The sequence below is a fragment of the Thermoanaerobacter kivui genome (genome assembly GCF_000763575.1).
GTDB lineage: Bacteria > Bacillota > Thermoanaerobacteria > Thermoanaerobacterales > Thermoanaerobacteraceae > Thermoanaerobacter > Thermoanaerobacter kivui.
Window position 1 is genome coordinate 1,540,515 of sequence record NZ_CP009170.1, and the last position, 115,343, is coordinate 1,655,857.

The 115,343-nt window shown below is 34.4% G+C and carries 109 protein-coding genes, 4 tRNA genes, 1 rRNA gene, 2 other RNA genes, 5 pseudogenes and 2 riboswitches (2 of these 123 cut by a window edge); of the genes and pseudogenes, 19 read left to right on the top strand and 102 right to left on the bottom strand.

Translation table 11 applies throughout. The annotated features are described in order from the left end of the window. The 6 genes from TKV_RS07855 to deoD all read right to left on the bottom strand — a co-directional run. Positions 1-64 carry the beginning of a prolipoprotein diacylglyceryl transferase gene (locus TKV_RS07855; protein ID WP_049685469.1) on the bottom strand. 710 nt of this gene lie to the left of the window's left edge, so the window shows 64 of its 774 coding nt (coding positions 1-64); the start codon lies at positions 62-64; its stop codon lies off the left edge, out of view. Positions 65-307: 243 nt separating this feature from the next. Next, a tRNA-Val gene (locus TKV_RS07860) sits at positions 308-384 on the bottom strand. Positions 385-1,305: 921 nt separating this feature from the next. Beyond that, complete coding sequence (gene pepV, locus TKV_RS07865; RefSeq protein WP_049685470.1) at positions 1,306-2,700, bottom strand: dipeptidase PepV; 1,395 nt, start codon at positions 2,698-2,700, stop codon at positions 1,306-1,308. Positions 2,701-2,914: 214 nt separating this feature from the next. Then, positions 2,915-2,991: transfer RNA gene (locus TKV_RS07870), tRNA-Val, on the bottom strand. A gap of 62 nt (positions 2,992-3,053) precedes the next feature. Next, complete coding sequence (locus tag TKV_RS07875; protein WP_049685471.1) at positions 3,054-4,010, bottom strand: type I phosphomannose isomerase catalytic subunit; 957 nt, start codon at positions 4,008-4,010, stop codon at positions 3,054-3,056. Positions 4,011-4,076: 66 nt separating this feature from the next. Continuing rightward, the gene (gene deoD / locus TKV_RS07880) at positions 4,077-4,778 is read right to left on the bottom strand and encodes a purine-nucleoside phosphorylase (protein ID WP_049685472.1); all 702 of its coding nucleotides are present in this window, start codon (positions 4,776-4,778) and stop codon (positions 4,077-4,079) included. A gap of 246 nt (positions 4,779-5,024) precedes the next feature. On the opposite strand from deoD, the pseudogene TKV_RS12840 reads away from it, so the two are divergent. Further along, positions 5,025-5,262, top strand: a pseudogene (locus tag TKV_RS12840) (transposase); the annotation flags it as partial. 10 nt (positions 5,263-5,272) lie between these two features. Here TKV_RS12840 and TKV_RS13080 read toward each other — a convergent pair. Beyond that, positions 5,273-5,578, bottom strand: a complete 306-nt coding sequence (locus tag TKV_RS13080; RefSeq protein WP_049685473.1) for a hypothetical protein — start codon at positions 5,576-5,578, stop codon at positions 5,273-5,275. A 241-nt stretch (positions 5,579-5,819) separates the two neighbouring features. Continuing rightward, positions 5,820-5,927: ribosomal RNA gene (gene rrf, locus TKV_RS07890) — 5S ribosomal RNA — on the bottom strand. Between the two features lie 261 nt (positions 5,928-6,188). Between rrf and TKV_RS14170 the strand changes: the two are divergent. Next, positions 6,189-6,371, top strand: a pseudogene (locus TKV_RS14170) (IS5/IS1182 family transposase); the annotation flags it as partial. 62 nt (positions 6,372-6,433) lie between these two features. Here the strand turns inward: TKV_RS14170 and rnpB are convergent. From rnpB to TKV_RS07980, 18 genes are all read right to left on the bottom strand, one after another. Then, positions 6,434-6,825: RNase P RNA component class A (rnpB, locus tag TKV_RS12165), an RNA gene on the bottom strand. A 55-nt stretch (positions 6,826-6,880) separates the two neighbouring features. Next, positions 6,881-7,996 carry a Nif3-like dinuclear metal center hexameric protein gene (locus tag TKV_RS07900; protein WP_049685475.1) on the bottom strand — a complete coding sequence of 372 codons (1,116 nt, stop codon included), beginning with the start codon at positions 7,994-7,996 and terminating at the stop codon, positions 6,881-6,883. Then, a complete protein-coding gene (locus TKV_RS07905; protein ID WP_049685476.1) occupies positions 7,956-8,660 on the bottom strand; it encodes a tRNA (adenine(22)-N(1))-methyltransferase in 705 nt (234 codons plus the stop codon). Before TKV_RS07905 ends, TKV_RS07900 begins: the two co-directional genes overlap by 41 nt. A 68-nt stretch (positions 8,661-8,728) precedes the next feature. After that, positions 8,729-8,804 (bottom strand) — tRNA-Ile (locus tag TKV_RS07910). A 6-nt stretch (positions 8,805-8,810) separates the two neighbouring features. Then, a tRNA-Asn gene (locus TKV_RS07915) sits at positions 8,811-8,885 on the bottom strand. Between the two features lie 51 nt (positions 8,886-8,936). Continuing rightward, complete coding sequence (gene rpoD / locus TKV_RS07920; protein ID WP_049686250.1) at positions 8,937-10,010, bottom strand: RNA polymerase sigma factor RpoD; 1,074 nt, start codon at positions 10,008-10,010, stop codon at positions 8,937-8,939. Positions 10,011-10,041: 31 nt separating this feature from the next. Next, positions 10,042-11,829 (bottom strand): DNA primase, encoded by a 1,788-nt coding sequence (dnaG, locus tag TKV_RS07925; RefSeq protein WP_049685477.1) that lies wholly within the window; start codon positions 11,827-11,829, stop codon positions 10,042-10,044. A gap of 127 nt (positions 11,830-11,956) precedes the next feature. After that, positions 11,957-12,970 (bottom strand): deoxyguanosinetriphosphate triphosphohydrolase, encoded by a 1,014-nt coding sequence (locus tag TKV_RS07930; RefSeq protein WP_049686251.1) that lies wholly within the window; start codon positions 12,968-12,970, stop codon positions 11,957-11,959. 96 nt (positions 12,971-13,066) lie between these two features. Next, positions 13,067-13,306: a preprotein translocase subunit SecG gene (gene secG / locus TKV_RS07935; RefSeq protein ID WP_049685478.1), complete on the bottom strand. Its 240-nt coding sequence runs from the start codon at positions 13,304-13,306 to the stop codon at positions 13,067-13,069. Positions 13,307-13,663: 357 nt separating this feature from the next. After that, a complete protein-coding gene (eno, locus tag TKV_RS07940; RefSeq protein ID WP_049685479.1) occupies positions 13,664-14,953 on the bottom strand; it encodes a phosphopyruvate hydratase in 1,290 nt (429 codons plus the stop codon). A 26-nt stretch (positions 14,954-14,979) separates the two neighbouring features. Then, positions 14,980-16,524 carry a 2,3-bisphosphoglycerate-independent phosphoglycerate mutase gene (gpmI, locus tag TKV_RS07945; RefSeq protein ID WP_049685480.1) on the bottom strand — a complete coding sequence of 515 codons (1,545 nt, stop codon included), beginning with the start codon at positions 16,522-16,524 and terminating at the stop codon, positions 14,980-14,982. Positions 16,525-16,536: 12 nt separating this feature from the next. Continuing rightward, complete coding sequence (tpiA, locus tag TKV_RS07950) at positions 16,537-17,283, bottom strand: triose-phosphate isomerase (RefSeq protein ID WP_084574339.1); 747 nt, start codon at positions 17,281-17,283, stop codon at positions 16,537-16,539. A gap of 13 nt (positions 17,284-17,296) precedes the next feature. Beyond that, entirely contained in the window at positions 17,297-18,478 is a 1,182-nt protein-coding gene (locus tag TKV_RS07955; protein ID WP_049685482.1) for a phosphoglycerate kinase, read from the bottom strand. A 67-nt stretch (positions 18,479-18,545) separates the two neighbouring features. Further along, a complete protein-coding gene (gene gap / locus TKV_RS07960) occupies positions 18,546-19,553 on the bottom strand; it encodes a type I glyceraldehyde-3-phosphate dehydrogenase (protein ID WP_049685483.1) in 1,008 nt (335 codons plus the stop codon). Positions 19,554-19,608: 55 nt separating this feature from the next. Beyond that, on the bottom strand, positions 19,609-20,631 hold the full coding sequence (locus TKV_RS07965) for a sugar-binding transcriptional regulator (protein ID WP_049685484.1): 1,023 nt from the start codon (positions 20,629-20,631) through the stop codon (positions 19,609-19,611). Between the two features lie 138 nt (positions 20,632-20,769). Further along, positions 20,770-22,128 (bottom strand): RNA polymerase factor sigma-54, encoded by a 1,359-nt coding sequence (gene rpoN, locus TKV_RS07970; RefSeq protein WP_049685485.1) that lies wholly within the window; start codon positions 22,126-22,128, stop codon positions 20,770-20,772. A 133-nt stretch (positions 22,129-22,261) separates the two neighbouring features. Beyond that, complete coding sequence (locus tag TKV_RS07975) at positions 22,262-22,534, bottom strand: acylphosphatase (protein WP_049685486.1); 273 nt, start codon at positions 22,532-22,534, stop codon at positions 22,262-22,264. Positions 22,535-22,549: 15 nt separating this feature from the next. Beyond that, the gene (locus tag TKV_RS07980) at positions 22,550-23,374 is read right to left on the bottom strand and encodes a Cof-type HAD-IIB family hydrolase (RefSeq protein WP_049685487.1); all 825 of its coding nucleotides are present in this window, start codon (positions 23,372-23,374) and stop codon (positions 22,550-22,552) included. 173 nt (positions 23,375-23,547) lie between these two features. On the opposite strand from TKV_RS07980, the gene TKV_RS07985 reads away from it, so the two are divergent. Further along, positions 23,548-23,970: a transcriptional regulator PerR gene (locus TKV_RS07985; protein WP_049685488.1), complete on the top strand. Its 423-nt coding sequence runs from the start codon at positions 23,548-23,550 to the stop codon at positions 23,968-23,970. Positions 23,971-24,016: 46 nt separating this feature from the next. Here the strand turns inward: TKV_RS07985 and TKV_RS07990 are convergent, their stop codons facing one another. The 22 genes from TKV_RS07990 to ssrS all read right to left on the bottom strand — a co-directional run bounded on the left by TKV_RS07990 (position 24,017) and on the right by ssrS (position 48,909). Next, positions 24,017-25,525 (bottom strand): VanW family protein, encoded by a 1,509-nt coding sequence (locus TKV_RS07990; RefSeq protein ID WP_049685489.1) that lies wholly within the window; start codon positions 25,523-25,525, stop codon positions 24,017-24,019. 98 nt (positions 25,526-25,623) lie between these two features. Beyond that, complete coding sequence (nth, locus tag TKV_RS07995) at positions 25,624-26,265, bottom strand: endonuclease III (RefSeq protein ID WP_049685490.1); 642 nt, start codon at positions 26,263-26,265, stop codon at positions 25,624-25,626. Continuing rightward, positions 26,246-27,388: a tRNA epoxyqueuosine(34) reductase QueG gene (gene queG, locus TKV_RS08000; RefSeq protein WP_049685491.1), complete on the bottom strand. Its 1,143-nt coding sequence runs from the start codon at positions 27,386-27,388 to the stop codon at positions 26,246-26,248. The genes nth and queG overlap by 20 nt, the downstream gene beginning before the upstream one ends. Then, positions 27,388-29,748 carry a Lon protease family protein gene (locus TKV_RS08005; RefSeq protein ID WP_049685492.1) on the bottom strand — a complete coding sequence of 787 codons (2,361 nt, stop codon included), beginning with the start codon at positions 29,746-29,748 and terminating at the stop codon, positions 27,388-27,390. The genes queG and TKV_RS08005 overlap by 1 nt, the downstream gene beginning before the upstream one ends. Before the next feature lie 107 nt (positions 29,749-29,855). Further along, positions 29,856-30,083 carry an alpha/beta-type small acid-soluble spore protein gene (locus tag TKV_RS08010; RefSeq protein WP_003868666.1) on the bottom strand — a complete coding sequence of 76 codons (228 nt, stop codon included), beginning with the start codon at positions 30,081-30,083 and terminating at the stop codon, positions 29,856-29,858. 83 nt (positions 30,084-30,166) lie between these two features. Continuing rightward, on the bottom strand, positions 30,167-30,355 hold the full coding sequence (locus TKV_RS08015; RefSeq protein ID WP_049685493.1) for a ferredoxin: 189 nt from the start codon (positions 30,353-30,355) through the stop codon (positions 30,167-30,169). Positions 30,356-30,477: 122 nt separating this feature from the next. Then, positions 30,478-31,134: a helix-turn-helix domain-containing protein gene (locus tag TKV_RS08020; protein WP_049685494.1), complete on the bottom strand. Its 657-nt coding sequence runs from the start codon at positions 31,132-31,134 to the stop codon at positions 30,478-30,480. 56 nt (positions 31,135-31,190) lie between these two features. Next, complete coding sequence (locus TKV_RS08025; protein ID WP_049685495.1) at positions 31,191-32,531, bottom strand: radical SAM protein; 1,341 nt, start codon at positions 32,529-32,531, stop codon at positions 31,191-31,193. A 552-nt stretch (positions 32,532-33,083) separates the two neighbouring features. Further along, positions 33,084-33,731 (bottom strand): ABC transporter ATP-binding protein, encoded by a 648-nt coding sequence (locus TKV_RS08030; protein WP_052392249.1) that lies wholly within the window; start codon positions 33,729-33,731, stop codon positions 33,084-33,086. 17 nt (positions 33,732-33,748) lie between these two features. Continuing rightward, entirely contained in the window at positions 33,749-33,877 is a 129-nt protein-coding gene (locus TKV_RS13835; protein WP_268870080.1) for a hypothetical protein, read from the bottom strand. A gap of 16 nt (positions 33,878-33,893) precedes the next feature. Next, positions 33,894-34,193 carry a DUF2149 domain-containing protein gene (locus tag TKV_RS08035; protein ID WP_049684624.1) on the bottom strand — a complete coding sequence of 100 codons (300 nt, stop codon included), beginning with the start codon at positions 34,191-34,193 and terminating at the stop codon, positions 33,894-33,896. Continuing rightward, positions 34,159-34,800, bottom strand: coding sequence for a MotA/TolQ/ExbB proton channel family protein (locus TKV_RS08040; protein ID WP_049685496.1), 642 nt, complete (start codon positions 34,798-34,800; stop codon positions 34,159-34,161). The genes TKV_RS08035 and TKV_RS08040 overlap by 35 nt, the downstream gene beginning before the upstream one ends. 5 nt (positions 34,801-34,805) lie before the next feature. Further along, entirely contained in the window at positions 34,806-35,918 is a 1,113-nt protein-coding gene (locus TKV_RS08045; RefSeq protein ID WP_158506589.1) for a cobaltochelatase subunit CobN, read from the bottom strand. A 73-nt stretch (positions 35,919-35,991) separates the two neighbouring features. Then, positions 35,992-37,365, bottom strand: a complete 1,374-nt coding sequence (locus tag TKV_RS08050; RefSeq protein ID WP_236617221.1) for a stalk domain-containing protein — start codon at positions 37,363-37,365, stop codon at positions 35,992-35,994. 87 nt (positions 37,366-37,452) lie between these two features. Continuing rightward, positions 37,453-37,611, bottom strand: a complete 159-nt coding sequence (locus TKV_RS12850) for a hypothetical protein (protein WP_158506600.1) — start codon at positions 37,609-37,611, stop codon at positions 37,453-37,455. A 252-nt stretch (positions 37,612-37,863) separates the two neighbouring features. Then, positions 37,864-38,802 carry a radical SAM protein gene (locus tag TKV_RS08055; RefSeq protein WP_049685498.1) on the bottom strand — a complete coding sequence of 313 codons (939 nt, stop codon included), beginning with the start codon at positions 38,800-38,802 and terminating at the stop codon, positions 37,864-37,866. 23 nt (positions 38,803-38,825) lie between these two features. Continuing rightward, complete coding sequence (locus TKV_RS08060; RefSeq protein ID WP_049686253.1) at positions 38,826-39,575, bottom strand: ABC transporter permease; 750 nt, start codon at positions 39,573-39,575, stop codon at positions 38,826-38,828. A 101-nt stretch (positions 39,576-39,676) separates the two neighbouring features. Beyond that, on the bottom strand, positions 39,677-40,564 hold the full coding sequence (locus TKV_RS08065; RefSeq protein ID WP_236617222.1) for an ABC transporter ATP-binding protein: 888 nt from the start codon (positions 40,562-40,564) through the stop codon (positions 39,677-39,679). A gap of 79 nt (positions 40,565-40,643) precedes the next feature. Beyond that, positions 40,644-44,399, bottom strand: a complete 3,756-nt coding sequence (cobN, locus tag TKV_RS08070; RefSeq protein WP_049685499.1) for a cobaltochelatase subunit CobN — start codon at positions 44,397-44,399, stop codon at positions 40,644-40,646. A 369-nt stretch (positions 44,400-44,768) separates the two neighbouring features. Then, the gene (locus tag TKV_RS08075; RefSeq protein WP_049685500.1) at positions 44,769-46,184 is read right to left on the bottom strand and encodes a stalk domain-containing protein; all 1,416 of its coding nucleotides are present in this window, start codon (positions 46,182-46,184) and stop codon (positions 44,769-44,771) included. Between the two features lie 438 nt (positions 46,185-46,622). Then, a riboswitch (cobalamin riboswitch) is annotated at positions 46,623-46,873 on the bottom strand. A 141-nt stretch (positions 46,874-47,014) separates the two neighbouring features. Further along, positions 47,015-48,658, bottom strand: coding sequence for a nucleoside kinase (locus TKV_RS08080; protein WP_049685501.1), 1,644 nt, complete (start codon positions 48,656-48,658; stop codon positions 47,015-47,017). Between the two features lie 73 nt (positions 48,659-48,731). Then, positions 48,732-48,909: non-coding RNA, 6S RNA (gene ssrS / locus TKV_RS12455), on the bottom strand. A 142-nt stretch (positions 48,910-49,051) separates the two neighbouring features. Here ssrS and TKV_RS08085 point away from each other — a divergent pair. Further along, positions 49,052-49,948: a radical SAM protein gene (locus tag TKV_RS08085; protein ID WP_049685502.1), complete on the top strand. Its 897-nt coding sequence runs from the start codon at positions 49,052-49,054 to the stop codon at positions 49,946-49,948. Here the strand turns inward: TKV_RS08085 and TKV_RS08090 are convergent. Next, a complete protein-coding gene (locus TKV_RS08090) occupies positions 49,940-50,797 on the bottom strand; it encodes an RluA family pseudouridine synthase (protein WP_049685503.1) in 858 nt (285 codons plus the stop codon). The genes TKV_RS08085 and TKV_RS08090 overlap by 9 nt on opposite strands. Before the next feature lie 263 nt (positions 50,798-51,060). Between TKV_RS08090 and TKV_RS08095 the strand changes: the two genes are divergently transcribed. After that, positions 51,061-51,369 carry an NUDIX hydrolase gene (locus TKV_RS08095; RefSeq protein ID WP_236617469.1) on the top strand — a complete coding sequence of 103 codons (309 nt, stop codon included), beginning with the start codon at positions 51,061-51,063 and terminating at the stop codon, positions 51,367-51,369. Here the strand turns inward: TKV_RS08095 and TKV_RS08100 are convergent. The 9 genes from TKV_RS08100 to rlmD (TKV_RS08130) all read right to left on the bottom strand — a co-directional run bounded on the left by TKV_RS08100 (position 51,358) and on the right by rlmD (TKV_RS08130) (position 57,863). Then, positions 51,358-51,555 carry a YgiT-type zinc finger protein gene (locus TKV_RS08100; RefSeq protein WP_049685504.1) on the bottom strand — a complete coding sequence of 66 codons (198 nt, stop codon included), beginning with the start codon at positions 51,553-51,555 and terminating at the stop codon, positions 51,358-51,360. The two genes, TKV_RS08095 and TKV_RS08100, sit on opposite strands and share 12 nt — an antisense overlap. 740 nt (positions 51,556-52,295) lie before the next feature. Beyond that, positions 52,296-53,627: a replication-associated recombination protein A gene (locus TKV_RS08105; RefSeq protein ID WP_049685505.1), complete on the bottom strand. Its 1,332-nt coding sequence runs from the start codon at positions 53,625-53,627 to the stop codon at positions 52,296-52,298. Between the two features lie 13 nt (positions 53,628-53,640). Then, a complete protein-coding gene (locus TKV_RS08110; RefSeq protein WP_049685506.1) occupies positions 53,641-54,006 on the bottom strand; it encodes an HIRAN domain-containing protein in 366 nt (121 codons plus the stop codon). A gap of 39 nt (positions 54,007-54,045) precedes the next feature. Then, complete coding sequence (locus tag TKV_RS14275; RefSeq protein ID WP_236617223.1) at positions 54,046-54,324, bottom strand: hypothetical protein; 279 nt, start codon at positions 54,322-54,324, stop codon at positions 54,046-54,048. Between the two features lie 14 nt (positions 54,325-54,338). Then, entirely contained in the window at positions 54,339-54,521 is a 183-nt protein-coding gene (locus tag TKV_RS14280; protein ID WP_236617224.1) for a glycerol-3-phosphate acyltransferase, read from the bottom strand. 115 nt (positions 54,522-54,636) lie between these two features. Further along, positions 54,637-55,839: a patatin-like phospholipase family protein gene (locus tag TKV_RS08120; protein WP_014063134.1), complete on the bottom strand. Its 1,203-nt coding sequence runs from the start codon at positions 55,837-55,839 to the stop codon at positions 54,637-54,639. A 111-nt stretch (positions 55,840-55,950) separates the two neighbouring features. Next, on the bottom strand, positions 55,951-56,145 hold the full coding sequence (locus TKV_RS14180; RefSeq protein ID WP_394214524.1) for a DUF6930 domain-containing protein: 195 nt from the start codon (positions 56,143-56,145) through the stop codon (positions 55,951-55,953). Between the two features lie 109 nt (positions 56,146-56,254). Next, positions 56,255-56,491 (bottom strand): hypothetical protein, encoded by a 237-nt coding sequence (locus tag TKV_RS08125; protein WP_049685507.1) that lies wholly within the window; start codon positions 56,489-56,491, stop codon positions 56,255-56,257. 19 nt (positions 56,492-56,510) lie between these two features. Next, a complete protein-coding gene (gene rlmD, locus TKV_RS08130) occupies positions 56,511-57,863 on the bottom strand; it encodes a 23S rRNA (uracil(1939)-C(5))-methyltransferase RlmD (RefSeq protein ID WP_049685508.1) in 1,353 nt (450 codons plus the stop codon). 207 nt (positions 57,864-58,070) lie between these two features. On the opposite strand from rlmD (TKV_RS08130), the gene TKV_RS12460 reads away from it, so the two are divergent. The 3 genes from TKV_RS12460 to TKV_RS08140 are packed head-to-tail and all read left to right on the top strand — an operon-like array spanning position 58,071 to position 59,092. After that, positions 58,071-58,244 carry a spore coat associated protein CotJA gene (locus TKV_RS12460; protein ID WP_084574227.1) on the top strand — a complete coding sequence of 58 codons (174 nt, stop codon included), beginning with the start codon at positions 58,071-58,073 and terminating at the stop codon, positions 58,242-58,244. A 4-nt stretch (positions 58,245-58,248) separates the two neighbouring features. Then, complete coding sequence (locus tag TKV_RS08135) at positions 58,249-58,506, top strand: spore coat protein CotJB (protein ID WP_049685509.1); 258 nt, start codon at positions 58,249-58,251, stop codon at positions 58,504-58,506. A gap of 13 nt (positions 58,507-58,519) precedes the next feature. Next, positions 58,520-59,092 carry a manganese catalase family protein gene (locus tag TKV_RS08140; RefSeq protein ID WP_003868341.1) on the top strand — a complete coding sequence of 191 codons (573 nt, stop codon included), beginning with the start codon at positions 58,520-58,522 and terminating at the stop codon, positions 59,090-59,092. A gap of 16 nt (positions 59,093-59,108) precedes the next feature. On the opposite strand, the gene TKV_RS08145 is transcribed toward TKV_RS08140, so the two are convergent. Continuing rightward, the gene (locus TKV_RS08145; RefSeq protein ID WP_049685510.1) at positions 59,109-59,564 is read right to left on the bottom strand and encodes a YbaK/EbsC family protein; all 456 of its coding nucleotides are present in this window, start codon (positions 59,562-59,564) and stop codon (positions 59,109-59,111) included. Between the two features lie 13 nt (positions 59,565-59,577). Beyond that, positions 59,578-61,992 carry a homocysteine S-methyltransferase family protein gene (locus tag TKV_RS08150; protein ID WP_049685511.1) on the bottom strand — a complete coding sequence of 805 codons (2,415 nt, stop codon included), beginning with the start codon at positions 61,990-61,992 and terminating at the stop codon, positions 59,578-59,580. A gap of 242 nt (positions 61,993-62,234) precedes the next feature. Beyond that, positions 62,235-62,339: riboswitch (SAM riboswitch) on the bottom strand. Positions 62,340-62,587: 248 nt separating this feature from the next. On the opposite strand from TKV_RS08150, the gene glgP reads away from it, so the two are divergent. Beyond that, the gene (gene glgP, locus TKV_RS08155; RefSeq protein WP_049685512.1) at positions 62,588-64,213 is read left to right on the top strand and encodes an alpha-glucan family phosphorylase; all 1,626 of its coding nucleotides are present in this window, start codon (positions 62,588-62,590) and stop codon (positions 64,211-64,213) included. Between the two features lie 45 nt (positions 64,214-64,258). Here glgP and TKV_RS08160 read toward each other — a convergent pair whose 3' ends face one another. Next, positions 64,259-65,614: a glucose-6-phosphate isomerase gene (locus TKV_RS08160; RefSeq protein WP_049685513.1), complete on the bottom strand. Its 1,356-nt coding sequence runs from the start codon at positions 65,612-65,614 to the stop codon at positions 64,259-64,261. A 177-nt stretch (positions 65,615-65,791) separates the two neighbouring features. Here TKV_RS08160 and TKV_RS08165 point away from each other — a divergent pair, with 177 nt between their 5' ends. Both TKV_RS08165 and pepT read left to right on the top strand, forming a co-directional pair. Beyond that, positions 65,792-66,289: a nitroreductase family protein gene (locus TKV_RS08165; protein WP_003868335.1), complete on the top strand. Its 498-nt coding sequence runs from the start codon at positions 65,792-65,794 to the stop codon at positions 66,287-66,289. An 18-nt stretch (positions 66,290-66,307) separates the two neighbouring features. Next, entirely contained in the window at positions 66,308-67,534 is a 1,227-nt protein-coding gene (pepT, locus tag TKV_RS08170) for a peptidase T (RefSeq protein WP_049685514.1), read from the top strand. 73 nt (positions 67,535-67,607) lie between these two features. On the opposite strand, the gene TKV_RS08175 is transcribed toward pepT, so the two are convergent. Both TKV_RS08175 and cimA read right to left on the bottom strand, forming a co-directional pair. After that, complete coding sequence (locus tag TKV_RS08175; RefSeq protein WP_049685515.1) at positions 67,608-68,546, bottom strand: DUF1848 domain-containing protein; 939 nt, start codon at positions 68,544-68,546, stop codon at positions 67,608-67,610. Positions 68,547-68,637: 91 nt separating this feature from the next. Continuing rightward, entirely contained in the window at positions 68,638-70,200 is a 1,563-nt protein-coding gene (gene cimA / locus TKV_RS08180) for a citramalate synthase (RefSeq protein WP_049685516.1), read from the bottom strand. 216 nt (positions 70,201-70,416) lie between these two features. On the opposite strand from cimA, the gene TKV_RS08185 reads away from it, so the two are divergent. Further along, positions 70,417-71,775 carry an MATE family efflux transporter gene (locus TKV_RS08185; RefSeq protein WP_049685517.1) on the top strand — a complete coding sequence of 453 codons (1,359 nt, stop codon included), beginning with the start codon at positions 70,417-70,419 and terminating at the stop codon, positions 71,773-71,775. Positions 71,776-71,777: 2 nt separating this feature from the next. Here TKV_RS08185 and TKV_RS08190 read toward each other — a convergent pair whose 3' ends face one another. The 20 genes and pseudogenes from TKV_RS08190 to TKV_RS08280 form a co-directional block, all read right to left on the bottom strand. Beyond that, on the bottom strand, positions 71,778-72,161 hold the full coding sequence (locus TKV_RS08190; RefSeq protein ID WP_052392250.1) for a hypothetical protein: 384 nt from the start codon (positions 72,159-72,161) through the stop codon (positions 71,778-71,780). Between the two features lie 282 nt (positions 72,162-72,443). Continuing rightward, positions 72,444-72,920 (bottom strand): hypothetical protein, encoded by a 477-nt coding sequence (locus TKV_RS08195; protein ID WP_049685518.1) that lies wholly within the window; start codon positions 72,918-72,920, stop codon positions 72,444-72,446. 78 nt (positions 72,921-72,998) lie between these two features. Further along, positions 72,999-73,148, bottom strand: coding sequence for a hypothetical protein (locus tag TKV_RS12465; protein ID WP_236617225.1), 150 nt, complete (start codon positions 73,146-73,148; stop codon positions 72,999-73,001). A gap of 152 nt (positions 73,149-73,300) precedes the next feature. Continuing rightward, on the bottom strand, positions 73,301-74,974 hold the full coding sequence (locus tag TKV_RS08200; RefSeq protein ID WP_049685519.1) for an SWIM zinc finger family protein: 1,674 nt from the start codon (positions 74,972-74,974) through the stop codon (positions 73,301-73,303). Between the two features lie 81 nt (positions 74,975-75,055). Then, positions 75,056-76,447, bottom strand: a complete 1,392-nt coding sequence (rlmD, locus tag TKV_RS08205) for a 23S rRNA (uracil(1939)-C(5))-methyltransferase RlmD (protein ID WP_049685520.1) — start codon at positions 76,445-76,447, stop codon at positions 75,056-75,058. Beyond that, a complete protein-coding gene (locus TKV_RS14185) occupies positions 76,435-76,617 on the bottom strand; it encodes a hypothetical protein (RefSeq protein WP_148307284.1) in 183 nt (60 codons plus the stop codon). Before TKV_RS14185 ends, rlmD (TKV_RS08205) begins: the two co-directional genes overlap by 13 nt. 156 nt (positions 76,618-76,773) lie before the next feature. Continuing rightward, positions 76,774-77,190, bottom strand: coding sequence for an acyl-CoA thioesterase (locus TKV_RS08215; protein WP_049685522.1), 417 nt, complete (start codon positions 77,188-77,190; stop codon positions 76,774-76,776). Positions 77,191-77,232: 42 nt separating this feature from the next. Further along, a complete protein-coding gene (pyk, locus tag TKV_RS08220) occupies positions 77,233-78,984 on the bottom strand; it encodes a pyruvate kinase (protein WP_049685523.1) in 1,752 nt (583 codons plus the stop codon). Between the two features lie 21 nt (positions 78,985-79,005). Beyond that, the gene (gene pfkA / locus TKV_RS08225; RefSeq protein ID WP_049685524.1) at positions 79,006-79,971 is read right to left on the bottom strand and encodes a 6-phosphofructokinase; all 966 of its coding nucleotides are present in this window, start codon (positions 79,969-79,971) and stop codon (positions 79,006-79,008) included. Positions 79,972-80,049: 78 nt separating this feature from the next. Continuing rightward, positions 80,050-80,247, bottom strand: a complete 198-nt coding sequence (locus TKV_RS08230) for a hypothetical protein (protein WP_049685525.1) — start codon at positions 80,245-80,247, stop codon at positions 80,050-80,052. Positions 80,248-80,347: 100 nt separating this feature from the next. After that, the gene (locus TKV_RS08235) at positions 80,348-83,785 is read right to left on the bottom strand and encodes a DNA polymerase III subunit alpha (RefSeq protein ID WP_049685526.1); all 3,438 of its coding nucleotides are present in this window, start codon (positions 83,783-83,785) and stop codon (positions 80,348-80,350) included. A 10-nt stretch (positions 83,786-83,795) separates the two neighbouring features. Next, positions 83,796-85,103: a DRTGG domain-containing protein gene (locus TKV_RS08240; RefSeq protein WP_049685527.1), complete on the bottom strand. Its 1,308-nt coding sequence runs from the start codon at positions 85,101-85,103 to the stop codon at positions 83,796-83,798. A gap of 51 nt (positions 85,104-85,154) precedes the next feature. Then, positions 85,155-85,421 (bottom strand): HPr family phosphocarrier protein, encoded by a 267-nt coding sequence (locus TKV_RS08245; protein WP_049685528.1) that lies wholly within the window; start codon positions 85,419-85,421, stop codon positions 85,155-85,157. Next, positions 85,421-86,377 carry a DNA-binding protein WhiA gene (gene whiA, locus TKV_RS08250; RefSeq protein WP_049685529.1) on the bottom strand — a complete coding sequence of 319 codons (957 nt, stop codon included), beginning with the start codon at positions 86,375-86,377 and terminating at the stop codon, positions 85,421-85,423. The genes TKV_RS08245 and whiA overlap by 1 nt, the downstream gene beginning before the upstream one ends. Positions 86,378-86,470: 93 nt before the next feature. Then, entirely contained in the window at positions 86,471-86,704 is a 234-nt protein-coding gene (locus TKV_RS08255; RefSeq protein WP_049685530.1) for a hypothetical protein, read from the bottom strand. A 96-nt stretch (positions 86,705-86,800) separates the two neighbouring features. Continuing rightward, entirely contained in the window at positions 86,801-88,525 is a 1,725-nt protein-coding gene (locus tag TKV_RS08260) for a glycoside hydrolase family 13 protein (protein ID WP_049685531.1), read from the bottom strand. 13 nt (positions 88,526-88,538) lie between these two features. Then, the gene (locus tag TKV_RS08265) at positions 88,539-89,339 is read right to left on the bottom strand and encodes a helix-turn-helix domain-containing protein (RefSeq protein WP_049685532.1); all 801 of its coding nucleotides are present in this window, start codon (positions 89,337-89,339) and stop codon (positions 88,539-88,541) included. A gap of 94 nt (positions 89,340-89,433) precedes the next feature. Continuing rightward, entirely contained in the window at positions 89,434-90,507 is a 1,074-nt protein-coding gene (locus tag TKV_RS08270; protein WP_049685533.1) for a 2-hydroxyacyl-CoA dehydratase, read from the bottom strand. Then, complete coding sequence (locus TKV_RS08275) at positions 90,504-91,490, bottom strand: acyl-CoA dehydratase activase-related protein (protein ID WP_049685534.1); 987 nt, start codon at positions 91,488-91,490, stop codon at positions 90,504-90,506. The genes TKV_RS08270 and TKV_RS08275 overlap by 4 nt, the downstream gene beginning before the upstream one ends. Positions 91,491-91,610: 120 nt before the next feature. Continuing rightward, a pseudogene (locus tag TKV_RS08280) lies at positions 91,611-92,267 on the bottom strand (sugar ABC transporter permease); the annotation flags it as partial. Between the two features lie 107 nt (positions 92,268-92,374). On the opposite strand from TKV_RS08280, the gene TKV_RS08285 reads away from it, so the two are divergent. Then, complete coding sequence (locus TKV_RS08285; protein WP_049686150.1) at positions 92,375-93,778, top strand: ISLre2 family transposase; 1,404 nt, start codon at positions 92,375-92,377, stop codon at positions 93,776-93,778. 82 nt (positions 93,779-93,860) lie between these two features. On the opposite strand, the pseudogene TKV_RS08290 reads toward TKV_RS08285, so the two are convergent. From TKV_RS08290 to murB, 8 genes and pseudogenes are all read right to left on the bottom strand, one after another. Beyond that, positions 93,861-94,106, bottom strand: a pseudogene (locus tag TKV_RS08290) (sugar ABC transporter permease); the annotation flags it as partial. A 1-nt stretch (position 94,107) separates the two neighbouring features. Then, the gene (locus tag TKV_RS08295; RefSeq protein WP_049685536.1) at positions 94,108-95,028 is read right to left on the bottom strand and encodes a carbohydrate ABC transporter permease; all 921 of its coding nucleotides are present in this window, start codon (positions 95,026-95,028) and stop codon (positions 94,108-94,110) included. A gap of 47 nt (positions 95,029-95,075) precedes the next feature. Beyond that, entirely contained in the window at positions 95,076-96,320 is a 1,245-nt protein-coding gene (locus TKV_RS08300) for a sugar ABC transporter substrate-binding protein (RefSeq protein WP_049685537.1), read from the bottom strand. A 56-nt stretch (positions 96,321-96,376) separates the two neighbouring features. Beyond that, the gene (locus TKV_RS08305; RefSeq protein WP_049685538.1) at positions 96,377-97,957 is read right to left on the bottom strand and encodes an alpha-amylase family glycosyl hydrolase; all 1,581 of its coding nucleotides are present in this window, start codon (positions 97,955-97,957) and stop codon (positions 96,377-96,379) included. Between the two features lie 184 nt (positions 97,958-98,141). Then, positions 98,142-99,116 (bottom strand): gluconeogenesis factor YvcK family protein, encoded by a 975-nt coding sequence (locus TKV_RS08310; RefSeq protein ID WP_049685539.1) that lies wholly within the window; start codon positions 99,114-99,116, stop codon positions 98,142-98,144. A gap of 1 nt (position 99,117) precedes the next feature. Continuing rightward, positions 99,118-99,972, bottom strand: a complete 855-nt coding sequence (gene rapZ, locus TKV_RS08315) for an RNase adapter RapZ (protein ID WP_049685540.1) — start codon at positions 99,970-99,972, stop codon at positions 99,118-99,120. A 5-nt stretch (positions 99,973-99,977) separates the two neighbouring features. After that, positions 99,978-100,709 (bottom strand): PHP domain-containing protein, encoded by a 732-nt coding sequence (locus TKV_RS08320; RefSeq protein ID WP_049686257.1) that lies wholly within the window; start codon positions 100,707-100,709, stop codon positions 99,978-99,980. 12 nt (positions 100,710-100,721) lie between these two features. Beyond that, positions 100,722-101,627 carry a UDP-N-acetylmuramate dehydrogenase gene (gene murB / locus TKV_RS08325; protein ID WP_049685541.1) on the bottom strand — a complete coding sequence of 302 codons (906 nt, stop codon included), beginning with the start codon at positions 101,625-101,627 and terminating at the stop codon, positions 100,722-100,724. Positions 101,628-102,334: 707 nt separating this feature from the next. Between murB and TKV_RS08330 the strand changes: the two genes are divergently transcribed. After that, positions 102,335-102,661 carry a YtrH family sporulation protein gene (locus TKV_RS08330; protein WP_049685542.1) on the top strand — a complete coding sequence of 109 codons (327 nt, stop codon included), beginning with the start codon at positions 102,335-102,337 and terminating at the stop codon, positions 102,659-102,661. Continuing rightward, on the top strand, positions 102,658-103,212 hold the full coding sequence (locus TKV_RS08335) for a hypothetical protein (protein ID WP_236617226.1): 555 nt from the start codon (positions 102,658-102,660) through the stop codon (positions 103,210-103,212). Before TKV_RS08330 ends, TKV_RS08335 begins: the two co-directional genes overlap by 4 nt. Positions 103,213-103,301: 89 nt before the next feature. Here TKV_RS08335 and TKV_RS08340 read toward each other — a convergent pair whose 3' ends face one another. The 7 genes from TKV_RS08340 to TKV_RS08370 form a co-directional block, all read right to left on the bottom strand. Continuing rightward, positions 103,302-104,174: a patatin family protein gene (locus TKV_RS08340; RefSeq protein WP_049685543.1), complete on the bottom strand. Its 873-nt coding sequence runs from the start codon at positions 104,172-104,174 to the stop codon at positions 103,302-103,304. 15 nt (positions 104,175-104,189) lie between these two features. Next, the gene (locus TKV_RS08345; protein ID WP_049685544.1) at positions 104,190-104,759 is read right to left on the bottom strand and encodes a TetR/AcrR family transcriptional regulator; all 570 of its coding nucleotides are present in this window, start codon (positions 104,757-104,759) and stop codon (positions 104,190-104,192) included. Between the two features lie 29 nt (positions 104,760-104,788). Then, entirely contained in the window at positions 104,789-106,465 is a 1,677-nt protein-coding gene (gene ubiB / locus TKV_RS08350) for a 2-polyprenylphenol 6-hydroxylase (RefSeq protein ID WP_049685545.1), read from the bottom strand. Between the two features lie 34 nt (positions 106,466-106,499). Then, positions 106,500-106,859 (bottom strand): phasin family protein, encoded by a 360-nt coding sequence (locus TKV_RS08355; protein WP_173402335.1) that lies wholly within the window; start codon positions 106,857-106,859, stop codon positions 106,500-106,502. Positions 106,860-106,921: 62 nt separating this feature from the next. Further along, positions 106,922-107,668: a cysteine hydrolase family protein gene (locus TKV_RS08360; RefSeq protein WP_049685546.1), complete on the bottom strand. Its 747-nt coding sequence runs from the start codon at positions 107,666-107,668 to the stop codon at positions 106,922-106,924. A 70-nt stretch (positions 107,669-107,738) separates the two neighbouring features. Next, positions 107,739-108,158: a PaaI family thioesterase gene (locus TKV_RS08365; protein ID WP_049685547.1), complete on the bottom strand. Its 420-nt coding sequence runs from the start codon at positions 108,156-108,158 to the stop codon at positions 107,739-107,741. A 66-nt stretch (positions 108,159-108,224) separates the two neighbouring features. Next, positions 108,225-108,773, bottom strand: coding sequence for an undecaprenyl-diphosphatase (locus tag TKV_RS08370; RefSeq protein ID WP_049685548.1), 549 nt, complete (start codon positions 108,771-108,773; stop codon positions 108,225-108,227). 591 nt (positions 108,774-109,364) lie between these two features. Here TKV_RS08370 and TKV_RS08375 point away from each other — a divergent pair. The 3 genes and pseudogenes from TKV_RS08375 (at position 109,365) to TKV_RS08380 (ending at position 111,418) form a co-directional block, all read left to right on the top strand. Beyond that, a pseudogene (locus TKV_RS08375) lies at positions 109,365-110,040 on the top strand (heavy metal response regulator transcription factor). Between the two features lies 1 nt (position 110,041). After that, on the top strand, positions 110,042-110,347 hold the full coding sequence (locus tag TKV_RS13570; protein ID WP_236617227.1) for a hypothetical protein: 306 nt from the start codon (positions 110,042-110,044) through the stop codon (positions 110,345-110,347). Between the two features lie 45 nt (positions 110,348-110,392). Next, positions 110,393-111,418: a HAMP domain-containing sensor histidine kinase gene (locus tag TKV_RS08380; protein WP_236617228.1), complete on the top strand. Its 1,026-nt coding sequence runs from the start codon at positions 110,393-110,395 to the stop codon at positions 111,416-111,418. Between the two features lie 18 nt (positions 111,419-111,436). Here the strand turns inward: TKV_RS08380 and TKV_RS08385 are convergent, their stop codons facing one another. Then, on the bottom strand, positions 111,437-113,827 hold the full coding sequence (locus TKV_RS08385; protein WP_049685549.1) for a heavy metal translocating P-type ATPase: 2,391 nt from the start codon (positions 113,825-113,827) through the stop codon (positions 111,437-111,439). Positions 113,828-114,048: 221 nt separating this feature from the next. Between TKV_RS08385 and TKV_RS13840 the strand changes: the two genes are divergently transcribed. Next, positions 114,049-114,201, top strand: a complete 153-nt coding sequence (locus tag TKV_RS13840) for a DUF1540 domain-containing protein (RefSeq protein ID WP_084574229.1) — start codon at positions 114,049-114,051, stop codon at positions 114,199-114,201. A 79-nt stretch (positions 114,202-114,280) separates the two neighbouring features. Here TKV_RS13840 and copZ read toward each other — a convergent pair whose 3' ends face one another. The 3 genes from copZ to TKV_RS08400 form a co-directional block, all read right to left on the bottom strand. Continuing rightward, on the bottom strand, positions 114,281-114,505 hold the full coding sequence (gene copZ, locus TKV_RS08390) for a copper chaperone CopZ (RefSeq protein WP_011026487.1): 225 nt from the start codon (positions 114,503-114,505) through the stop codon (positions 114,281-114,283). 72 nt (positions 114,506-114,577) lie between these two features. Further along, positions 114,578-115,213, bottom strand: a complete 636-nt coding sequence (locus TKV_RS08395; RefSeq protein WP_049685550.1) for a DedA family protein — start codon at positions 115,211-115,213, stop codon at positions 114,578-114,580. A 99-nt stretch (positions 115,214-115,312) separates the two neighbouring features. After that, positions 115,313-115,343, bottom strand: partial view of a DUF134 domain-containing protein gene (locus TKV_RS08400; protein ID WP_049685551.1) — the final stretch only. 320 nt of this gene lie beyond the right edge of the window; the window shows 31 of its 351 coding nt (coding positions 321-351); its start codon lies beyond the right edge, outside the window; it ends in the stop codon at positions 115,313-115,315.

The following is a 115,343-nucleotide window of genomic DNA, read 5'->3' on the forward strand; positions in this document are numbered from 1 at the left end:
CATACCAATGGACTGCAATAGGTCCTATTTTAAAAGCATAAGGATTAATCGTTGGAATGTACATTATATTAACCTCCATGCAATAGTTTTTAAAACGCCAAAAAGTTTAATAAGATTTTCATTATACTATCATTCTACAGCATTTCGATAATATGTCAAGAGGTGACTTTAATTTCCTTACAATGCTTTCATGTGGCTCCGGAAAAAAAGAGATGCCATTCAAAAAATAGAAAAAATTTTGGGCACCAAATGGGCACCAAAATAAAAAATAACGCTCTTTTTGAGCGTTTGACCTTCATAATAAATATGGTGGGGTTAACAGGGATCGAACCTGTGACCTCTACGATGTGAGCGTAGCGCTCTGACCAGCTGAGCTATAACCCCACAACTTCTATTTTTATTATATACATCCCTCTAAAATATGTCAATCATTAATTTTTGAGTTTCTTTCTATAAAAGAAGGAATTTAAACGTTTTTATAGAATTTATAATATACAAAGCTTATCAATTAATAAAGATGTTATTTTAAGAAAAGAGGAATAACATGAATGATGTTATATCTTTTAGGTGTATAAACACTACTTTGAGTGAACTCCTCGCGATAAGTATATTGCCACAATGAAAAGTGAAATAGAGAAAATTGTAGGGATTAATTTTACACAACATATTTTAAAATATGAAAACGATACTGAATGGTTTGTGTTATTAAATGGTATGAAAAAAATCGCGAATCTGGCTGACAATTTTTCAAGACCCCTATGAACCAATTAACAGAATTATAATAAATGAGTTTTTGTTACCAAATGAAAATGATAACAAAGGATTGGAAAAAGAAGTAAGTTATATCAAATTTTTTAAAACATATTTGAGTTATATCTGTTTATTTAAATGATTCTTCTCTATTTTGGATGGATATGGGATTTATTTTAGAGGAAACAGGAATCTATCTTACACTAAAATAAAATCCTTCGTTGTGAAGGATTTTAGAGTGTAGACAAAGTCCATTTAAAAAGTCTCCGCTTTTATGCGTAAAGTGCATTGCGGAAGTATCTTAGTGTGTCTTGGCGAAGTTTTGGAAAAGCAGCTTCCCATGAGCAGCTCTTAAATAATTATTTCCTTAAAAGAATTTTTGTAAACTTAAATTAAAGCTTCCTTTCATGTAAGAAAGAAAGCGAATTCGGAAGCTGCCCAAAGGAAGCCTATGACACGACTTAGATACGTAAGCCTGCACTTTAATATAAAGCTGGAGACTTAATTTAACATAAAAGTTTGTCAACAAACTCAAATCCCTCGTTGTGAAGGATTTTATTTTGCCAGCTCATATATGGCATGAGCATATATCTTTGCGTTCAATATTAAATCTTCTATCTCAATATATTCATTTGCCTGATGCGCCAAATCAGGTTTCCCTGGAAATACAGGTCCAAAGGCCACCATGTTTTTCATTTCTTTTGCATATGTTCCTCCACCAATCGCCAAAAGTTCCGCTTTTTGACCTGTTTGTTCTTCGTAAACATTGCTAAGTGCTTTGATAAGCGGATGGTCTGGTGGAAAATACAACGGTGGCTGATGCATCATATCTTCCACTCGTATGCCATAAGGTTTGATCTTCTCTTCAAAAGGAGTCATCCAATCTTCATATTTATATTTTACCGGATACCTTATATTTAACCCTAAAGTCCCTTTATTCTCATCTAACTCTATCGTTCCTACATTAAAAGTCAGTTCTCCAGTTCCATCTTTTAAATAAACCCCAAAAGTCTTTCCATCTGTCTCCATTCCTACATTTTGAGCAAAGAAATGTATAAAATCTTTGACATCGCTGTCTTCTAAATCAATTCTATCAAGAAAGAGCAACAATTGCATTATAGCGTTTTTCCCAAGATGCGGAAGACTACCATGAGCAGAAACTCCTATGGACTTAATAGTTAACAAGTCATTGTTTTCTTCCGCCTTTATATCATAACCAGTTTCTTTTACAAAAGTTTGTAATTTTTCTTTTATTTCTCTCTTTTTATTTTCATCCTTTACTTCAAGTCCACATTCGCAATAATCAGGCACTACATTAGGTCTTTGACCACCACGAATATATTTTACTATTAAATTTTTAGGTTTCTTTTCAAAATCTTTGACAACTCTAAACATAGTAATACCTTTTTCTGCATATATGATAGGATATTGAGCATCAGGAGTAAACCCCATTGTCGGCACTTCGTCATGTTTTAAGTAATACTCTATCTCGTGAGAACCAGACTCTTCATTTGTTCCAAATAAAATCCTTACTCTTTTAGAAAGCTTTAATCCAGCGTCTTTTATCGCCTTCAAACCGTATAAAGCAGCAATAATTGGGCCTTTGTCATCTACAGTCCCTCTTCCATACATTTTACCATCGTGGATTTCAGCACCATAAGGCGGATAAATCCACCCGTCGCCTTCAGGAACCACATCCAAATGCCCTAACACTCCTATCATTTCTTCTCCTTCACCGTACTCCGCATATCCCACATAACCATCAACATTCTTTGTTCTAAACCCAAGGTTTTTAGCAATCTCTAAAGCTTTTTCTAATGCCTTGGCTACACCTTCACCATAAGGCATACCAGGCTTAGGGTTATCTTGAACACTTTTTATTCTGACAACCTCCTGCACTGATTTTATAATCTCATTCCTCATATTGTCTATGTAAGAATTCAAATTCATGTAAATCCCCCCAATTATTTGGTAATCACAGCTTTATTATATACCTTAAATAAAATGTTTTCAACAATTATCTCTATCTTTTTCCTATTTTTTGAGCTATGACATTCCAAAAAGAGTGGGTTTCAAAACCGAAAAGTTATAGAATTTGGGCACCAAATGGACACCAAAATAAAAAATAACGCTCTTTTTGAGCGTTTAACCTTCATAATAAATATGGTGGGGTTAACAGGGATCGAACCTGTGACCTCTACGATGTCAACGTAGCGCTCTGACCAGCTGAGCTATAACCCCACTTTTTTCTGCCTCTTATTATACAATTTTAAAAATGGGTTGTCAATATCACACCTCCGCCATTAAACATAAGCCTTAAGAATTTTACAATTACCTACAAGCAAATATTTTTGAATGGCTGCAGGTATCAAAACAGTCTCTCCAGCTTTTAGATTTATATTCAAGTTGTCATACCTAATTTCACAACTTCCCTCAACAGCAGTTAAGGTGTTGAATTTGCCACCCGTATTCAGTTCTACTTCTTTCTCCACTTTAATTATACTTACATCAAAATACGGAGATTTAACCACATGAGATATCTGCCCACCTTCTATATTTTCGAACTGTGGCACTATTTTATCAGTCTTTAAATCGAAATCTATCACTTCCAGAGCTTTTTCAACATGTAGCTCTCTTTTTCTGCCAAATTCATCAACTCTGTTGTAATCATAGATTCTATAAGTGAGGTCAGAATTTTGCTGAATTTCACATATAAGTATTCCTTCTCCTATGGCATGTACCATTCCAGAGAGTATGTAAACTACATCTCCCGCTTGTACCTCTACTTCTTTTAAACACTCCTCCAATCTTTCTTCTTGTAACAATTTTTTAAACTCTTCTTTTGTGGTACCCTCTTTTAAGCCACATACCAGTTTTGCCCCTGGCTTTGCATCAATTATGTACCACATCTCCGTCTTACCAGAATCCCCATTTTCATGTTTGAAGGCATACTCGTCGTCAGGGTGAACCTGCACGGATAGTTTGTCCTGCGCGTCAATTATTTTTATAAGAAGAGGAAATCTTTGATATTTTATGCCTTTGCCATATATTTCATCAGAAAATTTCTCAGCCACCACATTTAATTTCTCACCATCAAACTCTCCACCATCAACTATACTTACAGCAGTTCTATTGTCAGATATTGTCCACAGTTCTCCAACTTTTTTATCTAAAGGTATATCAAAGCCAAACCTTTCTCTTAATGCGTTTCCTCCCCATATTCTCTCCATAAAAATAGGTCTAAATTTCATAGGTTGCATAAAAATCATCTCCTTTCAAAGCCATTATTTTAAAAGAGGATAACATAAAGCTATCCTCTTTATAAATTATTCAGCTATTTCCAAGGCAATTTTTACCATATCCATGAAAGTCTTTTGTCTTTCCTCTGCAGATGTTGCTTCTCCCGTAACTAGACTGTCACTTACAGTCAATATTGTAAGTGCATCCACTTTGTATTTCGCTGCAAGCGTGTAAAGCCCCGCTGTTTCCATTTCTACTGCCAATACGCCAAATTTTGCCCATAGTTTCCAACTGTGATGGTCATCATGATAGAAAGTGTCTGTTGTGAGAATGTTTCCTACTTTGGGTTGTATTCCTTGTTCTATTGCTACGTCATAAGCCTTTTTGAGCAACTTAAAACTTGCAGTAGGAGCGTAATCCATTCCATTAAATCTAATTTTATTTATTGCAGAATCTGTTGAAGAGCTCATAGCGATTACTATGTCCCTTAATTTTATATCTGGCTGTAAAGCTCCGCAAGTTCCTATTCTAATGAGGTTTTTGACATTATAGCTGGTAATAAGCTCGTTTACATAAATAGACAAAGAAGGTACACCCATGCCTGTACCCTGGACTGATACTCTTTTACCTTTATAATACCCTGTAAAACCGTACATACCTCTAATTTCATTATAGCATTTTGCATCTTCAAGAAAATTTTCGGCTATGTATTTTGCCCTCAACGGGTCACCTGGTAACAGCACTGTCTGAGCAATCTCATTTTCTTTAGCTCCTATGTGTATGCTCATGCAAATCTCTCCTTTTATTAGTTTTACCATATATAATATTAGCAAAAAAGAAACATTAAATCAAACAAAAATCTACTAACCAAACAATTTTTCAATAAAAAATACCATGAAAGCCATGGTATCAGACTTTAGACAAAATTTCGGGATCCCGGTATAATAAAAGGGATCCCGCATTTTAATTTAAACAAAAAAATAAAAGGGGTAGAAAAAGATGTTATCAAAAAAAGATGATGCAAGACAAAACAAATAGAATTTGTAAGCATAGATCAATTAGTTCCCCAAGATCACCTATTGAGAAAAATAGAAAAAGTCATCAAATTTGATTTCATATATGACTTAGTAAAAGATAAATACTCCAAAGATTATGGTAGACCAAGTATAGACCCAGTAGTACTGATAAAAATATTATTCATTCAATACCTATTCGGTATACCATCATTGAGGAGGACAATAGCTGAAATAAAAACAAATGTACCTTATTTTTCTTTTTTTAGTCAAGTTTCCTTACACAAAATATTATACATCATCCCACACAAGAAAAAAACAAAAACACCAATTATACAAATATATATCTCTAAGGAATTAGAATTTTCTAAAGCATTTTTTCTTGTTACACTAAGAATTTTCTTGCCATCTCTTATAACTTCGAGATTTTTTCCATCTTTAGAGTATATAGTTGAAATGTTTCCTTTAAATTTTGTGTTTAATGCTTGTGCATTCGCAACATTGATTAAATTTGTTATCATAACAACAACCATTAAAAACACCGCAAGGAACTTTTTTGTAAAAATTTTATTCATTCACTTCTAACCTCCATCCATACAAATTTTATTTTGGAAGATCTTCCAATTCGATGGTAACATTTTATTATGAGAGTATCAACTTTCATTTTACGTCGTATTTTACTATCTTTATAAGCTTTTCTTTTTTTGTTTTTTGTTGTTTTCTAAGTTTTTCAAATAAAAATCTAAGACTAATTTTTGAAACATTAAAATAAAAAAGAGATAGTCCATTTTAAAAACAGACTACCTCTTTTTAAATTACCGGCAGCGACCTACTCTCCCGCGAAAGCAGTACCATCGGCGCTGGAGGGCTTAACTTCCGTGTTCGGCATGGGAATGGGTGTTTCACCTACGCTATATCGCCACTTATTCTTATTAATTTTTTGTTGCGAATAAATAGCCTTTAAATGCTAATACGTAGAATATAAAAATATAAACTATTATCCGTTGTTGTTATTGCGGTTTCAAACATCGCAATTAACTTTTAACATATTTTGGCAGTAATGCTCTTAAAAAGTGAAAAAATTTTTAATCAGGCTGTAATAATTTGAGAAAAAATATTTTATGCCCTTAAAAAATGCTATCATAATTTGAAAATCTTTGGAGATTTAATTTGAGAATTGACAGGACAATATTAAGAGGGATAAAAAAATTGTCCATGCAGGTGATGCTTATTTTCGCATGCATGAATTTAAAGAAATTAGCGACATGGTTATGGAAAAAAAGGAAGGGTTCTTCACCTTTCCATGATTTTTATCCAATATTTATCAAATTATATCCAAATACAAAGCAAACCCCACTTTTTACGTAGATAAAAAGTGGGGTTTGTCGTCAATCTGAGACACCATGAAAGTCATGGTGTCTTTTAAAAAATATGTGAGCAAGTCTATAAGCCGAGTTCTGTCGAGGATGGCCATCTATCTACGGTAGTCAGTTGCCCGACACCTTTAGCGGCATAACCCGAGGGAAACGGCGGGCCACCTACTCCCTCCTATTCGCCTTGCTCCAGGTGGGGTTTGCAGAGCAGACCAGTCGCCTGGTCCCTGGTGAGCTCTTACCTCACCTTTCCACCCTTACCTGGCACTAAATGTGTTATTTAATATTTTACATTAAGAATATATTTTCCATAACACATTTAGTGCCAGGCGGTATATTTCTGTTGCACTTTCCTTGGAGTCGCCTCCACCGGGTGTTACCCGGCACCCTGCCCTATGGAGCTCGGACTTTCCTCGTGCGAAATCGCACGCGGCCATCCGACTTACTCACATATTATATTTCTTGAATATATACTATCATATATATCATTATATGTCAATACTCTTACAAATAAACAAAAGGATCCTTTTGAGTTTCACTTACAATCACATCTATTTCATAACCTTGTTTTTGCGTTTCATCTATTATATATTCTGCTATAAACCTAACTGCAATATTTTCTGTTCCAAAATGCCCTGCATCAATTAGAGACAATCCGAGGTGTTGAGCTTCCACAGCATCGTGATAACCAATATCTGCTGTTATTAAGACATCCGCTCCTTTGAAAAACGCTTTATGAATAAGACTTGCACCGCTTCCTCCGCAGACTGCAACTTTTTTAATCTTTTTTTCAAGGTCTCCTACCACTCTCAAATTTGACAATTTCAGTTTTGCTTTAACTTGCAAAGCTAACTCTTTCAAAGTAGTTTCAGTTATATAACCTATCCTTCCAAGCCCATATTCTACTTTTATATTTTCTAAAGGATATACATCATAAGCAACTTCTTCATAAGGGTGTACGCTCAACATCGCCTTAATAACTTTTTCTAAAAGTTTTTGTGGAACTACCGTTTCTATTTTTACCTCAGAAGTCTTTTCAACTCTCCCTTTTTCTCCAATAAAGGGATTAGTCCCTTCCAATGGTCTAAAACTTCCTAATCCTGAAATCTGAAAAGTACAATCGCTGTAATTCCCAATAAAACCTGCTCCCGCACTACACATGGCATTTTTGACAACTTCTTCGTAGCCTTCTGGCACATAAACTGCAATCTTTTTATAACCTTCTGAATAGGTAACATCTAAAATCTCTCTGTCGTATATGCCCAAAACATTGCATAATATATCATTTATTCCATTTTGAGCTATGTCAAAACTGGTATGAGCTGCATAAAGAGATATATCGTTTTTTATAAGTCGGATCAGCAAAGAACCAACTGGATTATCAGTTCTTACATTCTTTATAGGCTTAAAAATTAACGGATGATGAGTGATAATCATGTCAACTTTCTTTTCAATTGCTTCTTTAACAACTTCAAAAGTTGTATCTAATGCCACTAAAACTTTAGATACATCTTTGGAGCCGTCTCCAACAATCAATCCAACGTTATCCCATTCTTCAGCAAGTTTTCGCGGTGCAAGCTTATCCATCATAGAAGCTATTGTTTGACATTTTAAGCCCATCCCTCAACACCTCGAATTTCTCTAATTTTTCTTTTAATTGATTATATTTTTTCTTCTCTTTTGGAAGTTTATTAATAATTCTCTGAATTTTATCTATTTTGTATTGCACAAAATCTTTTAACAAAGGATGATTTTTCTCTATGAGTTTTTGTCCTATATCATAATATATGTCATTTTTGATATTTTGTCTACCATGTTCTGCTACAAGTATTTCATAATACTTTTGTTTTTCTTTTACTAAATCTTCATCATAAATTTTATAACCATTCTCAACAAGATACTTTCTCAGATAATCAGAATCTCTCATGGGCTGTAATATAAATCTTTGGATGGTTTTCGCGATTTCTTTACTTTCCTCAAGTATTTGAGAAATTAAAATTCCACCCATTCCTGCAATTACAACAACTTCTACCTCATGAGGCTTTAAAACAGACAACCCATTTCCTAATCTCGTATCAATAAAGCCTTGCAATCCGCGCTTTTTTATTTCTTCTATAGCCTTATTCAGTGAACCTGATTTTAAATCAGAAGCTATTACGTAAGAAGCTATGTTATTTTCAATAAGGTAAACAGGAATAAAACCGTGGTCAGTTCCTATGTCCGCTACTTTTGTTCCATAAGGTATATATTCAACTATTTTTTTTAATCTCTCAGTCAGCTTCATAAAATCCTCCCAATAAAAAATAAAAAGCATTTGATAGCCTCAAATGCTTTTTAAAATATCTATTTTAATGGTGGGCCTTCAGGGATTTGAACCCCGGACCAATCGGTTATGAGCCGACCGCTCTGCCAGCTGAGCTAAAGGCCCAAAAAATGGCTCCTCAGGTAGGGCTCGAACCTACAACCTACCGGTTAACAGCCGGTTGCTCTACCATTGAGCTACTGAGGAATACAATAATAATTATACAGATTTTTGCCCCATTGTCAAGACAGCTATCTTTTAATCAAGAAAATCTTTCAATTTTTTAGATCGAGAAGGATGTCTCAATTTTCTCAACGCTTTTGCTTCAATTTGTCTTATGCGCTCTCTTGTAACATTAAATTCTTTACCGACTTCCTCTAATGTCCTTGCTCTACCATCATCAAGTCCAAATCTCAACCTTAATACCTTCTCTTCCCTCGGGGTTAAAGTGTCGAGAACATCCATCAATTGCTCTTTTAGCATTGTAAATGCAGCAGCCTCTGCTGGAGCTGGTGCATCTTCATCAGGTATAAAATCCCCGAGATGGCTATCCTCTTCTTCCCCAATCGGGGTTTCTAATGATACAGGCTCTTGAGCTATCTTCATTATCTCCCTTACTTTCTCTTCAGGCATACCCATTTCTTTTGCTAATTCCTCTGGAGTAGGTTCGCGACCCAATTCCTGCAACAGTTGTCTTTGAACTCTTATCAATTTGTTAATAGTTTCTACCATGTGGACAGGAATTCTTATTGTCCTTGCTTGGTCCGCAATAGCCCTTGTAATAGCCTGCCTTATCCACCATGTGGCATAGGTACTGAATTTATAGCCTTTTCTGTAGTCAAATTTTTCTACAGCTTTTAAAAGGCCTAAATTTCCCTCTTGTATCAAATCAAGGAAAAGCATTCCTCTTCCTACATATCTTTTGGCAATGCTCACTACAAGTCTTAAGTTAGCTTCTATAAGCCTTTTTTTAGCTTCTTCATCCCCCTGTTCTATTCTTTTGGCTAATTCTATTTCCTCTTCAGGAGTGAGAAGAGGAATCTTGCCTATCTCTTTTAAATACATTCTGACAGGGTCGTCTATGCTGATTCCCTCAGGAAGAGAAAGGTCAAGGTCTAAATCTTCTTCTGGTATTTCTTCCTGACGAGGTTCCTCTCCCACAATCTCTATACCCAAATCTTCAAAAGTATCATACACTTTTTCAATTTGGTCAGGATTCAAATCAATATCTTCTAAAGAATCCATTATCTCATTGTAGGTTAGCATCCCAGTTTTTTTCCCTTTATTGATAAGCTCTGTAATAGCTTCTTTAGACAATTTTTCGTTGTTCATAGGTTTCCCCTCCCTCTGGGTTTCTCTCCTTTTAGCCATTTTTTATCTTTAGCATCTCCTTTTCACAATTTTGTAATTCTATTAATAATTGCCTTTCAGCATCTATATTTCCAGCAATATGCGCTTTATTTATCTCTTCTTTGATTTTTTCTCTTTTTTTGATTAAATTATTGAAAATGATTTTGTTAATAGTATCATTGACGACTTGCTCTGTTATATCATCGCTTGCATAAAAGATTCTGATTATATCAGTAAATTCAGAGATAAGAGTCTCTTCCTCCAAAAGATAGACAATATCATTTACATCTGTTTTTTTACCATCTTCTAACCTTTTTATTATCTCATCAAAAATTGGCTTTAATTTAACATTCTCAAACATATCACTATCTATTCTACCTTTAATTTTTGGATAAATACCGTTATCATAAAGAAGCAAAGCAATCAAGTACTTTTCTGGTGATATTTTACTACTACTGTATATATTATGCCTTATCTTGCCAGCCATATACATATTTTTTTGATTTTTTTCAATTTTGCTATTGACAAAACGACTAATTTCTGTTCTCACAGCATCCTCAGGTATTTGAGCGATTTTCGCTGCAACAGAAATATAGACTTCTTTTTTGACTTCGTCAGAAATTTTTGCAATATCTCTTGCAATTTTTTTAATGTAAAGTATCCTGTCTTGAGGGCTATCCATATTGAGATTCTTTTTATAGATTTTTGATTTATACTCAATTAAACTATCGGCTTTTTCTATAAGTTGAGTAAATACTTCCACTCCTTCTTTTTTTATAAACTCATCAGGGTCTTTACCTTGAGGTATACTTAATACCTTTATATTTAAATTTAATTCATCAAGAATGTCAAGCCCCCTTAAGGTAGCGTTAATGCCTGCCTCATCTGAATCGTATGCTATTATGACATTTTTTTTATATTTTTTTATTAGTTTTGCTTGGTCCAACGTCAAAGCAGTTCCTAAAGAAGCGACAACGTAGTCTATTCCAGCTTGATAAAGGGAGATTGCGTCCATATATCCTTCTACAATTATAAACTTATCTTGTTGAGATTTTTTTGCAAAATTTATTGCAAACAACGTTTTCCTTTTTTTAAATACCTCTGTCTCGGGAGTGTTTAAGTATTTTGGCAGAGTATCAGCTATAGAACGTCCTCCAAATCCTATTACATTACCTTTTACGTCTATAATCGGAAACATTATCCTGTTTCTGAATCTATCATAATAACTATTATTTTTTTTTGACAAAAGTCCTGCTTTAACAAGAAAATCTTCTGAATAACCTTTTTCTTTTAGAAATTTTAACAAACTATCTCCCTGAGATGGCGAATACCCTAATCCAAATTTTTTTATAGTACTCTCCGTCAATCCTCTTTTTTTTATATAAGCTAACGCTTGTCTCCCTTCTTCCGAAAAAAGTTTGTTGTAAAAGTACATAGCAGCTAATTTATTTACTTTATATATTTCGTCAATAAGCTTTTTTTTTCGATACTCTGCTTCAGTAAGATAAGTTTCTGTGAGAGTTATTCCAGCTCTTTCAGCAAGAAATTCAATAGCTTCTTTAAAAGTAAGATTTTCGACATTCATCACAAAGGTTACAACATTTCCGCTGGCATTGCAGCCAAAGCAATGATATACTTGTTTTTCTGGGCTCACACTAAAAGATGGTGTTTTTTCACGGTGAAAAGGGCATAAACCTTTGAATTCTCTCCCTGACTTTTTTAATTCTACGTACTCTGAAACTACATCCACTATGTCATTTTCTTCAATTACCCTCTCGATCATTTCTCTTGAATAAGCCATCTATATCACCTAATTATTCTATTCGACAAAAATTGTTAAATTCCTTTTTGATAATAAAATTATCATAGTGACGACCAATATATATTCGACAAAAAATTTAAAAATCCTTCTTTTAGATTTATTAATCTTAAAAAATATTTTGTTCAAACCATGGACTTGGCAAGAAAATCTCTTTATACTTAAACAAAGCATATTTATCTGTCATGCCTGCAATATAATCTGCTACCGCTCTTTCTCTACCGTAAATTTCAGCAAGTCTTACAAATTCTTGAGGCATCTTATGGACATTATCGTAAAAGTAGTAGAACAATTGCTCTACTACTTTTTTAGCCTTCTCTTCATCCCTTTTGGCTTTTGAACCGATGTAAACTTTTTCAAACAAAAACTCCCTTAAACTGTAAGTTGCTTCATAAATTTCCTTACTCATTGATACACATGGTTTCCCCAAACTATTCGCTATTACATCTCTTACCATAGTATCTATTCTTTTGCTGTGCTTGTCTCCCAAAATCTGTATCAAATCTTTAGGTAAATCTTCGGGATTTAAAACTCTGCCTCTTATGGCATCATCTATATCATGATTGATATAAGCTATTTTATCAGAAATTTGAACGACTTGTCCTTCTAAAGTCTGAGGATTTCCAGAAGTAGAATGGTTACATATTCCATCTTTAACTTCCCATGTTAAATTAAGTCCTTTGCCATCATTTTCTAAAATTTCAACTACTCTTATACTTTGCTGATTGTGTCTAAAGCCTTCCTTTAAAAGCCTATTTAAAACTTCTTCTCCTGAATGTCCAAAAGGAGTATGTCCCAAATCATGGCCTAATGCTATTGCTTCTGTCAAATCTTCGTTTAACCTCAACGCTCTTGCAATAGTTCTAGCAATTTGCGCCACTTCTAACGTATGTGTAAGCCTCGTGCGGTAATGATCACCTTCTGGAGAAATAAAGACTTGTGTTTTATGGCTTAACCTTCTAAAAGCCTTACTGTGGATAATTCTATCTCTATCCCTTTGGAAATCAGTTCTTATGTCACACTTTTCCTCATATTTATCTCTGCCGCGGGTTTCGCGGCTTTTTGTCGCATAGGGGGAAAGCATCTGATATTCTAATTCCTCGGTAATTTCTCGAATTTTAATTTTCATTGGACCACCCGGCCTTTTTGAAATAATGGTCGGTAAAAATAAAAACCCATTAAGGGTTTTTAGCATTTCAAATATTGCCGTCTTTTGCCATTATTTAGCCATTAATAGCGTCAATACCATAGACAAAATTATAAAAACCGCTGCTCCTATGGTAGTAAGCCTCTCTAAAGTTCCCTCCATAGTACGGGCTTTATTTTTACCAAAGAAGGTTTCTGCTCCTCCTGCTATTACTCCTGAAATGCCTGCACTTTTACCTTTTTGCAAAAGTATCACAGCTATTAAGAAAAGACTAACTAAAACGTGTATAACCATGAGTACAGTTTTTAGCATATTTACACCGCCTTATCTCTAATTTTTGCTCTGCAAAAACACAATACCACATACTATATTATATCTATAATGTATCTCTTAATCAAGAGGTTTTATTAAAAAGTGTGTGTCAAAAGTTAATAGGTGCCCGCCTCCGCCATCCTTGGCTTCGTCCCCGCTTCCGTCTTTCGGTCTCGCTAAGTTTCCCGGCACTCAACTGAACGGGCTGGTCCTTTCTCTTATTCTCCTTTTTTAACATTTTCGGTTGAGTGCCGGGCTGTCAAGTCGCTTCTCTTGTGCAAAATGTCAGCAATATTACCTAACTTATAATTTTACACAGACTATTAAAAAAGGGAACCCATTTGGATCCCCTTTTAATTACTTTTTTACGTTGTAAAAAGCATTTTTACCAAGATATTGGGCTGTATTTCCTAAAACCTCTTCAATTCTTAAAAGTTGATTGTACTTAACAACTCTGTCAGTTCTTGCAGGTGCTCCCGTTTTAATTTGCCCTGCATTTACTCCAACTACAAGGTCTGCAATTGTAGAATCTTCTGTCTCTCCTGAGCGGTGAGACACAACAGCTGTGTAACCTGCTCTTTTTGCCATTTCAATAGCGTCAAGTGTTTCTGTTAATGTTCCTATTTGATTAAGTTTTATGAGTATTGAATTTGCAACTCCCATGCTTATACCTTTTGAAAGTCTTTGAGTATTTGTTACAAATATATCGTCACCGACAATTTGAATTTTTTTACCGAGCCTGTCGGTCAAGAGTTTCCATCCATCCCAATCTTCTTCAGCAAGTCCATCTTCAAGAGAGACGATAGGATATTTATTTACAAGCTGTTCTAAGAAATCTACCATTTCAGCAGATGTCCTTACAATTCCCTCACCCTCAAAATGGTATTTCCCATCTTCTTTGTACATTTCAGTAGCTGCAGGGTCCAATGCTAATGCTATATCTTCTCCTGGAACATATCCAGCTTTCTCTATAGCTTCAAGAATCACCTGAATTGCCTCTTCGTTTGATGTAAGGTTAGGTGCAAATCCTCCTTCATCTCCAACTGTAGTGCTTAATCCTTTAGAATGTAAAACATTTTTCAAATTGTGATAAACTTCTGAACACATTCTTAATGCTTCACGGAAGTTTGGAGCACCAACAGGCATTATCATAAATTCTTGGATGTCTACATTGTTGTCGGCGTGTTTACCTCCGTTTAATATGTTCATCATAGGTACAGGAAGTACTTTTGCATTGACACCGCCAAGGTATTGATACAAAGGTAAACCACATTCCTCAGCTGCTGCCTTTGCCACTGCTAGTGATACCCCTAAAATTGCGTTTGCCCCTAATTTGCTTTTATTAGGAGTTCCATCCAATTCAATCATCGCTTTGTCGATAGCGACTTGGTCTTGTGCCTCCATTCCAATTAGTTCTGGAGCAATGATATCATTGACATTTTGAACAGCTTTCAATACGCCTTTTCCTAAATATCTTGCTTTGTCTCCATCTCTTAATTCAACTGCTTCAAAAGCACCTGTAGAAGCTCCTGAAGGTACAGCAGCTCTTCCTACTGCACCGCTATCTAATTCTACTTCCACTTCAACTGTGGGATTTCCCCTTGAATCAAGTATTTCTCTCGCAAAAATATCAATTATTGATGACATGTCAACTTCTCCTTTCTTTTTAAATTTTATTTTCTTCCAATGATTAAAGATTTACCTGTCATCTCTTGAGGTATAGACAATTTCATTATGTCTAATACAGTTGGAGCAATATCGGCTAATATACCGTCTTTTCTCAAATCAATATCTCCTTCACCTATCACTATAAAAGGAACTGGATTTGTAGTATGGGCAGTTTGTGGTTCTTTTGTATTATGGTCTATCATTTCTTCTGCATTGCCGTGGTCTGCAGTTATAATTATCGTCCCGCCCACACTTTGTACAGCATTCACTATTCTTCCTAAGCATTCGTCTATTGCTTCAATTGCCTTTATAGCAGCATTTAAAACTCCAGTATGTCCTACCATATCTGGATTTGCAAAATTCAGAAGGATAAAACCATATTGATTAGATTTTATCTTCGGTATTACAGTATCTGTAACTTCATAGGCGCTCATCTCTGGCTTTAAATCGTATGTAGCCACTTTAGGTGAAGGAATTAAAATTCTTTCTTCCCCTTCATTAGGCTCTTCCACACCACCGTTGAAAAAGAAAGTGACATGAGCGTATTTCTCTGTCTCTGCAATCCTCAATTGTTTTAATCCTTTTTTGCTTAGGTATTCACCAAGAGTATTTTCTAATTTTTCAGGCTTATACGCAACATGGATGTTTTTAAATGTATCATCATACTGCGTCATAGAGACAAAGAACACAGGCAAATATCCTTTTTCTCTCTCAAAATGGTTAAATACTTCCTCCACAAAAGACCTTGTAAGCTGCCGCGCTCTATCTGGCCTAAAATTAAAGAAGATTATAGAATCTCCTGCATCGACAGTTGCAACAGGTCTGCCATTTTCAAGAATAACAGTCGGCTCAACAAATTCGTCAGTTTGGTCTTTTGAATAAGCAATATCTATTGCTTCCATTGGAGAATTGGCATAAACCCCTCTACCTAAAACTATCGCGTCATAAGCCTTTTTAGTTCTCTCCCACCTTTTGTCTCTGTCCATCGCATAGTATCTTCCGGAAATTGTAGCAATTTTCCCTATGGCAAGCCTGTTGGACTCTTCTTCAAACTGCTTTATATATTCCTTTGCACAAGCGGGTGGAACATCTCTCCCGTCCAAAAAAGCATGAACATATACTTCTTCTAATCCTTGGTCTTTTGCAAGCTTCATAAGAGCGAACGAATGAGTTATGTGGCTGTGAACCCCTCCATCTGACAAAAGACCAAAAAGATGTAGCTTTGAGTTGTTTTTCTTTACATTTTCTATCGCATCTAAAAACTCTTTTTTGAGGAAGAATGTTCCTTCCTTTATGTCTTTGCTAATCCTTGTAAGTTCTTGATATACAATTCTTCCAGCACCGATGTTTAAATGTCCTACTTCTGAATTTCCCATTTGTCCTTCAGGAAGTCCTACTGCAAGGCCACTGGCTGAAAGAGTTGTGTGAGGATATTTTTTAAAATAAAAGTCTAAATTTGGGGTATTTGCTAAATATACTGCATTGCCTTCTTTTTTGTCTGATAGTCCAAATCCATCCAGTATAACTAGCATCACTAATTTTTCAGGCATATAATCCTCTCCTTAATAATTGACAATTTGTGCAAAATCTGCTGCTACAAGGCTTGCTCCCCCTACTAAAGCACCGTCAATATCGCTTTCTGCCATAAGTTCGGAAGCGTTACTTGGCTTAACACTTCCTCCATATTGTATTCTAACCAAATCTGCTTTTTCTTTTCCATACAGCTCAGCTATAGTATTTCTTATAGCTTTTATGACTTCATTGGCGTCTTTAGCTGTAGCTGTTTTGCCAGTACCGATAGCCCAAATGGGTTCGTAAGCTATTACGACATTCGCAATATCCTCTTTAGAAACGCCTTTTAATGCTTCTTTAGTTTGACTTAAAACCACATCATAAGTTTTACCCTCTTCTCTTTGAGAAAGAGATTCTCCTACACAAACGATGGGATTTAAACCATGGGACAAAGCTGATAAAACTTTTTTATTCACCATTTCATCAGTCTCACCAAAATACTGCCTTCTTTCAGAATGGCCTATTATAACATATTTTACTCCTATTTCTTTAAGCATGAGAGGAGAAATTTCACCAGTATACGCTCCTTTTTCTTCCCAAAACATATTTTGAGCCCCAAGGAGGATATTTGTGCCTTGGATAACTTTACTCACCTCTGTTAAGTCGACAAAAGGAGGTATGACTACTACTTCTGCTTTTGCGTCTTTTACTAAAGGTATCAACTCTTGCACTAACTTCACCGCTTCAGAAGGGGTCATGTGCATTTTCCAATTACCAGCAATTATTGGTCTTCTCAAAATGATCACCCCTTTACTTATCATTTAAAACATCAATTCCTGGCAATACTTTGCCTTCCAAAAACTCTAAAGAAGCCCCTCCTCCGGTAGAAATATGAGTGACTTTATCTGCATATCCTAATTGTTCTATAGCGGCTGCAGAATCACCACCACCTACTATTGTGATACCTTTGCACTCACTCAAAGCTTTCGCAATAGCCTCTGTGCCTTTTGCAAATTCAGGTATTTCAAAAACTCCCATAGGTCCATTCCACACGACAGTCATCGCGTGTTTTATCACTTTTGAGTATTCCTCAATAGTCTTAGGTCCTATATCAACTCCTATTTGGTCTTGAGGCATTTTATCTATATCAACTACTTCATAAGGTACACCTGATTTTAATTCCCTGGCAATAACTGTATCAATAGGCAGCATCAAATTTACACCTTTTTGCTTAGCCTTTTCCATCAATTCTTTTGCCAACTCTATTTTGTCCTCTTCTAAAAGAGATTTTCCAATTTCATAGCCTTTTGCTTTAATAAATGTATAAGCCATACCACCGCCAATTAAAAGGCTGTCTACTTTCTCTAACAAGTTTGTTATAACGCCTATTTTGTCAGACACTTTAGCCCCACCTAATATTGCAACAAAAGGCCTTTTTGGGTTTTCGAGGGCTTCTCCCATTATAGTAAGTTCTTTTTCAATCAAAAATCCGGATACTGCTGGTAGATACGCTGCAACACCTGCAGTAGAAGCGTGAGCCCTGTGAGCTGTACCAAAAGCATCATTTACATATATATCCGCTAAAGAAGCTAACTCTTTTGCAAATTGAGGGTCATTTTTCTCTTCTTCTGCGTGGAATCTCACATTTTCAAGAAGTAAGACTTCCCCTTCTTTTAATGCAGAAGCTTTTGCCTTTGCGTCATTTCCAATTACGTCTTCCGCCATGATAACCGGTCTATCTAAAAGCTCTGACAACCTTTTTGCAACAGGTTTTAAAGAATATTCTGGATTTACTTTGCCCTTTGGTCTTCCCAAGTGGGATACCAGTATTACTTTAGCATTGTGATTTATTAAATACTCAATAGTAGGAAGTGCTGCTTTTATACGAGTATCATCTGTTATATTTTTGTTTTCATCCATAGGCACATTAAAGTCTACTCTAACTAAAACTCTTTTTCCCGCCACATCTATATCCCGCACGGTTTTTTTCATCACAAAAACCTCCTTATATTAGGATTTAAAGGTCCGGTCCATAAATGGACACGGACCTTTTACTACATTAGAGTCTCTCAGCAATATATTTTGCAAGGTCTACGACTCTGTTGGAGTAACCCCATTCATTGTCATACCAAGAAACAGCTTTTACCATTGTTCCATCTATTACCATTGTCAACGAAGCATCTACAATAGAGGACCTGTCGTCTCCTTTGAAGTCCATTGAAACTAATGGCTCTTCTGTATAACCCAAAATGCCTTTTAGATATGTCTCTGAAGCTTCTTTTAATGCTGCATTGACTTCTTCTACTGTAACAGGAACTTCGACTTCTGCTACAAGGTCTACTACTGATACGTCAGGAGTTGGAACCCTCATAGCTAAACCGTTCATTTTCCCTTTCAAATCAGGAATTACTAAATGGATAGCCTTCGCCGCTCCTGTAGTAGTAGGAATTATTGACATAGCAGCAGACCTTGCTCTTCTTAAATCACTGTGAGGTAAGTCAAGTATTCTTTGGTCATTTGTGTAAGAGTGAACTGTTGTCATCATACCTCTTTTGATACGGAATTTGTCATGAATGACTTTTGCTAATGGCGCTAAGCAGTTAGTTGTACAAGAAGCGTTTGAAATTACATGATGGTTTTGAGGATCGTACATGTTCTCATTTACGCCTAACACAATCGTTATATCCTCATTTTTTGCAGGTGCTGTAATTATGACTTTCTTTGCTCCACCTTTAATATGCTTTACAGCATCTTCTTTATTTGTAAACCTACCTGTTGATTCAATTACAATGTCTACTCCTAAATCGCCCCAAGGAAGCTTTGCAGGGTCAGTTTCTTTAAAAATCTTAATTTCTTTGCCATTTACAATTAATGAGTCTTCTGTAGCAGATACTTCTCCTTCAAATTTGCCAAAAGTAGAATCGTATTTTAATAAATGTGCCAATGTCTTTGCATCAGTTAAATTGTTAATAGCGACAAATTCAAGGTCGACGTTTTTCTTAAATGCTGCTCTAAATACGTTTCTTCCTATTCTGCCAAATCCATTAATACCTACTTTAATACCCATTTGATATTCCTCCTTAAAACAATATTTTTATTTTATAAACACCTCAAAAGGTGCATTAAACAATTTTTAAAATTTCAAAGGCAGCTCCTTCATCAGTCACAAGCACTTTTACACTGCCACTTCTGCAAGTAGAAACAATAGCTTGAGCCTTATTTTTCCCGCCGGATACAGCTACTAAATTTTTAACAAACTTCAAGTCTTCCAAAGTCAAGAAAATGCTGGGAGTTGCGTAAACTACCTTACCTTCTTTATCAAAATAATATCCTAAAGCTTCTGCGGTAGCATTACGCTCCATCAAAAACTTTTTAGTCTCTTCTGTCAAATTCCTTCTTTCCGCCATCACATCAGAACGTCCTATGCCAAATATCAATATATCAGCCTTTTTCAAAGTCTCCACCACATCTTTTATGTCAGGTTCATTAAGAAGGCTTTTTACTGCCTCCTTGCCTAAATTATCCGGGACGTGCAACATCTTATATGTACCGCCAAGTTTCTTGGCTAAAACTGAAGCAATTGTGTTTGCTTGCTTTTCCACTTCTTTACCCAATCCACCCCTTGCAGGCACAACTACTATATTTGATTGCGAATACAGCTGAGGCATTCCATTAGCGACTTCCAGCACAGTTGAACCACCAGTTAAAGCAATGATGCTGTCATAATTTATTATAGTTTTTAGGTAATTCGCTGCTGATTTTCCTAATTCTTTTTTTATCATAGGGTCTTGTTCTATGTCTCCTGGTACAATTATGGCTTTCTCTATGTTGAGCTTGTCCTCTAATAAACTCTCAATATTGTTAAGACCCTTCAGCTCATGTATAAAATCTTTCAAATTCTCAATTAATTCTTCTCCCTCTTTAGTTATGGTCATACCCAATGGATTTACGTCCACCAATCCTTGTGCTTTCAAAAAAGATACCTCAGTTCTGATTATTCTTTCGCCCATATTCAGCCGATGCGAAAGTGCACGTCGCCCTATAGGCTGATTAAAATATATATTACGCATTATAGTATATCTTTTTTGGAGAAGTTCTATAAGCTCTGGTACTATTTTCTGTTGCAAAGTTATGATATCTTTCATGCCTTTTCCCTCTTCAGGACACTTAAAGTCCCGTTATTCTATAAATGTCCCACATCTCACAAAAAACTACTTACATTAACTATTTTATACTATTAATAAGCCTTTTTCAATAGGCTAAATGGGCATTTACATGCCCATTTAGTATCTTCTTCTTTTTATGGTGGAAGGAATGTTGCATTCCTCTCTATATTTTGCCACTGTCCTTCTTGAAATATTAATATTTTTTTCTTTTAATATGTCAGCTATTTTTTGGTCGCTCAAAGGACTTTTAGGGTCTTCCTCTTCAATTAATTTTTTTATAAGGTTTTTGATAGTTTCAGCAGAAAATTCACTACCGTTTTTATTGGATATACCCGATTGAAAAAAGAACTTTATCTTAAAAAGCCCACGAGGTGTGTCAACGTATTTGCCATTTATAGCTCTGCTAACAGTAGATTCATGTATACCTACCATATCAGCGATTTGTTTTTGCGTCATAGGTTTTAAATAGCTAACTCCTCTTTCAAAAAAGTCTTTTTGTATCTCTACTATAGCCTTAACCACTTTGTACAAAGTCTCTCTTCTGCTTTCCAAACCTTTTATAAGCCATATCGCAGACTGTAGCTTTGAACTTACATATTTTTTTGCTTCTTCATCGTGACTTTTTAGTATCGCCTGATAGTAATTGTTAATCTTTAGCCTTGGCAGCAATGAATCGTTTACTATTACAAAATATTCTCCATTTCTTTTTACCACCTGGACGTCTGGCACAATATACTTTACATCTGCAGTAGAAGAAAAACTGCTTCCCGGCTTAGGATTTAACCTTTTTATGACATCCACAGCTGCTTGAACCTCTTTTAATGAAACGTTATACAATTTTGCTAAATAAGAATACTTACCTTCAGCAATTTCATTAAGGTGATAATCAACAAACTCTTTTATAAGTCCCTTGTAATTGTCTTCAGCCATAAGCTGTAGTTTTAAACATTCTTGCAAATTGCGGGCTCCAATTCCAGGCGGGTCAAAAGACTGGACAATTGCGAGCCCTTCTAACACCTCATCTATACTACATTCTAAACTATTGGCAATTTCTTCTACATCTTCTTTTAAATAGCCAGTTGGACTCAAGCTGAATATTATATATTCACATATTTTCTGCATCTTAGGAGAGATGGGAGTTATGTGAAGCTGGAACATGAGATGGTCTAATAATGAAGGCTTTGAAGACACAAAATTCTCATAATTAATTTCATCCATTTCTTCATCGTCAAAATCATCATAATAGCTTTTCTCCTCAACTTCCCTTATATACTTAGACAACTCATACAAATCGTATATGTCCTCTTCTTCCCCTGCCTCTTCTTTTTCAAGAAGGGGATTTGTTTCTAATTCTCTTTCTATAAGGGCATTAAGCTCCAGCGAATTAAGTTGCAAAATTTCAATAGCCTGTTTTAATTCAGGCGTCATTATGAGTTTTTGAGTTTGCTGGAGTCTCAAATCAAATTCCATTTTCATATTCATGCACCCTCAATTAAAATTTAATATTAATGTTTTAAAATCCATAATTCGAAAAACATAAATTATCATTACTTTTTATAATTATTATATCACATTTAAACGTTTAAATAAATAAAAAAGAAGAATGGCATCAATAAATTCGAAAATCATTATACTCTCCTTTGTAATCAGACCACCTTTCTTCTACATTATCAACTCTTGCCCATCTCAAACCTGTTTTAATGAATTTTATCAATTCTTTTATATTCTCTTCTTCTCCTTCTGCCACCACTTCTACACTGCCATCATAAAGATTTTCGGCGTATCCTTTAATGTTCAAGGAAAGTGCTTTTTGATAAACAGAATATCTCAACCCTACGCCCTGCACATGACCAGTTATGCGTAGATGTACAGTTTTTTTCATAAAAATACTCCTTTCTCATGATTGTAATACAAACCTATCAATGACATATTTCACGCCATCTTCCATGTTGGATTTGGTGATAAAGTCTGCCACCTTCTTGACTTCATCAATGGCATTTTCCATTGCTACCCCTAATCCTGCAAATTTGATCATTTCTATGTCGTTTTCACTATCCCCTATTGCTATCATTTCTTCTCTCTCAATTCCCAAATATCCTCCCAAAATTTCAAGTGCCCTTCCTTTGCTGACACCTTTATTTACAATTTCAATATTATCTATATAAGAACTGGTTATCTGTATTGAGTCATTTTTTGACAATTTCTCTCTTATGCTTTTTAATACTTCAACATCCTCATTAAAAACTATGATTTTTAAAATACTATCTTTTAATTTATCCAACTCTTTTAATGGTTCCTTTATCTCCTGAACATCCACTTTTAACTCTGTCTTAAATAGCTCATTCCATTCAGCATACCTTTGAAATTTATTTGTTATTTCTGGCGAAAACACTGTTTTGTCACTTATAAGCTGAAAATATGTATTATACTTTTGACAAACCTTTATAATTTCTACCATGCTGTCATAGTTTAACAGACTTTCGTAAATAGTATTGTTATTTGGGTCCCTTATCAAAGCACCATTGCTTGCAATAATGTAGGTCCTAAATCCAATAATATCAGCGTATGCATAAGCAGAAGCAAAAACCCTTCCTGTCGATATTACAACATATATACCTTTTTCATGAGCTTTGTGTAGTGCCTCTATATTTTCTTTAGATATAGTCTTATCATGTCTTAAAAGAGTATCATCCATATCAATGGCAATTAATTTATATTGCATCCCTTTCAACTCCTTAATTTATTCTGTTCAACTATAATTATACATTATAACACTGTAAATTGCCATATCGTTGATTTATTTAAAAATAATTGACACTATTAATAAAGAGATATATAATTAAAACATAAAGTATTAAAAGAAAAGTATTATCTTTTATGGGATGGAGTGATATAATGGAGGAAACTGCTGCCCTCTTAAAGCAAAAGGGCCTTAAAGTTACACCTCAGAGACTGGCAATACTCAACTTGCTCAAAAATACTAAAGAACATCCAACCGCAGAAACCATATACAAAAAACTTTCCTCCGATTTTCCTACAATGAGCTTAGCTACCGTTTATAAAACATTAGAAGTTTTAAAAAACATGGGATTAATACAAGAATTAAATGTAGGTGAAGGTAGCTTCAGATACGATGCCAACACAAAATCTCATCCCCATGTAGTTTGCATAAGCTGTGGCAAAGTAGAAGACCTTGATGAATCCCTTCTAAAAGACGTCATGGAGGAAGTTAAAAAGCACACTGATTACCAGCTCGTAGAACAAAAACTTTACTTTTACGGTTATTGTCCCAATTGCCAGCATAAAATCACCAATTAAAACAAAAACCCCACTTTTTGTAGTAGTTAAAAGTGGGGTTTTTGTTTTAATTGCTAGGATTTATGGTTTGTGGCTCTCCAGTAAGGTCTTCAATCAAAGTATCTTGTGACGTATCGGGATTATCCTGAGGACTATTTTTATTCTCTTCTTTCTTTTTAAATGTCTCTTGGGGTTTTAAATTATTGACTTTTTTTGTACCTCTTTTTATTATACCGTCCACCGGTTTATACACATCTGTATATAAAAGCTCTTTCTTAACCAACACATTGTTTACATAAATTAGACGGTAGGTGTTTACTTTATAGCCTGTGTGCTGCTCCACATTAACAACTTGTTCACCTTCTGGCAGCGTCGGGTCATCTATGTAAGTTATTTTTGGTTCATATTTTTCAACAATCTCTGAATGAATTTCTATACGCCTTGAAGGGTCTTTCGCATAACCATATATATTTACAACAAATTGATTGCCACTTATATATGCTTCAATATACATAGGATACGGAGAAGAATTTTCAAATTTTAAATCCAGCACATCCCCTGATATGGTAGCGTCTTGTCCTGGTGGCACGTAACCCACAGGAAAAGTGTGGTGATATCTTTCAGTTATTTTGACATCTGCCCTCAAAGCCGCATTGTACAAAGTCGTAGCAACCTGACAAACTCCTCCTCCAATAGCCGGAACAAGTTTGTTGCCTATTATCACAGGTGCTTGTTTATAACCATTTTCTATTATCCTTGGACCCAAAGTTTTGTTTAATGAAAATATTTCTCCTGGCATGAGTAATGTTCCGTCTACAGCTTTCGCTGCCACCGCCAAATTCTCTGAACGGTTTACATCTTGAGGATTAAATATTGTAGAAAAAGTAGAAATTTTGTCCTTTATCATCTCCAGCATTGTCTTTGTAATTTTCGCTTTCACTCTATCAACAGCAATATGTACTTCAGCATCTCCTATTTTTCCTTCTACCATATCATTTAAAACCTCTTTTAATTGTTGCAAAGTCTTATTTTTATCAACCTTTATCCCCTCTATATCTTCCGTGATTTGCCTTATACCTCTTGTAATTTTAATTTTCGCATCAACAGGGTTTCTTTCAATTTCTTTAGAAATTTTGTCAATGAATTCGTTTATTTTATTTTCATCATAAGCAGGATAGAAGTTGAAATATTTACCGTGTTTGTCTGTCAAATAAATTTCTCTTATCCTCTCAAAAGGATTTCCTTCTCTGCCTATTTTGTAAGCCTTATCTACGATTTCTTGATAGTCATAAGCTAAATTTATATCTTTAGCTGTGAGTCTATATACTTTATCTTGATATTTAAGTGTCAAAGAAAAATCAGAAGGCGCTTTTAACTCCTTTTGAAGAAGGCTTACTGCTTCCTCTTTTGTCAATCCCCCCAAACTTATGCCATTAACAAACACTCCTTTGGCAATGGTCTTAGAATTCAATATAAAATAGAAAAACAACGAAGAAAATATTAAAAATGCTATAAGCAATAAAACTATTGCTATGTAAAAATAATTATTTTTTTTGACGCCGCCTTTTGTCTGCATTCACTTCTCTCCTATTCCCTTTATTTCTCCTTCAATAAATATAATATACTTATCTTTTAAATACAATTACAGAATTGTTACAAATGGTTACAAAAATATTAATTTTTTATTCCCTTAAAATATAAACACAAATGGTTTACAGGACAACTGTCACATTTTGGCTTTCTGGCTGTACATAGATTCCTTCCATGATGTATGAGAAGATGGTGAGACAAAGACCATAAGTCATCGGGTATTATTTCCATCAGCTGTTCTTCTGTCGTAAAAACATCTGTGCTATCAGCAAGCCCTATGCGATTGGAAACCCTAAAAACATGGGTATCTACTGCTATCGCCTGCTTTGAAAAAGCATTGCTCAAAACCACATTTGCAGTTTTTCTCCCAACACCTGGTAAACTCATCAGCTCCTCCAAAGTGTCAGGCACCCTGCCATCGTATTTTTCACACAAAATCCTACAAGTTTCCAATATGCTTTTAGACTTGTTTCTATACAATCCACACTCCCTTATTTCCTCTTGAAGTTCTTCAGGAGTGAGTTTCAAAAAATCTCCGGGAGTTTTGTACTTCTTAAAAAGCCTATCTGTAATTATGTTGACCTTTTTGTCTGTACACTGCGCTGATAAAATTGTGGCGATTAAAAGTTCAAAAGGATTTGTAAACTTAAGACCAGATTTAGCATTAGGATATGTTTCTTTTAATATTTCTATAACTTTTAAAGCTTCATCCTTTGTTATTCTCAATTTTATCCCCCTTTAATTTATTTAATGCTTCTATCATCATTTTCTTTGCCATTTCATCCTTTTCTTTAAGTAAGGCATCTTCTATTTCACTTAAAATCTCTTTTTCACATAAATGGGAAAGAGCCCATGCACTATATCCTCTCAAAAGAGGACTTTGTGACTTTAACAAGTTTTTTATAGGCTCTATACAACTTTTTTCCTTTGTATTGACACAAGCAATTATAGCATTTCTTATTATAATACTTTTTCCCCTCCAAGAGGAAGAAGTTGGTCCAAAAATTTCTGCAAATTCCTTTTTTGACATATTTAAAATTTCTATTAAGTCATGTCTTGGCAGTAACTTATCCGGTACAAATTCTGGCCTTACTACCTTTTTTGCTCTTTTATTAAAAGGACACACTTGCTGGCAAGTATCACAGCCATATATTCTTCTGCCCATTTTTTTAGCTATTTTTTCTTCTATTTTGCCTTTTTTGACTGTAATATAAGACAAACATTTATTGGTATCTATTATATAAGGTTCAGCTATAGCATTTGTAGGACAAGCTTTTATACACAAATTACAATCCCCACATTTAGTTTTTTGCGGTGCATCCGGCTCAAAATATTTGTTTATGAGTATTTCTCCTAAAAAAATATATGAACCATATTCATCGTTTATTATAAGTCCATTTTTCCCAAACCACCCTATCCCTGCATGGTAGGCAATTTCTCTTTCTAAAAGCGGGTTATTGTCCACTAAACATACTGTTTTTACTTCTTGGCATTTTGATTTTATAAATTCAGAAAGTTTTTCCATCTTCTCTTTTAAAACCTTATGATAGTCAATCCCCCAGCTGCTTCTTGAAATTATTCCATAACTTCTATTGCTATGTCTAATATCGTAGTCTACATTATATGAAACGGCTATTGTTATGATTGACTTAACTTCAGGCAAAATAAATTCAGGAGAGATTCTTTTTAAAACATCTCTCTCCTCGATAGAACAGCTCAAACCCAATGCCTCTCTTTCTTTTAAACGCTCTTGGTCTTCTTTGAGGCAATCGGGTTTTGCAAAACCGACAAGGTCAATCCCAATTTCACGGGCAAAATCTCTTATCTGTTCCTTAGTTATGCACTCCACTATTTATCCCCTTTATCTTGTTTTTTATTGGATAGTAACTCGTAATAAGACTTTAATTTTTTGTAGACTCTGTCATAGATTTCTTCAAAGCTTTTACCTGTTAAAATTTCTATTCCCTCTTCCACTGTTTTTACACTGTAAATATGGAAAAGCCCTTCTCTTACTGCATTTATTACTTCATCGTTTAAAACCAAATTATCCACGTTTTGATGAGGGATTATCACTCCTTGATTTCCTGTCAAACCTTTTTGCTTGCATATTTTATAGAATCCTTCTATTTTATGAGTTACTCCTCCAACTGGTTGTATTTCGCCAAATTGATTGACTGAACCTGTTACAGCAATCCCTTGCTTTATGGGAATTTCTGCAAGGCTTGAAAGGAAGGCATAAAGTTCTGTACTGGAAGCACTATCTCCTTCTACTCCTTCATAGGACTGTTCAAAAACGATTCTAGCAGAGAGGGTCAAAGGGAAATCTTTTGCAAACTTACTCCCTAAATAACCTGTCAATATCATAACTCCTTTGTCGTGTATTCTACCACTCATTTTTGATTCTCTTTCAATATTTACAACCCCTTCTTCCCCTGGGTATGTGGTGACAGTTATCCTTGAAGGCTTACCAAATTCATAATCCCCTAAATTTATAACAGCTAATCCATTGACAACTCCTACTCTCTCTCCCTCAACATCAACAAGATATATGTCCCTTTTGAAATATTCTAAAACTTTTTCTTCTAGCTTATTTACCCTCTTTATTTTTTCTTCTATAGCCTTTTTAACATGGACTCCTGTAACTACTTGACTTCCTTCCAAACCTGCCCAGGCATCTGCCTCATACAATACTTCCACAATTTCGTTAAAGCGGGTAGTTAATTTGTCCTGGTCCTCAGAAAGTCTAGTACTATACTCTATAACTTTTGCAACACCTTCCCTGTCAAAGGGCTTTAAATTGTTTTCTACACAGTGGGTCTTTATAAAAGAAGCCATATTTTTCATATTTTCTTCATTTAGCTCCATCTCTTCGTTAAAATCTACTTTTATTTTAAAAAGTTTGCTAAAGTCCTCATCATAATTGTAAAGCAAATAGTAAAGATAAGGGGTACCTATTAAAATCACCTTTACATCCAACTTTATAGGCTCTGGTTTTAAAGAAGAAATTGACAAAAATCCATATTGAGAAGATATATTTTCAATTATAATTTTTTCCGTCTTTAAAGACCTTTTTAAAGCATCCCAAGCATAAGCATAAGATAACAGATCTTTTGCTTGCAAAATTAAATAACCGCCATTTGCTCTATGTAATGCTCCAGCTTTTATTTTAGTAAAGTCCGTTGTAGCAACTCCAAAGTCACTTTCGTATTCTATACTTCCTATTATGTTATTATAGTTAGGATTATACTCAAACACAACTGGAGCACCGTCAGTATTGCTATTGTCTACAAGCAAATTAACCATGTACTTTTTTAAAAAGGCTTTTTCTTTCCTCATCAAAAGAGGAAATGGCATATCTTCTCCATCAGTACTCTTAAAACTTCCAATATTTTCTAAGATGTCCTTTTTGACGCTTTCTAAATATTTTAGCACACTTTCATTTACTTTATATCTCCCCTTTAAATCCTCAATCAAATGACCTACAGCAAAGAGACCTATATTATTGTCCAAATTTTTAATTTCATCTCTCGCTTGTTTGTCAATAGATTGTATTTCCTTCCATATTTGAAGAGCTTTTACTTCAAATTCTGCAGCTCTTTTTTCAATTTCCTTTCTTACTTCTTCATCTAACTGTTGAAACTCTTCTTGACTTATTTGCCTTCCTTCTATAACAGGAATGCTTATAATACCTGTGCGAGTATCTTTTAAGACAAATCCAAAACTTTTTGCAAGCGTATTTAATTCTTCCATTAGCTCACTCTTTTTTTCTTGGTATTTCTTTATTATCTCACTCTTTTGCATATCATAAGAATCCGATTCAAAAGCTTTAGGTATATCCCTTTGGAGTTGTTCCACAAAATCCTCCATGTCTTTTTTGAATTGCTTGCCCATTCCAGCTGGTAATTCAATCGCTATTGGCTGAGCAGGTTTTTCAAAATTATATACATAAACCCAATCATTTGGCCTTTCTTCCGTTCTTGCAATCTTCTTTATGTAACTGGAGGCAAAACTAGTTTTACCAGTTCCAGTTATTCCTGTTATAAATATGTTGTAACCTTTCTGTTTTATTTTAATTCCAAATTCCATTGCCTTTTTCGCTCTGTCTTGTCCTATTATTCCTTCTAATGGAGGGATTTCTTCAGTTGTGTCAAAATCAAAAACTTCTGGATTTACATATCTTTTTAATCTGTTAAAACTCAACTTTCCCATAACAACACCCACCCAATCTTTTTAATAATAATTATTCGCCAACAAATCAATTTTTCCTCTTTTTACACAAAGAATAAATTTTGGCTGAAGGATAGTCCTCCAGCCAATTAATCTTCTTCATCAATTTTTCCGTCTCTTTCATCCATTTCTTTTTCTGCAAATTTTATCATTTTCTTTACCATGTTTCCTCCTATTTTACCCACTTCTCTTGTAGTCATGTTTTCCCATCCGCGTTTTTCAATATCATCATCTAAATTAAGCTCTTCAGCAGCTTCTTGCTTCAAAGAATCTAACTCATCCTCAGCTTTAGGGTATAACTTTTTTCTTTTCCCCATAAAAACCCTCCATATTTCGTTTTATCAATATTTTCCCCTAAAGCTTCTTTAAAAATGTATGAAAAAACCCGGAAAAATCCGGGTTATTCTTCTTTTATTGCCTCTGTAGGACAAGAGCTCATTGCATCTTGCACACAATCTTCTAAATCTGCTGGAACTTCATCTACAATTGCATGGGATTTCCCTTCATCATTCCAGTCAAAAACATCTGGGCACATGTCTATACAAACCCCACAAGCTATGCATTCGTCTTGGTCGACATAAACTTTCATACCATTACCTCCTAATCTTTTTATGTAAAATTTTACACATACATTATATCATTAACCTTCCATTGCTTCAATAGTTTTCAACTTTCTCTTTGAAAATATGCAAAAAAATAAGGCATATAGCCTTATACAATTGCAAGGAGTTCTCTCAAAAAGTTATTGAGTAAATTGACATCTTGCGAATTCAGTTTATTTAAATTGATATAAAACTTTTGAATGTTTTCAGCTAATTTTTTGTCTATATCGCTCTTTATTTTAGTGTACAACAAAACACCTAAGACTGTTCCCACAAATAAAATTAAGGAAGAAGTAGGATTAACAGAGGCCAGCAAATTTTCTATACTCTCCATGGAAAGGCCTCCCGCCATCCTAAGTTTTAGTAAAAATGCAGTAATAGCATATGCACAAAATTCTATAGGCTTAGTAGCCTGAAACATCTCATTTAATATTTCCTCAAGAGAATTAGGCTTACTATTTTTTACTTTTTTAATCAAAGTATCTCTTAGGGAATTCCATTCATCTTTATTCGCTTTTTTAAATATTTCATAAGCTTTTTCTGTTGGTAGAAATCTTAAAGTAGATCTTCCTTGGCTTTTTTCCTCCCCAAGGTAATACTCGGTCTTAACAAAATCACCTTTCTCTAATTCCCTTAAAATATCATAAGCTGTCCATTTGCTAATTTTCATTGCCTGCGCCACATCCGTATAGTGAACAGGCTCACCTTTTGAATCATAAAGTTCAATTAGTGTCTTTAAAAATTCCACCCTCCTATTTGTTAGCATTTCAACACCCCATTAAGTAATACTATCTAAATTTATAGGGGATTTTAATATTTATGTCAAGCCTCTTTTTTCATTGCCATCTTTTTCTCCCAAATCTCGTCCGCTACTTTACCCCAATTATCTGCTACTACTCTTAAATCATCGTAGAGGTTTTTGATGTGAGAGGCTTCACTAGCTTCTGTGTGTTTTGCTTTTGATTCTCTAACTATTTCTAAAAGTTTTTCTGGATTGTCAATAAGTGGACATGGTCTTAGATGATTTAGATTAAATGGCTGCCTTTTTCTATAGCTTTTCATAATAGGTGACTGTAATGCTTCTAATAAACTTACTTCATTTATATTTACATTAGAATAATGAATAAAAGCACAAGGCTCAACTTCTCCTGCTGCATTTATGTGCAAATACCTCCTTCCTCCTGCAATACATCCTCCACTGTATTCGCCATCATTCCAGAAATCAATTGCAAAAAGTTCCTTTCTAGCCCTTATATAATTTATCCTCTCGTACATGTATTTTCTTTGCTCAGGTGTTACCATAAAACTTATATCAGGGTCTCTACCTATAGGAATATAAGTAAAATACCAAGCAAAAGCTGCTCCTTTATCTATCATCATATCTACAAATTCATCACTAGAAATTTCCTCCACATTTGTTCTCGTATATGTAGCTGAATAGCCAAACAATACTCCATTTTCTCTCATCAAATCCATTGCTCTCATAATTTTATCAAAAGTACCTTCTCCTCGTATTGCATCGTTACTTTCTTTGAAACCATTAATACTTACTGCAAAAGTAATATTGCCTACTCTTTTAACTTCTTTTATCATATCTTCGTCGATTAAAGTACCATTGGTAAACAAGTGGAATACTTGATTTTTATGTCTTTCAGCAAGCTTTATAATATCTTTCATTCTGACAGTAGGCTCTCCGCCAGACAAAACTATAAAATATATGCCCAGCTCTTCTGCTTCTGTACATACTCTATCCATCACTTCAAAAGAAAGATTGTGAGATTTGTACTGTCCTGCCCAGCATCCTACACATCTTAAATTGCAAGCCTCAGTTGGATCCATCAAAATTGCCCACGGAATGTTAATATCTAATTTGTTTTCTAATTCTTTTTGTTTTGGAATTCCTTTCAAGCTAGCATTTATAAAGAAATTAACACCTAAAGTTTTTATAATGTTTTTGTCAATATTTTTAAGAAGTTTCATTGCAAATCTATACCAATTGCTGTCTTTGTCATCTAAAAATCTCTTCACACTTTCTATTTGCTGTTTATGATTGGGCATTATTGCAATTTTTGACAGAAGATTAGCTATTTTGTCTAAATTTTTCTCTGGGTCTTTTTCTACATAGTTAATAACAGCACTGATAAGCGGGTCAATCACATTCATCATAACTCCTCCTCTACTTTATTTTTTATCCCAAAATATCAAACTGACCCAAAAAACCAAAATTCCATTTCAAGAACATTATACCACTTTAAAAATAACATTTCAAGTAATATTTATTATATTTTATGCTTACAAGTACTATTTTATTTACCTAATTGTACATCCCCTCCAAAAACCATACATCAAAAGGATATGGAGTTTCTATATTCTGAAAAATATATAATTATGAAGTTTTGTGAAAAATTTTTATTTGCATAGCTGCTTTTTTCTTTTACTCAACGTATTCTTACACTGTTGGTCCTTCAAGCTCCTGATTTAGTTTTTTTAAAGTCAATAATGATACAGTAATACTTTGCTCCTCAGCTTTCAAAAATTTTGTAATATAATTAATATGCACTTATTCTGATACCTCCTTCCATAGCAGGCATTCAGAATAAGTGCTCTATTTTTTATGAATGTTTTTTATCCACCCAATATTTATTATAGAATCTAAATTTTCATAACGACAACTCTAGTATAACAGATTAGGCATTGCTTGTTAATACAACCATCTTAACTCTCTCCTAACAAGTCCACAGTTTCTACAAGAGGCTCAATTGGTAAAACATAAAATCCGAACTCTGTCTCTATTATGGAAGCAGAAACACCATATACTTCCCTGATATTATTTTCAGTAATAACTTCCTCAGGTTTACCTATAGCGTAAATATACCCATCCTTGAGCATCACCAACTTATCTGCAAATCTTGATGCAAGATTTAAATCATGGACAACTACTATAACTATACGGCCCTCTGTTTGGGCAATCTTTTTTATTATCTCAAAAACTTCTAATTGATGTCTTATATCAAGGTTGCTTGTAGGCTCATCAAAAAGAAATATTTCAGGCTGTTGTGCCAGTGCACGTGCCACAAAAACCTTTTGCCTCTGTCCTCCGCTTAATTGATCGAGAGACCTTTCTGCCAGTTCTTCTATATCCATAAATTTCATAACTTTTGAGACAATATTAAGATCTTCTTCTGTTACGCCCCATTTTAAATGAGGTTTTCTACCCATAAGAACTGTTTCCATTACAGTAAAGGGAAAAATTTCTCTGCTACCCTGGGGTACATATCCCATCGCTTTGGCAAGTTCTTTCAAATCTTTTGATGCAATATCTTTACCGTTTAAATAAACAACACTTTCTTGCGGTTTTAGCAATCGAGCTATACATTACATCACTTATGCTTATTGAAGCCTTTTTCTCCTCTTATTAAAACTCCACCTAATTTGGGATTTATAGCATTTAAAATCAGGGCTTTTTTCATCAATTTTTGCCCAACTATTGCACTGAATGGATAATACATCTTTAAATTCCTCCTCTTATTTTGTAATAATATAGATTTTCCCTGTTTTATTATCTTTGTAAGCTTCTCCAAGTTTTTCTAAATCGCCTTTTCCTTCTATAGCTTGTCCCTTTATATTCTCACTCTGATTGGTAATTTCTTTGATCTGTACAATCTTCCCTACAATCTTCCCTGGATTCCCGTTGAGCATCAGGGAGATTATCAATCCGCAAGCAAACACAAGCATCAGGTCGGCAAGATTAACAACATAGGTCATAGGATTAAATTCTTCGCTTTCTGCCTCAAGGCGTGACAAGTTGCTCGTTTTCCTTTTCATCAACTATCACCTCTATAAATAAATTGGCTATTTCATCCAATGTACTAAGGTATTCCTCATACCATCTTCTTCTTATCCTTGAAATAACATAGGATATACCTGCTGCTCCCATACCCACTACCGTATTGTCAAAGGCAACACTAATTGATTCGGCTAATAATTTCATATCACCATTTGCCATCGCTGTAAGTCCTGGTCCCAATGGTATCAATGTACCCATCAAACCTACAAGAGGACCGAGTCTTGCTATTATATCGGTTTTTTCTAATACCTTAGTTGCCCTTATTTCCTCATCTTCAATTAATTTTTTCTTGAGAGCATAAATGGAGTCTGCGGAAAGGTCCTTATTTTGAAAAATCTGGCTCAATATCTCTTTCCCTCTTTTTGGTAATTCGCTCTCTTCAATAAATTTTTCAAGGTCATTAAAATCAGAAATATTCCTGAAATAAGTTATAAGCCTGTCAGCAGACATTCTCTTTCTACGTACACTTTCCACCGAAAAACTTCCCAGTTCTACAAGACTCCATAAGAAAAAGATATACAAAAATACAATAACCGGTATAAGCAAACTCTGGGCTATACAATGCAATGTTTGACTCAAAATCATTTACTTCACCTCAAATATCCTTTTTTATTCTGGTATATCATACCAGTTATCAGCGTTAATGGTATAAATAAATATACAAAAGTAGAATATGTCGGATTTTTTTGGGGAATCTGCTGATTTTCTACAGTAACTTCATAAACATGTCCGGTTCCTGAACCTCCGCCACCTCCACCACTGCTGCTTTCTTTACCTGTATCTTTTTGATTCGAAATGGATTTGTCCTGAAGATTTGCTTCTTGAGATGCATTCGATGGAGCCTGTGGTTTTGTTTCTATGGCATATCCCTCTTTGTTTCCTAATTTCTTACTCTCGCTTTTTTCATCGTTTTTAGAAGAAGCAGTCAATACACCTTTTGAAGCAGCTTCATTGTCTGTCCTTGCACCACTTCCCGAACCTGTACCACTTCCAGTCTCGTTGCCGAATATTATCTCCATAGTATTTGTACTACCCTGAATAGAAGCATTTATGACCTCGGCATCTTTAGGAAGTGCTTTTTCATCAGAATCAACTTTTCTTAAGTTTATTGACATTTCCCCTGCAGAAGTCGAATCATATCCCTTTGACAAAAATGTTTTTACTTCTTCTGCCCAATGAAGAGCCATAGGGTTTTCTTCTAATGGTTCATTTCCTTTATCATAATTGCCCAGTGGTTTTAAAGTGCTATCTAAGGAATCTTTAAGTTCTGGATATTTCTCAATCAGTGTATTGTATGAACACGCTAAAATTTTGCGATATGCCCGGTCCATCAACATAAGAGAAGAATAGAAATTTTTGGAAACATCTTTATCTATTACTATAAAAGCATCAATACGGTGCCTTCCCAAGTCAGCCGTATCAATAACCTCTATGCCTATTATATTACCAGCAGCATCCCATACTGGCTTCACACCTAAGGCATACATAGCAACAGAAAGACTTACACCTGCACGATTTATCGCATCTTTTTCTCCTACTTTTACTGCTATGGAATAAGGATAACTACCGTTATGCCGAAATATTTCTGCAATCTTTACTTGAGCTAAATGACAGCCTGAACTATATTCATCGGGTGTAGGAGAATTACCTCCTGCACCCGATGCCACTTGCAACCCAAAACAGCTAAAAATGCATGTTATCAAACACAATAGTAGTAATTTTAACAAACCTTTTCGATATTTAGGCACGAAATACTTTCACCTCTGCGTTGCAGTTTTATGGCTCTGGATAAGCCCATACGCCTTTCATAGGTATCCCCAGCCATTTTTCAAAGTACTCTTTCAAAATTTGACTAGGATTGACATCCTTAAATCGATCAGGATATAACCGTTTAGCAAAATAAACTGATTCGGTAAACCTGGCTAAATTTGAAATATTTATAAAATATATACGGTTATTCTTGACTGCATCTGTTTTACTCAAAACAGGGTCTTTTTTAATATTGTCTATTAACTTCATTACCCCTGAGTAATCGTTTGTTGTGTAACCCAGTTCAGAACAGTACACAAATACAATGACTTCTGGATTTTTTTGTAGCAGCCACTCTCCACTTACAAGTTCCGAACTTTCTGAGGGTTTTAAATCAGCTGCTATATTATTTCCACTTATAAACTTTATTACTTGGTCATAAGAAGAACCTGGTGGAAAGGTTTTGTATTGTCCCTCTTTAAAACCACCCATTAAATCTAGACATGCTATTCTCGGTTTTTCCTTATCCTCTATATTTGTTAATCTATTATTTATATTTGATAGAATTTCATTTTTCCAATTTAAAAATTCTACAGCTTTTCCTCCTCGATTAAAAAGTAAAGCAGTCTTTTTTAAATCTTCATCATACTTTTCTAAGTAATAAAAATCAATACCAATTGCTTTTATCCCCAATGCCTCGATTTTCTCTCCGTACCTCGAGACATATCTCCCTTGGAGGAGCACTGCCTGAGGTTTTAACTCAGCTATTTTTTCTATATTAGGGTTTGTCATTGAACCAACATTTGGTTTGTTATCAAAACCTAAATATGTTCTTTTTTGAACTTGATCACTCACCCCCACTATAAATTCGTCCGGTACTTGTATTATCCTCATCGCTTCTGCTATGTTGGAACTTATTACTACCACCCTGTTTAAACCGGAGGCGGATAATGTTACTTCATTTCCTGTAGAATCCTTGATTTTTATATTCCAAACTACTACTGCCCTAGATGTTTCTTTATCCCACTTTACATCAGCACCAAAAGCTTCCGCTATAAATCTTAAAGGAACTATTGTCCTGCCTGATAAAACTACAGGTGCAACATCAAGAGTTTTGTTTTTTCCGTTTACAACAGCTTCCTTTTTACCAATGGTTAATTTTACACTGACATCCTCACCCTGTATTGTCACAGCCTGTGTAGCATCATCCCATTTTACATCTGCACCGAGGTTTTCAGAAAAGAGCCTTACAGGCACCATCGTTCGTCCATTTTCTATAAAGGGTAAAACATCTCCTGTATTTATCTTTACACCATTTAAATAAACCTGTGTTTCCTGAGCCTTAACCGGATTGGCAAGTCCAAAAGCAGGCAACAAAGACATCAGTAAAACAAAAATCATTAAAAAACAAATCTTCTTTTTCAATTTCAACACCTCTTTCAATTTTTTAATCTTTCTCTTTAACCTTTTCAGCACATTCCCTACAGGTCATCCAATTTCTACCCATTTCTTTGGTTCTGAATAAAAAACATTTAAGCCAAGTATTTCCGCTGCCAGCATCAAAAACATTTGGAGGAAATTTTCATTACTTCCCTGTGTCATGTAAGCATAACATTTTGCGGGTATGTTTATATCGACATTCGACATAGACCAAAACGTAGGGTCAGAAGCGGTGTGTTGCATAACTATGCCATACTACAGCTGTAATTCTTTTCACAAAATCTCCCCTCCTTCGCTTAAAACACTAACAAATGTGACGAAGTTAATGTATATAGAGTATACTTTTAAGGATGTTATTTTTATTAAGATGGACAAAACAATAACTTCGTTAATTTATCTTTGTTCATCCCTCACCTATGATAGGATGAGAAACTCCTTATTGTTTTAAATTAAAAGGCTTTAGGTATAACCATGCGAAAAACAGAAAATTCTATCAAGCATACGGCATTGCTGTATATAGGGACACTTTCCAATATAAGTTTTAATTTGAAAATCTTCATCCATTATATTACCTATATAAAAATCTTCCTGTCCTGCCAAAGATGGACATGGATAAACCTCTCCATTAGGATTTATAAATATTGAATTTCCATTAAATGTTCTGCATTCTTCCCTGTATCCATACTTCTTAAGCCTTTCAAGAAATTTAAAAGTTATAGTACGATTTGTAATTTTTTCATGCATATCAGCTCTCTTCAAAGCAGCCTTTACGTTTAAGGCAATTTCTTCTTCTGAAGGAACAGACATATCAAAAGCATTTCCTGTAGGTCGTAATACATTGAAACTTATGCCTTTAACGTTTCCTATATAGTAAACCAAATCGATAAATTTATTTAGATTTAGAAGGCTTTTTTTTGTTAAGACTGACGTCACATTTACGCAAATACCAGACTCTTTTAAAAGTTCCATGCCTTTCAAAACATCCACAGTAGAAGAACGAGAACACCTATTGCGATAAGGCCGCATGATGTCATTTACTTCAGGTACACCATCAATACTTACTCCTATACCTATATCTAGGTTTTTAAGTTTAGATATATTTATATCATTCAGAAGGGTACCATTAGTCTGAATCTGAAAAATACAAGAAAGACCTTCCTTACGTGATTCTTTTACAAATCTCTCAATGAGAGGAAGGTTTAAGAGAGGCTCTCCGCCTGTAAATTGAACTAAAAACATATGGGAATTCTCTTTGTTCTGCTTCTTTATAAATTTCAATATGCTTTCTGCCGTATCCCATGACATATCACCATACTTCCCTGTATTTTTTGAAGCATAACAGTAACGACAGGAAAGATTACACCTTCCTGTTACAGCAATGACAAAAAGTTTCACCATACCTTTAAAACCGACACCCTCCTTTAATCAGCCGATTTTTTGTAAGCTGCTGATACTGCCAGTAAATACATTATTGCCGCCCAAAAAAATACAACAGCTATAATAAATGGTGAAAATTCCCTGTTCAAAGCTATGCTTCTTAGTGAATAGCTTATGGGAGTTAAAGGCAGCATCCAGATGAAAACTTTAACAATAAGAGGCATAGAGTCTACAGAGAAAAAGGTTCCTCCTAAAAATGTCATAGGAAGTATAAAAAAAGTCCCAAAGTTTGCCATATCTCCATGGGAATTCGCTACCATTGCCGCTACAACCCCAAGAGAGGCAAAAGTAAAACAAGATGCAATAAGTACTACAAAAAAAACTGGCGTTAAATTAATATGAGCACCAAAAAGCAACCCAAGGACAAGCAAAATAAGACATGAGGTCATACCTTGCAGTGCACCTGCCAAAACTTCTCCCAGTACAACTGAGGAGATCTTTATAGGTGCCAGCACATATTGGTCAAAAGTTTTAAAGATTGTTCGCCTTATATTTAAATCAGCGGCAATAGAATTATAACTGTTGCTTAAAGATGATAATGCTATAATACCGGGCAATACAAAATCCAGATAATTAGTACCGCTAACAGACATATTTTTACCCAATCCCAATCCAAATGTAGTAAGGAACAACAAGGGACTTACAATGTTACCTGCTAAAATTTTTCTGAAGCGTTTTTTCCAGCAAATCATTTCTCTCCAAAATATAGGATAAAATTTTAATAATTCTTTCATACTCCTTTTATAAATCTTGAGCAATAAGGCTTTGAATGCCGAATAGTTGCTCAAGATTACAAATCCTCCCTTCTTGTACTATTTTATACCCATCCAAGATTTTACAGTGGCTTGTTTTCGCATATTTCACCGCCTGTAATTTTAACAAAAACATCCTCAAGGTTTGATTCCCTTATGTTTATATCTGTGTCCAAAGATTGTGCATATTCCAAGGCTTCCGTCCTTGATGAAAAAAACCGTCTTACTGTAGTATCGTTTTCAAGATATTCCAGTACAACATTGCCTGTTTGTTTTTTTAATTCGTCAGGACTGCCAATTGCTATCAGCTTGCCTTTATCAATTATTGCCACCCTGTGACAGAGTTTTTCTGCCTCTTCAATATAATGAGTAGTAAGGAGGACTGTCATACCGCTTTGATTCATTGTTTTTATTAAATCCCATATTTTTCTCCTTGTCTGAGGGTCAAGTCCTACTGTTGGCTCATCAAGAAAGAGTACCCTCGGTCTATGCATCAGTGCTCTGGCAATCATAAGCCTGCGCATCATACCGCCAGAAAATTTATCAACATTGACATTCGCTTTGTCCATAAGCCCAACATAATCAAGAAGTTCCTCTATTCGCCTCCTCCTTTCTTCTTTTTCCATACCGTAAAGCATGCCGTTAAGCTCTAAATTTTCCCATGCACTTAACTCTTTTTCAAGATTCAGTTGCTGTGGCACAACACCAATCTGTTTTTTTACTTCCAAAGACTGACTTCTTACATCATAACCATTTATATATGCTGTACCAGATGTAGGACGGCTTAATGTTGTGAGTATCCTTATAGTAGTAGTTTTACCTGCTCCATTGGGCCCTAATAGTGCAAAAATCTCTCCACGAGACACTTCAAAGCTTATTCCATCAACAGCCCTGAACTTTCCAAATACTTTAACAAGGTTTTCTACTTTAATCATCGGCTTTTCAGCGTAGACGTTCCTGTCTTCAGCCATGGTAATAAAATGCCACCTCCTTTGCTTCTTTCATCATACTAAACCCACAGACAATTTCTTTCTCTCCTCAATTAATTTTTTAAGTATATTCTTCTAATTTACCTTCAATATCAAGATAAATTTCTCTCAGTTTATTTTTGAGTTCCTCAGAAGGTTGCCACATATCTCTTTGTATAGCTTCAAGAAGGTTTTCCACAATATTCTTTAAAGCCCATGGGTTTTCTTCTTTAAACCATTGCTGCATATCCTCATTCAGAGCATATTTTTTTGCCAGTTCCTCATAAAGCCAGTCATCCAACACTTCTGCCGTTGCATCCCAACCAAAGGCTGTTTCCACCATATGTGATAAATCTCCTGCTCCTTTATATCCATGCCGCTTCATGCTTTCTATCCACTTAGGGTTAAGTATGCGTGCACGGAATATACGACGTGTTTCTTCTTCAAGTGTTCGCACTTTAACCCTTTCAGGATCTGAAGTATCTCCGCTGTAAGAATGAGGTAAAGAGCCTTTTAGAGCTTTTACTGCTGCTACCATCCCTCCATGATATGAGTAAAAATCATCGCTGTCAAACATATCTATTTCTCTGCTATCTTCATTTTTAACCGTAGCATCTATAGATGCCAGTCTTCTGGAAAAAACATCCGCAGCTTCAAGACCATAGGTATTCCTGCTATATACATAACCGCCCCATGTAACATATACATTACATAAATCCTTTTCGTCTTTCCAATTTTTAGATGTAACGAGGTCACTCACACCCGCTCCGTAAGTTCCCGGCTTATCGCTGAATATGCGCCACAAAGCTTCTTCTCTTGCCTTAACTGGATTCACTCCTTTTGAAACCTTTTCTTTAATTTCTTCTCTTACATGTTTTGATATATAATTCATATCATCCGGCTCATCAAGGGATGCTACCATCTCCACTGCTTTATCTAAAAGGTGTATCACATTCAACATAGCATCTCTGAACATACCACTTACCCTGAAGGTAACATCAATTCGAGGTCTTCCAAGTTCTTCAAGGGGAATGACAGATAAACCTTTGACTCTTCCACTTTTTTCATCCCATATAGGTTTTACTCCCATGAGATAAAGAGCCTCTGCTATATCGTCTCCTCCTGTTCGCATGTTGGAAGTGCACCATACTACAATCCCAACCATCTCAGGATAAGAATTAGTTTCTTCCTTATGTTTTTGTAACAGTGAGTTTGCAAGTTCTACTCCTATTTTCCATGATGAACGAGTAGGCACTGCCTGAGGGTCTATAGAGTAGAAATTTCGCCCAGTAGGAAGAATATCCACCATTCCCCGGGTTGGAGCACCAGAAGGTCCTGGAGGTACAAAATTACCTTCAAGGGCTTTAATACAATTTTCAATCTCCTGCGTCGTACCTTTAAGAGCCGGTACAACCTTTTCGCTTATAAACTCTAATATCTTCGTTAATTTTTCTGTGTTTTTTCCAAGTATATTCATGGAAATATCTTTAATCTTTTCCCTCTCAAAACCCTCCTCACAAAAAGTCTTTACCAGCATTTTACTCTTTTCCTCAATCATGTCCAGTACTTCTGCATATGTGCAGGACAACTCAACAGAATAAAACCCGGGGTTCTTTATTAATTCTTCATAATTATATCCTAAGGTTTCTGCCAAAGCCTCCCTTAAAGATGGAACTTCCCCATTAGAAAGGCGCGTTAGGGCTAAAATCATCTCTATAAGCTGTTCTCCTTCAGGTGGCTGCCCCAGTATATGTAATCCATCTCGGATTAAGCAATCCTTTATCTCATAAAGATAGGAATGAATCTTTTCCAAAAATTCCTCCCAGTCTTTTTCCGCTTCTTCCTTTGTTATCTTTAAATCACTATCAAGCTTTAAATCCTCCACTTTTTCCCATATAAGGCTGCGCAGAATCGGCAGCTTACCACTATCCATATTTTTAGCTTCATTGTATTCTTTGATAAGTACTTCCACATCAGCCATTTCTTCATAAGTGTCCGCTCTGGTCATCACAGGTATAAGATGGTCAATGATGCAGGCATGAGAGCGGCGTTTAGCCTGTGTTCCTTCTCCTGGATTATTTATAATATAAGGATAGACGTTAGGAAGGTCCATAAGAACAAGGTCTGGATAACATTCCTCTGAAAGACCGTTTCCCTTACCAGGAAGCCATTCTAAGGAACCATGCTTTCCAATATGATAAACAATATCGGCTTTGAAAACATCCCTGATCCATCTGTAATATGCGAGATAATGATGTGGTGGAGGCAAATCAGGGCTATGATAGATACTTGCAGGATCCTCAAAAAAGCCGCGGGTAGGCTGAACTCCTATGAAAACATTTCCTAATAATATACCTGGAATCAAGAGATGTTCGCCACAGGAAAAAATCTCCCCGGGTGGTTTACCCCAACTTTTTTCCAATTGTTGTTGTGACACTAAAGGAAAATTAGAATACCAAGTTTCATATTCCTTATTATGCACTTTCCCCACAGCTCTTTTATTCATCTCTTCCGGGCTCAGCCATCCCCTTTCATTTGTCAGACCCGAAAGCATTCTTTCCATTAATTCTTTTCCGCTTTCAGGAAGATTTTCTATCTTATATCCTTTATTTTTCATTTCTGTAAGCAACTTGTGCACACTGACAGGTGAATCAAGTCCAAAAGCACATCCAATCCTGTCATTTCTTGGGGGATAATTATGAAAGATGATGGCAACTTTTTTATCACAGTTAGGTTTGTACTTTAATTTAGCCCAATTGAGTGAAAGAGAAGCAACCTTTTTAATTCTATCCTTTATAGGGACATATTTTGTCACAACTGCTCCTGTCAAAGGATCCCTTTCAAGTTCTTCCCTTGTTGCAATAGGAACTGTGATAATGTCACCGTCAAATTCGGGAAGTGCCATGCTCATAACTACATCCAGAGGCCCAAGACCTTGTACGCCTTCTTTCCAATCTTTAAAAGGTGTTAGAGCAAGAATAGCTTTTATAATAGGTTTACCAAGTCTTTTGTAAAAATTTCCCTCTAATACCCTGCTAAATGTAGGTGTGGCAACGGTTTGAGAAAACATAAGGGTGTTTATGACAGCATCAACTACTGCTATACCATTTTGCATAAAGTAATTATCAATTACCCATTCAATTCCCTTACTGCCAAATCCATCATTTTTTGAAGTATTTAAAAACACAGGAATAGATGTACCTCCAAGATTTTCAATTTCTCTTATTAAATCGTTTATAAATTCTATATTACCTGCATTCCAATAACTTTGATAAAAGATAATCCCTATGACTGGCTTTTTCTCCTTTAATCTTTCCTGTATAAAAGACTTAGCTTCAATTTTATCGCTATAATCCGGATGGTATATGCCTTCCCATGGAAGAGGTTCAGGTTCTATAACAGAAAAACTGGTCTTTGAAAATCTATTGGAAATCCAAAGAAAAAGGTTTTCAAAATTAGAAATCCCTCCATAACTTATATAACGATAAACTGTAAAGTATTCTTTTTCACTTAACGTGCTCATTTTATAAAGCTCCTGATAGTCTTCCCCGGAACAAGGCAAAACTGCTATTCCTATGCCCTTCTCTTTAGAAAGCTTGCTAATCTTATCAACGGCAGGTAAAGAATCTGTTCCCCCCATGAGATGAATTATTATCATATCTGAACTCAATGCAAGCTCTATGAGTTCCTCTTCCTTTTTTAAACCCTCTACATCTCTTTTACTTCTCGCAGCCATATTAACAATAGGACCATATTTTGAATAAATATTCCTTACAGCATTACTGACATTTATCAGTTCTGTGTCAATAGCAGTATAAAACAGTATTTTTGTCGCCACCTGAGATCCTCCCTTTCATCTTTTAATTTCGTCTTTTATCTGTTGCTTTTGCTATAACCTCCTCAAAAGCTCTTATCATGTTCTTTAAGAGATTTCCTTCCTTATTTTCTATCTCTACACGGGCTAATGGATCGTCTATCCCCTCTACTGATACGCAAAGCCCAAATCTGTCTAAAAGCTGCGGCTTTTACTTGAGGCAAATGACAGCCTGAACTATATTCATCGGGTGTAGGAAAATTACCTCCTGCACCCGATGCCACTTGCAACCCAAAACAGCTAAAAATCCATGTTATCAAACACAATAGTAGTAATTTTAATAAACCCTTTCGATATTTAGGCACGAGATACTTTCATCTCAGCGTTGCAGTTTTATGGCTCTGGATAAGCCCATATACCTTTCATAGGTATCCCCAGCCATTTTTCAAAATACTCCTTTAAAACCTGATTGGGGTTGACATCTTTAAAGCGCTCAGGATAAAACCATTTAGCAAGATATAACGTCCCAAGATATGTTTTATCTCCTCCAAGTAAGTGCTTCTCAATAATATAAACCTGCTTATTTTTACCAGCATTGGTTTTACTTATAACAGGATTAGTTATGGCACTATCTCTTAATTTTACAACATTCGTATTGTCTTTTACAGTATATCCAAGCACATCTTTTTCATAAGCACTTAGAACTATTTTATCAGGATTTTTTTCTAAAACCCATTCTGGGTTTACTTTAGGATAATCCTTCATATCGCGAGCAACATTGATTCCACCAGCTGCTTCTAATCCTTGATGAACAGAAGTATTTTGACCATATATTGTCCATGTGGTTGCCGTCAGGGAATTATTACCCATTCCAATGTCCATTCCAAACACCTTAAACTTATCTTCTGCATTTAAACTCTTTATTCTGTCAGCTACAATGGCTGTTGCATTTGCCTTCCATTGCATAAACTCATCAGCTGTCTTTACCCTTCCAAATATTTTAGCCAATGTTTTAAGGTCATTATTATATGTTTCTGGTTTAAAAAAGTCAAGCCTTATAACCTTTATACCTGCAGGCTCCAACTTCTCTTCCAATGTTTTATCAGGATACTTACCGTAAGCAATTACTGCCTGTGGTTTTAGCTCCATAATCTTTTCTAAACTGGGCTTAAAAGCACCTCCAACACTTGGTTTGTTATCTAAGCCAAGATAAGGAGAATATGATGATGTAGAATCACTTACACCTATGATAAAATCATCTGGAATCTGCAAAATACGAAGAGCCTCTGCTGCATTGGCATTAAGAATGACTAACCTGTTCAATCCAGCAGGTACTGTTACGTCATTCCCCGTGGAATCCTTGATTTTTATATTCCAAACTACTACTGCCCTAGATGTTTCTTTATCCCACTTTACATCAGCACCAAAAGCTTCCGCTATAAATCTTAAAGGAACTATTGTCCTGCCTGATAAAACTATAGGTGCAACATCAAGAGTTTTGTTTTTTCCGTTTACAACAGCTTCCTTTTTACCAATGGTTAATTTTACACTGACATCCTCACCCTGTATTGTCACAGCCTGTGTAGCATCATCCCATTTTACATCTGCACCGAGGTTTTCAGAAAAGAGCCTTACAGGCACCATCGTTCGTCCATTTTCTATAAAGGGTAAAACATCTCCTGTATTTATCTTTACACCATTTAAATAAACCTGTGTTTCCTGAGCCTTAACCGGATTGGCAAGTCCAAAAGCAGGCAACAAAGACATCAGTAAAACAAAAATCATCAAAAAGCAAATCTTCTTTTTCATTATAAAAACCCTCCCTTAAAATTTTTAATTTTAGGTTATTGCAAAAGCCCAAAAACCTCGCAAATTAAGGAGTTCTGCTATATATTTTTAAAGGAATTCCTTCACTTTTGTCGAATTCTTATATCGATTAAACTCAAAAACAAAATGGAGGAAATCCTATGAAAAGCAAAACTAAATAACTATCACTTTCAGATATAATGTCCAATCTTTTTTTGAAGAAAATAAGCCTATTCAACTGCTTGTTTATATCCTTTGTCAATTTTGCTATCTCAGGCTCCAATAACGGTGCTTTTTTACCCCAATATTTGTTTCATTTTGCAATTAGCTAATATAAAAAATTTAAGCAAAAATAAAACCTCTTAACTTACCAACGGTGTTAAGAGGTTAAAAAACACATATGTATCCCTTTCTAACACCCCCTCTATCGACCGTAGAGTAAGTGTAACACAAATACAGGCAGGTCTCCTGACTTAGGTTCATCGCTCTTTACGCCTTCCCATCCGTCACTCAGCGGAGCATGTTTTTATACGAAATATAATTTGTTAAATTCGTGCTCCGCTAAGTGACGGACAGTGGCATAATGTAAAGAGCTCACCATCACAGTGGCGGGACCGTGCAGGACTTTCACCTGCTTCCCTTTTAACCCAATTTTGAAGCCAAAATTGGGCACCTGTATTCGTTTGTTATTAAATTTTATTCTAAATAAAACATACCATTTTGCAAATATGTTGTCAATAATACTATTTTACAAATGTTATTATTCTGTGATATTGTCAATATTAAAAGTATTCTGCAATAAGTCAGTTGAGAAGGAAAGAATTTAATATGACTCACACATCAAGACAACTGCCGCCTATAAATTCTTTTATAATAGAATTAGGAGGTATTGCTAACTCGTCTTCTAATGGGAGGAAATAGCTTAAAAATTCCAATATTTCTTTAGCGATAGAATAAGCAGGATCGTTTCGGGAAACTTTCTTAAGTAACGGCTCCGCATATTTTTTTAACACAGGCAGCTCATAAGGGAGGAAAGAATTAAACATAACATCCGCCTGCTCTTGATATGGGAAAATCCATTTCTCTTCCCCTCTTCTTACTAAAGGCCACATATTTATTGTTTCTGCCGCATCACTGGAACGGAATTTGCTATCTCTTACCATACGTCGTATTAACCTTGTCTGAGTAGTAGATATCCTGTTGTGCTCATCAAGGTTTAATTGTGTAATAGCACTCACATATATTTTGTATTTATTATCCTTAGGTATTTGCAATGTCAGTTTTTCATTAAGCCCATGTATGCCTTCCAACAAAATAATTTGGTTTTTCTCTAACTTTACTCTTCTACCCTTTGGTTCTCTTTCACCTGTTTTAAAATTAAAAATCGGGATTTCAACTTCTTCTCCTTGGATAAGTTTTATAAGGTGTTCATTAAAAAGAGCAAGGTCTAAAGCGTCAATTGATTCAAAGTCGTAATTTCCAAACTCATCTTTTGGAGTAAGTTCTCGCGGTACAAAATAATTGTCTAATGATATCGGAAAAGGCCTCAGCCCGTTTACCCTCAGCTGAACACTAAGTCTGTGAATAAAAGAAGTTTTTCCTGAAGAAGATGGACCGGCGATAAGCACGACTTTTATCATTTTGTTTGAAGTTATATAATCTGCAATTTTGGATATTTTCTTCTCATGAAATGCCTCAGAAACCAATATTAAATCTCTACCTTTTCCTTGTTTTATCATGTCGTTCAAAGAAGAAACATAACTTATGTTTAAAATACTTGCCCAATCTTCTGTTTCTTTAAAAATCGAAGCGAGTTTTGGAACATCAACAAATACAGGTAAAGAACGAGGATTATATACATCTGGAGCAATTAAAATAACACCCGGAAAATAAAATCGTATATCAAATATTTTTAGATAACCTGTAGAGGGCACGCAAGAACTATAGAAAAAGTCTACAGTTCCATCACAATAATAAACAGGTATTTTTTCTTTGTCAATATCTTTAAACAGTTTAACTTTTTCTGTCAATCCCTCTTTTTCAAATAGATTTATAGCCTCTTCTCTGGGTAACATTTTTCTCTCTATTTTGAGATCTTTTTCTATTATTTCTTCCATCCGTTTTTTGATCATAGAAACAATTCTATTGTTTATGGAATAACCATGTATCTCGCAGTATAAACCTTTCCCCAGCGAATGTTCTATGGTAACAGTAGCACCAGGAAGTAACTCTTTTACAGCTTTAATAAAAACAAAAGTCAAACTCCTTCTGTATATCCTTGTACCTTCCTCTACTGTGGTATCTACAAAATCTACTGTGCAATCTCTTGAAATTATATGATTTAAGTCAACTAACTCATTATCCACTTTTGCAGCAACTATTATTCCATTATAGATACTTTCGAAATCTTTAGCAATATCCTCCAGTTTTGTACCTTCAGGGTATTCATAGATATTACCTGTAATGACAATTTTCATAAATATCACCCCAATAAGATTATACACCAATACAAGAAAAAATTAAAAGCTCCTGCCAATGCAGGAGCTACAAACTTATCCCATGAAGCCGTAAGGCTATGTTTTCATACCCGCTCTCGCAGGTGGGTATCCTGTCACCTGCTTCCGAAGTCCTGTCTAAGCAGGCATTTCTTCCACAGATGAACCCGGATTCCCGTATAAGTTGCGTTGGTTGAAAACAAATTAGCCTAATACAAACTTCCCAGGATTTCATTTAGTATTTCGTTTTCAATCATAGTTTATAATAAATATACTTTAATTTCAAGGGTAAAAATATGGGAAACAGAAAAAACATTAATCCTTCTGGTAAATGCAAATATTGTGATATAATCATATCGATTGGAGGAAGTTTTTATGGAACATGCAGTTAAATGCAATATATGTCCAAGAAATTGCAATGTAGACAGGTCAAAATCAAAGGGATTTTGCAACATGTCATGGCAAGTAAAAGTAGCAAAAGCATATTTACATCACTGGGAAGAGCCTTTTATAAGTGGGACAAGAGGTTCTGGAACAGTGTTTTTCACTGGTTGCAACCTAAAATGCGTATTTTGTCAAAATTATGAAATAAGTCAATACGATTTTGGAAAACCCTTAACCATTGAAGAATTAGCACAAGTCTTTTTAAAGCTACAAAAGCAAGGTGCTCATAACATAAACCTTGTTACTCCCACTATTCACGCATTTCAAATAAAAGAAGCAATTTTATTAGCAAAAAAAGAAGGTCTTAAGATACCTATAGTGTATAACACAAACGCTTATGAAAATGTGGAGACATTGAAGGCATTAGAAGGATTGATTGACATATACTTACCAGACCTTAAGTATTATGACGACCATCTCGCTAAAAAATACTCCAAAGCTCCTCATTATTTTGAATACGCTACAAAAGCTATATTAGAGATGTATAGGCAGGTAGGGATGCCGAAATTTGATAAAAAGGGGATACTAAAAAAAGGACTTGTAATAAGGCATCTCATCCTTCCGGGATGTGTAGAAGATACTAAAAAAAATCTTTTATGGATTAAAAATAATCTCCCAAAAAAAATTTACGTAAGCTTAATGAGCCAATATACTCCCTATTACAAAGCTGAAAATTATCCAGAGATAAACAGAAAAATTACTCCAAAAGAGTACAAAGAAGCTATAAAATTTTTTTTTGACATAGGCCTTGAAAACGGGTTAATCCAAGAAATTGAAAGCGCCAGCGAAGATTATATCCCCGATTTTGACTTGGAAGGATTACAGTAAATTTAGCAAACTTTTTATGTCTTCCGGTAAAGGAGAGTATACAGAAACACTTCTTTCAAGTACTGGGTGCACAAAAGAAACTCTGTAAGCGTGTAATGCTTGCCTTTTTATGTAGTTATCATTAGAGCCGTACAAAGTATCCCCTACAATTGGATGTCCAATATGGCTTAAGTGCACCCTTATTTGATGTGTTCTTCCTGTCTGTATGTTTAGTCTGAGGAGAGAAAATTTTTCACTACTTTTTATGACTTTGTAATTAGTTATTGCTTCATCCCCCAGCTCTGACACCATTCTTTCAATACCATTGTCTGGCTTTCTCGCTATAGGAAGGTCAATTGTGCCTTGCCCTTCCATTTTACCTTCTACAACTGCAAAATAAAGTTTAGTCATGGGTTTTACAATCTGCATGTAATACTGCATAAAAGGGCGTTTAGCAAATATAACCAATCCTGACGTTCCTTTGTCCAACCTATTTATAGGTCGAATTGGCATTTTTAAACCTTTTTCTTTAAAATACCACGCAACTCCATTGGCAAGAGTGCTACTTTGGTATCTTTTGGTAGGATGTACAACTATGCCTGCAGGCTTATCAATTATTAAAATATCTTCATCTTCATAACATATGTTTAAATCCATTTTTTCAGCTTTAACGTCAGATTCTTCTTCATAAAGAATCAAGTCAATAATATCACCAGGTTGAAGAACTTCTTTAACGTTGGATTTTATATTATTTACTAATATTTCACCTCGCCTTTTATAAATGCGTATAAGCCTGTTAGAAAAACCCTTCTTTTTCAAAAATCCTTCCAACGTGATTCCTTGCTCTTGCGCTTTGACGACAAATCTCATTTTCTCACCATTTTCTATATTAAAAATTAATGCTTTAATTTTTTAACAATACAAAGCTTTATGTGGTATAATCAATTTATAAAAAACATTCATTGGTCGGTGATTGTATGAAACAAATAATTGTAGGAGTAGGCGGTATTGTAATAAAAGATAACAAAGTTTTATTAGTCAGACATACTTATGGTCAATTTAAAGGCAAATAGATAATACCCGGCGGTCATGTAGAGCCAGGTGAAAACATAGACGACGCAGTACTGCGAGAAATAAAAGAAGAAACGTCTATAGAAGCTTCTGTAAAAAACATTATCTCCATAAGAAGCATAATATTGCCAGACGGCAACTCCGAAATATACATTGTCTTTCTTTTGGATTATATTTCAGGAACTCCCACTTCTGACGGAGTAGAGAATGACGCTGCAGCTTTTTTTGACTTAAACATAGCAATAAATGCCGAAAACGTGGTATACCTTTCACGCTATTTAATCAAAAAAATATTGACAGCAAACTACAGTAAGCTATCCCCTGATATACTGTACCCTTTTAGTAATTCTAATTATAAGCTATTTTGTTGAAATATATTCGTATTTATCTTTATTCTTAAAAGCTTCATCCAGTACATCAGTATCATAATAGGCTGCACCGCACTCTTGACAAACATACGCTGGTACATCTTTAATAATAATAGTCCTTTTCCCTCTTACCAACTTATATTCTACGTTTTGTATCTCTATTTTACCCCCGCAAAAGCATTTGTCCATTTGCTCCACTCCTTGCGCATTGGTTTGTAAGTTGATAAGAAATTGCTTAATAGATTATATCATAAAGTTCGACACAAATCGATTAAAACTTAAACAAAAATTTTGTACCCCTTGAAATATTATTTGAATAATGTTAGAATTTTAATGTAAATGTTAATTTTAAACTTTATAAGATATTTTTTGCAATTTTAAGCATTGTCAGTTACAAGTTAGAGACGGGAAGATTTCGATAAACGTTTTTAACATTGATTATATTTAATTTTTCAAGGCCGTACATTTAATATGCTTCCTTTTGATTTTATAAAGACAATTTTAACCTACTGAAATTTTAAATCCAAAAAATACATGGACCGATAAAGAAGCATATGAAAAAGCAGCAAAAAATTTAGAACTAGATTTGCAGAAAACTTTAAAAAATACAAAGATGTAACTGAAGAAATTAAAAAATCAGGCCCAAATATTTAAAAGCATAAAATCTCCTTGCAGTGCGTACTGCTAGGAGACTTTTATAATTTGTAGCCATTATACTATATCTTTCATATTATAAAGTAGAAGTCAACCTAAAAAGGAGGTAAGTTTATGTCTGACAAATACAAACATCATGAAAACCAATGGATTTGGATTATAATCATCATTTTGATAATTTTGTTATGTGTACCTGGCGTCATCATATGTGAAGAACCTAAAAACGCTGTTTAATAAAAAGGGGCAGTTGCCCCTTTTTATTAAACAACTCAAAATTATTTTCCTTTATTTTTTAAGTTGCTAATTTGCTCTAATCTCCTTTGTATGTCCTTCTCAAAACCAGAATCCGTCGGTACATAGTATTTCCTGTCTTTAAGATTATCCGGTAGACATTGCATATCAGTTATTTTCTCTTCGAAGTCGTGTGCATACTTATACCCTTTGCCATATCCTAATTCTTTCATAAGCTTTGTAGGAGCATTTCTTAAATGCATAGGCACACTTTCAGCAATTGTCTCTTCTGCATCTTTTTTAGCTTTATTATATGCCATGTATACCGCATTAGATTTAGGAGCTAACGCTAAATATATTGCCACCTGTGCGAGATTTACACTACATTCAGGCATTCCAATATAATGGCAAGCATTATATGCTGCAACAGCCATTTCAAGAGCTTGAGGATCTGCAAGCCCAATATCTTCAGAAGCAAAGCGTATCATCCTTCTTGCGACATAGAGAGGGTCTTCTCCCGCTTCTAACATCCTTGCAAGCCAATACACTGCCGCATCCCAATCGCTATTTCTTAAAGATTTGTGAAAAGCTGATATTAAATTATAGTGCTCCTCTCCCTCTTTATCATACAGTAAAGTCTTTTTTTGCATTGCATCTGCTAATATATCATCTGTAACAATTCTTTTCCCTTCAATTACCTCTGCTGCCATAACTGCAATCTCCAATGTATTTAAAGCAACTCTCGCATCTCCATTTGCAAAAAGTGCAATCTTCTTAAGCTGAGCTCCGCTAATTTCTATATTATACATTCCAAGACCTCTTTCTTTATCCCTTAAAGCTCTTTTAAGTAGTACAAGTAAATCTTCTTCTGTAAGAGGTTTCATGACAAAAACTTTAGAACGAGACAAAAGCGCTGAATTTACCTCAAAAGAAGGATTTTCTGTAGTTGCACCAATTAATATTATGTTTCCTTTTTCTACATGAGGCAAAAAAGCATCTTGCTGAGCTTTATTAAAGCGATGAATTTCATCAATAAATACAACAGTTCTAGTTCCATACATAGCATCCAATTCAGCTTTTGCCATTATCTCCTTTATCTCTTTGATTCCTGATAAAACAGCACTAAAGGTGACAAATTTAGAATTTGTCATATTGGCTATAATCATAGCAAGGGTAGTTTTACCTACCCCTGGCGGCCCCCACAAAATCATTGAAGTAATATTGTCTTTTTCAATCAATTCCCTAAGTAATTTCCCTTTACCTAAAAGATGTTCTTGACCTACAAACTCATCTAAAGTTTTGGGTCTCATCCTGTCGGCCAAAGGTTTATTTTTTTTCACTTCATTATCAAATATAGATGCTTGTTTGTATTCCATATTTTCTCACCATCTAAGTTTTATTTTTGTACTTTTTCTTTCTTTTTTCTTTTAGTCGGAACTTTATAGTAACTTTTATAAAGTCCTCTTCTAAAAATTCTGCAATGGCAAGGTCCTTTGTCACAAATTTTACCACAGCAAAGGCATGACTCCCAAATCTATCGTAAATTCGCCCTGCACTATAACAACCTCTTGGAACAGTTCCAACACTATTAGCTACATATCCTACTTGTCCTAATGGGGCAAGGGTAACAGATATTGCTTCATCGTCATAGTCATTGTACAAATCCTTTTCTAATCTTACAATCGTGCCTGGTTTCAAAACTTTTGTGCCGTAATAATATTGACATCCAGTTATTGCAATATAAATAGATTCCACCTCATACACTCCCAACTTGATTTTAATTAAAATTATATTTTATTTTACCATTTTGGCCTTTAAAACAATATTCATATCATTCTTTCTTTTATATAAAAGCACAGCAAAGTTGAGCATCCACAGTAAAAGTAAATAACTTTCAACACTACTCAAAAACAACAGCCCACCTAGAATGCCAAAGCCTACAAGGTCTAATACAGCATCTATTTCAGGTATAGAAGGCTTTCCTCTATTACACCGCCTCTCACCTAATTTTAAAATACCTAAAATGACAGCATAGGTCAAAGAAGCTTTAAAACGAGTAATGGCACTCCACACCCCAAAAGTAGTGGCTAATGCTTTGCCCCCTTTAAATTTTCGACTTCCATTTTAAAGCCTGCTGCATGACCTAAATTGAAAGCTCCGGGATTTCCATCCCTCACTTCTTCTAATCTTTTTCCCAGCATAAGCCCCATCCAATATGAAAACATCAATGAACCACAGCCAAACTCCAATATGCTGAGCAGAATAATCATACATTATTCCTTCTTTCTACACTTATTTCCCTACTTTTACTACCTCCAGTTTTATATTTTAGTATTCACACTAATTATACTCTATTATTGGGATAAAAAAATTTGTCATATAATTTTAACTAAAAATAATCCTACCTAATTCTTTTATGACTTCACTTTTTGTAAACAAAGAAAGCACATCCACTTTTTTAATTATTTTCTCGATTATATTGCCCTCTTCTTCCTCTTCCTCTATTCTAACTTTTCTCTTTATTTCTTCTATAAGTTCAGCATAGGTGTAAACTTTAAACCTATCTACATCATAGGTTTCTGCTAAATTTTCTAACAATGCTAAAAATATTTCTTCGTAATCAGCAGTATCTTTTAAGTCCAAGATTCCACAAAGTCTTGGTATTATAAATTCAAACAAAGCCCTTTTGTCAGGTATTTCTTGATTGATTCTAAAAATCTCCTTTATATCTTTTATTTTCTCCCCTTCTAAGTTTAAAAGATAATTTATAAAAAATTCTTCTTTTTCCTCTGGGTGTATATAATATTTATATCCTTTTAGTCCTTTTAAAGCTTTTAGACCATCAAAGTACCCTAATTTAAGATTATACCTGGAAAGATTTTTATCAAAATCCAATATCCCTCCTAAATCCTCTTTTGGAGAAATGACCAAAACATTTAAGCCTTTAAAATCAAGTTTCCTCACGATTCCAAAGCTTCCTGTCCTTATGACTATCAAGTCCTTATATCCCTTGTCCATTAGCAAATTAGCAGGAAGATTGTTGTATATCCCTCCGTCAATATACTTTTTTCCATCAATTTTTTCCCTCTTAAAAACAGGCAAGTAAGCGCTTGCCATCAAATAATCTACCAATTTCCCTTGAGGAATGTCTTCAATGTATAATTCCAGCGGCTTTAAATCACTTAAAGACACTGTCACAATGCCAAAATCCTTCCCTGACCTTCTTATCTTGTCTTCATCTATAACTTCTTGTAATAAATTCCTCAAAGGAGTTATATCTAAGCCTCCATCTCCAATGATGCCTTTTAATCTTTGAACTAATAAAAGGATATCTTCTCTTTCCAGCTTACCCTTTTTCAATTTCTCTATCTCTTCATCCTCAGCCTTTATGACTTTGGAATAAGAAATATCATACCATAGCTCATAAGCCTTTTCAAAATCTCCTTGCACTAATACAGCCCCATTTAAAGCGCCTACAGAAGTGCCTGCAATTCCTCCTACTTCTATTCCTTCCTCTATCAGTGCCTTATAAACTCCTATTTGATAGGCCCCTCTCGCTCCTCCACCTTCTAATACTACTCCATACATTTTATATCCCTGCCTTTTCGCTACTTTGCACTATTAAGTATACCATATATTACCTAGAAAATAAATAAAAGCAGATAGCAATTCATTCTCCCAAAACTATCTGCTTTCTTATTAAAATTGAAATTCAGAAAAGCTTTCTACAAATCTATCAATAGCTTTTAACCTTTCTTTAACCTGTAAATCTATTTTTCCACGTTCACATAAATCCGTCAATAGATAAAGCAAATATTCATCTCTTACAAAAATCCTTCTGGGCTTTCCTATATTTAAAATATAATTGATTATTACTTTAATGTCCTTTTCAATAAAATCTTATTTTAAAGCTTTTTGAATTCTACGATATTTTAGCTCCATAATTTCTTCTTTCCATGATGTCAAATATAATAGCATGAGTGTCAATTTTTTACTATGACATCTATTTCAAAGTCGACAGTTTCTTAGCATATCGTTCTTCATTGTAGGCTTCACCATTTTTTAGCACATCGTATATTTCTTCTATTAATATTGCAGCGATTTTTTCTCTTGCCTGTTGTTCTGTATATCCCGATTTTTTTAGTCTTTCCAGTGTCACTTTGGTAATTGGTGGATTATTATCTCTAATCTGATTATTTACAACCTCTAAAATAATCCTTTTTAAATTCTGATTGGCCAAACGGCTCACCTCCTCATTCTTACTTTCTCTCTATTAAAACTACCGTCTCAACATGATAGGTATGAGGAAACATGTCTACACATTTTACTTTTTTCACTTTATATACATCTTCGCTGAGGGTTTTTAAATCCCTTACAAGAGATTCGGGATTACACGAAACATACACTATTTTTTCAGCGTTAAATTTCACAATGTCTTCAAGCGCTTTTGGATTGATTCCAGACCTTGGGGGGTCTACAATTACTACATCAGGTTTTTCTTTTATCTCCTTTAACTTTTGAGATACATCGCCAGCAATAAAAGTGCAATTTTCAAGGCCGTTTAGCTCAGCATTTTTTCTTGCTGACATAACTGCTTCTTCTACTAGTTCTATCCCAATTACCTTTTTAGCCATTGGAGCCATAATTATGCCTATGGTTCCTGTACCAGAGTACAAATCAAAAACTATTTTGTCAGATACATCTCCTGCAAATTCCCTCACTGTCTCATAAAGTTTTTCTGCTCCGTATGAATTAGTTTGAAAAAAAGAAAATGCACTTATTTTAAATTTTAATCCTAAAAGCTCTTCAATAAGATAATCTTTTCCATATAACACATTTAACTTTTCACATACTACAGCATCTGACCAGGAATCGTTTTGAGTATGTAGTACACCTACAAGCCGACTTTCAAAATTCGCATTTTTATATCTTTCAATAAGCTCTGTAAAGTCATGTTGCAACTGTGTTGTCGTCACAATGTTTAACAAAATCTCTCCTGATTTTGATGCCTTTCTCACAACCAAATGTCTCAAAAAACCTTCATGAGTCTTTTTGTCATAAAAAGGAAGTCCTTTTTTTATTGCATAATCAAAAGTAAGATTTAAAGCTTTGAGAAAGTCATCTTCAACAATATTACATTTATCTGTCATGATTACCTCATAAAATCGACCTTTTCTATGAAGTCCTAACACCTCATTACCTTCTTTATCTTTTCCAAAAGTATATTCCATTTTATTCCTATAACCATGCTCTTTAGGACTTTTCACAATCCCTAAAAATTCATAATCTCTTATTCCCTCTTTTTCAAGAAGCTTTTTCAAAATATCTTCTTTTATCTTAAGTTGATCTTGATAGCTAACATTTTGATAAGTACAGCCGCCACAGTCCCCAAAGTGAGGGCAAAAGCTTTGCTTCTCCAAAGGAGAATTCTCTATTACTTCCACTATTTCGCCTTCTACCATATCCTTTTTTACTTTTTTAACTTTTGCCTTTATTATTTGCCCCAAAAGTGCTCCTTTTATTTTTACTTTTTTCCCCTCAAAATAGCCTATCCCAAATCCACCAAATTCCATGTCTTTTATCTCAACTGTTATAATATCATTTCTTTTCACTCTTATTCCTCCTTCGCTATTTAGATTATACCTCTTTTTTCTCAATAATTCTAATATAATTCACTAAAATGTTTTCATCAAAAAATAAAATAACCTTTACATAATTTTAATAAAGTTGTACACACTTTTGATTGTTTTTTTATTGTATCACGAACATATATACAAGAATATTATATTAGTAAATATATAGATTTGGAGGTTTAAAAAATGTACGACTATAATCCTTATGTGCAGGATTATGCTTTTCCTTCTCTAAAGCTTGCACAGGCTTATGTGCCTTTACAGAAGTATGTATCTCTTTATCCTCCGGAAGAAGCCATTAAAAAAGGCACTATCTTTCCTGAACTTGATATGCCTTATGTAGGCGAAAAAATGAGGTGATAAAATGGATGGCAATCAAATATCTATGCTTAAGAAAATCATGGAAATAGAGTTTACCTGCATAGATTTGAATCTATATTTAGACACTCATCCCGAGGACCAAAAAGCTCTTCAAGACTACAACTATTATTCTAATCAATTGTCTATGTCGAAACAGCAATATGAACAATTTTACGGACCTTTGATGGTTTTTGGTCATTCACAAAGTCAATATCCTTGGAAATGGGTAGATGACCCATGGCCTTGGGAAATAGAATATTGAGGAGGACTTTGCTATGTGGGTTTATGAAAAGAAACTACAATATCCTGCTAAAGTATGCAAACCAGATGTAAAAATGGCAAAATACCTCATTGCCCAATATGGAGGCCCTGATGGAGAATTGGCAGCCGCCTTAAGATATCAAACCCAGCGATTCGTTATGCCTACAGGAAAAGCAAAAGCAGTTTTGACAGACATTGCTACAGAAGAATTAGCACACCTTGAAATAATAGCAACTCTTGTTTTCAAACTTTTAAAAGGAGTACCAGTAGAAATATTAAAGAGAGAAGGATTGGGAGAATATTACACGGAGCACGACAGAGGATTGTTCTACGCAGATACAACTGGAATGCTGTGGACCGCCGCCTATATCCAGGCAAAAGGAGATGCAATCGCTGATTTACACGAAGATATGGCAGCCGAAGAAAAAGCAAGAGCAACTTATGAACATTTAATAAATCTAACGGATGACCCTTGCGTAAAAGATACTTTAAGGTTTTTGAGAGAAAGAGAGATTGTACACTTTCAAAGATTTGGAGAAACTTTAGTACAGGTAAGAGAATATATGGAAAGTAAAAAATTCTTTTAAAAAAGTAGATGTATGTCTATTGGCATACATCTACCCATTTTCCTTCTACTATTTTATCAAGGTCTTCGACTTTTATGATGGCAGCAGCGTTTACGTCGCCAGCAGCAGGATATACTACCTCATAATTTTTTAAAGACACATCATAATATACTTCAACCGGATTTTTCAGCCCATAAGGACAAACGCCACCAACAGGATGCCCTGTAACTTCTAACACTTCTTCCGGGGATGCCATTTTTGCTTTTGTCTTAAAAGTCTCTTTAAATTTTCTATTGTGTATTTTTTTATCTCCTGCTGTTATAATCATAATATATTTATCTTTTAATCTAAATAGCATAGACTTTGCTATTTCCCCAGGAGTTACACCGAGAGACTCTGCTGCTTTTTCCACAGTACTTGTATCTTCAAAAATTTTTATTTTAATATCATATCCCTTCTCTTTAAAAAACTCTTTCACCGCTTCTACTGACACCTCTACACCACCTTTAAATACCACAAGTTTTACATAATTTTAAGAAAAACTTATCAGCAATTTTAACTGCATCTTGAGCCGTTTTTCCGTAATAATCTGCACCAATCTTATAAGCATATTCCTCAGTCAAAACAGCCCCGCCTACCATTATTTTTACCTCAGTATTTGCTTTAAGCAGTTTGATAATTTTCTCCATATTAAACAAAGTTGTCGTCATCAAAGCACTTAGACCTACTAACGGTGCCCCTGTTCGCTTTACTTCCTCTAATATTACTTCTCCTTTTACATCCTTTCCTAAGTCAATTACATCATATCCGTAATTTTCCAAAAGAACTTTTACTATATTTTTTCCTATGTCGTGGACATCACCTTCAACAGTTGCAAGGATTATTTTGCCTTTAGATACTGAACCTTTTGGAAGCTTTTCTTTTATTATCTTAAAAGCGTTTTGCACCACTTCTGCAGAGCTCAAAAGTTGTGGCAAGAAATATATGCCTTTTTCATATCTATCTCCCACTTCTTTTAAAGCAGGAATTATTATGTTATCAACTATAGAAAGAGGCTGAACTTCCTCCTCTAAAATATTTTTTACTATATCTTCTACTCCTGACTTTTTGCCTTCTAAAATCTGGATATAGAGTTTTGATTTTAAATCTTCTTCTTGAATTTTTTGTTGTTCTTTCTCTTTGATCTCCTCTTTTTGCTTTTTCCCATATATATTCAGATAATTCACACTGCCTTTATCTTTATTTAGTAAAACCATTGAAGCCCTCAAAGTGTCCATCATGGCTTCATCGCAGGGATTTATAATAGCAGTAGTAAGCCCATAAGATGCTGCCATTGCTAAAAAAGTAGAGTTTATCAACCTTCTTTCAGGTAAACCAAAGGAAACATTGCTAAGTCCCACAACAGTATTTACTCCTAACTCTTCTTTAGCCAATTTTATCGCTTCTAAAGTCTCAATTGCAGCTTCCTGCTCAGAAGAAACCGTCAGCACAATACAATCTATCAATATGTCCTCTTTAGGTATGCCATACTCTTCCGCTTTTTTTATAATTTTTTTCGCATTTTCAATTCTTTCATGCCTATCTTTGGGAAGCCCTTTATCTCCTACAGTAAGTCCTACAACACAAGCTCCGTATTTTTTGACAATAGGAAGCACTTCTTTTAAACTTTCCTCTTTTGCACTTACAGAGTTGATTATGGGTCTACCTCTTAAAATTCTTATAGCTTTTTCTACAGCTTTAATATTAGTGCTATCTATTTGAAGAGGAAGGTTTACTACATTTTGTATTTCAGAAACTACCTTGGGAAGTAATTGCTCCTCATCTATTCCTGGTACCCCCACATTTACATCTAATATTTCCGCTCCGCATTTTTGCTGTTTTATAGCTTCCTCTACTGCTAAACTTACATCTCCAGCCAAAAAAGCTTCACTCAACTTCTTCTTCCCAGTTGGATTAATACGCTCCCCTATAACCCTTAAAGGATAATCGTCACCTATGAAAACTGTTTTTGTATTAGAAGCTACAGCTGTAAATTTGGTTACTTTGACTTTTGGCTTTAAATCTTTTACAGCCTCTTTAACAAGTTTTATATATTGTGGAGTAGTACCGCAGCAACCCCCAACTATAGAGGCACCTTTTTCAACAAGTAAAGGAAAGAAACTAGCAAATTCTTCTGGTTTTAAGTCGTAAACTGTTTTGCCGTCGCGAATGACAGGCATACCTGCATTAGGTTGTGCAATAATAGGTATGCGAGAAACTTGAGACATTTTTTCCACTACACTTACCATTTTATCGGGGCCTGTCGAGCAGTTAACGCCAATGGCATCTAATCCTAACCCTTGTAAACTAACTACTACAGTTATAGGGTCTGACCCCATGAGAGTCCTTGCATCTTCTTGAAAAGTCATTGTACATATAACTTTCATGTTTGAATTCTCTTTAGCAGCAAGAATGGCAGCTTTTGCCTCCAGCATATCTGACATTGTTTCAATTAAAACAATATCTGCTCCCGCTCTTTCTGCAGCTATAACTACTTCTTTAAAAACATCATAAGCTTCGTCAAAAGTCATGTCTCCATAAGGGGTCAAAAGTTCTCCAATAGGTCCTATAGAAAGTGCCACAGGTTTATCTTTGGAAGCTTCTTTGGCAATTTTGACAGCCTGAGTGACAATATTGAAAACCTCATTTTCCAGTCCATATTTTGCTAATTTTATCCTGTTAGCGCCAAAGGTATTTGTCTCAATCACATCCGCTCCTGCTTCTATATAGGACCTGTGGATATCAAATACTACTTCTGGATGGGTTATATTCATATATTCGGGACACTCTCCAGTTTTTAAACCCCTCTCTTGAAGTTGTGTCCCCATTGCTCCATCAAAAACAATCACTCTATTTGAAAGTTCTTTAAAAATGTCTAACATTTTTAACCTCCATTTAATTCATCTGTACTTTATTTTCTTTAAAATCACAGGCCAAATCATCAACTCTTGAAATTATTTCTAACACAGCATTTGTACACTCCTTTTGGCGTAGAAATTTCTGCTGTCACAACAAACTTCCTTTTCTTAAGTTTAGTACACAAATTTCCATTTTTCAACATCTACATCGCCTCCATTTTTAAAAATAAAAAAGTCTCTTCGCCAAAAGAAGAGACACCAAAACTCTCTCATCTTTCAGCGAAACGCTGCTGGAATTGGCACCAAGACGCATATAAAATGCCGGTTGCCGGGTTTCATCGGGCCAGTCCCTCCACCACTCTCGATAAGAGATTTTAAAGTATTAAATTGTTAAATTATTTAAGCTTTATGATACTATGTTTTTGTTTCTCTGTCAAGAAAAATTTTTAGCAACTGTCTTACCTAATTTGGTACACTATAATTATAGAAATTTTATTTTGAAAGGATTGTGTAAAATGATTTTTTCATTAGTTTCTTTTTTGTTTTTGTGCAACCACTTGCATAATGATTTTTTTAATATTATAATATACTTAACACTTGGAAAATGAGGAGGTTCATCATGAGTAATGAAAAATTGCCAAGAGTAGCCTATTTCTGCATGGAATACGGCTTACAATCAGATTTCAAACTATACGCAGGTGGTCTTGGCATTTTAGCAGGAGACCATCTAAAAGCCGCAAAAGAATTAGGTATGCCTTTAGTAGGAATAGGCATACTGTGGAAACAAGGTTATACAGAACAACATATCGGTGAAGACGGATACCCTTATGATGCCTATCGCAATTACACACGTAAGTACGACTTTTTAAAGGACACAGGAGTAAAGGTAAAAGTAAAAATAAGAAATAGAGATGTGTATTGCAAAGTATGGTTGGTAGACAACTTTGACAATGCTCCTCTGTATTTGCTTGACACAGATATACCAGAAAATGGGGACAGATGGATAACAGGTCAACTTTATGGATGGTTTGGTGAAGAAAGAGTTGCACAGGAAATAGTATTAGGCATTGGCGGAGTAAGAGCTTTAAGAGCTTTGGGAATTGATGTAGATGTTTATCATTTTAACGAAGGGCATGCAGTATTAGCAGCCATTGAGCTTATAAGAGAGAAAATGGAAAATCAAAATATGAGTTTTGAAGAGGCGTGGAAAGCTACAAGAGAAGAAGTAGTATTTACAACCCATACCCCTGTTAAAGAAGGAAACGAATCTCACGATTTAGAACTTCTCATGTACATGGGTGCAAACAATGGTCTTTCAATTGAGCAAATGGCTCAAATCGGTGGTGTTCCTTTTAATATGACAGTCGCAGGTTTGAGACTTTCTCGCATTGCAAACGGTGTCTCAAAACTTCACGGTCAAACTGCAAACAGAATGTGGCAGCATGTTGACAACAAAGCTCCTATAATTTCAATAACAAACGGAATTGATAGAAACACTTGGGTAGATAAAAGAATAATAGAAGCCTACAACAAAGGTGAAGGACTCCTACAAACTCACAATATTTTAAAACAAGAATTAATTGATTTTATATATCAAAGGACAGGAGTCAAATTAGACGCTGATAAACTTTTGATAGGTTTTTCAAGGAGAGCTGCTCCTTACAAAAGAAGCGACCTTATATTTACCAATGACGAAGTTATAGGTGATTATCTAAGGTCTAAAAAAATTCAAATGGTGTTCTCTGGAAAAGGTCATCCATTAGATGACGTAGGTAAAAAAATTGTCGCAAAATTAATAGAGATGACAAAGAAATATCCTGAAAGCGTAGTATTCCTAGAAGATTACGACATGACAATAGGAAAAATGCTTACTCGAGGCGCTGATGTGTGGTTAAACAATCCAAGAAGACCATTAGAGGCCAGTGGTACCTCCGGCATGAAAGCCGCCATGAACGGAGTGCTAAATTTAAGTATTTTAGATGGATGGTGGCCAGAAGCTTGTATAGACGGAGTAAATGGCTGGCAATTTGGGGATGGTTTTGAGTCTGACAACATAGAAGAATTAGACAAACACGACCTTGAAGCACTCTATGACGTCCTTTTAAATAAAGTAGTTCCAACCTACTACAACGATAAAGCGAAATGGGAAAACATGATGAGAGAAAGCATAAGAACAACTTATGATGCTTTTTCAGCAAATAGAATGTTAAAAGAATACTACGATTTAATGTACACAAAAAAATAAGTCAACCCCTATTTAAAAAGGCCGCGCAATTGCCCGGCCTTTAATTTATTTTCCCAATCTTTTTTCTAACAATTCTTTTTCTTTTTCATATCCTGGTTTTCCTAAAAGTGCAAACATATTTTTCTTGTAAGCCTCTACCCCTGGTTGGTCAAAAGGATTGACACCATTTATATATCCACTTATGGCACAAGCCATCTCAAAGAAATACACCAAATTTCCAAAATAGTAAGGAGATATTTCAGGGATATTTACTACAAGGTTAGGAACATTCCCATCTGTATGAGCCAATAATGTACCTTCAAAAGCCTTTTTATTGACAAAATCTATAGTTTTTCCTGCTAAAAAGTTAAGCCCATCTATATTGTCCTTGTCTTCATTTATAACTATATCTTTAACAGGTTTTTCAACATTTAAAACTGTTTCAAAAATATTTCTGCTTCCCTCTTGTATAAACTGCCCCATTGAATGCAAATCTGTCGTAAAATCTACTGAAGCAGGATAAATTCCCTTATTGTCTTTACCTTCACTTTCTCCAAAAAGCTGTTTCCACCATTCAGAGAAATAGTGAAGCTTTGGCTCATAATTTACAAGTATTTCTATAGCTTTGCCTTTTCTGTACAAAATATTTCTCAAAATTGCATACTGCATGCTTATATTTTCATTAAGGTTGTCTTTGGTATAGACTGTTGAAGCATCGTAAGCACCCTGCATCATATCGTCTATGCTAATGCCTGCTACTGCTATTGGTAGAAGGCCTACAGCTGTCAAAACTGAGTATCTTCCTCCAACATCGTCAGGAATCACAAAAGTTTCATAACCTTCTTCGTCGGCCAGTTTTTTAAGAGCTCCTTTTGCTCTATCTGTTGTTACATATATTCTTGATTTGGCTCCTTCTTTTCCGTATTTTTTCTCAAGGAAATCTCTAAAAACCCTAAAAGCTATCGCAGGCTCTGTGGTAGTGCCAGATTTAGATATTACATTTATAGAAACATCTTTGCTTTCTATAAGTTCAAGTAAATCACTTAAATACGTAGAACTTATGCTGTTTCCAGCAAAATAAATCTCCGGCGTATTCCTCTTACCTTTTGGCAATAAATTATAGAATGAATGAGAAAGCATTTCAATTGCCGCTCTTGCCCCTAAATAAGACCCACCTATACCTATAACTACAAGCACATCAGAATCTGATTGAATCTTCTCTGCTGCTTTTTTAATGCGTTCAAACTCTGATTTATCATAATCTTTGGGAAGACTTACCCATCCTAAAAAGTCATTCCCTTGAGCATTTTTATTAAGCACCATATCAAGAGATAATTTTGCATGCTTTTCCATATATTCAATTTCTTTTTCACTTACAAATTGCAGAGCTTTTGAATAATCAAAACCTATCAATTTCTTCATATGTAAACCTCCATTCCTGATTTACATACTATTTTATACCATAAATCTATGTTGTTCAAGTTTTTCAAAAGTATGTATAAGTTTACTTAGCTTTATTTTTACATACCCATAAATTTTTGTCAATCTTTTTGGAATTTTTACTTTATGGGATATAATATAAAGAGGAGGTGCGAAATTATGGAGGCATTAGAGGCTTTAAAAAAGAGAAGAAGTATAAGGAAATACATAGATAAACCTATTCCAAAAGAAATATTAGAAGACATAATAGACTGCGCAAGGCTTGCTCCCAGTGGAAATAACGCACAGCCTTGGCATTTCGTCGTTATAACAAACAAAGAAAGACTTAAATTCATAGCAGAAAAAGCTACATATGGGAAATTCATTAAAGATGCAGGAGCTTGTGTCATCGTCTACTGCGATAAAAATAACAGACATCACTTAGAAGATGGTTCAGCAGCAACAGAAAATATATTACTCGCAGCTACTGCCTACGGCATAGGTTCCTGTTGGGTAGCTGGGTATAACAGAACCTATGAAAAAGAAATAAACGAATACCTCAACATTCCTGACAACTTAAGAATGATTTCTATTATATCATTAGGATATCCCGCAGAAGAGCCACAACCAAAATATAAAAAAGCTTTATCTGAAGTTTTACATTGGGAAAAATTTTAAATGAAAGAGGGTTATAATATGTCAAAAGTAGTGGAGAGATTTTTAAAATATGTAAAATATCATACAACATCGGATGAAAACTCAACAACTTATCCCAGCACTGAGGGACAAGTAATATTTGCAAAAGAATTAGCAAATGAGCTTGAAGAAATAGGCCTTAAAGAGGTAAATGTAGATGAAAACGGTTATGTTACAGCTTTACTTCCTTCAAATACTGACAAAAAACTCCCTACAATAGGATTTATAGCTCATATGGACACAAGTCCTGACATGTGCGGCAAAGACGTAAAGCCTCAGATAATAGAAAATTATGATGGCAAAGATATAATCTTAAACAAAGAAAAAAACATAGTATTATCTCCTACTGAATTTCCAGAGCTTAAAAATTACATAGGAAAAACTTTAATCACCACAGACGGAACAACTCTTTTGGGAGCTGATGATAAAGCAGGAATTGCAGAAATAATAACAGCTATGGAATATTTAATAAATCATCCTGAAATAAAGCATGGCAATATAAAAGTAGCTTTCACCCCTGATGAAGAAATTGGAAGAGGTGTTGACAAATTTGACGTAAAAAAATTTGCCTGTGACTTTGCTTATACTGTAGATGGCGGTGGAATTGGAGAAATAGAGTACGAAAATTTCAATGCCGCCAGTGCTAAAATCAAAATTAATGGCAGAAATGTGCATCCAGGAACCGCAAAAGGTAAAATGAAAAACTCCATTTTGATTGGAATAGAACTCCAAAATATGTTACCTGAACATGAAACTCCTGCCCATACTGAAGGATATGAAGGCTTTTATCATTTGAATAATTTTGAAGGCAATGTAGAACAAACTAAAATGTATTATATTATCAGAGATTTTGATAAACAAACTTTTTTAGATAAAAAAGGATACCTAAAAAGCATTGTAGAAACATTAAATAAAAAATACGGTGAAGGCACAATAGAGCTTGAACTTAAAGACCAGTATTACAATATGAGAGAAATAATTGAAAAGCATATGCACATAGTCGATACAGCATTAGAAGCAATGAAATTACTAGGCATTGAACCTAAAGTAGTGCCTATAAGAGGAGGCACTGATGGAGCAAGATTAAGTTACATGGGGCTTCCAACACCTAATTTATTCACAGGAGGGCATAATTTTCACGGTAAATATGAATTTATACCGACATATGCAATGGAAAAAGCAGTCGAAGTTATAATAAAAATAATTGAGCTTTATGCACAAAAATAAGGGATAGCGATGGAGCTATCCCTTTAATAATACAACCATTAAAACAAAAAAGTTTTTCACATACACATATTTTTCATTTATCAAAAATTGAAGTTTGGCTAATAGCGCAAGATTTAATTCCCCTTTCTTTTATTACATCATTTTCAGCCAATTTGCTACACAACAGTGGAGAATTCACATCATATTGCTTTGCATTTTCTTTTATAGAACTTATATTGCTGTTTGCATAGCAATAAATACAACCATGCAAACAAGTATCATAAGCACCAACATCGACGCTTTCAGCACAACCACAAAGCTTCCTCTGATTTTTATCTTTTCCCACATCAAGTTTTTTCCCTGAAAGTTCCCCTATTAAATCCGGGTCTATACATCTTCCATGCTCTACACCATAAGAAGATAAATCCAATTCTTCAGCACAAATCTCAAGTTTGATTGAGTGCTCTTTCGCTATTTCAGAAAATCTATGTGCAATTTCTAACTTCTGTTCTTTATTTATCTCATAAGCCCCTATCTTTTCTAAATTCTTACGCACTTTAGGATAAAAGGTCACAAAACTGATGATACATTTTGAAGTGTAGCCATAAAGTTTAGACATTATTTCCTTAAAGCTTTTTACATGGTATTCTATATCAAATTCGGGAGTTAAAATAATAGGGTCATAACGCCAAATTACCCTCTCTTTCCCTATTTTGATAGACAGCTTTTTAAAAACTTCAATTATATGTGATTTTTCTGGCACATTCCTCTCTATTCTTTTATCATAGGGATTTAAAGTAAATAAAAAATAATAAGCATAGTCCTCTATCAAATGCAATTTCGGTATCATTTTTTCTGGATTTTTTGTCCAAAACACAATGCCATCTACTGCATCTTTCTTTAAAGAAACTTTACTGACTTGATGAAAATTAAAAGGATTCCTCACCAAAACATAGCCTTCCTCAATTCTTTTAAAAAACCAATCACTGTAAAAAGATGGGATATCTGTTCTCCTGCTTGCACTTATTATCATTCAAATTTCTCCTTTCAAAAAAAGAGAAATTGACATGTTCATTTTTACTTTAACATTAATGACAATTCATGTCAATTTCTCCGCATTTGAATTAATTTTCTTTATTAAGTTTGTACTCTATTGAATCAACAAGGGCCCTCCAACTGGCCTCAATAATATCTGTAGAAACCCCAATTGTGCTCCATGAATCTTTTCCGTCTGTCGACTCTATTATAACTCTAACTTTAGCAGCAGTTGCAGAATTAGAATCCAAAACCCTCACTTTATAATCTGTCAACCTCATCTCTTTTATCTGTGGGTAAAATCTCTCCAACACTCTTCTTACAGCATTATCAAGAGCATGCACTGGGCCGTCTCCATCTGCAGCAGCTATTTCTTCCACTCCATCTACTTCCACCTTTATAATTGCAAAAGAATTAACACTATTGACAGTGGGTTCATTTACAATAACTTTAAATTCTTTTAAATTAAAAGCCGGCTTGTATCTTCCAAGGACTTTTCTTATCAAAAGTTCTAAAGAGCCTCCTGCATTTTCATATTGATACCCCAAATACTCCATTTCTTTTAATTTGTCGAGAATCAATTTTGTTTCAGGTGAATCTTTTGTGATTGTCGGGTCCATCTCGTTTATAGCATTTAAAACTGCCCCTCTTCCGGCAACTTCAGAAATCAAAAAAGTTCTGCTATTTCCCACTAAAGATGGGTCAATCAGTTCATAAGAGTAAGTATTTTTATTTACAGCATCAGCATGCATCCCCGCTTTGTGGGAAAAAGCGTTTTTCCCCACATAAGGCGCTCTTTCATCGTGAGTGACATTTGCAATTTCACTTACAAACCTCGCTAAATGAGTCAATTGTTTTAGATTTTCATCAGGCACACATTTATATCCCATAAGTAATTGCAAATTCGGTATCAAGGTACATAAATTCGCATTGCCACATCTTTCACCATAACCATTTATTGTACCTTGTACTTGTATTGCACCTGCCTCAACTGCCATTATGGAATCTGCGACAGCCATTCCGTTATCATTATGACAGTGTATTCCTACTTCTGTATTAAATTTATCCACAACAGTTTTTGTTATTTCATAAACCTCCATAGGAAAAGCTCCGCCTTTTGTATCACACAAGCATACACTGTCTGCGCCCGCTTCTAATGCTACTTCTAATGTCTTTAAAGCATACTCTGGATTTTGTTTGTAACCATCAAAAAAATGCTCTGCATCAAATATAACTGACTTACCTTTGTCTTTAAAAAACTTTACTGTATCATAAATCATTTTTAAGTTTTCTTCTAAAGTAGTTTTCAAAATTTCTGTAACTTGAAAGTCCCATGACTTGCCAAAAATAGTTACTACCTCTGTGTCAGCATTTAAAAGGGAAATCACATTAGCATCCTCTTCGGTAGTTGTATTCGCTCTTCTTGTGCTGCCAAAAGCGATTAATTTAGCATTTCTTAATTTAATATTTTTAACTCTTTCAAAAAATTCAATATCTTTAGGATTAGACCCAGGATTACCGGCCTCAATATAGGTTACACCAAACTCATCAAGAACCTTAACTATCTTTAATTTATCTTCCACAGTAAAAGATATACCTTGTCCTTGAACTCCATCTCTTAATGTTGTGTCATATATCCGTATACTCTTCACAATGCATCCCCCTTTATACCTTTTTTATGTATAGAACATATTTTATCAAATTGAACTGATAAAGTGAAGAGGGAAATTTATATTATTCCAACTCCATTACTTTCTTTTTTCCTGTTGTGCTATAATACTATTAGTTGTACAATTCTTTGCATGTAAATAGACTAGATGTAAAATGACTTAGCTACCGCCAATTCTTCAACAAACAGGAGGTGTTATATGGCAACTAAAGAAGAAATAAAAGAAATACTTAATTTGGCATTACCTGCAGTTGGAGAAATGCTTTTATACATGGTAGTGTGGGTAATAGATACTATGATGGTAGGGCAGTTTGGTGGTAAAGACAGTGTCAGCGCTGTAGGTCTTGCCTCGGAAATTATATACACTTTCTCTAATATTTTTATTGCAATGGGAGTTTCTATAGGTGTAACTTCTTATGTTGCTAGAAGTATTGGAGCAAAAGATTTTAAATCTGCTAAAGAATACGCATCCCATGGAATTTTCTTAGGAATTATAGTTGCTACTTCAATTTCCATATTCCTTTTTATTTTTGCAGAAAATTTATTAAAAATAGCCGGTGCTTATGGTAATGTACTTATATTAGGAAAAATATTTATAAAAATATCATCAATAGGCATTTTGTTTAGTATGGTTATGAATGTTTTAAATGCTATATTAAGAGCCCAAGGAAATACTAAAACTCCTATGATAGCTGCAAGTATTGTTATATTTATTAACATCGTACTTGATTGGATTTTGATATTTGGTAGATTTGGACTACCTGCTTTAGGCGCAAAAGGTTCAGCAATAGCCACAATGACAGCTCAAATAATAGGATTTATTTTTATTATTTTATATTACAAAAGGTATATGGTACTTTCACTCAAATTTAATGTTCTTTTCAAAGTAAATAAACAAAAAATTATAGAAATATTAAAACTCTCCTTCCCTGCATCACTCCAAGAAGCTGCTTTCGATATAAGCAGGCTTGTATCTATATTTATGATAATGCATCTTGGAACAGTTGCCTTTGCAGCAAATCAAATAACAACAACAATTGAATCCATATCTTTTATGCCTGGATGGGGCTTTGCAATCGCTGCAACTACAATGGCAGGCCAAATGGTAGGCGCCAAAAACTATGACAGTGCAAAAAGATATACAAGAATTTCTGCCCTCTTTGCTGTTGGAATTATGTCTACAATGTCAATATTATTCTTAACAATACCCCACCTTTTTATAAGGGCTTTTATAAATGACAGTGAAGTAATTGCAGAAGGAATTCTGTGTCTTATGGTGGCTTCAATTGAACAGCCTTTTATGGCAATTGGAATGGTATATGGAGGAGGGCTTAAAGGAAGTGGAAATACAAAAACGCCTTTTATAATTTCTACAATATCCAGCTGGTGTATAAGACTGCCTTTAATGTACATTGTCATATATATATTAAAATTAGGTGTTGTAGCTGTATGGTTTGTAACAGCTATACAATGGTCATTTGAAGGCATTACTATGTACATCTATTTTAGAAAAGAAATAAATAAACTCAAAAAGAGAAAAGAAATTAATGGTATTTAATTTTACCATTTTAGCATAACAATACTCATTAAAACAACTCCAATAATTATTGACATCGTTATAAAAACAGAAGCCAGGTTGGGATTAAGTCTTCTTTCATTAGAATATACTACAGCCACCATTGGAGTTGGGAGTATAGAACCAATTGCAATAATTTTTACAATCAATTGGCTTGTATCAAATAAAAATGCCAACAATAAAAATAAAATGATACCAGGCAAAAATTTTACAAACATACCTATGCCCAAAGCTTTTAACTCATCTTTATTTAAGTTAAAATCTAAAAAGTAACCTATTGTAAATAAAACAAGAAAACTGTTAGGTATAGAGAGCTGATAAATAAAATCTTTAACAATTCCTCCTAACTTAATATTTAAAAAATTCATCAAAAGCACTAATATATAAATATCTAGAAGGGTATTCTAATCATTCCTCCAAAATAATGAATATATACAAAAGCAAAAAATTATCGACACAGAATTTATATTGGGGCTATTTGGAGGAGAAAAACAAATAGCAAAGAAAGAATTTGAAAAATATATGAATGAAAAAAACGAAGATGTGTGTCTTGATTATAAAGAGAAGCATAGTAATTATTACTATTAAAGACAGGGATAGAAATTACATCATTAATACTATTTATAATATATAAAAATTAACGCAAAATTTTATTGATTTGATTTTCTTAATAAGGCATCTCCCTTAGTTTCTACATTTATTTCAACCTGGCCTTTTGCATTATTACCTACAATTTTTATTCTGCTTTTACCTTTTTTAGTTTCTATAATTTTTTCTCCTTTTTCACTTTGTTCAAATACTTTTATTACTTCATTATCAGGTGTAATAAAAACCAATTTAAATTTTCCTCTATCCACCTGCGAATCAAATCTAATTATAACTGCACCATTGCCCTCTGACTTGATATCCCAAATTGTTTCCATTCCATAAAAGCCGTTATATTTTATTTTTAAATTGTTATTTATGTTATTTTCGATCCTTTTTGAAAAGCTATAGCTATCTCCTACATTTACTATTTTTGAATCATCATCATATATATCCTTCTGATACTTGTTAATATTTTCACATCCACAAAAAGTTAATATAATCAATGATAAAATTAAGAATATCTTAAAAAAACTCTTCATTATGCAATAACACCTCCAATATAGGTATAAAATAATACTTTTAAAGTTCTGTATAACTAAGGGACGTTTCGTTTGTCATTAAATCCTACCTTCTTTCATTAAATAATCAATTGCTTTTTGAAGCTCTGCTTGAACCTTTTTATATTCTATTGTTTTCCATTCTTTTAATAGTGGTATAAACCTGGCATTTTTCGTATTTTTGATCTTTTTAATTAAAAGAAGTATCATTCCACGGTTTCTATCTTTTAATTCACAAACAAAACGTAATTTTCTATTTTAACGTATCCCTTCTCTCTCATTCTTGTTACTGCCTTCCAAAAAATGGCTTATCATAGCAAAAATATCGAGAAAATAGAGCGTTTTCTTGTCTTGCCTTTGTCTTATTTAATTTTGCTCAGTTCATCAATAAATGCCGGTCTCTTTTTATATAAGCTCATCAACTCATTTTTTATTTCTTTTTGGCTTTTCTCGCCAGCTATTTTTTTATATCTTTTAAGTATTTCACATACTTTTTGATAGTCACTTCTTTTTGATGAAGAGCTTGCAGCCAGTTTTATATATTTTTTATACACCTCAATAACTTCATCCTTAAACTTATCTTTCAACTTATCTGCATATTCTTCTATTCTTGTTGGGTTTTCTTTTACAAACTTCATAAGCTCATCTAAATCATTTTCTTCTAATATGACCTTAAGATAAATATCTCTTCCATGCCATCCCTTATAATTTTTTAGTTCTTGTTTTAAATCGTTATAAAACTCCGTCTTATCACCAGTAATTAATCCCTTTAGTTCCCGATAGTATTCAAAATTTCCGTCAAACAAAAGCTCCTTTGCTAATTTTTTCTGTTCTTCTTTTAATGAAAGCTTTTTATAGGCTTCATATCTTATCTTTTTCCACTTTGATACTAAACCAGCATATTGTTTGTCCTGTTCTTCCCATTCTAAAGCTAATTCTATAACTTTTTTGTAGTCCTTTTCTTTAAAATACTTTTGAATAAACAATTCTTTGAAAGATGTAAATTCAAGATGCTCTTTTATAAATTGTTCCGCTTCTTCTTTAGTACCATATTTCTCTTTTAGCACATAAAGAATTTCAAGCATTTTTTCATCAATATATTTTTTATAGCTATTGTCAGGATCCTTATCTAATAAGTATTCTATTCTCATCTTCAGTTTATTTCTCAGTTCCTCTATGTCAGCAAATTCGGTACAAAGCCAAAGTATATCAATCCTATAGCTTTCCCAACCATCAAAAATCTTGTTTTCGCTTTGTTCTAATAATTTATTAAATATCTTTTCTCTTAAATCTATATCTAAATCCCTACTGCCAGCAACTATGTCTCCTATAACTTCCATGGTTTCTGATACTAAAAAACCTATGTTTCCATCAGAATCATCTGCATATTGAAAAGCTCCAACTGCCTCCTCAAGCACTAAAAAAGCAATATCTAAGGCTAATAGAATATCTTCAGTATCTCTAGCTTTCTCCAATAAATCTCCCATTTCACTCACAAAATCATAAGTTTCTCTGTATGAAATAAAGCCATCTCTGTCTGTATATTTTCTAACAATAGAATCTATAAGGGTTTTGCACCTTATAAGTTCCTGTTTACTGTCACCTCTTGAATATCTAACAATAAGTCTATTTTTCAAGGTTTCATCTTCTTCTGTTATATCTACTATAATTTTTATTAGCTCTTCTTTAGAAAGATTGTTTAAGACTTCTTTTATATCTTTCTGCTTTGAAACTCCTTTTTGTACATTTGAGCCTGAATCTTGATTATTGAAAATTTCAAGTAGTTTATAAAAAGCCGCCACTTGATGTTTGCATATAGGGCCAAAATCATAAGGGCAATCACATTCTGAATAAAGAATTTCCCCATTGTCATCTAATTTTACTATAACCTCGTAGTCATCGCTGCCTTGAACTTTAAAAATATATTCATTGTCTCCTTGATTATAAGTTTCTATTATATTTCCTCCAATATAGTAGTCGTAGCCTCTATCTAAAATCGTTTCGTTGATATAGTCCTCAAAATTATATATGTTCATTTATACTCCCTCACCATTCCTTTCTAAAAAGATAATTCTTCAGTATCCTTATCCAATTTCTTAACTTCTATCAATCCATTACTATTTAATACATTGGATGTAATTCGAAGTAAGACTATTTTTTAACATCAATACTACACACTCCACATGATACGTATAAGGGAACATATCAACAGGCTGAACTTCTATCGTTTTGTATCCATTGTCTTCAAGATATCTTAAATCTCGTGCTAATGTGGAAGGATTACAAGAGACGTATACAATTTTTTTCGGATTTATTTTTATAATCGCTTCTAAAACAGGTGCGTCGCATCCTTTTCTTGGAGGATCCATTATAACTACATCTGCTTTGACTCCTTTATCAGCCAACTCAGGCATTACTTTTTCCGCATCCCCTGAAATAAATTCCACGTTTTTAATGCCATTTATGTAAGCATTTCTCTTTGCGTCTTCCACTGCCTGGTGGACAGCCTCAATACCATAGACAAAGCCTGCCTTTTGTGCTGCAAACAAAGATATAGTCCCTATACCACAATACACATCTATTACAGTCTCCTCACCTTTTAAATCAGCATATTCAAGGGCTTTTCCGTATAAGACTTCTGTTTGAACAGGATTTACCTGAAAAAATGACAAAGGGGATATTTCAAATTTTATGTCTTTTATATAGTCAATAATGTTATCGCTTCCGTAAATAGTTATATTTTCCTCCCCCATAATCACATTAGTTTTTTTGGTATTAATATTTACTACTACACTTTTAAGCCCCTTTATCTCTTCTTTTAAAACATCAATTAGTTGTTTTTTATATGGTATGTCCTTTCCACTAATCACAATAACAGCCATAACTTCCCCAGTTTTAAAAGCAACTCTTGTGACAATATGCCTTATCAGACCTTTTCCTGTTTTTTCGTCATATACAGATATGTTGTATTTTCTAATCCAATTCCTTACAATCCTGGCAATCTCATCACTAATCTCATGCTGTATCATACAACTTTCCACAGGCACAATGTTATGAGAACGAGGAGCGTAAAAACCTGTCACAGCTTTCCCTTCAACCATTCCAACTGGAAATTGTGCTTTATTTCTATACCGCTGAGGCTTTTCCATCCCTATGGTATCGTGGACTTTAGTATACACTTTGCCTATTCTCTCTAAATTGTCTTTGACTTTTTGTGTTTTATATTTTAACTGCCCTTCGTAGCTTAAATGCTGTAAAGAACAGCCACCGCACTTATCTGCATAAGGACATAAAAGCTCTACTCTATCATGAGACTTTTCTAATATTTCTACTACATGACCTATAACATAATTTTTAGAAACTTTATCTATTTCGACAATGACTTTCTCTCCTGTTAAGGCTTTTTCTACAAATACAGCAACTCCTTCAATTCTTCCAACTCCTTGCCCTTCATGTGCCATATTGTCAATATATACCTCGTATTTTTCTCCTACTTTTATGTCGTGCAATTCAAACGCCTCCTTTTTCCCATAATTATTATACCGTTATATAGCAAAAAAATATAGGGGTTTCCCCCTGTCATTTTTGAAACATCATTATTTGCAGTTCCAATGCCCTGCTTTTGCGCAGACGCCCAAGCATCTTCTTTACCTGGTGCCTGTGGCGCTTGTACCGTTATACTATTATTTTATCGCAAATGATAGTATTGTGCAAACGTTTGTTATAATTTTAAACAAAAAAAATACACTTAAAAAAGTTTATAAAAAAATCGGTTACCCTATTATTTATTATGCCATCTATATAGTATTTTATACCATTTTTCTAAAATTTTATTTTAATTACAACATTTCATAAGTATATCATAAACTTCTGGCATCACTTTCTTTAAGTTAATAGGCTTTTTCTCAAGATTTGTAAAAGGATGCTCTGTATAACCCTGCGCTAAAAGCTTATTATCCTCTTTTCTTATTACATCATATAAAAATTTAAGGCGAGTCCCTTTTACAAATTCCAATCTGGTTCGTATTATTATAAGATCATCGTATAAAGCCGAAGAAAAATACTTACACTGTGCATCAATTACAGGCAACATCACATTTTTTTCTTCTAAGCTTCTGTAAGACATTCCTAAAGAGCGAAAAAATTCAGTCCTTCCAATTTCAAACCAGTTGAAATAATTGGCATAGTAAACTATGCCCATTTTGTCAGTCTCTCCATAGCGGACCCTTATTTCAGCATCCCATACATACACATAAATCACCTCTAAAAACAAAGACAAGAAAAACTCTTGTCTTTACTTTATATTTACAATTCCTTTATACACAAATCCCCTAACAGTATCAACTGTCACAGTCATACCATCTTTTAGTTTGGAAGTTGCCCCTTCACACCCCACAATCACAGGAATGCCTAAGTTCAACCCTACGATAGCTGCATGGGATGTGAGGCCACCTTCCTCTGCTATTATAGCAGAGGCTTTTTCTATAAGAGGCATAAAGTCTCTCTCTGTTTTTGTAGTCACTATTATGTCTCCTTCTCTGAATTTGTCTTTATCTTTGTTGCCGTCGTTAATTACACATACGACTCCTGTTTTAGATTTAGACCCTATTCCTATGCCTCTTAAAAGAACATCCCCTACTATATGTACTTTGAGCATATTTGTGGTACCCGTCATGGCAACAGGAATACCTGCTGAAATTACAACAATATCACCGTTTCTTATAAGACCTGCTTTTAAAGCACTTTGAACAGCCACATCTATCATCTCATCTGTAGTTGACACTTCTTCTGTCACTAATGGATATACTCCCCAAACTATAGAAAGTTTTCTTGCAACAATTTCACTGGGAGTAGTAGCAATTATCGGAGCAGCAGGTCTGTACCTTGATACCATTCTCGCTGTATAGCCTGACGTAGTACAAGTTATTATAGCAGCTGCCCCTATCTCTCGTGCTGTAGTACAAGTAGCATGACTAATAGCATTTGTAATAGAGATGTTTGCATCTATATTTCTTTCTACGACGTCTCTATACCCAACGTATGCTTCTGTTTTTTCTGCAATTTTTGCCATTGTTTCAAAAGCTTCTATAGGATATTTCCCTTGTGCTGTCTCTCCTGACAACATTATAGCATCTGTGCCATCAAGTATAGCGTTTGCTACATCTGTCACTTCTGCCCTTGTAGGCCTTGGGTTTCTCATCATAGAATCCAACATTTGAGTTGCAGTAATCACTGGTTTTCCTGCTTTATTGCATTTTTCTATAATCATTTTCTGAACGATCGGTATTTCTTCAAGAGGAATTTCAACACCTAAATCTCCACGAGCCACCATTATGCCATCTGAAACTTTTATAATTTCATCTATATTTTCTACACCTTCACGGTTTTCTATTTTTGCAATAATCAAAATATGGTCTGCTTTATTCTCTTCTAAAAGCCTCCTTATCGCCAAAACATCTGAAGCTTTTCTAACAAAAGACGCTGCAATCATATCAATGCCTTTTTTTATTCCAAATTCGATATCCTCTACGTCTTTTTGAGTTAAAGGTGGAAGATTAAGTTTTACACCCGGAACATTTACTCCCTTGTGGTCTTTTACAGGTCCAGAATTTTCTACAACACAAATAATATCTTCCCCTTTAATATCTGTGACCTTTAAAGAAATTAATCCATCATCAATAAGAATGCGACTACCTCTTTCTACATCTTGAGGTAATCCCTTATATGATACACTGCATATGGTTTCGTCTCCTAATACCTCTCTTGTCGTAATAATGAAGGTTTGTCCTTCTTTTAATTCCACTCCACCATTTTTAAATTTCCCTGTTCTTATCTCTGGACCTTTTGTATCTAATAAAATAGCAACAGGCAGCTTTAACTCTTCTCTTATCTTTTTAATGTTGTCAATTCTTGCTCCATGCTCTTCAAAATCTCCGTGTGAAAAGTTTAAACGGGCGACATTTAAACCTTTTTCAATTAATTTTCTTAATATGTTATAGTCTTCACTGGCAGGTCCTATCGTACAGACGATTTTTGTTCTTCGCATATCTTCACTCCCTAATCATTTTTATATAGACAAAATTTTGCTCAATTCATACAATTTTCTGTTAAACTCTTTCTTCATAGAGAGAGCTTCGTCTATATCATCATCCACAATTTGATTATTTCGTATGCTTATTATCCTTTTTGTCTTGTTTTCCAAAAGTAATTCTACAGCTCTTGCTCCCATTTGGCTTGCCAGCACTCTGTCCATCACTGTCGGAGCTCCACCTCTTTGAATGTGTCCCAAAATAGTATACCTTAAATCCAATTTAGGTAACCTCTCCTTAATCATTTTTGCAAGTTCTGGAGCACTCATAACTCCTTCTGCAAGGACAATTATATGATGAAGTTTACCTCTTTTTATCCCATAAGTAATTTTATCGCAAAGTTCATCAATGCTCCACTCCACCTCAGGGAGTATAATCATTTCTGCTCCTCCTGCTACACCAGCATACAAAGCAATGTAACCCGCATTTCTTCCCATCACTTCTATTATATTTGCTCTTTCATGAGAAGTAGCTGTATCTCTTATTTTATTTATTGCATCAATAACCGTATTACACGCTGTATCAAAACCTATTGTATAATCAGTACAAGGAATGTCATTATCAATTGTTCCAGGAATTCCAATAGTATTTACATTCCACTCTTCACTCAAAAGTTGGGCTCCTCTGAAAGACCCATCTCCTCCAATAACTACTAAACCTTCTATTCCGTGTTTTTGAAGAGTTTCATAAGCTTTTTTTCGCACTTCTTTTTTCTTGAATTCTTCACATCTGGCAGTCCTCAAAATAGTACCGCCTTTTTGCAATATATCTCCTACAGAAGAAAGGTTTAGGTCAATAACTTCATCCTCTACTAAACCTGCAAATCCTCTCATGATTCCCTTTACTTTAAGCCCATAATAAATTCCTGTTCTTACCACAGCCCTTATGGCTGCGTTCATCCCTGGTGCATCTCCACCACTTGTAAGTATCCCAATTGTTTTCATACTTTACCTCCTCATTTTAACCCGCATGGACTTTACTAGTCCCGTTTTTGTTAAAACGCCCTTTTGGGGCAAAAAAAATCATAATCCGTATTCAATAATAATGCTTTGAGCATCCGGCGCTTCCGCCCTTGGTACTAAAACCTCACAGTAAGATCTTTTTTTATCTATCTTTTTATTAAGTGGACGTAATTTTACCAAAAAGCCCTCTTTTGTTAAAACATCTTTGACTTTTTCTGCTGTCTGCATGTCATGTGCCATATATACGACCGTCCACATAAAATGGCCTCCTTAGTATTTCTAAATCATATTTTAATCTATTTTTATCCTCTTATCAACATAAAAATTTGTAATCTGCCCTTTCGACAGAACATTTTTATCATATTACTTTGACATTCTCTTTTCCTAAAACAGCATATAACTGTTTAAACAATTCATTACTTCCGTTCACCCACAGGTCTCTGTTGGCTGCAAACAATTTTTGATTGTTCAATCTAAGCAGTACAGGCATATTGCCTTGATTGTTTTTTAATATTTGCTTAACAACTTCAATCTTTGTAGAATCCTCTAAATTTAAATAAAGTTTTTTAGTTATCACTTGAGTAAGCAGTTTTATTTCATCACACAATATTTTAGGGTCTTCCTCTTCCTTAAAACTTACTTTTCCTTTTATAACAACAGGAGTATCCTCTTTTAATATACTTGCATATTTTTCATAGACGGTTGGAAAAACTATCACTTCAATAGTCCCGTACAAGTCTTCAATTGTCACAAAAGCCATGACATTATTGTTTTTAGTAAACGTGACTTTTTTACTTGCTACAACTCCTACAATCACCACTTCCTGATTGTCCTGAATCTTCTTTTCGGTAATTTCTTCTTCAGTAAATTTAAAATCAAGCGTGGTAAGGTTAGTTATTTTTGGAATATCTTCTATATATTCTTCTAAAGGATGCCCACTTATATAAAGCCCCAATGTTTCTTTTTCCATTGAAAGTAACTTATTTTTAGGAAATTCCTCTATATCCGGGAGATTAAAATTTACAACGTGTCCTTGTTGTTCAACCTCAAATAAAGAAATTTGACCGCTCAGATTGTTATCTTTGTTTTTGCGAATATCTTCCATTAATCTCTCATACACCGAAAGAAGCTGTGACCTGTAAACACCGAAAGAACTAAATGCTCCTGCTTTTATCAAACTTTCAATCGCTTTTTTATTTAATTGGCTGTCCTGCATTCTTTCAAAAAAGTCAATGACAGACTTAAATTTGCCATTTTTTTCTCTTTCATTCACTATTTCCAGTGTCATATTTAATCCTACGTTTTTCACTGCACTAAGCCCAAACCTTATCTTATCATCTACTACAGTGAAATAAGAATAGCTTTCATTTATATCAGGTGGTAATACCTCTATGCCCATTTTTTTGCATACTTGTACATAAAATGCAACTTTATCTAAATTATCAACAAAACTGTTCAAAAGAGCTGCCATAAATTCCACTGGATAATATCTTTTTAAATAAGCAGTTTGATATGCTATAACTGCATAGGCAGCAGCATGAGATTTATTAAAAGCGTAGTTTGCAAATTCCATCATTTCGTCAAAGAGTTTATTAGCAGTCTGTTCATCTAATCCTTTTCTCAAAGCTCCCGGTACTATGACATTGCCATTTTCATCTACAATGCCATAGATAAAATTCTTCCGCTCTTCTTCCATTACATTCATTTTTTTCTTTGCCATAGCACGCCTTACAAGGTCTGACCTGCCAAGCGAGTAACCTGCAAGGTCTCTAACTATTTGCATTACCTGCTCTTGATATACCATACATCCATAAGTCACATCTAAAATTGGTTTGAGAAGTGGGTGGTCGTAAACTATATTTTCGGGATGGTTTCTGTTAGCAAGATATCTCGGTATTTGGTCCATGGGCCCAGGACGATAGAGAGAAATTCCTGCTATTATATCCTCAAGATTTTTAGGCTTTAACTCTGTCATAAATTGTTTCATTCCTGAAGACTCTAACTGGAAGACTCCTTCTGTCTCCCCTCTTCCTATAAGTTCGTAAACCTCAGGGTCATCGTATTCCATAGAATCAAGGTCTATGGTTACGCCTTTATTTTTTTTGACCATTTCAATGGTATCTCTTATCACTGTCAACGTCCTTAAGCCTAAAAAATCCATTTTTAAAAGTCCTAATTCCTCAAGAACTGACATAGGAAACTGTGTCACTATAGAATCTTCATTTTTTTGAAGAGGAACATATTTAACAAGAGGTTCTTTAGATATCACAACACCTGCCGCATGAGTAGAAGCATGTCTTGGAAGTCCTTCTAAAGATTTAGATATATCAATAAGCTGTTTAACCCTTTCATCTTTTTCGTAAAGGGCTCTAAGTTCTGGGTTTAAAGACAAAGCCTTGTTAATAGTCATACCTAATTCAAAAGGAATCATTTTTGCAATGGCATCTACTTCAGCATAAGGATAATTTAAAGCCCTTCCAACATCCCTTATAACTGCTCTTGCTGCCATTGTACCAAAGGTTATAATCTGGGCAACGTTATCTTTGCCATATTTTCTCACAACATAGTCAATTACTTCTTGCCTTCTCTCATAGCAAAAATCAGAATCAATATCAGGCATACTAACCCTTTCCGGATTTAAAAACCTTTCAAAAAGCAAATTGTACTTTAAGGGGTCCACATTTGTTATGCCTAAACAATAAGCCACAAGACTTCCTGCTGCAGAACCTCTTCCTGGTCCCGTCATAATCCCGTTGTCTTTTGCAAACTTTATAAAGTCCCACACTATGAGGAAATAATCCACATATCCCATCTGGTTTATTACAGAAAGCTCATAATTTAACCTTTCAATTGCTTCTTCACTGGGATTTTTGTAACGTCTTTTCAAACCTTCAAAACACAAATTTCTTAAATATTCATAAGAATCAACGCCTTCTGGCAAATCGTATTTGGGCAATTTCGTCTTATTAAACTCAAATTCTACATTGCACATGTCTGCAATCTTCTCAGTATTTTCAATGGCCTCTTTACAACAAGAAAAAAGATTCTCCATCTCTTCTGGAGATTTTAAATAAAATTCATCAGTTGGAAAAGACATGCGATCTTCATCATCAATTGTCTTCCCTGTTTGAATGCACAAAAGCACTTCATGAGCTTTTGCGTCTTTTTTTTCAAGATAGTGTACATCATTAGTAGCAACTAAAGGTATTCCTGTCTCTTTGGATAGTCTTATAAGCTCTTTATTTACCTTTTGCTGCTCTAAAATTCCATGGTCCTGCAGTTCTAAATAAAAATTCCCTCGTCCAAAAATAGAGTCGTAAAAAAGTGCTGCCTCTTTCGCTTTTTCATACTCACCTCTTAAAATATGAGAAGGCACTTCTCCGGCAAGGCAAGCACTTAACGCAATGAGGCCCTCACTGTGGTCTTTTAAAAACTGTTTATCTACTCTTGGTTTATAATAAAATCCCTCGATTGAGGCTACAGAAACTATTTTCATCAGATTTTCATATCCTGTCATATCTTTTGCCAACAAAACTAAATGATAATTTTCATTGTCTATGCCGTATTCTCTATCATACATGCTTCTTGGAGCAACATAAATTTCACAGCCTATTATTGGCTTTATACCTTGGGACACAGCTTCCTTGTAAAAATCTATGGCTCCATACATAACACCATGGTCGGTAATCGCTATGGCTTTCATGTTTAATTCTTTTGTCTTAGCTATCAAATCCTTGATTCTACAAGAACCGTCTAATAAACTGTATTCAGAGTGGATGTGTAAATGCACAAACATAATCTATCACCTAAGTCATCTTTATTCTTTTTAACAACCTCAGAGACATCAATGCCTTTGCAATCTCTTCCTTGTCGTGAATAATCTGTATATCCAATTTACTAAAATTGTTGCTCACTTCTATCACTTTTGCAAAGACCTCAATCACTTGCTCAGGATGTATAGGCTTTATAAAGTATACAGAAAAATTATCCACTACAGCATCGTACCGTTTATTTCGCGTTATGGCAAAAATGCCAGACTCGCACATCAACATCATTAAAGCGCTACTGCTCACCGTTCCAAATTGGTTTATCATGTTAGAAGGAATCTTCCCTTTAAACTTAACCCCATTCTCTATCCTTTCCATATCAAAATCTTTAAATATAGTATCTTGAATGGCTTCACTAATTTGGGGCTGCTTAGACATATAATGTAAAGCCTTAATGACATCTTCTCTGCTTACAAGCCCTATTAACTCTTTTCCTCTCGTCACTGGCAAAATTTCTACGTTCCACCATATCATTAGATGAGCAGCGTAGGAAAGAGTAGTAGTATCAGTAACAAAAACAGGATTTTGTGTCATTATACTGCCAATTTTGTCTTCATCTGAAGCTGTCGCAACATCCCTTGAAGTAACCATACCCACTAATATTCCTTTAGAATCCACAACAGGATACCTTGTATGCTTAGTTTCAGCGTATAATCTTTTCCAATCTCTTACAGTTTGCTGTGTCGTCATATAAACCGGATTATATGTCATCACATCGCTTACATAAAGAATTTTTTTGCGTGTCATGCTTTCATTAATAGCTTTATTTATAAGAGTCGCGACCGTAAAAGTATCGTACGATGTAGAAATGAGAGGCAAAGAAAGCTTATCCGCCAATTCTTTTATGTGGGGTAGAGTATCAAACCCTCCTGTAATCATTACAGCAGCTCCTGCTTTTAAAGCAGCCTCTTGAGCATCTTCTCTATTTCCCAAAATCACAAGGTCTCCTGGCGTTATGTACTTTACCATCTCATCAATGGTCATAGCACCGATTAAAAATTTGTGAAGTTCCATGTCCATGCCACCATGACCACCTAAAACTACCCCTTCCACCACATTTGTAACAACTTCGTATGTAAGACGGTCAAAATATCTATCTTTTTGTTTCCTCCTTATAGTTCCTACCCTTGGAATCGTAGTCACAAGCATCAAATTTTCCGCATCTTTTATTGCTTTGTACGCTGTTCCTTCACTGATATGAAGAGTTTGTGCAAGTCCTCTTACAGAAATTTTTGTTCCTTCTGGTAAATTTTTAATATACTCTAATACAATTTCATTTTTTGTCATAACTATCATCCTTTATACAAAAAAGGTTTCTTAAAAAGAAACCTTTTTTGTTTATTCCTCACCGAATTTTGATTCAATGAGGTCTACTAATGCTTTTATAGCAGCCTCTTCATCGTCTCCATCGGCACTCAACTTAACAACATTGCCTTGCGAAACACCAAGAGACATTATTCCCATAATGCTTTTGGCATTAACTTTCTTGTTGTCTTTTTCCACCCATATTTGTGAAGAAAACTTGCTTGCAGTTTGTACAAATAATGCTGCCGGTCTTGCATGAAGCCCTGTCTTATTTTTAATCTCAATTGTAACTTCTTTCATTATTGAACTCTCCTCTCTTTCAATTTCTTTGATATTTCTTCAATTTTTCTAAGTCTATGATTCACTCCTGACTTGCCGACAGGAGGAACTAACATTTGTCCCAGTTCTTTTAAGCTCAAATCCGGATAATTAATCCGAAGCTCAGCAATTTCTTTTAAACTTGGGGGTAGATAATCCAACCCTACCGAATCTTTTATATAGTTTATACTTTCTACCTGTCTTAAAGAAGCATTGATTGTTTTTGTAAGATTTGCAGTTTCACAATTCACAATTCGATTTACATTGTTCCTCATTTCTTTGTAAACTCTTATGTTTTCAAGATTCAAAAGTGAACTGTGAGCACCTATTATATTCAAAACATCAACAATCTGTTCTCCTTCTTTTAAGTATACTACATAATTATTTTTTCTTGCAATAACCTTTGAATTTAAATGGAAAGAATTTATCAATTTGCTTAAATCCTTCCCATGCTCTACATTGTGAGTAATAAATTCCATGTGATAAGCTTTTTCAGGATCGCTTATCGAACCACCCCCTAAAAAAGCTCCTCTTAAGTAGGCTTTTTTAGCTTTGATACTTTTTACAATTTTTTTATCTATTCCATAACTTAATTTTACATGACCATTTTCATAATTCAATATACCAACTCTATTTAAAATCATTTCTGCGTTTTCTCTGTTCGGAATAAAAATAAGATAGCTTAGGTTTTTTTTAAGATATCTACTTCTTCTTACCATTGTCTCAGGAGTTATGCCAAACAAGTCTTTTATCAATTTAAAAACCAATCTTGCAACAGAGGCATTTTCTGTTGTAAGACTTAAGGACATCTTCATATTACCATAAATAGAAATAGTACCTATCATTCGTATTAAAGCTGCTAATTCTGCTATTTTACTTTCCTCATCCTCCGGATAAATCCTTGCCAGTTCGTCTTTTGTAGCCGATGAAAAAGACATAAAACATCACCTCAACAGGCTTATTTTTATTATACTACATTCTTTCAAAAAAAACCCTTTAAAAAATAAACAAATCAAAGGGGTTTTTAATAATTACAACAATCTTTTTAATTCCCATTCAATGTACTCCGGGGAATTTTTCCAATTATGCCTCTCCTCAGAATTGCACCATTCTTTAAATTCCTTGTAGTCTTTCCATTCTTCATACTCACTGGCTTCTACCAACTTTTTTAAAGTTACAAGTTTCATGACATCATAGCTGCCGTATAATTTTTCATAATCCTTATAATATTGATAATCCCTTCCGTACCGTGATGTATTTTTCATAACATCACCCCGAATCCTATTTTTTAAAAAATAGAGGGGAACTTTTATTCCCCTTTAATATTCTACATATATATTATTCATGCATCTTGGCATTGGTTACTTCAAAATATACCCACAGTTTGGTTCCAAATACAACATATTGCCACTTCTCTTCAACTTGCCCATTCCTAAAATATCTTCTTTTTCACTCACTCCTTCTAAAAATATTACCTCTTCTCTGCTACTATTATTTATTATTACAATAATCGATTTGCCATTGTATTCTCTTTTAAAACTAAAGACTTTTCCACTGGCATACAATGTCGTATAACTGCCATATCTCAACTCTTCATTTTCCCTTCTTATAGAAATGAGCTTTTTGTAAAAATTAAAAATACTCTTATTCTGTTTTTCTTCTTCCCAAATCATACACCCTCTACAATCAGGGTCATAACCTCCTACCATCCCTACTTCATCACCATAATAAATGTAAGGCACACCGATAAAAGTAAATTGAAACACTAATGCTAATTTCATTCTAGCAACCATGCCATTGCACAAAGTTAAAAATCTCTCTGTATCATGACTTCCTATCAAATTAAACATAATCCTATTTACACTTTCCATATGCCTCATAAGCTGTTCTGTGATCATAGTGTTAAACCTTGAAGCGCTAATTTTCCTTTTTGCAAAAAAGTCTACAACTGCATTTCTAAAAGGATAGTTCATGACACTGTCAAACTGGTCCCCTCTAAGCCACGGAGACGCATCGTGCATTACCTCTCCCACAATTATCGCATCTGGCTTTGCCCTTTTTACAACTTCTCTAAACTTTCTCCAAAAATGATGGTCTATTTCATTTGCAACATCTAATCTCCAACCGTCTATGTCTACTTCTTTAATCCAATATTCAGCTACTTCTAACAAATACTTTTGCACTTCTGGGTTTTTTGTCATAAGCTTTGGCATTCTCCAAGCAGTATCCGCAAAAACCTCATAGGAAGGCTTAGGATGCGTCTTTATTGGCCATTCATATATGTTAAACCAGTCCCAATATTTTGATTTTTCCCCGTTTTTAATGACGTCCTGAAAAGCAAAAAAATCATATCCGCAGTGATTAAAAACTGCGTCAAATATCACTCTTATTCCATTATCATGACACTTTTTAACCAGCTCTCTCGCTTTTTGTGTATCTCCAAAATGCGGGTCAATTGTGTAATAATCCGTAGTATCGTATTTGTGAGTAGAAGGTGATAAGAATATAGGAGTCAGATAAATAGTATTTATTCCTAAATATTTTAAGTAGTCTATTTTATCTATTATCCCTTGCAGGTCTCCACCAAAAAATGTATCAGGTGTTGGCCTTTCTCCCCATGACCTTACATTTTCAGGGTCATTTGCTTTGTCCCCATTGTTAAACCTTTCCGGAAATATTTGATACACTATGCAATCGCTTGACCATTCTGGTGCAAAAAAAATGTCTTTTTCCCGTATGTAAGGATATTGGAAAAATCCCCAAAAACCATTTTTAGGCCTTTTTTTGTAAAAACCTGCTTCGGTATAATATACTTTTTCACCATCTTCTGATACCAGATAAAAGAAATATACAAACTTTTTATTCAGCTCCAAAGTGGTTTCAAAGTAATCAAACAGTTCATTTGTATGAGTCAAAACCATTGGCTTTATTTTGAACTTTCCCAGCCAATCGTATCTGTCTTTGTACAAAATATATACCCTGTCTACATCAAATACAGCAGTCCTCAACACTACACGAAGTTGATTTTTATCTAAAGGATATGCGTAAGGTATATCGCTTTTATGAAATATCGCCTCTTTTATCATTTCTTTCCCCTTCCTATGTGTGTAAAATTATTGTAACAGGTGCCGCAACATCTACCCGCGGCAGTTCCACACCGTCTACTGTTATTTTAACATCTGGAGGATACCCCATCAAGATATCTATACTATTTTTGACATCAAAGGTCTTGGACATTCCATTCGTCATCAGTCCCTCATAAACAACCAAACCATCTACTTTTACACTAAACCAGCACTTTTGCCCGGGAACACTTATGTCAACTTTATAACTTTGTGAAGCCGGAAGAACTTTATACTCTATCTTTTTTGATGTCACAGATACTTTTTCTACAGTTGTTTTTACCTCTTGCTGAGTAGCAGTCTCTTGTTGTGGTAAAGAAGTTTTTTCGTCAGGAGCTGTCGAAACTTCTGATTGCTTTTGTTGTGGCAATGGTGCAATTCCTTTTTTAACTTGATTCACAACATAATAAAAGCCATAACCTATAATCCCTACTATTAAAACTAAGATTATCGCTCTTTTTAATATTAAAAAAAACTGTGAAAAATCTCTCCTTTCTTTCATGTAAGACTGAGTGGAGGTGACTGCAATTTCTTCCTTTTCTTTTTCACGAAACAAATATTCATATTTTTTAACCACTTCATTCCCATTAAGGCCTAAAGCTTCAGCGTAACTTTTTACAAATCCTTTTGCATATACAGAAGCAGGCATGACACTGAAATCGCCTTCTTCAATAGCCTTCAAATACCTTGTACGGATCTTTGTAATCTCCTGGATTTCCTCCAGTGTCATTCCCTTTTTAAGCCGCTCGTTTTTTAAAAATTCTCCCAATTCATTCATACCTATCACCCCTTACAACCATCCATTATATATATTCCACACAAAACACATTTTTCCTTCATGATTTTTCATAAAAACAAATTAAAAGGATGAATCAAACAGCATTCACCCTTCTTCTATATAGTAAATCCACAAAAGCTTCCAAACGGGTTTGGTAACCTGCTTGCCCAGTGTTTTCATCATATACTAAAGACATTACTGGAATATTGTAATCTCGGCTAATTTTTGCAATTATTCCTTGAGCTACTATTTCAGGGGTGCAGGTAAAGGGAAGTATGTGAATTACACCGTCATAATTAAGTTTAGCATATTTTATCGTATTTGCAACTGTATTAAGCCCATGTCCTCCAATATCTCTTTCAAGATATCCTTTGCCATTTTTCTTAAATTCAAGCCTTTGAGGTAATTTAAAAGCGCTATTTATTAGATAATCGGACAAATATTCTGTTTTTGTAACTTCTACACCTAATTCATTTAAAGCTTTACTGACATCCATGTTTGTAAAAGGTTCTAGTAACATATAAATTTCTCCTACTAATGCAACTCTAAGCTGCACTTTTCTGTATACATTAGCGTTTTCTTTTATTTTTTTCATGGCATCAGCAACGATTTTATCTACCTCTTTACCATTTTGGGCTTTATCTAACTTTTTCATATATTCCTCATATATTTTAGTTGTGATGCCCCGCCTGTCTTCATGAGCTCTGTGTTTTAATAAAAATTTTTCAAGTTTGTCAGCTGCCAACATTTTTTTCACTGCGAATAAAAAAGATTTTAAAGCTGTTTTCCCATCGACATTGGGAAAATATGATGATAACTCCTTCAAAAAATCAATTAACCTGCCATGAGGAGGGTCAATTATGATCATGTTGAAATTATACCCTAAGTCCTTTAATATCTCCTTTTGAACATGACCATAATACCCAAATCTACAAGGCCCTATACCTCCCAACATTATAATAGTATCTGCTCCTTTGTCAAGAGCCTCTATGAAATTCCCTACATTGATTTTAAAAGGCAGACAAGCAAACTCATGGGAATTTCTCACTCCTAAACTTAAAGTTTTATTGGTAGTAGGGGGTGGTTCTATAACTTCAACACCAATTCCTTCAAACATAGTCTTTAAAATCATGTTCAAAGAACCCATGTGAGGATAAGTAATTTTCATACGCACACCGCCCTTTTCTTAAATTTCAAAAGGTCTATAAATGCTTCTAACCTCGTCATAATACCCGCTTCTCCCGAATGCTCATCAATTGTAAGCAACATAAAAGGCATTTCCTTATCCCTTTTATACATTCTCTCCAGCAATTCCTCTGTCATAGAATTAGGCCCACAGCCAAAAGCTGAAACCATTATAACTCCGTCTACATTCTTTTGTTTTAAAAAATGCAGTCCTGCTCCTAAAATATCTCTTTCATACGACCAAAACATGTCTTTAGACAGCATTGACGCCCCCTCTAATATAACGTCTGTCTCCAGCATTTCCATAGTAAAAATTTCTGCCCCCATATCTCTTAATTTATTTATAATTCCCATGCTTATGTATTCATCCATAATATCATAAGAATGGGCAAGAACAGCTAACTTAATCTCATAATTTTTGTTTGCTCTTGTTAACCTATTTCCCTCCCAAATTTTTATAGCTTCGATTGGAGTAAAACCTCTTTTTAATAATCTTTCAAACTTTTTTTGTTCCTCCAAAGCATTAAAATAAGCCTTTAAAGCTTGTCGCTTGTTTTTTTCAAACATCCTTCCAACTTTTGCAGCCTCTTTTTTGATGGAAGTATCGTCTCTATACATATTAATTTCCATATCTATAATAGGTGGTAAATCACCAATTAAGCTTTTTATAAAATCTGGCAGTCCTAAAAACTTTGAACAAAGGTATTTTTTTCTTTCTACACTTACAATCCTCGGAATAAATATGTAATCAACATCTTTTTCTTTTAAATTTATCACATGTCCTACATAAGTTTTAACAGGAAGACAAGCATCTTCAACACAGTTTTTTACTCCTTCATCAAGAATTTTTTTATTTGTATCCTGGGAAACCACTACTTTTGCTCCCACACCTTCAAAAAAAGTCTTCCACATTGGATAAAAATCGTAATATAAAAGTCCTTTAGGTATTCCTACAGTCTTGCTCATTTTTAACCTCCTTTAAAAGCAAATACATATTTATTTTTGCCATGAATTTTTATTTATATACAAAATAAAAATACCGGAAATAATCCGGTATTTACAAATTGTTCCATGTGTAACAATTTTTTATCCTTTTACTGCACCTGCTGCAAGACCAGCTTGCAAATACCTCTGCAATACCATAAAGAGTATTACAAGAGGCAAAGATGCCATAACAGAGGCTGCCGCAAATTGAGTCCAGTGGGCCGAAAATTGGTTTTGAATAAACCTTTGAAGCCCTAACGCTATTGTGTAATTTTCAGGTGACTTTAGTACCGCACTGGACAAAATAAATTCACTATATACTCCCATAAAGCTAAATAAGAATATAACTACAAGCATGGGAGTCGCCAAAGGAAGAATTATTTTCGTGAAAATTTGCCAATGAGTAGCTCCATCAACTAAAGCAGCTTCGTCCAACTCTTTTGGAAGACTATCAATATAGCCTTTTAAAAGCCATATACTAAAAGCGCTGCTACCTGCCATGACCAGCATAAGGGCATAGAGATTATCCAGAAGGTTTAATTTTGCCATTATACCAAATATAGCAGGTAATGCCATAAACGTAGGAAACATCTGAAGTATTAAGAGAGTCTTTAAGCCATTTTTTCTTCCAGCAAACTTCATTCTACTGAAAGCATAAGCTGACGTAGCAGTCAAAAATAATTGAATAGTTGCTACACCAACGCTTAAAATCATACTGTTTTTTACCCAAAGTAAAAAATTAGTCTTTTGCAACACATCATAGTGTAAAATTATCGTAGGATTTTTTAAGTGATAAAAAACAAGAGACAACCCCTGTGATAAAATAGATTATGGAAAACAAAACAATACAGAAAGGGGTGTCTCTTGTGAAAAAAAATATCTTTGAGGATATTATACTACAAAATGCTCTAAATTTCACTAAGGAAGTAGTAGAAATTTTTGGTGATTTATTAAATAAAGGAATGAATATTACAGAGCTTGCAGCAAGGATAAAGGAACTGACGGACAAACTAGGTAGAGAGGCAATAGAAGCAATTATTGAAGAGTTAGATAGGATAATAAAAGAAGATAAGAGAAGGAAAGAAAAATGGGTAGTAGAGAGGAAAGATAAAAAGAGATTAACGACAATCCTTGGGGATATAGAATATGAGAGGACATATTACAAATCCAGAGAGGATGGAAGATATACATACTTGATAGATGATGCATTAGAGATAGGACGGCACGATAGGATAGAGAAGGGAGTAAAAATAAAGTTAGTAGAAAACGCGATAGAAGAATCATATGAGAGAAGTAGTAAAAAAGCATGTCCAGAGGAGTTAAGTAAACAGACGGTATTAAACGCAATAAGGGAAATAGGAGAAGTAGAAGTAAAGAGAGAAATAAAAGAGAAGAAAGAGGTAAGGGTATTATACATAGAAGCAGATGAAGACCATGTGCCTTTGCAAGATGGCAGCAATGAAACACCGCGATTGATATACATACATGAAGGTAAAGAAGAGAAAAATGGTAGAAATGTACTGAGAAATGTGCATTACAAAGCATATGTAGGAGAGAAACCTGAAGACATATGGATAGATGTAGCAAATTACATAGAAGACAATTACAAAGAAGAGAAGATAGAGAAGATATACATAGCAGGAGATGGGGCACCGTGGATAAAAGAGGGATTAAAATGGATATTAAAATCAAGGTTTGTGTTAGACAGATATCATTTAAACAAATACGTATTAAAAGCAACATCAAAAGAGCCAAAGTATAGAGATAAGATATGGAGAGCAATAAATGAAGGGAATAAAGAAGGAGTGAAGAAGGTATTTGATGAGCTAATAAAGGCAGCAGAGGAAGAGAGAGAGAAAGAGAAGATAAAAGAAGCAAGGAAATACATACTAAACAATTGGGAAGGAATAGTGATATACAACAAAGACGAAGATGTAATAGGGTGCAGTGCAGAAGGGCATATAAGCCATGTATTTTCAGCCAGATTAAGCAGGAATCCACTAGGGTGGAGTAGAGAAGGATTAAAGTTAATGGCGAAATTAAGGGTATTCAGCAAGAATGGAGGAGACTTAAGAGAAGCAGAATGGGGTAAGAAAAAGAATATCAATGCTGGGAGTTATAATTTAACGAAGAAGCAAATAAAAGAAGCGGTAAGGAGAGTTAAAACGTCTACAAATGAAAAAATAAACAATATTACGGTTTTGAATATAGGGAAAGTAACGCCAATATATAGGGTTTTAAGAGCATTAAAATATGCACAAGTTATATAAAAAGCATGATAAGTTGAAGTATGAAATTAACTAAGTTTCAGGGGTTGTCTTAAAAAAATCCTACAGTATCTTGACACTATCGCAACACATCCTTATAATTTTGAAATGTCATATGTTGTGGAAAAATTGAACCGGAGAAAAAGGCATCTCCAGGCGCCATAGACGCTCCTACTACCCAAGCTACAGGAAACATCATTATTGCAATTACAGCCCATATAATAAGTCGGCTAATCCATAAAGATACTTTTTCATGAGGTTTTAATTTTTCCCTATAATAAATCTTTTTAGTCGTTTTTTTGTCACCAATTTTAACACTTGCATATTCCACTTTAATCCACCTCCTCAAAGGCATGGGTCATCTTCATATTGATAAGGCTCAATGTGCCAATTATCAAGAATATAATTATAGACAAAGCTGCCGCCAAGTCATATCTGTTAAACTGCATTGTCATCTTGTAAGCCGAACTTACAAGCAAATCAGTATGACCTGCAAAAGAAGTATCTGTCCTTGGAGGTCCTCCTCCTGTAATTAAAAACGCTGCGCCAAAGTTGTTGAAATTATAAGCAAAAGATGAAATAATAAGTGGCAAAGTAGAAGATGTCAACATTGGTACTGTTATCATTCTCAGCTTTTGGAACCATGTAGCACCGTCGATGTCTGCAACTTCATAAAGCTCTGGCGGTATTGCTTGAAGCGCCCCCAAAGAAGCGTTCATCATAAAAGGATAACCCATCCACACACTGACCATTATAATTGCAACTCTTGCCCAAAATGGATCAAGAAGCCATGGTATCATAGGCAAATGCAGTCGCTGTAGTATCAAATTTATACCGCCGTATTGTTGATTTAAAAGCCCCGTCCATGTCAGTGCAGCAATTGTTCCAGGAAGTCCCCATGGAATAATCAATATTGCCCTATAAAAATTTGTCTCCCACATGTTTCTATTGTTTAAAATAACAGCTAAGAGAAGACCTATAATATAACTTAATAAAGTAGCTGAAAGAGCAAAAATAACTGTCCACACAAATACAGGAGCAAAAACTACTTTAAAAGGTCCTGACAGTATATCTATAAAGTTTTTAAATCCTACAAATTGATAGTTATTAAAGTGGTATAGATTAAAATTTGTAAAAGCAATATAAATAGTATACAACATAGGCACAAAACTTAATACAGTCATAGAAAGTATAGCAGGTGATAAATACGCATAAGGCGTTAGCTTATCTCGTATGGTCTTTTTACCTTTCATTCAACAACCTCCTTTTCTAAAAAAAGGGGCTAAAAGCCCCATTTTTGTTACTGTTGCGTTGCAATACCTTGTTTGATCTGATTTACCATTTCATCTGCTGCTTTGTCAACAGGAACCTTTCCTGAGGTAATAAGCTGTAATGCATTGCCAGCAGGACCCCATACTGCAGCCATTTGCGGTATATTAGGCATTGGAATAGCATTTTTAGCTTGTTCTGCAAAAGCATTCAAGATTTCATTGTTCTTAACTTCAGGATTATCCAAAAGTGAGTTAAGAACCGGTATTCTGTTACCTGTTTCAAACAGTGGCAATCCTGTATTTTCAGCAAGATACTTCATTAAATCCCATGCTTCTTTTTGATGTTTTGAATTCGCACTTACAAATGCAGCCTGTACACCTGCAAAAGAAGGTGTGGGTTTTCCATCAATTTGTGGAAGTGGAGCAACTTTAAATGGAACATTAGCTTTCTTAAAGCCATCTACATCCCATGGACCGCTTATATATAGTCCAGTTTTTCCACTTTGGAAATTGCCTTTTGCCATATCGCCGTTTATATCTGCAGGCATGAATTTATACTTTGTCACAAAGTCTTTTATAAGTTCTAAGCCTTTCTTTGCACCATCGTTATTCAATCCTATATCGTTTGGATCAAGTCCACCGCCTGTATCCTTAAACACATAACCGCCATAAGCAGATATAAAGGCAAAGCTAAAATAGAAGTTATTTACATCGTATTGGAATCCTACTTCTTTGCCCAGCTTAATTAAATCATCAAGTGTTGCTGGTGGTGTTGGAACTTTCTCTGTATTGTAGAAAAGTGCATAAGTCTCCATTGAAATTGGTACAGCATACATTTTTCCATCGTAAGATACAGCACTTATGCTCATTGGAACATAGTCGTCTTTGTTTATAACTCCGTCTGGTACTTCAGCTAAAAGTCCTGCCTTTTGGAAAGTACCCAAGTTATCGTGTGGTAAACCAAACATGATGTCTGGGCCCTTACCACTTTGAGCAGCTGTTGAGAAAGCTTGGAAGTCACTCTGGTCTGCCAAAACTTTTACTTTGTTGCCAGTTTGCTCTGCCCACTTATTTGCAATCTCTTGAACCTTTGCTATTTCAGGATCTGTTAAGTGTGACCATACTACAAGTTCTACAGGCTCTTTCTTTTGTTCTGTCTGACCTTGTGATGAAGTATTTTCGCTTGTCTTGCTGCCGCCACAACCTGTTAAAGCAGCTGACAAAACGAATACCATCACAGTCAGCAATGCAATTATTTTTGTGTACTTCTTCATACAAATCCTCCTCTTAATTTTTAATTTTATTATAATTTTGGGAAAAACCCAAAATCTTATTTCACTTTTACATTTGTCCATATGCTTACACTGTCTTTAGGTAAAGTTATACTTAAAATGTTGTTTTCACTATTTCCTCTTTCAACTTTTAAATTAACTCCTTCTAATAAACCCTTTAAATAATCACTGTATTTGCCTTTTCGAAGAGAAGTCTCTATATTTTTTATAGTAGTCTCTTCTCCTTTATTTATTGCAACTACAACTATGTCTTTCCCATATTGCCTCTCATAGATATAAACATCATCGCTAACATACCTTGCTACAGTCTTCCCATACTGTAACGCCTGTGTAGCCTTGCGCAAGTTTGACAATTCTCTAATTAAAACATAAGCCTTAGTATTCTCATCAAACTTTTCCATCATTGGCCTATTATAAGGGTCATTTCCGCCATTTGTGTCATTATGCAAATACTGCTCTGTCCCATAATATATAGCCGGAATCCCACGAGATGTCATTATAAACGCAATAGCTTCATGCAATTTGTTCTTATCATCATTGACTGATAAAAACCTCGGCATATCGTGATTGTCCACAAAAGTAACCAACTTATAAGGATTATCATAATCTTTATTTGTCTCTTCAATAGTATCATTCAATCTGTCAAAGCCATAATCTTTTTCAAAAACATCCTTTATCGCATTGTTGAGCATAAAATCCAATACAGAAAAACCACTCATATTGGCAAATTGAATATTATAACCGTACAAAGGATCAGTGGGACCGTTTAACATCCACTCGCCAAAAAGAATAGCATCTTTTTTAACGCCGTATATGGTATCAGCAAAACTTTTTACCCATTCCATAGGCATATGCTTTACTGCATCTAGCCTTACCCCATCAATTCCATGACTAAACCATAACTTGATAGAATCCTTTAAATACTTGTCAACAATAGGATTACTTTGATCAAGGTCCACAAGGTCAAACAAATTTTTATCCTGCAAGTCCTTTAAATTGTTCCAATTTGTAATAGTGCCGTTGTGATGAAAAAGCTTATTAAGATCATTGCTATAAGTTCCTAATAATTTCCCATTGTCATACAAGGCACCGTTTTCAGCAAAGTCAGTGTTGTTTTCATCTGCGGGACTCGTGTGATTTGGAGCAAAATCTAGTATAACTTTTATCCCATTAGCGTGAGCAGTCTTTACAAAATTGTCAAAGTCCTCCCATGTACCAAAATGTTCTTCTACTCTTTTAAAGTCCCTTGCCCAATATCCGTGATAAGGTGCATTTATTTCGCCATTATATATTGCCGGTTTGTTGATGTTGTCTACAACAGGAGAAATCCAAATAGCTGTTACTCCCATCCCTTTTATATAAGGAATTTTTTCTGTCAAACCTTTTAAATCTCCACCCCAATACATCCTCCAATTGGTATAGGTTGGATCAAACATACCTTTACTTACTTCCGGGTCATCGTTGGACTTATCCCCATTGTAAAACCTATCTATCATAACCTGATATATTACATCCGATTCAGCGGAATTATTAGAACTAGTCTCTTTAATACCACAACTGGTCAGCAATAAAGAAAAGACTAAAATTATTGCCGCAAATAGCTTTACATTCTTTCCCATCACTTTCCCCCTTACAAGTGATTGCCAATATATTACAGTAATCGCTTTCTTAGAATGTATTTTTTAAAAGCGCCCAATTGCAACAGTGTTGCAATCGCTTGCGCTTGCTTTCAATATTATTGTATATCTTAATTTAACAAATGTCAATATGTTTTTTTGTACAACATAGACTAAAATTCCTCGTTTACTTAAGCAGGCTTACAATTACTTCTGCAAGCTTTTGCTCATCGTGCCTTATAAATTCCTTTTTTAAAGCTACTAAATTTTCCTCTACCACTTTAATTCCCATACTTTCTAACTGATTTTTATCGTATTCAACAGGTTGTGACATGTCTTTTATATAGCGCTCCATATAATCATGGGGAATTTCACCGTTGTTGACAATAATGTAATCTAGAGATTTAAGCCCATGTTCAAAAAGAGCCTTCACATGGTCACAAGCAGTATAGCCCAAAGTCTCTCCCGGCTGTGTCATGATATTACATGCGTAAATTTTAACCGCTCTAGAGGTTTCAATAGCACCACACACTCCATCTACCAAAAGATTAGGGATTACACTCGTATATAAACTTCCAGGACCCAATACAATGGCATCAGCATTTAATATATCCACTAATACTTCTTCAAAAGGCTCTGCATGAGAAGGTTCAATATATATCCTCTTTATCTTACTGTTTTCTTTTTGCTGTACAACAGGAATTTGCGATTCCCCTTTAATGATAGTCCCGTTTTCAAGCTCTGCTACAAGCCTTACATCATCAAGAGTTACAGGAATAACTTTTCCTGATACAGCAAGCACATCACTCATCTTTTTTACAGCTTCTTCAAAATTTTTAGAAATGCCTATCATGGCTGCCAAAAACAAATTCCCAAAATTTTGGCCCTTTAGCATTCCCTCAGTAAACCTGTACTGCAAAAGTTGTTCCATTGTAGGCTCTGTATTTGCTAAAGCCAGTATACAATTTCTTATATCTCCAGGCGGCAGTATCCCTAAATCCTGTCTTAGGATTCCCGAGCCGCCGCCATCATCTGCTACTGTAACTACCGCAGTAATATTGGTTGTATAAAGTTTTAATCCTCTTAGCATAGTAGAAAGCCCTGTACCTCCACCAATAGCAACAATTTTAGGCCTGCCTCTAAAATTTTGCTTTGCACTCATTTTACTCCTCTCCTATATCTCTGTGATGAATGATAACAAAATAATCATCGCTTTTCAAAAGTTCATAAAGAGCATTTGCAATGGTAACTGACCTGTGTTTACCCCCTGTACATCCAATAGCTATTACCAGCTGTGATTTTCCTTCTCTGATATAATACGGAATTAAAAACTCAATCATATCTCCCAGTTTTTTTAAAAATTCCTTCGCTTCTTCCCATTTCATAACATATTCTTTGACCTTTTCATCATTTCCAGTTAAAGGTCTTAACTCTTCAATATAAAAAGGATTAGGCAAAAATCTCACATCAAATACAAGGTCTGCATCAAGAGGTATTCCGTATTTATATCCAAAAGACATGATATTTATTATAATTCCTTTAAATTTTTTGCCTTTTAAAAATATATTCGACAATTCCTCTTTTAATTGCGAAGAAGTTAAATTAGAAGTATCTATTATGCTATTGGCTATTTTTCTTATTTCCGCAAGCCTTTTTCTTTCCTCATTTATTCCGTCAACTATTCTCCCCTCTTCAGAGAGAGGATGCTTTCTTCTGGTTTCTTTAAATCTCTTTATCAAAACCTCATCAGAAGCTTCCAAAAAAATTATTTCGTAGTCGTAATTGTTTTTTTTCAAAAACTCAAGGCTGGAATAGATATCTTCAAAAAATTGGCCACCCCTTAAATCCATTCCAAGAGCTACTTTATCTATATTTTTCGATTGATAAAAAAGATCGGCAAGTTTTGGTATTAAAGCAGGTGGAAAATTATCTATACAAAAAAAACCCATATCCTCCATCGCTTTTAACGCTTGCGTTTTTCCAGCACCAGAAAGGCCTGTTATTATGACGAACCTCACAAATATCACCCCTTAGCGTTTATTATATCTTCTTCTGTTAGTCCTGCCTCTTTTGCTATCTCTATTCCTCTTTTAAAGTCTCCCACCCTAAGTGGTGTATGGGCATCGCTATTTATCACAAACTTACAGCCTTCGCTTTTAGCTATCTTTACAAACTCTACTGTCATATAGCCGTGGCTCGCATTAATCTCAAGAGCTGTCCCCCTTTCCTTAGCTGCTTTGGCAAGTCTCATCGTGTCAATATCTACTTTAGCACCGGGATGTGTTATTATGTCAATCTTGTATTTTTTTATAGCATTAATCATCGCTTGTGTATTTTTTTCTCTCATTTCAGCTTTTAATAAACCAATGTATTTGCTCAACAGATTTTTACCAAACAACTGCACACCGTTATAAAAATCCTTAGGCATTACTCCTGTGTGATATCCCATAAGTAAAATATCTAAATATTCCATAAGCTCATCAGGAACATCTATACTTCCATCAACACTTATGAGGTTTGCTTCTACCCCCATCAGCACTTTAATTTGAGGGTATTTTTCATTAATTTTGTCTATTTCTTCTCTCATTTTCTTAAAATCCTTTTTTCTTAAACCATAAAATATGTGAGCTGGTCCATGGTCAGTAATAGCAATTTCTCTAAGTCCCAACTTTATTGCCCTTTTTACATTGTCCTCTATACTCCCTTTCCCATGACTGTATACAGTGTGAGTGTGATAATCAGCAAAAATTTTCATTTGTTCAATCACCTATTTCTCTCCTACTATTTTTATCTCAGGAATAAGTTCCACTCCAAACTTTTCTTTTACTACTTTTTGTACATGTTCAATCAAGTTTACAACATCGTAAAAAGTTGCATTGCCAGTGTTTATAATAAAACCACAGTGTTTTTCAGAGACCTTTGCTCCTCCAATTGAATACCCTTTAAGCCCCGCTTCCTCAATAAGCTTGCCAGCGTAATAACCTGGTGGCCTTTTAAAAGTACTTCCGGCACTGGGATACTCTAAAGGCTGTTTTTCTTTTCTCCTCGCATTTAATTCCTCTATTTTGCTCTTTATTTCTTCGTACTTTCCTTTTGATAAGTTCAACCACGCTTTTAACACAATCCAATCCTTTTCTTGAATAATACTATGTCTGTAGGAAAACCTCATCTCCTCATTTGCAAGAACCAATATATTACCTTCTTCATCCAAAACCTCTACTTTTTCTACCACGTCTTTCATTTCAGGTCCATACGCCCCTGCATTCATTACTATTGCTCCACCCAAAGTCCCTGGGATACCACCAGCAAACTCAAAACCTGTGAGTTCATGTAAAAGTGCAACATTGGCAATATAAGAAAGTGGTGCGCCTGATTCTACAATTATTGTATCGCCTTCTACAATTACATTTTTTAAGGAAGATAACTTTATTACAACCCCTCTTATGCCCTTTTCACTCACTAACAAATTGGTTCCATTCCCTAATATAAAAAAAGGTATATTTTCCTTTCTTAATAAAGATATGACATTTAACAATTCATCTCTATTTTGAGGTATAACCAATACATCAGCAGGACCTCCTATTTTAAAGGAGGTGTGCTTTTTCATAGGCTCATTTAAATATATTTTTCCATCAGGAATGATATCTTTCAATTTGTCAATAATTTCAATCACTGTACCACTCCTTAAATTCAAAGTAAATAATTACTACATTTATAGTCTATCATTAATATATTGTTTTCATTCCAAAATGAAACTTTATACGCAATTTTATAATAGCACTTTTTTTTTACAAAATAAATAGAGGGGATTAACCCCTCTTTTATGCATTGTAACAAACCTTAAATCTCTTGCTTATGCAACCTTCCGAATCGTACATACTCACAACAGCTGTACATTTTTTTATCTTTATCTCGCAATTACAATCCCTGCAAAAATACAGGTTGTTGCCTATTTTGCCCACATTTGTACTTTTGCAATTTGGGCATTCCACAGCATCTCACCTCTTCATTGGCTGCTTATCCCATCAAACTATTTAAAGGAAATCTTTGCACCTCCTGTAATTAGTCTTAAAATGGTTTAAGCAGCACATTAATTTATTAAAATAAAAAATAAAGATTAAAAACTCAAAAAATAAGCCCATGCATTAAATAGTCTTAAAATTTCGAATATTTTGTAGACTATTAAAACCTCCTACCGTTTCATTGCTTATTATATCACATATGTAAAAGCCAAATATAACCCGAAATTCGTTCATATCTCCTAATATTTTGAATTTTTCCTTATATTTATTCAACATATCTCACTTTAGCAAAAAAAATATCCGTTTTTCTGTGTTTTCTGATACAACTCAAGGCATATAATTATATGAGGTGTTGCTCATGATTTTTAAAGTTATAAAGGTATTTTCCATTCCTTTTTTCACATCAATGGGAGTTGTTATAGGTGGAACGCTTATTGGTGCCTTATCAGCTGTATTTACTTTTGACTCCCCTGTCAAAATAATCAATATGATTTTAAAAGATATACGATTATGGGCTATTCTGGTAGGACTTGGCGGTTCTTTTACTGCAATAAGGGGCTTCGAAGTAGGTTTAAGCGGTGAATTCACACAGCTTGCAAAACAAGGTTTAATAATTCTTGGCGCTTTTTTAGGCTCTCATGCAGGTTTTATAATCATCTCTTTTATTGTTGGTGATTCAAAATGAAAAAGTATTATATTCATCTTTGCATTTTTATTCTTGGTTTTATCATTGGAGGTTCTATCGTAAATGCAGTAAATGGCATTAAAATTGAAAAACTAATTTTCGAAAAAGAAGCTTATAGAATGAATAACATTGAATTAAGTGAAAAGGTGTCAAAACTTAATGAATCCCTAAAAAACAAGCCTCAAAGAGTAGTCACAGAGATAATTGTGCACATAAATAATGCTGACAATAAATTGGCTATTGAAATAGAAAAATACGTAAAAGAAAAACTATATGGCTTATACGGAAAAGAGGTAGAAAAAATAGACCCCATATTAATAAAAAACATTTTTGATGGCAGAGTCTTAACAATTGAAAATAAAAAAATAATCCTAAAGGTTAACTTTATTGTAATAAATACTATTATCGAAATTTACCTTGATATTCATGAAAAAAAATTCTCTAGAAGAATAAACATAAATTACAGATTGTTAACAAACCTTTTTGTATGTAATTTAAAGTCTCCTGCTTTTATGCTAGGGTGCAGGCTCACGTATCTAAGTCGTGTCTAAGGCTCATTTTGGGCAGATGAGACACACTACACCTTGCGCATAAAAGCGGAGACTTTTTAAAAATGACTTTGTCTACAGTCTGACATAAATTATTCATTTTGTATGTTAATTTCTTTCTTTATTTTCCAAACAATAGAATCGGCAGCTTCAAATCCCATATTTATGCATTTTCCCGCCTGGTCAAACCTATACCAGCGAATATTATTAACATTAGGTTTTATTGTATAGACTCTTTTACCCCTCTCTGTTTTTTCGGAATTTTTGTTAGAGCTGTCTTTTAATAACTTCATAGTTGTAGCTGTAATGGACATAATTTCAGGCGCTGTCCTTTTTAAATTGAAATACTTTTTTAGAGGCAGCAACTTATCACTATTAGCTAAAGAATAAAAGGTTTTTTCAAAAACTCCCATATCTATGCTAGAGCTCACATCACATTCTATAATTATGTCTGCACCCAATTTAGCTGCTAATTCTATTGCCTCAGAATCAACAATTGACCCATCAACTAACTTGGTTCCATTGTACTCCACAGGTTCAAAAAAGACAGGGATAGAAATGCTTGCCCTTATAGCTTTTATCAAGTCTCCCTCTTTAAATACTACTCCCTTTCCTGTTTGAATATCAGTAGCCACAATATATAGAGGAATATTAAGTTCCTCAAAACTTTCTTTCACATAACCCCGCAAATATTTCTCTATTTTTTCACCCTTTACTAAGCCGGTTCGTGAGGCTTTAAAATCCAATAAACTTATAAATTTTAACATATTAATCTTTTTTGCATCACTTATAAGTTTGTCTACATTATGTCCTGAAGCATAGATTGCTCCTATTATCGCTCCCATACTTATGCCTATTATAAAATCAATAGGAATATTTTCTTCTTCAAATCTTTTTAGTATACCTAAGTGGGCATATCCTCTTGCTGCTCCACCGCCCAGTATAAGTCCTACTCTTGGTCTCATTTCCCATCACCATTTTTACTCAAAGATAATTTGTATGGCATTTAACGCATCCAAAATTTCATTTTCATTAGAATCTAAAATCACTTGAATTCCCGTACCAAACATTGCACCAAGTATCATCCTCGCCACTGCTCGTGGAGAATAATTTCTAAAATTCTCTCCTAAAGCACTGTTACTTAGAATTTTTTCCTCAATCATTTTAGATAAGTCATTAAATAAATCTTTTAATAAACTGTTAAAAGAAGAGGACCACATAGCTAAACCTGTAAAATCGTACAACAGTTTAAAAAGTCCTGGATTATTTTTTAAAAGGTCTTTAAAAAAATTCACTAAGGATAGCATCTTATCTTTTGCAGTTTCTCCCATACTCAAAGCTTCATTTATTTCTTTTAAATATTTATTTATCATCATCTTTATTACCTCTGTAAAAAGCCCTTCCTTACTGCCAAAATAATAATGCAATTGGCTTAATACAACACCAGCTTCCTCTGCAATGTCTCTTAAGGAAACATTAGCATATCCTTTAGTTGAAATACACTTATATGCAGCATTTAATATTCTTTGCGATTGGTTTCTTCCTTCCATCTTGGATTTCCCCTTTTGAAGTTTATTTATTAAAGCCGCCCAGATCGGAAAATAGAAATTGCTAAACCTAAAACTATGACAAAAGCTATCGCTAAACCAATCTTTAAAATTATCCCATTAAGCTTATACATTTCTGCACCAGCATTAGCACTCATTCCTGACCCTATTAAAATCCCTGCAATGACAATACTTAAAGCCAAAAGTATAATACTGGTGGAAAGCCGATTAAATACCTTATCAACCCGTTTCTCTAAATTTTCAAGGTCTCTTATTTTCAATTCTATAGCATAATTTTCTTCTGCTGTTTTCCTTAAAAAATTCAATAAAAATGATGGCAACTCCTTTATCAATCTGCTATAATCCATTGTGGCATTTATTATCTCTTCTTTCATATGTTGAGTAGAAAACATTTTAGGTATCAACTGCTTTGCAATTGGTTTTGCCACTTCTAAAACGCTAATTTTGGGATCTAACTTTTCTACTATTCCCTCTAACGTTATAAGGCTTTTAGCCAGCATATTAAATTCATTGGGAATTACAATATTATACGAAAATACACGGTCAAATATCCCATTGAGGACTTCCCCAACTTTGAGCTTTTCTAACGGTATTTCAACATATCTATCTCGCAAATTATTTATGTCTTTTTCTAGCTTTTTCATATTGACATTTAGAGTCACAGCATTTAAATCTATAATGCTTTCAATAATCATCCTGCTATTTTTGTAAACAATCCCCAACAACATTTTAGAAAACTGTCTTTTCCTTTCTGGACTTAAGCTACCTACCATTCCAAAATCTAAAAATGCTATTGTCCCATCCTCTAGCACCATAATATTTCCCGGATGAGGGTCTCCATGAAAAAAACCATCCCTTAAAATCTGATTCAATACAGATTTTGCAAGGTTTCTTGCAATTGCACCGCGGTCTAATCCAGCCTCATCAATTGCATTAAAATCATTTAACGGAATGCCACCAATGTATTCCATCGTCAATACACGTCTTGTCGTATGGGTCCAGATTATAGAAGGAATTTTGACTTTTTTGTCTTTTAAAAAATTCTTTTTGAACTTTTCTGCGTTTTCCCCCTCTATTCTAAAATCTAATTCCTCTTCCAATCTCTTTTTGAAGTCTTCTACCATTTTTGTAAAATTGTATATTTTTCCATATTTTGTATGATTATCAACAAATTTGGCTATATCTTCTAATATCCTCATATCTTGGGCTATGATTTTTTCTATCCCTGGCCTTTGAACCTTGACAACAATAGTTTTGCCTGACCACAACAAAGCCTTGTGAACTTGTGCTATAGAAGCCGCCGCTAGAGGAGTAGGTTCAAATTCAGCATAGGCTTCCTCCAAACTTTCGCCAAATTCATTTTGTATAACTGATTTCACCTCATCAAAAGAAAAAGCAGGAGCTTTGTCCTGTAATTTTTCCAATTCTTTTATGACATCTTTTGGCAAAATGTCAGACCTTGTGCTTAAAATCTGCCCCATTTTTATAAAAGTAGGTCCTAATTCTTCAAGAGCAAGTCTTAATCTTTCTCCACGGGAAAGTTTCGCAATATTTTCATCATTTGTTTGCTTCAAGATTTTTCTTCTTACATTTATATGTTTTAAAATTCCAATATTGTCAATTATAGCACCAAACCCGTATTTGATGAATACAAAAATTATTTCTCTATATCTTCTTAAATGTTGCATTATTTCACACCTGTCATCAAAATTTTATAGTTACTTATTTTTCTGTGTTTTGCATTTCCTCCAGCACTTTTCTGACTTCCTCACGAACAATACTCTTTATCTCTTCCCTAGTAACAATATCTTCCTTTTTGGCAATATTCATGTAGCCTAACGTTTCAGCAACTGCGTCTTTAATCATTTTTCTCAATTCTTCCTTCTGTTCTTCACCTTTTTTTACCAAGTCTTTTACCATTTTTTGTGCATCTTCTCTTGCAACTTCTCCTCTATCTACAAGTTCTTCTACTATTTTTTCTATTTTCTCTCGCGATAATGCAAATAATCCCAAACCAAAATTGATAGATTTTTCAAGCAAACTTGTCATATATATAACCCCTTTCAAAATTAATTCGGACATCCGTCCTAATATCTCTACTAATATTATATACTAAAATTTCCTAAAGTCAATATGGAATTTTATTACTCCTCAAGAAGCTCTTTTACAACTTCTATACCGTTTAATTTCATGTGATACAAAAACATGGTATGTATCAAATTGCCATCATGAGGCATTATCTTGAGGGACTCGGCAGTTTTTACAGATGTATCATAGGTTTCAACGCAATTTTCCGGTACAATTACATTTACTTTAAGATTATTGGCATTTGCAATCATTTTTATAGACATAGCCGTCTGGTAAACGCATAAATCAGTACAATCTCCTACAACAATAAAAGTAGATTTTCCTTCCTTTATCATTTCAGCAACTTTCTTTAAAAACTCATTCCCGCCTTCTAATTCCCCTCCAAAAAACACATTCAACGAATTTTTCTCCACAATCACAGGTTCTCCTTCAATTACTTCCTTCAGTTCGTCAATAATTTCACTCTCATAGGTGCCTTTTACACAGTGAGGTGGAAATTCTCCAAATTCAACTGCATCTGAAGGATGAGCGTCATTTAAAAAGAACACATTTTTTATCCCCATTCTGTAGCAGGCCTTTAATAAATTCTTTATAGGTTCTATTATGCCTGCCACTCTTGGACTAGCTAATGGACCGCTTTTACAAAAACCGTTTAGCATATCCACAACCAAAACTGAAACCTTATCCTCTCCACCAGCATTGTATATTACACTGCTCAAGCTTTTTTCTTCAAGGTTGCTATAAAAGTCAAAAAGGTAATTTAAAAAGGGCCTTGTGTTATACAAAAAACTGTCAAAATTCATAAAAAACACCCCTTTATATGTTTATTCTTACCAAAATTATACCATAAAAACAATTCTTAAACATAATGTATTACATATTGAAAAAAGTTTCTCTAGCTACAGCCAAAAGTCTCCCCTCTTCTGTGTAAGCCTCACAAACTGCAACAGTAGTTTTATTGCCAGCATGTACTATTTTTCCAATCGCCTTTACTTTGTCGACCAAATTTGCAGGTGAAACATAATTTATATTCATCTCAAGAGTCACCACTTGCTTTCCAACTGTGCGAGCTGCCATACCCATTGTAATATCCATCAAAGAAAAAAGCACGCCTCCGTGAGCAATGCCAAGAGGATTTAAGTGTTTTTCTTCAATTTCCATTTTTGTAACAGCATAACCCTTCCCTAATTCTGCTACATGCACCCCTATTAATTGATGAAAATTAGTACTCCTATTTATTTTTAAAAGTTCTTCAAAAAGTTTTTCATCTATTCCACCATTTATTGCTTTCACATTCCCGCCCTCCTCATAAGTTGTTGTTATTATTATAGCATAAAAAACACAGGACTTTTCCTGTGTTTATGCAAATATTTTATGCCATATTTTTATAATATACCCTTCAACAGGACTAAGTATTCCTTCAAGTCCTCTTAAAATTTTACTGCTTATAAATCCTATTATAAAGCCTGCTATGACATCCAGTGGATAATGTACTCCCACATATATTCTTGCAAATAAAAGTAATAGAGTTAAAACCATCATTATACTGCCAATACTTTTGTCATACATAAGCTCTGTAAAAGATAAAGCCGAGCCTCCTGACGCATGGTCACTCGGAAAAGAAGCATCTGCAGGATGTTTTACCAAAAGATTGACTTTGTGATGCACAAAAGGTCTGGGTTCAAAATAGACGGTAGAAATTATTAAATTTAAGCCCAATGCAATAATAGCTGCAAAAAAGGCATTCATAGAAGTCTTTTTACCCTTATCACCGCCTATAAACCACTGAACCAACATAAGCATCCCATACAAAATTGGAGAATACACAGCAATAAAAGTCATAATCTTGTCCAAAAAAATATTATGGCCTGCTAAGCCATTTATCATGTGAAAAAGTGTCAAATTCATGTTTCTTCACCTCATGAAATATTATAGAGGTGAAGCCTTAAAGGAAAATTAGATTTTCATTAAAAACAAATTAAAAAATTATAACAGACTGTAGACAAACTTTCGAAAATAGGATATTTTGCATAAGGAACGACTTGTGACAAAGCGGCAACAAAACTTAGCAAGACCAAGGGTACTCTCCTATACTTATTAGCGTAGGAATAATTAAGCTGTATCTCAAATCATACCTTAGAGCAGAAATTACAAGAGGAATATACAAAAGTCGTGTATAGGCGTAAAAATATATAGTGTTTATGTTTCGCGAAGTATAAAATATAATCCCAATTATTGTAAGTAGCAATATAAAAATTAAAATGTCTGTAAATTTTTTGTTTTTCAAAAATTAAAAATCTTATTTTTAAACTCTTCCATAACTCTCCTCTCCTCTGAAATTACAAAAAATTTGCTTTTTCGTCAATTTTCTTGCTTATTCTACGAATATTGTATATTTATAAATTTTTATTGTCACCAATCGACTATAGTCAAATTTTAATGAATTTTTAACACTATTTTGATATAATAAGCTAAGAATTGTAAAGGGGTGGAAAACTTATGAGAATTCTCATTGTAGATGATGAAGAAAATTTAGTAAATGCTTTATATAAAGCCTTAAAAGAAGAAGGATATAGTGTAGATATTGCACAAGATGGTTTAGAAGGGTTAGAATATGCCAAAATGAACGTCTATGATGTAATAATTTTAGACATAATGCTTCCAGGAATGGATGGCATTAAAATTTTAGAGAATTTAAGAAATGAAAGCATTAACACTCCTGTACTGATGCTTACAGCGAAAGATGCTACAGAAGACAAAGTAAAAGGTCTTGATACAGGAGCTGACGATTACATGACAAAACCTTTTGAGTTATGTGAGTTAATGGCAAGAATTCGCGCCCTTTTAAGGAGAGAAGCTCCTACTAAAAGCCCTATTTTAAAGGTTGCCGATTTAGAACTAAATACTTTGACACACCAAGTCAAAAGAGGAGATAAAGAAATAACTCTCACAAGCAAAGAATTTGCCCTTTTAGAATATATGATGAGAAATGCAGGAAGAGTTTTAACCCGCACCCAAATAGCCGACCATGTATGGGACTATGAATTTGATGGCTTTTCCAATATTATCGACGTATACATACGCTATCTCAGAAAAAAAAATTGACGACGGTTTTGAAAATAAACTCATTCATACGATAAGAGGTAGCGGATATTGTTTAAAGGAGTCTAAGTAAAATGAAAAAAATTTATTTTCCATTAAAGCTAAAATTGACATTATGGTATGTGCTGCTCTTAACTATTGTAATAACAATATTTAGTGTTGTAACTTATTTAAGCCTGGAAAAAATGATAATTATAAATGAAGATACAATACTTAAAACGCAAGTTCAACAAATATCATCAGTACTTGATATAGAAAATGGAAAAATTAAATCCGGTGATGAACCTTTCTATGCCAATACAGACTTTTACGGAGCTCTTTATTCTTACCCAGACTTAAATCTGATAGAATCCAATATTCCTTCAAGAATTCTCGGCTAATATACCACAAACACCGATTTTATAGGCAAATACCAAACTGTTATATTGCCTGAAGGTAAGCTTAGAGTGTATTCCGCTCCTGTATATTATGACAACAAAATAATAGGAATAATTGTAATAGCCCAATCGCTAAATTTAATGGATATAGCAATGAAAAATCTGTTTGGCATCTTCACCATTATAATTCCAATTTTAATTGGTATTGCAATTTTAGGTGGGATTATTATCTCAAACAAAGCATTAAAACCAATTAGTCACATGACTAAAGTTGCAAGAGAAATAAGTGTCGGTGACCTATCTAAAAGGCTTAACCTACCTTACACTAATGACGAAATAGGAAATCTTGCCCAAACCTTTGACATGATGATTGAAAAACTTGAAAACTCCTTTAAAAGGCAAAAACAATTTACCCATGACGCCTCCCATGAGCTTAGAACTCCCATTGCTGTAATACAAACCCAAGCAGAATCAGCATTAAATGGCACAGGCACAAAAGAAGAATATAAAAAAGCTTTACAAGTAATACTTGAGGAAGCAAAGCACATGTCAAAACTTGTTCACGATTTATTATTCCTTGCCAGAAGTGACTCTAATGCAGAAAAATTGACTATAGAAAATTTAAATTTCAGCGAATTAATAGAAGGAATTGTAAATGAACTTGCCCCTCTTGCTGAAAATAATGGTTTAATATTAAAAATTATAAAAAATGATCCTTCCTACATTAGAGGAGACCAAACAAGAATAATTCAACTTTTTTATAACTTAATAGACAATGCCATCAAATATACGCCAGCTGGTGGAAAAGTAGAGATAAGTGTAGAGAATGCAGGAAAATTTATTAAGACCTCTATCAAAGATACAGGAATAGGAATACCTGAAGAGCATCTACCCCATATTTTTGAAAGGTTTTATAGAGTTGACAAAGCAAGGACAAGAAAAAGCGGAGGAAGTGGATTAGGGCTTTCTATCTGCCAGTGGATTGTAAACGCCCACGGCGGAAAAATCGAAGTCGAAAGCTGTGAAGGCAAAGGAGCGACTTTTGTAGTATGGCTTCCTACCTCAAAAAAATGAGTTTGGATAATTCCAAACTCATGCCCTAAATCTTCTCAACCTTAAGGCATTTGATACAACTGATACTGAGCTAAATGCCATTGCCCCTCCTGCTATAGCTGGAGTTAAAAATCCCATCGCAGCAAATGGTATGCCGATTGTATTGTATACAAAAGCCCAGAATAAATTTTGATATATATTTCTCATGGTAGCTTTGCTTAATTTTATGGCGGTCACAATACCCATAAGATTTCCACTTATCAACGTTATATCCGAGGTTTCTATCGCCACATCTGTACCTGTACCTATCGCTATGCCAACATCCGCAGTAGCTAAAGCAGGAGCATCATTAATACCATCTCCCACCATTGCAACTACTTTTCCCATTTTTTGAAGCTTCATAACCTCTTCAGCTTTATGTTCTGGCAATACTTCTGCCACCACATTTTTTATACCAACTTGTTTTGCTATTGCCTCAGCAGTCCTTTTATTATCTCCCGTAATCATGTACACTTCAATACCCATAGCCTGTAACTCTTTAATAGCTTTTGCCGAATCACTCTTTACAGTATCTGCAACAGCTATAATGCCATAAACTCTGTCGTGAGATGCTAATATCATTGCTGTTTTACCTTGTGATTCTAGTTCTTCAACCTTATCTTCAATTGACGTTATATCAATATTTTGTCTATCCATGAGCCTTCTATTGCCAATATAAAACTCTTTTTCATTTATCGTAATGCATATACCATAGCTTGGTATAGCCTCAAATTTCTCAGGCTCTTCCAATATTTTGAATTTTTCTTTTGCTTTATTGACAATTGCTTGTCCCAATGGATGCTCAGAATTTTTTTCCGCAATTCCCGCAATTTTCAAAATCTCATCTTCGGTGAAATCTCCAAGAGCTACTATGTCTGTAACTTCCGGTTCTCCTTTTGTTATCGTCCCAGTCTTATCAAATACTATTGCCGTTATTTTCCCTGCCTTCTCAAGATGTTCTCCTCCCTTTATGAGTATACCATTTTCTGCTCCTTTTCCTGTCCCTACCATCACAGAAGTGGGAACTGCAAGTCCAAGCGCACACGGGCAGGCAATTACAAGTACTGATACTGCATTTATTATGCCCGCATTAAAATCTCCATACCCAAAATACCAAATTAAAAATGTGGTAGCAGCTATGGCTATAACTGTGGGTACAAAAATACCAGAGATTTTATCAGCAATTTGTTGAATTGGCGCTTTTGATCCTTGGGCATCTTCTACCATTTTAATAATTTGCGACAGTACCGTATCTTTACCCACTTTTGTCGCTTCAAATTTAAACGTTCCTGTTTTATTTATCGTAGCGCCAATTACTTCATCACCAACGCCTTTTTCTACAGGAATAGATTCACCAGTTATCATAGATTCATCTATTGTGGAACTACCCTCAACTATTTTACCGTCAACTGGTATTTTTTCGCCCGGCCTTACAACAACGATATCCCCGACTTTGACTTCTTCAATAGGTATATCTAATTCTTGCCCATCCCTTATCACTCTCGCGGTCTTTGCTTGTAGTCCCATGAGGTTTTTTATTGCTTCAGATGTTTTTCCCTTGGCTATAGCTTCAAGCAGCTTACCTAATGTTACAAGCGTTATAATAACTGCTGATGCCTCAAAATACAAGTAATTGTGTATCTCATGAGAGGGTTTAGTAAATACATTGTACAAACTATAAAAATATGCTGCAGATGTTCCCATAGCTACCAAAGTATCCATATTTGCCGTCATATTTTTTAAATTGTTCCAAGCACCTTTATAATATCTAAAACCTACAATAAACTGAACAGGTGAAGATAAAAATACCTGTAACCATGGATTATCAAGTATTCCACCTGAAATTTTAAACATTCTCAAAACCATTGATATTACTAACGGCACAGTTAAAATCGCTGAATATATTACAAGTTTCCTTAATGTATTTATTTCTCTCTCTTTTATCTCTTTTTCTGTGTCAATACCTACTCCAGTCTTTTCTTTTGCATCATATCCTATATCTTTTATCGCTTTAATCATTTTTTCTGTATCAATTTCATTTGAATCATATTCGACAATTGCCGTCTCAGCTGCAAAATTAACTGATGCATTGCTTACACCAGGCAGGTTTTTTAAGGTTTTTTCGATTTTGGCAGCGCAGGATGCGCAGGACATACCCATAAGTACAAGCTCTACTTTATCTTTTATTACACCATATCCTATATCTTCTATTTTTTTCTCAATATCGCATATGTTAATTTTATCTGGATCATATATAACCGTTGCTTTTTCAATCGCAAGATTTACATTTGCGTCTAAAACTCCATCTAAGCTTTTAAGCCCTTTTTCTATTTTTGTTGCACAAGCTGCACAAGACATCCCAGTTATTTTTAAATTAGCTTTTTCGGCCATATTTTCATCTCCTCTCAATTTGCAGCATTTCCACAAGAAACTTTGTTTGTCGTACTTATTTTATACGCTTTTATACAATTCATGCCTGTTACTATACTATTCATATCGGATTTTGTCAATATCACTTATTAAATTTATTTCACAACTCAGTTTACAAATAAGTATAATAACATGAGATATGCAAATAATATTTTTGATAATAAAAATTGGAGGTGTTTCACATGTCAGCAGAAAACGTAGTCAAATGCTCAGTAAATACTTGTAATTACTGGAAAGATATGAAGTGTCATGCTCCATCTATTGAAATAAATTCAAAAGTAATGTCTGCAAAGACTAGCTCAGAAACAGAATGCACAACATTTAGACCAAAGTAACACCAAAAAAGCATTGATGACTCATCAATGCTTTTTTGGTGCTTCAAGTCTTTCAAGCTTTTTATGCATATTTAGTGTATTACACTTCATATCCTGTATCAATAATTGCTTTTTTCATATCATCTACAGAAACTTTAGCAGGATCATATGTTACCGTAACATTACCTTTGTCAAGGTCAACAACAGCTTTCAATACCCCATTTAACTTTTTTAGTGCATTTTCGACAGACATCTTGCAATGGTTGCACGTCATCCCCTTAACATTTATAACAATCGTTTCCCCTTTTGGCCCAAACAAACCCATAATACCCTACTCCTTTCATAAATTAAAATATTATATTGGGGCAGCACATATATTTAACAAAAATTTTTTGCATCAACGTTTTTTCCTTTTTAAAAAACTTAAAATAGCAGGTATAACTGAAATTACAATTATTGCTATGGTGACCAATCCAAAATGATTTTTCACTATTTCAAGATTTCCAAAATAATAACCGCCAAAAGTAAACAATGCGACCCAGCATACCCCACCTAAGGCATTGTAAAATAAAAACTTAAAATACCTCATCTCTCCAATCCCTGCTACGAAAGGAACAAAAGTTCTAATAATAGGTATAAATCTTCCCAAAACAATAGTGATAGAGCCATATTTTTCATAAAATCTATGAGCTTCCATCAAATGCTCTTTTTTTATAAACCTCAAATTTTCGCTCTCATAAATTTTTTCTCCAACAAATTTTCCTATATGGTAATTTACAGTATCTCCCAATATGGCAGCAGATGCCAAAAGTACAAACAAGTAAAATACGTTTAATTTTCCAATTGCCGCAAAAGCTCCTGCAGCAAAAAGAAGAGAATCACCCGGCAAAAATGGCGTTACAACAAAACCAGTCTCTAAAAATACTATGAAAAACAAAATGCCATAGGTCCATAGTCCATATGTTTGTATAATAGTGCCTAAATATTTATCAAGATGTAGCACAATGTCGAGAAAGTCTCTTATAAGGTTCATCAACTTCATCCTTTCATATATATAGTAGTACAACATCAATTATACTATATATATGAAAGGTTTTGTAAAAATATATGAAAATCTAATAAAATTTTAATCTTACTCATTCCAATGGCCATGTCTATGGCGC

Excerpts from the sequence above, each read along its gene's own strand:
- pfkA (WP_049685524.1), bottom strand. The coding sequence starts at position 79,971 with ATGAAAACAATTGGGATACTTACAAGTGGTGGAGATGCACCAGGGATG.
- TKV_RS08360 (WP_049685546.1), bottom strand. The coding sequence starts at position 107,668 with ATGAATTTTGACAGTTTTTTGTATAACACAAGGCCCTTTTTAAATTAC.
- TKV_RS08255 (WP_049685530.1), bottom strand. The coding sequence starts at position 86,704 with ATGAAAAATACATCACGGTACGGAAGGGATTATCAATATTATAAGGAT.
- TKV_RS08355 (WP_173402335.1), bottom strand. The coding sequence starts at position 106,859 with ATGTCCGAATTAATTTTGAAAGGGGTTATATATATGACAAGTTTGCTT.
- TKV_RS08160 (WP_049685513.1), bottom strand. The coding sequence starts at position 65,614 with ATGAAGAAATTGATAGGTTTTGATTATTCAAAAGCTCTGCAATTTGTA.
- TKV_RS08345 (WP_049685544.1), bottom strand. The coding sequence starts at position 104,759 with ATGGAAGGAAGAAACCAATCGCAAAGAATATTAAATGCTGCATATAAG.
- TKV_RS07990 (WP_049685489.1), bottom strand. The coding sequence starts at position 25,525 with ATGCAGACAAAAGGCGGCGTCAAAAAAAATAATTATTTTTACATAGCA.
- TKV_RS08120 (WP_014063134.1), bottom strand. The coding sequence starts at position 55,839 with ATGTATGGAGTAGTATTAGAAGGTGGAGGAGCGAGAGGGGCCTATCAA.
- TKV_RS07985 (WP_049685488.1), top strand. The coding sequence starts at position 23,548 with ATGGAGGAAACTGCTGCCCTCTTAAAGCAAAAGGGCCTTAAAGTTACA.
- TKV_RS08175 (WP_049685515.1), bottom strand. The coding sequence starts at position 68,546 with ATGATAATAAGTGCAAGCAGGAGAACAGATATCCCATCTTTTTACAGT.
- TKV_RS12460 (WP_084574227.1), top strand. The coding sequence starts at position 58,071 with ATGTACGACTATAATCCTTATGTGCAGGATTATGCTTTTCCTTCTCTA.
- TKV_RS08060 (WP_049686253.1), bottom strand. The coding sequence starts at position 39,575 with ATGAAAGAATTATTAAAATTTTATCCTATATTTTGGAGAGAAATGATT.
- TKV_RS08340 (WP_049685543.1), bottom strand. The coding sequence starts at position 104,174 with ATGAGACCAAGAGTAGGACTTATACTGGGCGGTGGAGCAGCAAGAGGA.
- TKV_RS08275 (WP_049685534.1), bottom strand. The coding sequence starts at position 91,490 with ATGAGCAAGACTGTAGGAATACCTAAAGGACTTTTATATTACGATTTT.
- TKV_RS08050 (WP_236617221.1), bottom strand. The coding sequence starts at position 37,365 with ATGATTTTTGTTTTACTGATGTCTTTGTTGCCTGCTTTTGGACTTGCC.
- TKV_RS08165 (WP_003868335.1), top strand. The coding sequence starts at position 65,792 with ATGGAGGCATTAGAGGCTTTAAAAAAGAGAAGAAGTATAAGGAAATAC.
- TKV_RS08065 (WP_236617222.1), bottom strand. The coding sequence starts at position 40,564 with ATGGCTGAAGACAGGAACGTCTACGCTGAAAAGCCGATGATTAAAGTA.
- TKV_RS08185 (WP_049685517.1), top strand. The coding sequence starts at position 70,417 with ATGGCAACTAAAGAAGAAATAAAAGAAATACTTAATTTGGCATTACCT.
- TKV_RS08260 (WP_049685531.1), bottom strand. The coding sequence starts at position 88,525 with ATGATAAAAGAGGCGATATTTCATAAAAGCGATATACCTTACGCATAT.
- TKV_RS08100 (WP_049685504.1), bottom strand. The coding sequence starts at position 51,555 with ATGGACAAATGCTTTTGCGGGGGTAAAATAGAGATACAAAACGTAGAA.
- TKV_RS08015 (WP_049685493.1), bottom strand. The coding sequence starts at position 30,355 with ATGAAAGTTTATGTCGACCAAGACGAATGCATAGCTTGTGGGGTTTGT.
- TKV_RS08075 (WP_049685500.1), bottom strand. The coding sequence starts at position 46,184 with ATGAAAAAGAAGATTTGCTTTTTGATGATTTTTGTTTTACTGATGTCT.
- pepT (WP_049685514.1), top strand. The coding sequence starts at position 66,308 with ATGTCAAAAGTAGTGGAGAGATTTTTAAAATATGTAAAATATCATACA.
- TKV_RS08245 (WP_049685528.1), bottom strand. The coding sequence starts at position 85,421 with ATGAAAGAAGTTACAATTGAGATTAAAAATAAGACAGGGCTTCATGCA.
- rpoD (WP_049686250.1), bottom strand. The coding sequence starts at position 10,010 with ATGAACAACGAAAAATTGTCTAAAGAAGCTATTACAGAGCTTATCAAT.
- TKV_RS07980 (WP_049685487.1), bottom strand. The coding sequence starts at position 23,374 with ATGCAATATAAATTAATTGCCATTGATATGGATGATACTCTTTTAAGA.
- gpmI (WP_049685480.1), bottom strand. The coding sequence starts at position 16,524 with ATGCCTGAAAAATTAGTGATGCTAGTTATACTGGATGGATTTGGACTA.
- TKV_RS08305 (WP_049685538.1), bottom strand. The coding sequence starts at position 97,957 with ATGGGAAAGAATGTAAAGCTATTTGCGGCAATAATTTTAGTCTTTTCT.
- secG (WP_049685478.1), bottom strand. The coding sequence starts at position 13,306 with ATGCTAAAAACTGTACTCATGGTTATACACGTTTTAGTTAGTCTTTTC.
- TKV_RS08300 (WP_049685537.1), bottom strand. The coding sequence starts at position 96,320 with ATGAAGAAGTACACAAAAATAATTGCATTGCTGACTGTGATGGTATTC.
- TKV_RS13840 (WP_084574229.1), top strand. The coding sequence starts at position 114,049 with ATGTCAGCAGAAAACGTAGTCAAATGCTCAGTAAATACTTGTAATTAC.
- pepV (WP_049685470.1), bottom strand. The coding sequence starts at position 2,700 with ATGAATTTGAATTCTTACATAGACAATATGAGGAATGAGATTATAAAA.
- TKV_RS07965 (WP_049685484.1), bottom strand. The coding sequence starts at position 20,631 with ATGAAAGATATCATAACTTTGCAACAGAAAATAGTACCAGAGCTTATA.
- TKV_RS08005 (WP_049685492.1), bottom strand. The coding sequence starts at position 29,748 with ATGGGAAAGTTGAGTTTTAACAGATTAAAAAGATATGTAAATCCAGAA.
- ubiB (WP_049685545.1), bottom strand. The coding sequence starts at position 106,465 with ATGCAACATTTAAGAAGATATAGAGAAATAATTTTTGTATTCATCAAA.
- TKV_RS08295 (WP_049685536.1), bottom strand. The coding sequence starts at position 95,028 with ATGAAAGGTAAAAAGACCATACGAGATAAGCTAACGCCTTATGCGTAT.
- TKV_RS07975 (WP_049685486.1), bottom strand. The coding sequence starts at position 22,534 with ATGAAAAAAACTGTACATCTACGCATAACTGGTCATGTGCAGGGCGTA.
- TKV_RS08270 (WP_049685533.1), bottom strand. The coding sequence starts at position 90,507 with ATGAAAATTACTTATCCTCACATGGGTTCTTTGAACATGATTTTAAAG.
- TKV_RS12465 (WP_236617225.1), bottom strand. The coding sequence starts at position 73,148 with ATGATACTTCTTTTAATTAAAAAGATCAAAAATACGAAAAATGCCAGG.
- TKV_RS08235 (WP_049685526.1), bottom strand. The coding sequence starts at position 83,785 with ATGTTTGTGCATTTACACATCCACTCTGAATACAGTTTATTAGACGGT.
- TKV_RS07955 (WP_049685482.1), bottom strand. The coding sequence starts at position 18,478 with ATGAAAAAAACCGTGCGGGATATAGATGTGGCGGGAAAAAGAGTTTTA.
- TKV_RS08025 (WP_049685495.1), bottom strand. The coding sequence starts at position 32,531 with ATGAATGTGATTGACCCGCTTATCAGTGCTGTTATTAACTATGTAGAA.
- gap (WP_049685483.1), bottom strand. The coding sequence starts at position 19,553 with ATGGGTATTAAAGTAGGTATTAATGGATTTGGCAGAATAGGAAGAAAC.
- TKV_RS07900 (WP_049685475.1), bottom strand. The coding sequence starts at position 7,996 with ATGGGCTTAAAATGTCAAACAATAGCTTCTATGATGGATAAGCTTGCA.
- TKV_RS07875 (WP_049685471.1), bottom strand. The coding sequence starts at position 4,010 with ATGCAACCTATGAAATTTAGACCTATTTTTATGGAGAGAATATGGGGA.
- TKV_RS13570 (WP_236617227.1), top strand. The coding sequence starts at position 110,042 with ATGAAAAAAATTTATTTTCCATTAAAGCTAAAATTGACATTATGGTAT.
- rpoN (WP_049685485.1), bottom strand. The coding sequence starts at position 22,128 with ATGAAAATGGAATTTGATTTGAGACTCCAGCAAACTCAAAAACTCATA.
- TKV_RS08055 (WP_049685498.1), bottom strand. The coding sequence starts at position 38,802 with ATGGTGAAACTTTTTGTCATTGCTGTAACAGGAAGGTGTAATCTTTCC.
- TKV_RS08330 (WP_049685542.1), top strand. The coding sequence starts at position 102,335 with ATGATTTTTAAAGTTATAAAGGTATTTTCCATTCCTTTTTTCACATCA.
- glgP (WP_049685512.1), top strand. The coding sequence starts at position 62,588 with ATGAGTAATGAAAAATTGCCAAGAGTAGCCTATTTCTGCATGGAATAC.
- TKV_RS08190 (WP_052392250.1), bottom strand. The coding sequence starts at position 72,161 with ATGAATTTTTTAAATATTAAGTTAGGAGGAATTGTTAAAGATTTTATT.
- TKV_RS08310 (WP_049685539.1), bottom strand. The coding sequence starts at position 99,116 with ATGAGTGCAAAGCAAAATTTTAGAGGCAGGCCTAAAATTGTTGCTATT.
- eno (WP_049685479.1), bottom strand. The coding sequence starts at position 14,953 with ATGTCATCAATAATTGATATTTTTGCGAGAGAAATACTTGATTCAAGG.
- TKV_RS08195 (WP_049685518.1), bottom strand. The coding sequence starts at position 72,920 with ATGAAGAGTTTTTTTAAGATATTCTTAATTTTATCATTGATTATATTA.
- copZ (WP_011026487.1), bottom strand. The coding sequence starts at position 114,505 with ATGGGTTTGTTTGGGCCAAAAGGGGAAACGATTGTTATAAATGTTAAG.
- TKV_RS08010 (WP_003868666.1), bottom strand. The coding sequence starts at position 30,083 with ATGGGGAAAAGAAAAAAGTTATACCCTAAAGCTGAGGATGAGTTAGAT.
- TKV_RS13835 (WP_268870080.1), bottom strand. The coding sequence starts at position 33,877 with ATGTATTATCCATTCAGTGCAATAGTTGGGCAAAAATTGATGAAAAAA.
- TKV_RS08080 (WP_049685501.1), bottom strand. The coding sequence starts at position 48,658 with ATGAAAATTGTCATTACAGGTAATATCTATGAATACCCTGAAGGTACA.
- TKV_RS08135 (WP_049685509.1), top strand. The coding sequence starts at position 58,249 with ATGGATGGCAATCAAATATCTATGCTTAAGAAAATCATGGAAATAGAG.
- TKV_RS08150 (WP_049685511.1), bottom strand. The coding sequence starts at position 61,992 with ATGTTAGACATTTTTAAAGAACTTTCAAATAGAGTGATTGTTTTTGAT.
- TKV_RS08335 (WP_236617226.1), top strand. The coding sequence starts at position 102,658 with ATGAAAAAGTATTATATTCATCTTTGCATTTTTATTCTTGGTTTTATC.
- TKV_RS08200 (WP_049685519.1), bottom strand. The coding sequence starts at position 74,974 with ATGAACATATATAATTTTGAGGACTATATCAACGAAACGATTTTAGAT.
- TKV_RS08385 (WP_049685549.1), bottom strand. The coding sequence starts at position 113,827 with ATGGCCGAAAAAGCTAATTTAAAAATAACTGGGATGTCTTGTGCAGCT.
- TKV_RS08105 (WP_049685505.1), bottom strand. The coding sequence starts at position 53,627 with ATGGAATACAAACAAGCATCTATATTTGATAATGAAGTGAAAAAAAAT.
- TKV_RS08230 (WP_049685525.1), bottom strand. The coding sequence starts at position 80,247 with ATGTGGACGGTCGTATATATGGCACATGACATGCAGACAGCAGAAAAA.
- TKV_RS13080 (WP_049685473.1), bottom strand. The coding sequence starts at position 5,578 with ATGAATAAAATTTTTACAAAAAAGTTCCTTGCGGTGTTTTTAATGGTT.
- TKV_RS08085 (WP_049685502.1), top strand. The coding sequence starts at position 49,052 with ATGGAACATGCAGTTAAATGCAATATATGTCCAAGAAATTGCAATGTA.
- TKV_RS08320 (WP_049686257.1), bottom strand. The coding sequence starts at position 100,709 with ATGAAAATTTTTGCTGATTATCACACTCACACTGTATACAGTCATGGG.
- deoD (WP_049685472.1), bottom strand. The coding sequence starts at position 4,778 with ATGAGCATACACATAGGAGCTAAAGAAAATGAGATTGCTCAGACAGTG.
- TKV_RS08370 (WP_049685548.1), bottom strand. The coding sequence starts at position 108,773 with ATGAATTTGACACTTTTTCACATGATAAATGGCTTAGCAGGCCATAAT.
- TKV_RS08240 (WP_049685527.1), bottom strand. The coding sequence starts at position 85,103 with ATGACAAAAAATGAAATTGTATTAGAGTATATTAAAAATTTACCAGAA.
- TKV_RS08140 (WP_003868341.1), top strand. The coding sequence starts at position 58,520 with ATGTGGGTTTATGAAAAGAAACTACAATATCCTGCTAAAGTATGCAAA.
- TKV_RS14280 (WP_236617224.1), bottom strand. The coding sequence starts at position 54,521 with ATGATTATTCTGCTCAGCATATTGGAGTTTGGCTGTGGTTCATTGATG.
- TKV_RS08265 (WP_049685532.1), bottom strand. The coding sequence starts at position 89,339 with ATGAATGAATTGGGAGAATTTTTAAAAAACGAGCGGCTTAAAAAGGGA.
- TKV_RS12850 (WP_158506600.1), bottom strand. The coding sequence starts at position 37,611 with ATGTCGAATGTCGATATAAACATACCCGCAAAATGTTATGCTTACATG.
- TKV_RS08395 (WP_049685550.1), bottom strand. The coding sequence starts at position 115,213 with ATGAACCTTATAAGAGACTTTCTCGACATTGTGCTACATCTTGATAAA.
- pyk (WP_049685523.1), bottom strand. The coding sequence starts at position 78,984 with ATGCGAAGAACAAAAATCGTCTGTACGATAGGACCTGCCAGTGAAGAC.
- TKV_RS08020 (WP_049685494.1), bottom strand. The coding sequence starts at position 31,134 with ATGCTAACAAATAGGAGGGTGGAATTTTTAAAGACACTAATTGAACTT.
- TKV_RS07905 (WP_049685476.1), bottom strand. The coding sequence starts at position 8,660 with ATGAAGCTGACTGAGAGATTAAAAAAAATAGTTGAATATATACCTTAT.
- TKV_RS08035 (WP_049684624.1), bottom strand. The coding sequence starts at position 34,193 with ATGAAAAGGAAAACGAGCAACTTGTCACGCCTTGAGGCAGAAAGCGAA.
- TKV_RS08040 (WP_049685496.1), bottom strand. The coding sequence starts at position 34,800 with ATGATTTTGAGTCAAACATTGCATTGTATAGCCCAGAGTTTGCTTATA.
- dnaG (WP_049685477.1), bottom strand. The coding sequence starts at position 11,829 with ATGGCTTATTCAAGAGAAATGATCGAGAGGGTAATTGAAGAAAATGAC.
- TKV_RS08090 (WP_049685503.1), bottom strand. The coding sequence starts at position 50,797 with ATGAGATTTGTCGTCAAAGCGCAAGAGCAAGGAATCACGTTGGAAGGA.
- whiA (WP_049685529.1), bottom strand. The coding sequence starts at position 86,377 with ATGTCTTTTTCATCGGCTACAAAAGACGAACTGGCAAGGATTTATCCG.